This is a genomic window from Arthrobacter sp. CP30, from assembly GCF_053470025.1.
In genome coordinates, this window is record NZ_JBQEMM010000006.1 from 1 (window position 1) to 115,054 (window position 115,054).

The 115,054-nt window shown below is 68.4% G+C and carries 105 protein-coding genes, 3 tRNA genes, 1 other RNA gene, 2 pseudogenes and 1 riboswitch (1 of these 112 cut by a window edge); of the genes and pseudogenes, 71 read left to right on the top strand and 40 right to left on the bottom strand.

All coding sequences use genetic code 11. The features are described from left to right. Window positions 1-51 precede the first annotated feature (51 nt). Window positions 52-1,920 (top strand): fibronectin type III domain-containing protein, encoded by a 1,869-nt coding sequence (locus ACTIMO_RS09575; RefSeq protein ID WP_448182383.1) that lies wholly within the window; start codon window positions 52-54, stop codon window positions 1,918-1,920. 162 nt (window positions 1,921-2,082) lie between these two features. Here the strand turns inward: ACTIMO_RS09575 and ACTIMO_RS09580 are convergent, their stop codons facing one another. Next, window positions 2,083-3,462: a glycosyltransferase family 2 protein gene (locus ACTIMO_RS09580; protein WP_448182267.1), complete on the bottom strand. Its 1,380-nt coding sequence runs from the start codon at window positions 3,460-3,462 to the stop codon at window positions 2,083-2,085. A 306-nt stretch (window positions 3,463-3,768) separates the two neighbouring features. Here ACTIMO_RS09580 and ACTIMO_RS09585 point away from each other — a divergent pair, with 306 nt between their 5' ends. Next, window positions 3,769-5,334 (top strand): glycosyltransferase, encoded by a 1,566-nt coding sequence (locus ACTIMO_RS09585; RefSeq protein ID WP_448182268.1) that lies wholly within the window; start codon window positions 3,769-3,771, stop codon window positions 5,332-5,334. A 54-nt stretch (window positions 5,335-5,388) separates the two neighbouring features. On the opposite strand, the gene ACTIMO_RS09590 is transcribed toward ACTIMO_RS09585, so the two are convergent. The 6 genes and pseudogenes from ACTIMO_RS09590 to wecB form a co-directional block, all read right to left on the bottom strand. Then, on the bottom strand, window positions 5,389-8,793 hold the full coding sequence (locus tag ACTIMO_RS09590) for a CDP-glycerol glycerophosphotransferase family protein (protein WP_448182384.1): 3,405 nt from the start codon (window positions 8,791-8,793) through the stop codon (window positions 5,389-5,391). 102 nt (window positions 8,794-8,895) lie between these two features. Further along, window positions 8,896-9,207: pseudogene (locus ACTIMO_RS09595) on the bottom strand (tetratricopeptide repeat protein); the annotation flags it as partial. 79 nt (window positions 9,208-9,286) lie between these two features. Then, window positions 9,287-12,910, bottom strand: coding sequence for a bifunctional glycosyltransferase/CDP-glycerol:glycerophosphate glycerophosphotransferase (locus ACTIMO_RS09600; protein ID WP_448182269.1), 3,624 nt, complete (start codon window positions 12,908-12,910; stop codon window positions 9,287-9,289). A gap of 115 nt (window positions 12,911-13,025) precedes the next feature. Continuing rightward, window positions 13,026-13,742, bottom strand: coding sequence for a phosphocholine cytidylyltransferase family protein (locus tag ACTIMO_RS09605; RefSeq protein ID WP_055773251.1), 717 nt, complete (start codon window positions 13,740-13,742; stop codon window positions 13,026-13,028). Window positions 13,743-13,909: 167 nt separating this feature from the next. Next, a complete protein-coding gene (locus tag ACTIMO_RS09610; RefSeq protein ID WP_448182270.1) occupies window positions 13,910-15,670 on the bottom strand; it encodes a hypothetical protein in 1,761 nt (586 codons plus the stop codon). A gap of 141 nt (window positions 15,671-15,811) precedes the next feature. After that, entirely contained in the window at window positions 15,812-16,948 is a 1,137-nt protein-coding gene (wecB, locus tag ACTIMO_RS09615; protein ID WP_448182271.1) for a non-hydrolyzing UDP-N-acetylglucosamine 2-epimerase, read from the bottom strand. Between the two features lie 163 nt (window positions 16,949-17,111). Between wecB and thiL the strand changes: the two genes are divergently transcribed. From thiL to rsmD, 8 genes are all read left to right on the top strand, one after another. Next, window positions 17,112-18,191, top strand: a complete 1,080-nt coding sequence (gene thiL, locus ACTIMO_RS09620; protein ID WP_448182272.1) for a thiamine-phosphate kinase — start codon at window positions 17,112-17,114, stop codon at window positions 18,189-18,191. A gap of 22 nt (window positions 18,192-18,213) precedes the next feature. Continuing rightward, a complete protein-coding gene (locus ACTIMO_RS09625; RefSeq protein WP_448182385.1) occupies window positions 18,214-19,158 on the top strand; it encodes a DAK2 domain-containing protein in 945 nt (314 codons plus the stop codon). After that, entirely contained in the window at window positions 19,148-21,382 is a 2,235-nt protein-coding gene (locus ACTIMO_RS09630; protein WP_448182273.1) for an ATP-dependent DNA helicase RecG, read from the top strand. Before ACTIMO_RS09625 ends, ACTIMO_RS09630 begins: the two co-directional genes overlap by 11 nt. Before the next feature lie 40 nt (window positions 21,383-21,422). Continuing rightward, window positions 21,423-21,827, top strand: coding sequence for a TOBE domain-containing protein (locus tag ACTIMO_RS09635; RefSeq protein WP_422389989.1), 405 nt, complete (start codon window positions 21,423-21,425; stop codon window positions 21,825-21,827). Between the two features lie 83 nt (window positions 21,828-21,910). Further along, complete coding sequence (gene modA, locus ACTIMO_RS09640; RefSeq protein WP_448182386.1) at window positions 21,911-22,699, top strand: molybdate ABC transporter substrate-binding protein; 789 nt, start codon at window positions 21,911-21,913, stop codon at window positions 22,697-22,699. 37 nt (window positions 22,700-22,736) lie between these two features. Next, window positions 22,737-23,579 (top strand): ABC transporter permease, encoded by an 843-nt coding sequence (locus tag ACTIMO_RS09645; RefSeq protein WP_448182274.1) that lies wholly within the window; start codon window positions 22,737-22,739, stop codon window positions 23,577-23,579. Further along, window positions 23,579-24,697, top strand: a complete 1,119-nt coding sequence (locus ACTIMO_RS09650; RefSeq protein ID WP_448182275.1) for a sulfate/molybdate ABC transporter ATP-binding protein — start codon at window positions 23,579-23,581, stop codon at window positions 24,695-24,697. Before ACTIMO_RS09645 ends, ACTIMO_RS09650 begins: the two co-directional genes overlap by 1 nt. Window positions 24,698-24,706: 9 nt before the next feature. Next, the gene (rsmD, locus tag ACTIMO_RS09655) at window positions 24,707-25,279 is read left to right on the top strand and encodes a 16S rRNA (guanine(966)-N(2))-methyltransferase RsmD (protein ID WP_055773271.1); all 573 of its coding nucleotides are present in this window, start codon (window positions 24,707-24,709) and stop codon (window positions 25,277-25,279) included. Between the two features lie 113 nt (window positions 25,280-25,392). Here rsmD and ACTIMO_RS09660 read toward each other — a convergent pair whose 3' ends face one another. From ACTIMO_RS09660 to ACTIMO_RS09680, 5 genes are all read right to left on the bottom strand, one after another. Further along, window positions 25,393-26,145, bottom strand: coding sequence for a YcnI family copper-binding membrane protein (locus ACTIMO_RS09660; protein ID WP_422389986.1), 753 nt, complete (start codon window positions 26,143-26,145; stop codon window positions 25,393-25,395). A gap of 123 nt (window positions 26,146-26,268) precedes the next feature. Then, on the bottom strand, window positions 26,269-26,874 hold the full coding sequence (locus tag ACTIMO_RS09665) for a hypothetical protein (protein WP_448182276.1): 606 nt from the start codon (window positions 26,872-26,874) through the stop codon (window positions 26,269-26,271). Window positions 26,875-27,215: 341 nt separating this feature from the next. Further along, entirely contained in the window at window positions 27,216-27,563 is a 348-nt protein-coding gene (locus ACTIMO_RS09670; RefSeq protein ID WP_448182277.1) for a hypothetical protein, read from the bottom strand. 144 nt (window positions 27,564-27,707) lie between these two features. After that, window positions 27,708-28,562, bottom strand: a complete 855-nt coding sequence (locus ACTIMO_RS09675) for a spermidine synthase (protein ID WP_448182278.1) — start codon at window positions 28,560-28,562, stop codon at window positions 27,708-27,710. Beyond that, window positions 28,559-29,803 (bottom strand): aminotransferase class I/II-fold pyridoxal phosphate-dependent enzyme, encoded by a 1,245-nt coding sequence (locus tag ACTIMO_RS09680; protein ID WP_448182279.1) that lies wholly within the window; start codon window positions 29,801-29,803, stop codon window positions 28,559-28,561. The genes ACTIMO_RS09675 and ACTIMO_RS09680 overlap by 4 nt, the downstream gene beginning before the upstream one ends. A 67-nt stretch (window positions 29,804-29,870) precedes the next feature. Between ACTIMO_RS09680 and coaD the strand changes: the two genes are divergently transcribed. Further along, on the top strand, window positions 29,871-30,344 hold the full coding sequence (gene coaD / locus ACTIMO_RS09685) for a pantetheine-phosphate adenylyltransferase (protein ID WP_055773278.1): 474 nt from the start codon (window positions 29,871-29,873) through the stop codon (window positions 30,342-30,344). Between the two features lie 23 nt (window positions 30,345-30,367). On the opposite strand, the gene ACTIMO_RS09690 is transcribed toward coaD, so the two are convergent. Next, window positions 30,368-30,964 (bottom strand): YdcF family protein, encoded by a 597-nt coding sequence (locus tag ACTIMO_RS09690; protein ID WP_448182280.1) that lies wholly within the window; start codon window positions 30,962-30,964, stop codon window positions 30,368-30,370. 115 nt (window positions 30,965-31,079) lie between these two features. On the opposite strand from ACTIMO_RS09690, the gene ACTIMO_RS09695 reads away from it, so the two are divergent. The 5 genes from ACTIMO_RS09695 to ACTIMO_RS09715 all read left to right on the top strand — a co-directional run bounded on the left by ACTIMO_RS09695 (window position 31,080) and on the right by ACTIMO_RS09715 (window position 34,886). Beyond that, window positions 31,080-31,646, top strand: a complete 567-nt coding sequence (locus tag ACTIMO_RS09695; protein WP_055773283.1) for a YceD family protein — start codon at window positions 31,080-31,082, stop codon at window positions 31,644-31,646. Between the two features lie 2 nt (window positions 31,647-31,648). Beyond that, window positions 31,649-31,852: a 50S ribosomal protein L32 gene (gene rpmF / locus ACTIMO_RS09700; protein ID WP_055773285.1), complete on the top strand. Its 204-nt coding sequence runs from the start codon at window positions 31,649-31,651 to the stop codon at window positions 31,850-31,852. Between the two features lie 78 nt (window positions 31,853-31,930). Then, complete coding sequence (gene rnc, locus ACTIMO_RS09705; RefSeq protein ID WP_448182281.1) at window positions 31,931-32,752, top strand: ribonuclease III; 822 nt, start codon at window positions 31,931-31,933, stop codon at window positions 32,750-32,752. Next, window positions 32,753-33,715, top strand: coding sequence for a bifunctional DNA-formamidopyrimidine glycosylase/DNA-(apurinic or apyrimidinic site) lyase (gene mutM / locus ACTIMO_RS09710; RefSeq protein ID WP_448182282.1), 963 nt, complete (start codon window positions 32,753-32,755; stop codon window positions 33,713-33,715). A gap of 137 nt (window positions 33,716-33,852) precedes the next feature. Beyond that, a riboswitch (cyclic di-AMP (ydaO/yuaA leader) is annotated at window positions 33,853-34,029 on the top strand. Window positions 34,030-34,031: 2 nt separating this feature from the next. Next, complete coding sequence (locus ACTIMO_RS09715; RefSeq protein ID WP_448182283.1) at window positions 34,032-34,886, top strand: C40 family peptidase; 855 nt, start codon at window positions 34,032-34,034, stop codon at window positions 34,884-34,886. 318 nt (window positions 34,887-35,204) lie between these two features. Here ACTIMO_RS09715 and ACTIMO_RS09720 read toward each other — a convergent pair whose 3' ends face one another. From ACTIMO_RS09720 to ACTIMO_RS09730, 3 genes are read right to left on the bottom strand one after another with little or no spacing between them, the layout of a single operon-like run. Then, complete coding sequence (locus tag ACTIMO_RS09720; RefSeq protein ID WP_448182284.1) at window positions 35,205-36,173, bottom strand: NAD-dependent epimerase/dehydratase family protein; 969 nt, start codon at window positions 36,171-36,173, stop codon at window positions 35,205-35,207. After that, window positions 36,170-38,941 carry an alpha/beta fold hydrolase gene (locus ACTIMO_RS09725; RefSeq protein WP_448182285.1) on the bottom strand — a complete coding sequence of 924 codons (2,772 nt, stop codon included), beginning with the start codon at window positions 38,939-38,941 and terminating at the stop codon, window positions 36,170-36,172. Before ACTIMO_RS09725 ends, ACTIMO_RS09720 begins: the two co-directional genes overlap by 4 nt. Further along, window positions 38,935-39,960: a 3-oxoacyl-ACP synthase III gene (locus ACTIMO_RS09730; protein ID WP_055773295.1), complete on the bottom strand. Its 1,026-nt coding sequence runs from the start codon at window positions 39,958-39,960 to the stop codon at window positions 38,935-38,937. Before ACTIMO_RS09730 ends, ACTIMO_RS09725 begins: the two co-directional genes overlap by 7 nt. A 256-nt stretch (window positions 39,961-40,216) precedes the next feature. Between ACTIMO_RS09730 and smc the strand changes: the two genes are divergently transcribed. Next, the gene (smc, locus tag ACTIMO_RS09735; protein ID WP_448182286.1) at window positions 40,217-43,846 is read left to right on the top strand and encodes a chromosome segregation protein SMC; all 3,630 of its coding nucleotides are present in this window, start codon (window positions 40,217-40,219) and stop codon (window positions 43,844-43,846) included. A gap of 15 nt (window positions 43,847-43,861) precedes the next feature. Here smc and ACTIMO_RS09740 read toward each other — a convergent pair whose 3' ends face one another. Further along, window positions 43,862-45,178: an MFS transporter gene (locus tag ACTIMO_RS09740; RefSeq protein ID WP_448182287.1), complete on the bottom strand. Its 1,317-nt coding sequence runs from the start codon at window positions 45,176-45,178 to the stop codon at window positions 43,862-43,864. 94 nt (window positions 45,179-45,272) lie between these two features. On the opposite strand from ACTIMO_RS09740, the gene ftsY reads away from it, so the two are divergent. The 3 genes from ftsY (at window position 45,273) to ACTIMO_RS09755 (ending at window position 48,349) form a co-directional block, all read left to right on the top strand. Then, on the top strand, window positions 45,273-46,466 hold the full coding sequence (gene ftsY, locus ACTIMO_RS09745; RefSeq protein ID WP_448182288.1) for a signal recognition particle-docking protein FtsY: 1,194 nt from the start codon (window positions 45,273-45,275) through the stop codon (window positions 46,464-46,466). Between the two features lie 198 nt (window positions 46,467-46,664). After that, window positions 46,665-48,014 (top strand): ammonium transporter, encoded by a 1,350-nt coding sequence (locus ACTIMO_RS09750; RefSeq protein ID WP_448182289.1) that lies wholly within the window; start codon window positions 46,665-46,667, stop codon window positions 48,012-48,014. Beyond that, window positions 48,011-48,349, top strand: coding sequence for a P-II family nitrogen regulator (locus ACTIMO_RS09755; protein WP_055773303.1), 339 nt, complete (start codon window positions 48,011-48,013; stop codon window positions 48,347-48,349). The genes ACTIMO_RS09750 and ACTIMO_RS09755 overlap by 4 nt, the downstream gene beginning before the upstream one ends. Window positions 48,350-48,498: 149 nt before the next feature. Here ACTIMO_RS09755 and ACTIMO_RS09760 read toward each other — a convergent pair whose 3' ends face one another. After that, complete coding sequence (locus ACTIMO_RS09760) at window positions 48,499-49,938, bottom strand: glucose-6-phosphate dehydrogenase (RefSeq protein WP_448182290.1); 1,440 nt, start codon at window positions 49,936-49,938, stop codon at window positions 48,499-48,501. A gap of 169 nt (window positions 49,939-50,107) precedes the next feature. On the opposite strand from ACTIMO_RS09760, the gene ffh reads away from it, so the two are divergent. The 13 genes from ffh (at window position 50,108) to ACTIMO_RS09825 (ending at window position 60,058) form a co-directional block, all read left to right on the top strand. Next, window positions 50,108-51,694: a signal recognition particle protein gene (gene ffh, locus ACTIMO_RS09765; protein WP_448182291.1), complete on the top strand. Its 1,587-nt coding sequence runs from the start codon at window positions 50,108-50,110 to the stop codon at window positions 51,692-51,694. A 46-nt stretch (window positions 51,695-51,740) separates the two neighbouring features. Beyond that, the gene (locus ACTIMO_RS09770; protein WP_448182292.1) at window positions 51,741-52,448 is read left to right on the top strand and encodes an alpha/beta fold hydrolase; all 708 of its coding nucleotides are present in this window, start codon (window positions 51,741-51,743) and stop codon (window positions 52,446-52,448) included. Further along, on the top strand, window positions 52,445-53,554 hold the full coding sequence (locus ACTIMO_RS09775; protein ID WP_448182293.1) for an amidohydrolase family protein: 1,110 nt from the start codon (window positions 52,445-52,447) through the stop codon (window positions 53,552-53,554). Before ACTIMO_RS09770 ends, ACTIMO_RS09775 begins: the two co-directional genes overlap by 4 nt. Before the next feature lie 51 nt (window positions 53,555-53,605). After that, window positions 53,606-54,499, top strand: coding sequence for a VOC family protein (locus ACTIMO_RS09780; RefSeq protein ID WP_448182294.1), 894 nt, complete (start codon window positions 53,606-53,608; stop codon window positions 54,497-54,499). 153 nt (window positions 54,500-54,652) lie between these two features. Then, entirely contained in the window at window positions 54,653-55,057 is a 405-nt protein-coding gene (gene rpsP / locus ACTIMO_RS09785; protein WP_055773311.1) for a 30S ribosomal protein S16, read from the top strand. Window position 55,058: 1 nt separating this feature from the next. Then, window positions 55,059-55,304, top strand: coding sequence for an RNA-binding protein (locus ACTIMO_RS09790; RefSeq protein WP_055773313.1), 246 nt, complete (start codon window positions 55,059-55,061; stop codon window positions 55,302-55,304). 112 nt (window positions 55,305-55,416) lie between these two features. Further along, window positions 55,417-56,007 (top strand): ribosome maturation factor RimM, encoded by a 591-nt coding sequence (rimM, locus tag ACTIMO_RS09795; RefSeq protein ID WP_055773316.1) that lies wholly within the window; start codon window positions 55,417-55,419, stop codon window positions 56,005-56,007. Next, window positions 56,007-56,798, top strand: a complete 792-nt coding sequence (trmD, locus tag ACTIMO_RS09800; protein WP_448182295.1) for a tRNA (guanosine(37)-N1)-methyltransferase TrmD — start codon at window positions 56,007-56,009, stop codon at window positions 56,796-56,798. The genes rimM and trmD overlap by 1 nt, the downstream gene beginning before the upstream one ends. A gap of 210 nt (window positions 56,799-57,008) precedes the next feature. Next, a complete protein-coding gene (gene rplS / locus ACTIMO_RS09805; protein ID WP_055773319.1) occupies window positions 57,009-57,368 on the top strand; it encodes a 50S ribosomal protein L19 in 360 nt (119 codons plus the stop codon). Between the two features lie 73 nt (window positions 57,369-57,441). Next, the gene (gene lepB / locus ACTIMO_RS09810; protein ID WP_448182296.1) at window positions 57,442-58,062 is read left to right on the top strand and encodes a signal peptidase I; all 621 of its coding nucleotides are present in this window, start codon (window positions 57,442-57,444) and stop codon (window positions 58,060-58,062) included. A gap of 91 nt (window positions 58,063-58,153) precedes the next feature. Continuing rightward, window positions 58,154-58,987, top strand: coding sequence for a signal peptidase I (lepB, locus tag ACTIMO_RS09815; protein WP_448182297.1), 834 nt, complete (start codon window positions 58,154-58,156; stop codon window positions 58,985-58,987). Then, window positions 58,984-59,724, top strand: a complete 741-nt coding sequence (locus tag ACTIMO_RS09820; RefSeq protein WP_448182298.1) for a ribonuclease HII — start codon at window positions 58,984-58,986, stop codon at window positions 59,722-59,724. The genes lepB (ACTIMO_RS09815) and ACTIMO_RS09820 overlap by 4 nt, the downstream gene beginning before the upstream one ends. Before the next feature lie 7 nt (window positions 59,725-59,731). Then, the gene (locus tag ACTIMO_RS09825; protein ID WP_448182299.1) at window positions 59,732-60,058 is read left to right on the top strand and encodes a DUF2469 domain-containing protein; all 327 of its coding nucleotides are present in this window, start codon (window positions 59,732-59,734) and stop codon (window positions 60,056-60,058) included. A gap of 174 nt (window positions 60,059-60,232) precedes the next feature. On the opposite strand, the gene ACTIMO_RS09830 is transcribed toward ACTIMO_RS09825, so the two are convergent. Then, complete coding sequence (locus ACTIMO_RS09830) at window positions 60,233-60,526, bottom strand: hypothetical protein (protein ID WP_448182300.1); 294 nt, start codon at window positions 60,524-60,526, stop codon at window positions 60,233-60,235. Between the two features lie 228 nt (window positions 60,527-60,754). Here ACTIMO_RS09830 and ACTIMO_RS09835 point away from each other — a divergent pair, with 228 nt between their 5' ends. The 10 genes from ACTIMO_RS09835 (at window position 60,755) to ACTIMO_RS09880 (ending at window position 71,929) form a co-directional block, all read left to right on the top strand. Beyond that, window positions 60,755-61,120 carry a YraN family protein gene (locus tag ACTIMO_RS09835; protein WP_200914855.1) on the top strand — a complete coding sequence of 122 codons (366 nt, stop codon included), beginning with the start codon at window positions 60,755-60,757 and terminating at the stop codon, window positions 61,118-61,120. A gap of 2 nt (window positions 61,121-61,122) precedes the next feature. Beyond that, on the top strand, window positions 61,123-62,577 hold the full coding sequence (locus tag ACTIMO_RS09840) for a YifB family Mg chelatase-like AAA ATPase (protein ID WP_448182301.1): 1,455 nt from the start codon (window positions 61,123-61,125) through the stop codon (window positions 62,575-62,577). Between the two features lie 5 nt (window positions 62,578-62,582). Further along, window positions 62,583-63,977 carry a recombinase family protein gene (locus ACTIMO_RS09845; RefSeq protein ID WP_448182302.1) on the top strand — a complete coding sequence of 465 codons (1,395 nt, stop codon included), beginning with the start codon at window positions 62,583-62,585 and terminating at the stop codon, window positions 63,975-63,977. Between the two features lie 196 nt (window positions 63,978-64,173). Next, window positions 64,174-64,341 (top strand): helix-turn-helix transcriptional regulator, encoded by a 168-nt coding sequence (locus tag ACTIMO_RS09850; protein WP_448182303.1) that lies wholly within the window; start codon window positions 64,174-64,176, stop codon window positions 64,339-64,341. Window positions 64,342-64,703: 362 nt separating this feature from the next. Next, window positions 64,704-66,143, top strand: a complete 1,440-nt coding sequence (locus ACTIMO_RS09855) for an AAA family ATPase (protein ID WP_448182304.1) — start codon at window positions 64,704-64,706, stop codon at window positions 66,141-66,143. Next, window positions 66,140-66,394 carry a hypothetical protein gene (locus ACTIMO_RS09860; RefSeq protein WP_448182305.1) on the top strand — a complete coding sequence of 85 codons (255 nt, stop codon included), beginning with the start codon at window positions 66,140-66,142 and terminating at the stop codon, window positions 66,392-66,394. The genes ACTIMO_RS09855 and ACTIMO_RS09860 overlap by 4 nt, the downstream gene beginning before the upstream one ends. Window positions 66,395-66,708: 314 nt before the next feature. Beyond that, window positions 66,709-67,842, top strand: a complete 1,134-nt coding sequence (locus ACTIMO_RS09865; RefSeq protein ID WP_448182306.1) for a phage major capsid protein — start codon at window positions 66,709-66,711, stop codon at window positions 67,840-67,842. A gap of 338 nt (window positions 67,843-68,180) precedes the next feature. Then, window positions 68,181-69,911: a glycosyl hydrolase family 28-related protein gene (locus ACTIMO_RS09870; protein ID WP_448182307.1), complete on the top strand. Its 1,731-nt coding sequence runs from the start codon at window positions 68,181-68,183 to the stop codon at window positions 69,909-69,911. Window positions 69,912-70,016: 105 nt separating this feature from the next. Further along, on the top strand, window positions 70,017-71,273 hold the full coding sequence (locus ACTIMO_RS09875) for a hypothetical protein (protein WP_448182308.1): 1,257 nt from the start codon (window positions 70,017-70,019) through the stop codon (window positions 71,271-71,273). Next, window positions 71,270-71,929: a hypothetical protein gene (locus tag ACTIMO_RS09880; RefSeq protein WP_448182309.1), complete on the top strand. Its 660-nt coding sequence runs from the start codon at window positions 71,270-71,272 to the stop codon at window positions 71,927-71,929. The genes ACTIMO_RS09875 and ACTIMO_RS09880 overlap by 4 nt, the downstream gene beginning before the upstream one ends. On the opposite strand, the gene ACTIMO_RS09885 is transcribed toward ACTIMO_RS09880, so the two are convergent. Further along, window positions 71,926-72,174: a hypothetical protein gene (locus ACTIMO_RS09885; RefSeq protein WP_448182310.1), complete on the bottom strand. Its 249-nt coding sequence runs from the start codon at window positions 72,172-72,174 to the stop codon at window positions 71,926-71,928. The two genes, ACTIMO_RS09880 and ACTIMO_RS09885, sit on opposite strands and share 4 nt — an antisense overlap. 81 nt (window positions 72,175-72,255) lie before the next feature. Here ACTIMO_RS09885 and ACTIMO_RS09890 point away from each other — a divergent pair, with 81 nt between their 5' ends. The 5 genes from ACTIMO_RS09890 (at window position 72,256) to ACTIMO_RS09910 (ending at window position 76,312) form a co-directional block, all read left to right on the top strand. Beyond that, entirely contained in the window at window positions 72,256-72,378 is a 123-nt protein-coding gene (locus tag ACTIMO_RS09890; protein WP_448182311.1) for a hypothetical protein, read from the top strand. Then, window positions 72,375-73,577 (top strand): DNA-processing protein DprA, encoded by a 1,203-nt coding sequence (gene dprA / locus ACTIMO_RS09895; RefSeq protein ID WP_448182312.1) that lies wholly within the window; start codon window positions 72,375-72,377, stop codon window positions 73,575-73,577. Before ACTIMO_RS09890 ends, dprA begins: the two co-directional genes overlap by 4 nt. Before the next feature lie 342 nt (window positions 73,578-73,919). Then, the gene (locus ACTIMO_RS09900) at window positions 73,920-74,417 is read left to right on the top strand and encodes a methylated-DNA--[protein]-cysteine S-methyltransferase (protein ID WP_235499045.1); all 498 of its coding nucleotides are present in this window, start codon (window positions 73,920-73,922) and stop codon (window positions 74,415-74,417) included. 86 nt (window positions 74,418-74,503) lie between these two features. Beyond that, window positions 74,504-75,586: a tyrosine recombinase XerC gene (locus tag ACTIMO_RS09905; protein WP_448182313.1), complete on the top strand. Its 1,083-nt coding sequence runs from the start codon at window positions 74,504-74,506 to the stop codon at window positions 75,584-75,586. A gap of 222 nt (window positions 75,587-75,808) precedes the next feature. Beyond that, window positions 75,809-76,312 carry a DUF3145 domain-containing protein gene (locus ACTIMO_RS09910; protein ID WP_055773336.1) on the top strand — a complete coding sequence of 168 codons (504 nt, stop codon included), beginning with the start codon at window positions 75,809-75,811 and terminating at the stop codon, window positions 76,310-76,312. 160 nt (window positions 76,313-76,472) lie between these two features. Here the strand turns inward: ACTIMO_RS09910 and fabF are convergent, their stop codons facing one another. The 6 genes from fabF to aceE form a co-directional block, all read right to left on the bottom strand. Next, window positions 76,473-77,708 (bottom strand): beta-ketoacyl-ACP synthase II, encoded by a 1,236-nt coding sequence (gene fabF / locus ACTIMO_RS09915; RefSeq protein ID WP_055773338.1) that lies wholly within the window; start codon window positions 77,706-77,708, stop codon window positions 76,473-76,475. Between the two features lie 114 nt (window positions 77,709-77,822). Beyond that, complete coding sequence (locus ACTIMO_RS09920; RefSeq protein ID WP_019482900.1) at window positions 77,823-78,068, bottom strand: acyl carrier protein; 246 nt, start codon at window positions 78,066-78,068, stop codon at window positions 77,823-77,825. 76 nt (window positions 78,069-78,144) lie between these two features. Next, entirely contained in the window at window positions 78,145-79,206 is a 1,062-nt protein-coding gene (locus tag ACTIMO_RS09925; protein ID WP_448182314.1) for a beta-ketoacyl-ACP synthase III, read from the bottom strand. Continuing rightward, window positions 79,203-80,168 (bottom strand): ACP S-malonyltransferase, encoded by a 966-nt coding sequence (locus ACTIMO_RS09930; protein ID WP_448182315.1) that lies wholly within the window; start codon window positions 80,166-80,168, stop codon window positions 79,203-79,205. Before ACTIMO_RS09930 ends, ACTIMO_RS09925 begins: the two co-directional genes overlap by 4 nt. A gap of 78 nt (window positions 80,169-80,246) precedes the next feature. Next, window positions 80,247-81,593 (bottom strand): PucR family transcriptional regulator, encoded by a 1,347-nt coding sequence (locus ACTIMO_RS09935; protein ID WP_448182316.1) that lies wholly within the window; start codon window positions 81,591-81,593, stop codon window positions 80,247-80,249. Between the two features lie 119 nt (window positions 81,594-81,712). After that, window positions 81,713-84,466, bottom strand: coding sequence for a pyruvate dehydrogenase (acetyl-transferring), homodimeric type (gene aceE, locus ACTIMO_RS09940; RefSeq protein WP_448182317.1), 2,754 nt, complete (start codon window positions 84,464-84,466; stop codon window positions 81,713-81,715). Window positions 84,467-84,814: 348 nt separating this feature from the next. On the opposite strand from aceE, the gene ACTIMO_RS09945 reads away from it, so the two are divergent. From ACTIMO_RS09945 to ACTIMO_RS09965, 5 genes are all read left to right on the top strand, one after another. After that, window positions 84,815-85,234: a DUF3052 family protein gene (locus ACTIMO_RS09945; RefSeq protein WP_191931470.1), complete on the top strand. Its 420-nt coding sequence runs from the start codon at window positions 84,815-84,817 to the stop codon at window positions 85,232-85,234. Between the two features lie 2 nt (window positions 85,235-85,236). Continuing rightward, complete coding sequence (locus ACTIMO_RS09950; RefSeq protein WP_235499047.1) at window positions 85,237-85,701, top strand: redoxin domain-containing protein; 465 nt, start codon at window positions 85,237-85,239, stop codon at window positions 85,699-85,701. 102 nt (window positions 85,702-85,803) lie between these two features. Further along, window positions 85,804-86,721 (top strand): NAD-dependent protein deacetylase, encoded by a 918-nt coding sequence (locus ACTIMO_RS09955; protein ID WP_448182387.1) that lies wholly within the window; start codon window positions 85,804-85,806, stop codon window positions 86,719-86,721. A gap of 89 nt (window positions 86,722-86,810) precedes the next feature. After that, window positions 86,811-87,653 carry a hypothetical protein gene (locus ACTIMO_RS09960; protein ID WP_448182318.1) on the top strand — a complete coding sequence of 281 codons (843 nt, stop codon included), beginning with the start codon at window positions 86,811-86,813 and terminating at the stop codon, window positions 87,651-87,653. 304 nt (window positions 87,654-87,957) lie between these two features. Continuing rightward, window positions 87,958-88,623, top strand: coding sequence for an OB-fold protein (locus ACTIMO_RS09965; protein WP_448182319.1), 666 nt, complete (start codon window positions 87,958-87,960; stop codon window positions 88,621-88,623). Here ACTIMO_RS09965 and ACTIMO_RS09970 read toward each other — a convergent pair. After that, window positions 88,620-88,835 (bottom strand): hypothetical protein, encoded by a 216-nt coding sequence (locus ACTIMO_RS09970; RefSeq protein ID WP_448182320.1) that lies wholly within the window; start codon window positions 88,833-88,835, stop codon window positions 88,620-88,622. The genes ACTIMO_RS09965 and ACTIMO_RS09970 overlap by 4 nt on opposite strands. Window positions 88,836-88,985: 150 nt before the next feature. Between ACTIMO_RS09970 and ACTIMO_RS09975 the strand changes: the two genes are divergently transcribed. The 3 genes and pseudogenes from ACTIMO_RS09975 (at window position 88,986) to ACTIMO_RS09985 (ending at window position 90,570) form a co-directional block, all read left to right on the top strand. Continuing rightward, the gene (locus ACTIMO_RS09975) at window positions 88,986-89,573 is read left to right on the top strand and encodes a hypothetical protein (protein ID WP_448182321.1); all 588 of its coding nucleotides are present in this window, start codon (window positions 88,986-88,988) and stop codon (window positions 89,571-89,573) included. Window positions 89,574-89,939: 366 nt separating this feature from the next. Beyond that, window positions 89,940-90,101, top strand: a pseudogene (locus ACTIMO_RS09980) (tyrosine-type recombinase/integrase); the annotation flags it as partial. Between the two features lie 64 nt (window positions 90,102-90,165). Further along, on the top strand, window positions 90,166-90,570 hold the full coding sequence (locus ACTIMO_RS09985; RefSeq protein ID WP_448182322.1) for a tyrosine-type recombinase/integrase: 405 nt from the start codon (window positions 90,166-90,168) through the stop codon (window positions 90,568-90,570). A 145-nt stretch (window positions 90,571-90,715) separates the two neighbouring features. On the opposite strand, the gene ACTIMO_RS09990 is transcribed toward ACTIMO_RS09985, so the two are convergent. Beyond that, window positions 90,716-90,791 (bottom strand) — tRNA-Val (locus ACTIMO_RS09990). A 97-nt stretch (window positions 90,792-90,888) separates the two neighbouring features. Continuing rightward, the gene (gene rlmN, locus ACTIMO_RS09995; RefSeq protein WP_448182323.1) at window positions 90,889-92,115 is read right to left on the bottom strand and encodes a 23S rRNA (adenine(2503)-C(2))-methyltransferase RlmN; all 1,227 of its coding nucleotides are present in this window, start codon (window positions 92,113-92,115) and stop codon (window positions 90,889-90,891) included. A 242-nt stretch (window positions 92,116-92,357) separates the two neighbouring features. On the opposite strand from rlmN, the gene gndA reads away from it, so the two are divergent. Next, on the top strand, window positions 92,358-93,797 hold the full coding sequence (gndA, locus tag ACTIMO_RS10000) for an NADP-dependent phosphogluconate dehydrogenase (RefSeq protein WP_448182324.1): 1,440 nt from the start codon (window positions 92,358-92,360) through the stop codon (window positions 93,795-93,797). A gap of 60 nt (window positions 93,798-93,857) precedes the next feature. Here the strand turns inward: gndA and epsC are convergent, their stop codons facing one another. The 3 genes from epsC to msrA form a co-directional block, all read right to left on the bottom strand. Next, window positions 93,858-94,445 (bottom strand): serine O-acetyltransferase EpsC, encoded by a 588-nt coding sequence (gene epsC / locus ACTIMO_RS10005; protein ID WP_055773356.1) that lies wholly within the window; start codon window positions 94,443-94,445, stop codon window positions 93,858-93,860. Window positions 94,446-94,534: 89 nt separating this feature from the next. Continuing rightward, window positions 94,535-95,470 carry a cysteine synthase A gene (gene cysK, locus ACTIMO_RS10010; protein ID WP_055773358.1) on the bottom strand — a complete coding sequence of 312 codons (936 nt, stop codon included), beginning with the start codon at window positions 95,468-95,470 and terminating at the stop codon, window positions 94,535-94,537. 110 nt (window positions 95,471-95,580) lie between these two features. After that, window positions 95,581-96,105 (bottom strand): peptide-methionine (S)-S-oxide reductase MsrA, encoded by a 525-nt coding sequence (gene msrA / locus ACTIMO_RS10015; protein ID WP_055773360.1) that lies wholly within the window; start codon window positions 96,103-96,105, stop codon window positions 95,581-95,583. Between the two features lie 142 nt (window positions 96,106-96,247). Here msrA and ACTIMO_RS10020 point away from each other — a divergent pair, with 142 nt between their 5' ends. From ACTIMO_RS10020 to ACTIMO_RS10030, 3 genes are all read left to right on the top strand, one after another. Further along, window positions 96,248-97,243 (top strand): Nif3-like dinuclear metal center hexameric protein, encoded by a 996-nt coding sequence (locus tag ACTIMO_RS10020; RefSeq protein WP_448182325.1) that lies wholly within the window; start codon window positions 96,248-96,250, stop codon window positions 97,241-97,243. A 201-nt stretch (window positions 97,244-97,444) separates the two neighbouring features. Continuing rightward, on the top strand, window positions 97,445-98,194 hold the full coding sequence (locus ACTIMO_RS10025; RefSeq protein ID WP_055773362.1) for a zinc ribbon domain-containing protein: 750 nt from the start codon (window positions 97,445-97,447) through the stop codon (window positions 98,192-98,194). After that, window positions 98,191-99,135: a reverse transcriptase-like protein gene (locus tag ACTIMO_RS10030; protein ID WP_448182326.1), complete on the top strand. Its 945-nt coding sequence runs from the start codon at window positions 98,191-98,193 to the stop codon at window positions 99,133-99,135. The genes ACTIMO_RS10025 and ACTIMO_RS10030 overlap by 4 nt, the downstream gene beginning before the upstream one ends. Window positions 99,136-99,255: 120 nt before the next feature. On the opposite strand, the gene ACTIMO_RS10035 is transcribed toward ACTIMO_RS10030, so the two are convergent. Then, window positions 99,256-100,017 carry a YaaA family protein gene (locus ACTIMO_RS10035; protein WP_448182327.1) on the bottom strand — a complete coding sequence of 254 codons (762 nt, stop codon included), beginning with the start codon at window positions 100,015-100,017 and terminating at the stop codon, window positions 99,256-99,258. Between the two features lie 101 nt (window positions 100,018-100,118). Here ACTIMO_RS10035 and rnpB point away from each other — a divergent pair. The 3 genes from rnpB to ACTIMO_RS10050 all read left to right on the top strand — a co-directional run bounded on the left by rnpB (window position 100,119) and on the right by ACTIMO_RS10050 (window position 102,722). Then, an RNA gene (rnpB, locus tag ACTIMO_RS10040) (RNase P RNA component class A) lies at window positions 100,119-100,508 on the top strand. Window positions 100,509-100,689: 181 nt separating this feature from the next. Further along, the gene (locus tag ACTIMO_RS10045; protein WP_422389899.1) at window positions 100,690-100,899 is read left to right on the top strand and encodes a hypothetical protein; all 210 of its coding nucleotides are present in this window, start codon (window positions 100,690-100,692) and stop codon (window positions 100,897-100,899) included. 527 nt (window positions 100,900-101,426) lie between these two features. Continuing rightward, window positions 101,427-102,722: an MFS transporter gene (locus tag ACTIMO_RS10050; protein WP_422389898.1), complete on the top strand. Its 1,296-nt coding sequence runs from the start codon at window positions 101,427-101,429 to the stop codon at window positions 102,720-102,722. A 57-nt stretch (window positions 102,723-102,779) separates the two neighbouring features. Here the strand turns inward: ACTIMO_RS10050 and def are convergent, their stop codons facing one another. The 4 genes from def to orn all read right to left on the bottom strand — a co-directional run bounded on the left by def (window position 102,780) and on the right by orn (window position 105,493). After that, window positions 102,780-103,352 (bottom strand): peptide deformylase, encoded by a 573-nt coding sequence (gene def, locus ACTIMO_RS10055; protein ID WP_055773370.1) that lies wholly within the window; start codon window positions 103,350-103,352, stop codon window positions 102,780-102,782. A gap of 4 nt (window positions 103,353-103,356) precedes the next feature. Beyond that, window positions 103,357-104,529, bottom strand: coding sequence for an acyl-CoA dehydrogenase family protein (locus ACTIMO_RS10060; protein ID WP_448182328.1), 1,173 nt, complete (start codon window positions 104,527-104,529; stop codon window positions 103,357-103,359). Window positions 104,530-104,682: 153 nt separating this feature from the next. After that, window positions 104,683-104,755, bottom strand: a tRNA-His gene (locus ACTIMO_RS10065). A gap of 135 nt (window positions 104,756-104,890) precedes the next feature. Then, on the bottom strand, window positions 104,891-105,493 hold the full coding sequence (orn, locus tag ACTIMO_RS10070; protein ID WP_055773375.1) for an oligoribonuclease: 603 nt from the start codon (window positions 105,491-105,493) through the stop codon (window positions 104,891-104,893). Between the two features lie 360 nt (window positions 105,494-105,853). Between orn and mptB the strand changes: the two genes are divergently transcribed. From mptB to ACTIMO_RS10085, 3 genes are all read left to right on the top strand, one after another. Next, window positions 105,854-107,374 carry a polyprenol phosphomannose-dependent alpha 1,6 mannosyltransferase MptB gene (mptB, locus tag ACTIMO_RS10075; protein ID WP_448182329.1) on the top strand — a complete coding sequence of 507 codons (1,521 nt, stop codon included), beginning with the start codon at window positions 105,854-105,856 and terminating at the stop codon, window positions 107,372-107,374. An 82-nt stretch (window positions 107,375-107,456) separates the two neighbouring features. Then, window positions 107,457-107,888, top strand: coding sequence for a DUF3224 domain-containing protein (locus tag ACTIMO_RS10080; RefSeq protein ID WP_448182330.1), 432 nt, complete (start codon window positions 107,457-107,459; stop codon window positions 107,886-107,888). Between the two features lie 80 nt (window positions 107,889-107,968). Further along, window positions 107,969-108,041, top strand: a tRNA-Arg gene (locus ACTIMO_RS10085). Window positions 108,042-108,136: 95 nt separating this feature from the next. On the opposite strand, the gene ACTIMO_RS10090 is transcribed toward ACTIMO_RS10085, so the two are convergent. Next, the gene (locus ACTIMO_RS10090) at window positions 108,137-108,625 is read right to left on the bottom strand and encodes a DUF6098 family protein (RefSeq protein WP_448182331.1); all 489 of its coding nucleotides are present in this window, start codon (window positions 108,623-108,625) and stop codon (window positions 108,137-108,139) included. A gap of 218 nt (window positions 108,626-108,843) precedes the next feature. Here ACTIMO_RS10090 and ssb point away from each other — a divergent pair, with 218 nt between their 5' ends. The 3 genes from ssb (at window position 108,844) to ettA (ending at window position 111,831) form a co-directional block, all read left to right on the top strand. Beyond that, on the top strand, window positions 108,844-109,434 hold the full coding sequence (gene ssb / locus ACTIMO_RS10095) for a single-stranded DNA-binding protein (RefSeq protein ID WP_448182332.1): 591 nt from the start codon (window positions 108,844-108,846) through the stop codon (window positions 109,432-109,434). A gap of 57 nt (window positions 109,435-109,491) precedes the next feature. Then, on the top strand, window positions 109,492-110,049 hold the full coding sequence (locus tag ACTIMO_RS10100; RefSeq protein ID WP_448182333.1) for a DUF6993 domain-containing protein: 558 nt from the start codon (window positions 109,492-109,494) through the stop codon (window positions 110,047-110,049). A gap of 99 nt (window positions 110,050-110,148) precedes the next feature. Next, the gene (ettA, locus tag ACTIMO_RS10105; RefSeq protein WP_055773380.1) at window positions 110,149-111,831 is read left to right on the top strand and encodes an energy-dependent translational throttle protein EttA; all 1,683 of its coding nucleotides are present in this window, start codon (window positions 110,149-110,151) and stop codon (window positions 111,829-111,831) included. 156 nt (window positions 111,832-111,987) lie between these two features. On the opposite strand, the gene ACTIMO_RS10110 is transcribed toward ettA, so the two are convergent. Then, window positions 111,988-112,962, bottom strand: a complete 975-nt coding sequence (locus ACTIMO_RS10110; protein ID WP_422389890.1) for an acyl-CoA thioesterase — start codon at window positions 112,960-112,962, stop codon at window positions 111,988-111,990. A 170-nt stretch (window positions 112,963-113,132) separates the two neighbouring features. On the opposite strand from ACTIMO_RS10110, the gene ACTIMO_RS10115 reads away from it, so the two are divergent. Together ACTIMO_RS10115 and ACTIMO_RS10120 are read left to right on the top strand one after the other, a co-directional pair. After that, the gene (locus tag ACTIMO_RS10115; protein WP_448182334.1) at window positions 113,133-113,597 is read left to right on the top strand and encodes an acyl-CoA thioesterase; all 465 of its coding nucleotides are present in this window, start codon (window positions 113,133-113,135) and stop codon (window positions 113,595-113,597) included. Continuing rightward, the gene (locus ACTIMO_RS10120; RefSeq protein ID WP_422389888.1) at window positions 113,581-114,273 is read left to right on the top strand and encodes a hypothetical protein; all 693 of its coding nucleotides are present in this window, start codon (window positions 113,581-113,583) and stop codon (window positions 114,271-114,273) included. The genes ACTIMO_RS10115 and ACTIMO_RS10120 overlap by 17 nt, the downstream gene beginning before the upstream one ends. A gap of 337 nt (window positions 114,274-114,610) precedes the next feature. Here the strand turns inward: ACTIMO_RS10120 and ACTIMO_RS10125 are convergent, their stop codons facing one another. Next, window positions 114,611-115,054, bottom strand: partial view of a globin gene (locus ACTIMO_RS10125; protein ID WP_448182388.1) — the 3' portion only. It continues 21 nt past the right edge of the window; only the last 444 of its 465 coding nucleotides appear in the window; its start codon lies beyond the right edge, outside the window; the stop codon is at window positions 114,611-114,613.

Consider the following 115,054-nt stretch of genomic DNA (forward strand, 5'->3'; position numbering starts at 1 on the left):
AAGGGGACCGTGTATCAGTTCCGGGTTCGGGGGATCACCGACGATGGTTCGGTGCTGACCCCGTATTCGGCGGCGATCAGTGCGAAGACGGCTGCTGAGCCGGCGATCGCGGTTCCGTCGGGGTTGAAGTCGGCGGCGCAGACGGATACGTCGGTGTCGTTGTCGTGGGTGAAGTCGGCGAATGTCCCGCGGTATCGGGTTCAGCGGTACACCAAGGCTGATATGAGTGATTCGGTGTTCTACCGGTTCACGGAGTCCGAGGTGGAGATCAAGGGCCTGGAGAAGGGGACCGTGTATCAGTTCCGGGTTCGGGGGATCACCGACGATGGTTCGGTGCTGACCCCGTATTCGGCGGCGATCAGTGCGAAGACGGCTGCTGAGCCGGCGATCGCGGTTCCGTCGGGGTTGACGGCTGCCGTGGCGACGCCCACCTCCGTGGCAGTGTCCTGGAAGGCTGTGGCGAACGCGCCGGAATACAGGGTGCAGGTCTACAGCAAGTCCGATATGAGCGACTCCGTCTACAAGCGCTTCCCTGCGACGTCGGGGAAGATCTACAACCTGCTGCCGGAGACCACCTACTACGCGCGTGTCCGGGTGATCAGCTCGGCCGGCGAAAGCCTGACGCCCTACTCGGCGCCGGTGAAGGTGACCCTGCCCGTCGATCCCTTCCCCACTCCGACGGGACTCGCCGCTGCACCGACGCACAGGACGATGAACGTGACCTGGGCCGCCGTACCGAATGCGCCCCAGTACCGGCTCGCCGTTGCCACGAAAGCCGATATGTCCGACGCGGTCTGGTATCGCTACACCACGAATTCCGCAGAGATCCGCGGACTGAAAGCTTCCTCGACCTACTTCTTCCAGGTCAGGGTGATCAAGACGGACGGCAGCCTGCTCAGTGCCTATGGGCCGGTACTCACGGCAACCACGCAGAGCGAGCCACCACCACCACCGCCACTGTCGAACCCGTTGACCGTGGGTAGCTTCAACGTCATGTGCGCCCAGTGCACGCCGGACGATACCTACAACCCGAACGCCCTTCCCTGGAACGACCGACGACCTTTCGTCGTCGACACCATCACGAAGAAGATGCCGGACATCCTCGGTGTCCAGGAAGCGTCGCAGGGGAGGTTGGACGACGTACTCCTCAAGGGTGGACTGTCCCAGTTCGAGGATCTCAAGCAACGCCTCAATGCGAGTGGTGCGCCCTACGAACTGACCAATGACAAGCGCTACAACTGCGAGAACCCGGCCACGCCCACGGCATGTGTCTACGCCGATCAGGGAGCATCACAGGGAACGCGGATCTTCTACAACCCGACGACCGTCGAGATCCTGAAATCCGGTTCACGTGCTTTGCCGATGATGACATCCGAGGAGAACGCGCGGTATTTCTCCTGGGCCATCGCGAAGCAGAGGTCGACCGGGAAGATCTTCTTCTTCGGCAACACGCACCTTTCGGCGAACAAGGCGGACGGGTACGGTGACATCCGTCGCCGTCAGGCCGAAGTGGTCGTCGAGGCGATCCGGCAGGAGAATGCGGCGGGCTATCCCGTCGTGATGGCGGGGGACCTGAACTCGAGCAAGTGGATCGAACCGTCGAATGCCCCCTACGACGTGATGACCCGATCGGGCCTCGTGGATCCGCTCGGCAACGACTACTGGCAGCAGTACCCGAGCATGGCCGCTACGGCCGAGAAGAGGATCAACGCCCATCTCAACAGCTGGAACGGGTTCGAGTCGATCAGCCGTGCAGCCGGCGATCCGGCAGCCAATGGCACGTACATCGACTACATCTTCACCTCGAAGATGCGCGTGTCGGAGTGGGAGACCGTAGCTACACTCGACGCCAACGGGAACTACGCCGGGACGATCCCCTCGGACCACAACATGCTGGTCGCGAAGGTCGGTCTGCCGTGACGCGCATCGGGGACCTCAGGGCCTGAGCCTTCCATGGGCACAACGCCCGGCCACCGCTCGAGCGGTGACCGGGCGTTGTGGTTCCTGCACCGGGTGAGAGAGTGTCCTGTCCTTCAGGTGGTCGCGACGGTGTCGGGAGACGTCACCGGCGGAGATGTTCCGTCAGAACTTGCAGCTGATGTTGCCGTGTTTCGTCGAGTAGAAATGCACGACGTCGTCCGCGGGGTAGGTGACGACGTAGTCACCGTCGGGCGCACGGAGACGCGTGGTCAACGGCTTCCCGTCGACGACGCTCTTCAGCGACAGGTCGTAGACCCCGCGCGGATAGTGTGCCAACTCAGCATGGGAAAGATCGACGGCGAACACCACCGCGTCCGGAAGGTCGTCGTCGCCGGATCGCGAGATGAGGTCCTTCGGCCGGATGTTGAAGGCGATCTGGTCGTCCTGCCCACGACGGCGGAGCTCCAGCGTGGCGCCGGCGAATCGCCGGAACTGGTGCTGCATGCTCAGGACGCCGCTGATCCGGCAACCGGTCCCCGTGGGTTCGACGCCGCTCATCTGAGCCGAAAGGGCATCATCGGCCGTGCTGTTCGCCACGACGACCAGATCGGAGCGTCGCCCGGCCCGGATGAGGCGGGATCGCTGCCTGTTGACCGGGTCGAGGAGATCCTCGACGGCGGGCGGGACGAAGGCAGCGATGAATTTCTGGTGCCCGCTGATCCACGCGCGCTGTCGTTCCTCGGAAGCCTTGGCGAAGGACGATCCGACGTAACGGCGCAGGCACAGGCGGCGAAAGAGCTCGGCCATGATCCGGTCTCGGAGTCCGTCGGCCGGGAGTCCGTTGTGGACCACGGAGGCCACCTCGAAGGAGTCACGCGTGTACTCCTCCGGGTCCAGCCCGCGGCGGCTGATGTTCGAGCCGTCGTCGCGGTTCTGCAGGATGTAATAGTCGTAGTCGGCCAGGATGGAGACCCGATCGGCGACGACGTAGCAGGAGAAGCCGAACATCGCGTCCTCGATACGCATCTTGTGCTCGGGGAACCGGATGGCGTGGTCCATCACCATCGAGCGGCGGAAGAGTTTCTGGGGTCCGTGGGTCTGGAAGGCCTTGTAGAGGTCGGCATCGATCTGGGACTCCTCATAGAGCCAGCGCCTGATCCACCTCCCGTTCCCCCCGATGACCTTGGGGATGACGACGTCGCTCCTCTGGCGGTCCGCGAAGCTCACGAGGCGCCGAAGGGACTCGGTGGGGACGAGATCGTCAGCGTCGCAGAAGAACAGGTAACGCCCGTTGGCCACTTCGATGCCGCGATTGCGGGGTTGCCCGGGCCATCCCGAATTGGCCTGATGGATCACGACGAGCCGTGGGTCGGAGGCAGCCAACCGATCGAGGATCTCTCCGCTGCCGTCCGTGGAACCGTCGTCGACGGCGATGACCTCCAGCGTCGTGTCCTGGAGATCCTGATCCAGGATCGATCGGACGCATTCCTCGAGGTAGTCCTTCACGTTGAATACGGGGATGATGACGGAGACGTCGGGCATCGGTTCCTTCTTCGCTCCCACGATGGAGCATTCAGCTGGCGGTGTATCTCCAACATACAAGCCGTGGGACCGGATCCACCCCAAGCCCCTGGCGTGGCCCGGCGCACCACGACGTCGGGGATGCGGTGCTTCCGAACGGGTCGCCGCGGGGTGCTCGGCGACGCACCGGCCCGCCCAGATGGGGCCGTCTCCGAGCGGGTCGGACGATGATGCTCCGCTAGGCTTGGGGGTGCTGCCGCGTGAGAACGGGCGGCCCGATCAGGTCCCCACTGATCGAATCGATGCAGCTTCGGCCACCGCCTCGCGGTGCGCTGGAGCGTGGTCCGAACGCGTGCTCGGCGATCGTCGAGCGGCGAGCGAATGAATGGAAGGAAGGGTGCACCCCGGATGGCGCATACCGACACCGTTTCACCCAACGCGACGCTGCCCGAGGCCTACCACTGCGCCGTGACATGGGGGATACCCTTCGACTACGGAGGGATGACCAGTGCCATGCTGCGTCGTTCGCGAGCATTCGTCACGCACGGGGGGCAGCCGGTCGACATCCTCACATTCGACTACCAGCCCGACTATCCGGACGTCGCCTGCGAACTCGAGATCAGCGGGGAGTTGATCGCAGGGATGAAACTCCGCAACCTGTGGGAGGAGCTCCGTTCCGCGTCCGATGCATCGATGGGCACCGCCCGATCAGGCCGGGCCGTCCAGGGCGACTACCAGGGTCTCGATCCCGATGAGTTCAGCACCGAGTCCTTCGGAGGCGAACCCAGGCGCCGGGTGCGCCACGACGCAGCCGGAACGGTCGTCCTTCAGGTCGACTACCTGCGAGCCGACGGTACGGTGTTCGTGTCCGACCGTCGCGACCTGGCGGAGCCGGGGGTGGAAGGTGGCCGACTCGTCTGCCTCTGCGGGAGTGAGGGGCAGGTCATCGCGTCCTGGAACCAGATGTGGCCCCTGTATCTTCTGTGGCTGGATCTGGTCACCGCTGGTCGGGAGACCTTCATGATCATCGACAGCAAGTCGACGGCGAATTTCCTCACCCGTTATCGGCGACCGCACGTCATCACCATGCATCTGGTGCACAACTCGCACATGTCTGCAGGCCAGATGCCGCCCCACGGCGAGTTGAGCCGTGTCCGGCGCTACACGTTCGAGCGCTTGTCGTCGTTTGATGCGGTCGTGCTTCTGACGGATGCGCAGAAGCGGGACGTGGACGAGGTGTATGGGTCGGAGGCATTCTCGGGAGTAGTTCCGAACAGCACCGAACTCGTGCCTTTCGATCCCTCCCAGGATCGCGATCCCGGGGTCGGTGTGATGCTTGCCAGCCTGAACGGCAGAAAGCGCGTCCAGCACGCGATCAAGGCGGTGGGGAAGGCTCAGGAGCTCGGCGCGGAGTGCTCCCTGACGATCTTCGGCGAGGGACCGGACCGGGACCGGCTGGAGCAACTGGTCGCCGAGTCTGCGCTGGAGTCGACTGTCCGGCTGCCGGGTTTCAGCGACACGGCACGGCACGATCTCTGGGCGGCATCCTTCACCCTGCTGACCAGCACGACAGAGGGTCTGCCCCTGGTCCTGCTGGAAGCGATGAGCGGTGGCTGCCTGCCGATCGCCTACGACATCCCGTACGGTCCCGCCGATCTCATCGAGGACGGCGTCAACGGTTTCCTCCTGCCACGAGGAGACGTAGCCGGCGTCGCTGCGCGCATCGCCACGATCGTGTCGTCCTCCAGCGACGATCTGCGTGCGATGCGGACGGCTGCGCGCGCCACGGCGGAGCGTTTCTCCGATCAGGCCGTGACTGCTCGATGGGCCGGCGAGATGGAGTCGGCAACGGATCGGAAACTCGAGTCGACCATCAACGGTGTTCCCATGTAGTCGGAGCGCCGAGGAAGCCTGCGTTTTGTGGACGCTGCCCCGCCTATGCCACCTCTACGGCACCAGCTCTTCCGTCCGACCGAAGGCGACGTCGATGAAGTTGTCGAGAGCCTGGGACTCGTACGATGAGTAGTCGAAGAGTTCGTGGACGGGCCAACTCTCGAGGAATGTCGTCATCCCCTTGAAGATTCCTTCGACTGAGTTCTCGACGAGGAGACCGTAGCCGTCTTCGAGGATGCTGCGGGGTCCGACGACATCCGTGGAGATCACCGGTTTGCCCAGGATGAGTGCCTCCAGCACCGCGAGGCCCTGCCCCTCGTAGTTGGAGGAGAAGACGAAGCAGTCGCCCCTCCTGATCACCGGGAACGGGTTCAGTCGAAGACCCGCCAGTAACACCTTCGAACTGAGGTCGAGGTGCTCGATCTGGCGTTCGAGGCGATTCCTCAGGGGCCCGTCACCGAGGATCACGAGCTTGGCTTCTGGATGGTTGTGGAGGAGGAGCGCAAAGCTCTGCAGGAGTTTCTCGTGGTCCTTCTCGGGGGACAGTCGTCCGGCCGTGACGAAGAGCTTCGGACAGTCGCCGATCCACTCCTCGATGTCCTCGGGGACCGGTTCCTTCGAGAGGGTGACGGTCGCTTCGGCGTTGACAAGATTGTTGCTGTAGTGGAAAGTCCGTGGGTCGAGCCCGAAGCGACTTGAGAGTTGCTGCTTGTTCTCCTCGGCCACGCTCTCCGTGACGGAGATGAGGGAGTCGTACCGGGGATACAGCCGGAAGATCGATTCGAGGTATCGGAATCGGTGGCGCCACTCGTTGTGCATGTCATTGTGGAGGAAGATGGACTTCGTCGCCATTTCCGTCGGCGCAGCAGCGAACAAGGCCGCCCAGAACCGGGCGTAGCCTTCGAAACAGACGAGGGCATCGAAGCGGGCAGACCCGAACATGCGCCGGAACTCACGCGCGAAGGCGCCGTGGTAGATGCTCCACTGCTCCTCGGTCTGAAGGTCGCCCTGCGCGTTGAACTTGTCCACGATCCATCGTTCCTCGGCGCTGATCAACTGCCCCCCTACACGGGGGAGGACTCGCACGTGGTCCGGATTCTGCTCGAACTTCTCCACGCGCGTTTCGTCCGAGGAGATGGACGAGGGTTCGATCGTCACGAAGACTTGGGTGTCCTGAGGATCCAGGTGCGACGTCAGATTCAGGTAGGACGACGTGATCCCGTTGGGAATGAACGAGCCCTGGTACATGAGCATGGTCTTCCGGTCGTCCTTCCTCGGTGGCAGGGTCCAGGCCGACGATCCGAAGAAGAAGAAGTCGATCGCCCGTGTTGTCGAATCTCCTGATTCCAGTCCGACATACTCGTCGGCGGTCTCGTGCATCCCCACTTGCTGGGCGAGTGCCTCGTGCAGCCCATCCCGCAGTTCGGACCGGTCCAGGCACAGGTATCCGGGAAGGGTGGAGATGTCCAGGCACAAGCCCCGACTCCGCTCGTACTCCTCGAGGTCGTAGGCGTAGTAGATGATGGGACGACCCGTTGCCATGAAGTCGAAGGCGATACTCGAATAGTCCGTGATGAGCACATCGACGATGGACAGCAGATCATTGGTGTCGATGTCGGTGGGGACGAGATGCTCCGCGATCCCGGCCTGATCGAGGAGCGCTTCCGTCACCGGGTGCCCGCGGAACAGCAGGCGGGTCCCAACCGACGACATCGTCCTGATGTCGCTCAGAAGCCGCTCGTTATCGAGCTTCCGGTCCGCCAGGGAACCCCGCCACGTCGGGGCGTACAGGACGACCTTCTCGGATGGACCGAAGCCCAGCCGCCGACGAAGATTCTCCCTGACGGCGTCGGGCAGAGCCACTGTCGCATCGACCCGCGGATATCCCGTCACGGCGACCTGCCCGTCGAAGATCGTCGAGATCTCGTACTTGTCGAGCAGGATGTCTGCAGTGAAGGCGTTGGGAGCCACGATGTGCGTGCTGTGCAGCAGATTCCTGGTGGCGTTCCGATAATCCATGAAACCGTCCTTGATGTCACGCCCGAGCGACTTCATCGGCGTTCCATGCCAAGTATTGAGGTACTGCTGCTCCGGACGGCGGCTGAAGTACGGCGGGAAGGTGTTGTTGTTGATCAGGTGAGCGGATGTCGCGAGATAGCGCAGATACAGGTCGCTGTCCCTGGCGGTGAAGATGACGTTCGGCAGGCCACGCAACTCGTCAGGGATCCGGGTCCGATCGTTGATCACCCACACGTGCGTGGTTGCTGCGAACCGCTCATCGCGAAGCAGGGAGCGGAACATATTCAGGGGGTTGCACCCGATCGAAGACCCTTGGCTGCTCTCATAGAGGATGACGTCCTCCCGAATGGGCAAGGTTTCCATGTACTCGACATAGATCATGGACTGTTTGAGCGCGGGGTTCTTGAAATAGGCCGCCGTGTTCACCCCGTGCGGTCTTTTCAGAAGGCGGGTCTCCTTGAATGCTGCGGTCGCTTCCCGGAAACGGCCGAGGCGGTACAGAACGGAGCCCAGCGAGGTGAACAGGCGGGCCGGGTGCTTGTCCGACCGCGAAGCGGCCGCCTCGAACGCTGCTGCGGCGACCTCGAGGGCCCCCTTCGCCTCAGCGAAGGCAGCCAGCTGCGCACACTGCTCCGATGTCTGCGCGGACAGCGCCGCGGCCAGCCCGTCCGAGAGGACACCGAGAAGGTACGGTGTCACCCTGTCCACGGGCGGCCCCGACGCAGGTAGCGCTGCCGTGGTCCTCGGTCCGCCGAGGAAGGCGACACACGCGTCCTCGTGCCGTCCCGCCGCTGCAAGCACGCTGCCCAGGCGATACGACCAGTACTCGGTGCGCGGGTTCGACAGCTCGAGAGCGTAGGCATAGGCGTCCGCTGCATCCGCCCATCTGCCACTGCGCTCGAACGAGAAGCCCAGGCGATAGTGCCATGACGCCTGGGTCGGATCGAGGCCGATGGCTGTCCTGATGACATCTGCGCCGCCCTGCCAGTCATAGCAGCGCTGAAGCGCGAAGCCCCAGCGGTAGGCGAGTTCCGCATCATGCGGATCATGACGGAACGTGGCCTCGTAGTGACTGGCTGCGAGTCGCCATTCGCCCTTCTTCTGGAAGAAAGCGCCGATGCCGAACCGTGACGATTCCAGTTCGGTGTCCGCTGCGATCGCCCGCGCGAAGTGGTCGTGGACGAGGTGCTCGGAACCCGCCAGATGATGAGCCCACCCTGCCTGGAAGTGGAGGCGGGCATCGTCCGGCGTGAGGAGGGCGGCTTCGGCGAAGGTCTCGGCCGCCGCCGTGTGCCGATTCATGAAGAACAGGGCATCCGCGAGAGCCCCCAGCCATTCCGGATCCTCCCGGTGGAACGGCCTCCCGGCCGACAGGACGTCGATCTCCTGCCATTTCGGTGCCTTCCGCTCGCGCAGGATGCGCCGCCGGTCGGCGTACACGGCGCGTAGTTCCTCTGTCTCGGCTCTCTCGGCGGTGCGGTGGCGTTCTGCCGCTGCCTCGACAGAGCGCAGCCGATGTTCCCAGCGCTCGTGCCCGGGTTGAAGACGCAAGGCTTCGAGGTAGTGCTCTCGAGCCGCGGTGACGAGGCCCTGCCGCTCCCTGATGAATCCGAGGCGGTAATGCCACCGTGCAGCGTGAGGTGCAACATCGAGTGCAGCTGCCACATGGCGAGCAGCAGCCTCCAAGTCTCCCGCGTGCAGCTCCGCGTGGCCCAGAAGGAACTGCTCCTCACCGGCGCGATTCACCCCGGAGATCGGCGTATTCACCGACTCGACGGCGGCTGGAGCCTGGACTGGTTCCCGAGTCTTCCCGGACTGATCGGTGACGTGAGGTGGGGTCTTCCCGGTCGACATGGAACTCCTGAGGGGGGAGGGCTTGGCCTGTGGACGCGATCAGGTATGTTCGCCAGGCGGTGGATGGGATGTCCAGTGGTCAGGATGCGGTCGCCGGAGCGCCGAGCGGGAGCGCATCGACCACCCGCTGGGTCGCAGATCCGTCACACATCGGCGCGTAGGTCTCCACGAAGGTCCGGTACCGATCCGCGTACCGCACCTGGATCGACGGCAGGGACTTGATGGCATGGACGACCTCGGGCGTTGTCATCAGCAGTGGACCGGGAGCCTGCGCTTCGAGATCGAAGTAGAAGCCGCGGGTCGAATCGCGGTACTGGGCGATGTCGGGGGTCAGGAAGATGATCGGCTTTCCCGTCACGCAGAAGTCGAACATCACCGACGAGTAGTCGTTGATCAGGACGTCCGCAGCAAGATACAGATCATTCACCTCGGGATACTCCGTCACGTCGATGACGAACCGGTTCCCCGCGGTCTGTCGCTGGCCGGCGATGTTGTGGTGTCCACGCAGCAGGATGACATAGTCCTCGCCGAGTTGCTCCTGGGCTGCCTCGAAGTCCAGGTAAGTGACCAGCTCGTACTGCTTCGACGTGTTCTTGGCGTCGTCGCGCCACGTCGGTGCGTAGAGGATGGCTCGACGACCTTCGGGAATACCGAGGAGGTCACGCACCGCTGCGCGGCGGAGATCGGCGTCGGGGGCCTTGAGGGAATCGTTCCGCGGGTACCCCTCGGTGATCACCTGCCCGGTAAAACCGAAGCAGGTGGCGAGGACGTGCGCCGCATAGTCGTTCTGTGCGAGGAGCGCGTCCCAGTAGGTCGCTTCACGCTGCATGAGGTTCCAGTAGGACAGCGAGAAATTGGTGCGGGCGACGTCGTTCCCGAGCTTCTTCAGCGGTGTACCGTGCCATGTCTGGATGTACACCTGCCCCTCCCGCTTCCGGAAGTAGAAAGGGAAGTTGTTGTTGTTGACGAGCAGCCTTGCCTCGGCCAACAGGCGGTACCAGAGCCGTGAGCCGATCAGGACCGGCCGGGCGCCATCAGGTACGGGCACGGAGTGATCAGCGATCGCCCAGTACATGTCCCCGACGGACGCGCGCCGCTGAAACTCCTCGAGGATGCGCCGCGTGCTGTCGGTTGCGCGACGTCCCCCGAAGCACATGAAGAGGACGGAGTCCTGCAGCGGCAGCTCCGCGCGGTCGATCTCGCTGCGCAGCATCTGCTGGTTGTAGCGTCCGAGTTCGTCCGCAGCCAGTGGCGGGCGGACGTGGACGGTGACGGCTCCGGCGACAGCCGTCCTGCTGATGCCGACCTCGAGGGTGTCACGCAGCTCGCGGGAAGGCAGCATCTCCTGGAGGGCAGGTGCCGCGGGGAGCCAGTACCCTACGTTGTCCTCTGTCTTCTGGGGGATGTACCGGAGGCTGTAGGCTCCCGGCTCCGGCATCTGATCCCGGCCCTCCCAGGGAGAACTCACGAGGGGGAAGCGGACGGTGAAGCGGTTGCTCCCCTGGTTGCGCGTGACGTTCAGCGCCACCTGGTCCGCCTCGATCACTGCCTTCCCACTGGACAGCACCAGCCGCGGGGCATGGATGCTCGTGAAGTCCGCCGTACCGAGGACGGTGAGGTAGCAGCCGTCCTCGGAGACGCGGAGATCGTCCGCCTCGACCCGGTAACGCCGCTCTTCGAGGGCCAGGAAGCCGTAGCCCGTCAACTTCAGGCGCAGGCGGCGCGATCGGTCCAGCTGCTCCGTGAAGTCCGTGCTCCCGGGGCGCCACGCGATGGGCTGGGGAGTCTTGAAGCCGCTGTCCAGGCGCAGGTCCCACTGGTGCTCGGCGCGCGGTGAGGCCTCTGCGGTGAGGCGGGGGATCACGAGGCGGTAGTCGGCCACGTTACCGCGTACGTCCACGCACACGGCGGTCTTCCGGAGGGCCAGTTTCGCGCACTCCACCGTGATCTTCGAGGCGAGCGGCGCGGAGTGTGCTTCGACCGTGATCGTCAGTGTGCGCCCGTCGAGCCGCACGTCCGTCGCCGAGTACATGGGGGCCACCCGCACCAGGGTCAGACCACGTCCGGGCTTGAACTCGACGGCGATGCGGTGATCCCCGTTCATGGGGGCGATGGGTACGGTGCCGGCAGCACCCGAGGTGTCCCGGCGGGTGACTGGCGATTCCAGCACCTGACCCTGCGCTGTGAGGCGCAGCCCGAGCGACCAAGACGACGGCGCGGTGTCCTCGGCGGGCAGGGCGGCCGGGTCGATGCTGACACTGAAGCCACTGTCCGCATAGCTGGTCCAGTTGTCGTTCGCGTCCCAGTCGATGGCCGGATCGCGGTACCTCCCTACAACGAGCGGCAGGACCTCGTTGCCGTCGTCGTCGATCAGCATGGCCTCGATGACGAGAGCGCCCGCAGCAGGGTCGATCGAGGAGATGTAGGCGTGGCCGGTGATCCTGAGGCAGCCGTCGTCGCCCCACTCCATTCCGGTGATCTTGCTGATGACGCGGAGGTCGATGTCCTGACAGGCGAGCAGGTCCTCGGACGGCTGTCTCGTGAGGTCCGACAGATAAGGAGGCTGCGCACGGAGCGGACCCGGCTGCGACGACGTGGCGAACGAGGACCCGAGATCGCTGCGGGAGCTGCAGATGGTGACCACATCAGGCCGGTTGTCGTCCAGGACCGCCGCGAGGATGAGGCGATTGTGGAGCCGGATGCCCTCCCAGGCGAAGGGGGCCAGGGCATGGAGTTCCTGGACCCCCGCCACGAGCCGGGACCAGTAGACGTCGTCGGTGCGAGGGACGACCTCGAAGAAGGGAAAGAGATCGGTGCCGAGGAGCCGGGTCAGCAGTCGTTCCGCCGCCTCCGGGGCCAGACGTCCGAGACCCTCGGTGATCACTGCCGACATCCGCCGGAGGTACTCGTCGAGCACCCCGATGCTGCACAGCTGCTCGCGGGTGAGGGAGTCCCCACCGCTGTCGCCGACGACGTCGCTGAGCCTTCCCGGCAGGAGGTCGATGGTTCCTGCACGAAGATAGGCGGCCCGGACCGCTTCGGCCTGCCAGAGATCGCCTTCGACGTCGACGTCCATCAGGTGCTCGAGCCAGAACGACCTCGAGAAGACCTTGTTGCTGAGGTAGGTGTCCGACGCAAGGTCCGGGGCATGCTGCAGCGTGGTCGTGAGCTCGGCCGTTCCGTGCATGGCGGTCTGCGCGGCCGGGGTGACGAACTTGGCGCCCTTCCGCACCCCGACGGTGCCGACCGCGACGTCGGACCGTGACCCCTTGAGCGACCGGACCGCGGCGGCGGCAGCGCCCGGGGCAACGAGGTCCCCGGCGGTGACGAACATGATCCACCGCGTCCTGGCGGCTTCGACCACCGCGTGACGTGCAGCCGGCGCCGGGATGCCGGTGGCAGGCCGAAGCGCGATGCGCGCGTCCCGCTTGGCGTAGGAGGAAGCGTCCCTGACGATGCCGTCGTCGCCGGTCGTGTCGACCACGACCACCGCGAGGGCCACCGACTTCTGTCGCAGGATGCTCTGCAGCGTGGCGACGAGATCCTGCGTGCCGTCCTCGACCACCACGCCGATGGTGAGGACCGGCTTCTGGACGGGTGCCGCGGTGAGGGTCCGTGGAGAGGTGAGGGTCGACGCCGCCCGTTCGACCTTCGCAGCGTCCGCCGGATGGAGGGATTGCCGGATCTTCTTCCGCTGCTCCACCGGGAGACTCTGCCACGCTGTCCGCAGCTTCCGCTTCGCTATCCGACGGATCCCGGATACTGCGTCCTCTGCGGTGGTCCAACGTGCCATAAGTGCTTGTCCTTCGGAAGGTGGATCAGACGTCCGCTGTGACGCGCGCGTCGAGTTCCTGGTTGGCGCGCTCCAGGTCGTCCGCGAAGTCCACTTCGACGGCGTAGAAGTTGCTGATGTCGACAGGCGTGTACTGGACACCGTCCTTGGCGATGGTGAGCTCGATGCCGCGCTCGAAGTAGTCCTGGTCACCGACCTGGGCAAGGCGCTTGATGAGCTTCTTCTTGTCCTTGGACGAGATGTAGTTGATGCCCACCGCTTCTCCGAGCGCGTGCTCGACGGACTTCGACAACTGGTCGATGTGCCCGTTGTCGTCGACGGTGTACTTGACCTCCTCGTCACTGACGGAGGACATGTCCACGGAGACGAAGGAGAGATCCTGCTCGATGAAGGGCCGCAGGTACTTGACGATCTCGGGGGCGAAGACGACGTCTCCGTTCATCCACAGGACGCCGCCCTTGGCGGAGTTCCGGAGAGCCTTGAGGAGGCTCTTGGACGTGTTCGTCTGGTCGAAGGCCTCGTTGTAGACGAAGGATGCGTTCGGGACATGCTCGAGGATCATCTCGAGCTTGAAGCCGACGACGATCGACAGGCGGAGCTTCTTCCTGAATTCGGACGTGAGATTCTCCACCTGCTGCTGCATGATGGTCCGACCGTCGCTCAGCTCCGTGAGTGGCTTGGGGTGGGGACGAGCGAGCCGCGTGCCCATGCCCGCCGCGAGGATGACTACCTGCACCGTCATGATGTGTCCTGTCGATTAGTACGCCGTGTGGGTAGGGAACATGATCGACGAACTGCCACCACGAGACCGTTGCGGTCGCACCACCACACTGAGGTACCCCCGCGAGCGATAGTACAGGAGCGGGCGCTCGAGGGGGCTGCCGGGGATGGTGCCCCACGTCTTAAAGGTCAGAAGGGTGCTGCCACCAGCAGCTCCACGTTCTGGTCCCCGGCGGCTCCCTGGACGGACCCGGGGTCCAGCCCGGGTCTGTTCGCGGCGAGTTCGAGGCTCAGGGCAGCAAGGGACGCCGGGCTCTGCTCGCCGTCGCGGCGGACGTCGTCCGCCGCCGAGTGATCGAGGAGCGTTGCCAGGATGGAGAGTGTGCCGTCCCGGTTGTCGACCAGTTCGACAGCGCGTGACTGCTGCGGGAAGTCGATCAGGGAGGCCGTGGTGATCTCCCAGAGTCCGCCCGAGCCGATCCGCCCCCGGTGTGCCTCCACCCGGTGCCTGTGCTCGTGGCCGTTCAGCCACAGGACGAGGTTCGGGAACCGCGAGAGGATCGAGAGGACTTCGTCCCGTGCCAGGGACTCCCCGCCGTCGTCCGCAGTCGTCGCATCATCCTCGAATGACCGGAGCGGGTGGTGACTGAAGAGCACCGTGATCCTGTCCTCGGCCTCCGACATCTGGGTATTCCCCTCCTCGTCGAGGTAGGAACCGGACACGGCCTCGAGCTGACCGACGAGCCAGGAAGCCTGCTCACGGTCCAGGCATCCTCGCCCGCTGCCGTCGGGGCTCGCCGTGTTCAGCATGATGCCGCGGACCTCCGGGGAGAGATCGAAGGAGTAGTAGAGCGCGTCCTCCTCGATCGGCTGCTCCACGGCGGATTCAGAGCGCGCGAGTGCCTTTCGGAAGGCCGCCTTGTCGAACACGTCGCGCTCTTCGGACGCCGTGGTGGTCCGCGACGGCAGCTCGGCCAGGAGTCGCTCCCGATCCGCCTCTCCACCCTTGGCCTGCTCCCAGAAATCGGGTTCCTTCATCCCGGCCGGGAGCTCCAGCGGGAGACGCGAGCCCGTGCGCACCAGGTCGACGAACTGTTCGCCGGGAGAGATCCGCGACCCCCCGTACCGCCCGGTCTCGTCATGGTTGCCGAACCCCACGAACCGGGGGACGTCGGCACCCGGGGCGTCGATGGGACTGCTGGCGGCATCGAGGAGCCCTTCGACGGTCGGAAAGCCGTACCGCGCCTTCCAGTTGTCCGGGTCGGCACCGTCGGGCTCGGGGTCGGGATGCCAGACGTCGGCGAACAGGTCCCGGGGGGAACGGCCGTGGTCCTGGATGCCTTCGTAGCGCCCCACCGGGTTGGCGGTGGCTCTCCCACCGTCCAAGGCTGCGACCACCGCATCCAGCTCGCTGGTGCAGAACGAGTTGCTGAGGTCCCCGGTGACCACCAGGGCATCGAGCGGGCGCCCGCTCTCGGGCCCCTGCCCGAGGGCGTTGAACGCCCGGACGGTCGCGTCGAGGACGTGCACGGTCAGGACGTCCTGGGGCCGGAACCTTCCGGAGGTCGGGTAGCCTTCCCCGAAATCGAGGTACTGCCAGAGGAAGGAGAGCCGCCCGGGATTCGTCGCGTCCAGGACATGCGGGTCGGTGATGTGCCCGAAGGCGGCCAGGGCAACCGGTTCCGGCCGGGTCCCGCCAGGCCGGTCCGCGAGATCCTCGCGGACCACCCGCTCCAGCCCGTCGCCGTCCTCCAGCACCCGGTACGGCAGATCCTCGGAGAGGCGGTCTCCCAGCCGGATCGAGCGGTCCCGGGTGGTGGGCCGTCCGCCGGCACTCGCGGAGGGGGAGGGCGGACCGGGTCGGGTCTCGGCGGTGCAGCCGCTGAGAGGGGTCACCGCGACGGCGGTGGCAGCGGCGAGGGAGAGCTGCAGGAGTCGGCGGCGCGACACGGGGCGGGCAGGGGTGCCGGGGGAGATCAGGGGGAAACATCCTTCTGGAGTGCTGATGCCGAGCGGTTCGCGCTGCGGGCGCCGCCGGTCTGTCGCTCCACCAAGCCTAGAGGAGAACGGGCGATCGCACGCCCGGCAGCTTCACGGGAGTGGTGTGAAGTCAGGGAGGCGCGTGCCCACGCCGAGCAGTTGTTCGACCGCCGCCACCACGCGCTCAGCCGCCCTTCCGTCGCCGTAGGGGTTGACTGCTGTGGCCATGGACGCGTAGTGCTCGTCGTCGTGGAGGAGTGCGGTCACACTGTCGACGATGGCATGCTCGTCCGCACCCACGAGCGCGACCGTCCCCGCCGTGACGGCTTCCGGCCGCTCCGTGTTCTCGCGCATGACGAGCACAGGCTTCCCGAGGCTCGGGGCTTCTTCCTGCACCCCGCCGGAATCGGTCAGCACGACGGCGGCCAGCGACAGCAGCCGGGCGAATTCCCCGTAGGCGACCGGTTCGGTGAGGATCACGTTCTCCCGGTCCCTGAGGGCGGGGACGATGGCCTCCCGCACCACCGGATTCATGTGCAGGGGGAGCACCACGGTGAGTTCCGGCTCGTTCTCCGCAATTCGGGCGATCGCACGCGCCATGCCGCGCATCGCTGCTCCCTGGTTCTCCCTGCGATGGGTGGTGACCAGGAGGATCCTGCGACCGCTTCCCACCAGCGCCTCCAGCCGCGGATCCGAGAACGGGTGGTGGTCCCGGACCACCTGCAGCAGGGCATCGATGACGGTGTTCCCGGTGATCGCGATGTCTGCGGCAGCGATCTTCTCGTCGAGAAGATTCTGCCGGCTGGTGCTGGTCGGGGCGAGGTGCAGTGCCGCGATCTGCGACGTGATCCTGCGGTTCGCCTCCTCCGGGAAAGGGGACTGGAGGTTTCCCGAGCGGAGACCCGCCTCGAGGTGCACGACGGGGATCTGCCGGTAGAACGCAGCGATCGCCGCTGCCGTCGAGGTGGTGGTGTCGCCCTGGACCAGCACCGCTGCGGGCGGGTCGTCGCGGAGGAGTGGGCTCAGTCCGTTGATCGTCCTCGTCATGATGGAGTGCAGTTCCTGGCCCTGCTCGAGGATGTCGAGATCGTGGTCGGGCCGGATGCCGAAGAGGGTGTTCACCTGGTCGAGCATCGCCCGGTGCTGGCCGGTCACGGTCACGCGGACGTCCAGCGTCGTCGTCCTCCTGAGCGCGGTGATGACCGGTGCGATCTTGATGGCCTCCGGACGGGTCCCGAAGACGAGCATGACAGTTTTCAATTCATCCCCCGAGGCGGCGACTAGGCAAAGGCCGAGTATAGGCGGTGGGGTGGCTGACCGGCTCGACGGGGCGGGGGAGGCGGGCCGGACGGGAACGGGACTTCTCGGAATCATCACTGTGATGGTCAGGACCTCGACGTACCGTGGGGATATGGCCACGTCCGATCCCTCGCTCGATCCCGCCCGGGTGCCCGGTCGCATCGCTGCGCCGCCCCCCTCGTCGCCCGACGGCGCGGTCGCCGGGCCGCTGGTCGGTGCCACGACGGAGAATGCCGTGCTCTCGAGGATCCTGCCCCTGTTCCAGCAGGGCGCGGCCGCCCTGCTCGGGCCCGGCGACGACGCCGCCATCGTGGCGTCCCCCGACGGCAGGACGGTGATCAGCATGGACACGCTCGTCGAGGACCATGACTTCCGCCTGGTCCGGCCGAACGGCTTCCGCACCACCGGCTACGACGTCGGCTGGAAGTCAGCGGCACAGAACCTGAGTGACATCAACGCCATGGGCGGTTCGGCGACCTCCCTGGTGGTGAGCCTCACCCTTCCGCCGCAGACACCCGTGGACTGGGTGGAGGACTGCGCCCGGGGCCTCGCCGCAGCCATCCGCGGTCTCGGTGCCGCCGGCTGTTCCGTCGTCGGCGGGGACCTCGGCGCCGGAGCGCAGCTCGTCATCACGGCGGCCGTCACGGGGACACTGGGAGGCAGGGCGCCGGTGCTCCGATCGGGGGCGCGACCAGGCCACCTCGTCGCCGTGACCGGGATGCTCGGCCGCGCCGCCGCAGGCCTCGCGATCCTCGAGGACGGCCGTCCCGTCCAGGACTTCGGCCCGCTGGGGGAGGGCCTCGTCGCGGCACAGCTGCGCCCGCTCCCGCCGCTCACCGCAGGCCCCGCCGCTGCCGACGCCGGGGCGAGCGCGATGCTCGACATCTCCGACGGCCTCGTCCGTGACGCCGGGCGGATCGCCACCGCCAGCGGGGTGCACCTGGACCTCGACCCCGAGGCCCTCCTGGACCATGCGGATCCGCTCCGGCCGGTCGCCCGGCTGCTCGGTGTCGATCCGATGGAGTGGGTCCTCGGCGGCGGCGAGGACCACGGCCTGCTCGCCACCTTCCCGCAGGATGTTCTGCTGCCACCCGGTTTCACTGCGGTAGGCTCGGTGAGGCCGGGCAGTCCGCTGGTGACACTGGCGTCGCAGGCGACAGCTCTCAGGGGATGGGACCACTTTGCACACTAAGATCACCGCCAACGCCGTGGCGATGAAGCGTTGGTTGAGCAAGGCCGAGGAATCGCTCGGGAACCACAGTGACCGCCTGAACGCCATCAACATCTTCCCGGTGGCGGACGGGGATACCGGCACCAATCTGTACCTGACGGTCCGCTCCGCCGCCCGCGCCGCTCATGATGCCGACACCGCGGACCTGGGTGAACTGCTGGCTGTCGCCGGTCGGGCGGCGATGGAAGAGGCCCTGGGAAATTCGGGCACCCTGTTCGCCGTCTTCCTCTCCGCGTTCGCCGAGCCGCTCCACGGCACCAGCCGGCTGACCTGCACCCTCCTCGCCTCCTCCCTGCACCGCGCCCAGATCCGTAGCTGGTCCGCTCTCAGCGACCCCGTGCCGGGCACCATGCTCTCCGTCCTCGAGGCGAGTGCGAGGGGTGCTGCCGAGACGGCCGCGGGACACGCATCGGATGACAGCAACTCGACGCTGGCGCTCACGCTCCGGGCCTCGGTCCAGCACGCGCTGCAGGCCGTGGTGCACACCGAGAGCCAGCTCGGGCCCCTGACGGACGCGGAAGTGGTCGACGCCGGCGGTGTCGGCTTCCTGCTCATCCTCGACGCCCTGCGAGCTGCAGCCCTCGGCGAGGAGCTGCAGGACGAGCTGCTCGACGGCCTGCACGGCTACGACATCCAGTCACCCCACATCCACAACGGGGGAGACGCGGACGGCGTAGAGGTCATGTGCACCATCAACCTCAGCCCCCTGGATGCCGCAACGCTCAGGCTCCACCTGGACGAACTCGGCGACTCGGTCATCATGAGCGCGGTCACGGCGGTCGAGGAGGGCTATCGCTGGAGGATCCACGTGCACGTGCCGGACGCCGCGCCGGCCCTGGCCCTCATCCACGAGGCTGGACATCCCGTCAACATCTCCGTGACGCAGCTCGCGGTGCCGGTTCCGGGAGCCGAGGCCGGTGAGTCCTGACGCGGCGCGGTCCACGGCCGCCTCGGAGCTCGATGCACCTCTCGACCGCCATCTGGGCCCCGTCGCGAAGCTGCTCGCCAAGCACTTCTCCATCACCACGGTGGGCGAGCTGCTGAACCACTTCCCCCGCACCTACCTCAAGCGCGGGGAGTTGACCCCCATCGCGGAGGTGCCGGTGGACGAGGAGGTGACGCTGATCGCCCGCGTGCAGTCCGCGAACTCACGGCGGATGCGCACGCGCAAGGGCATGCTGCTGGAAGTCGTGATCACCGACGACGCCGAGGGCGGCATCGGTGCGATGAGCCTCACCTTCTTCAACGGCTACGGCGCCGAGCGCGATCTCCGGCCCGGTGTCCGGGCCATGTTCTCCGGCAAGGTGACGGTCTACCGCGGGAAGCTGTCCCTGACGAATCCCGCCTACGTGCTGCTGGACGAGGGCGACGGCGACCCCGAGTACGTGAACCGCCCGATCCCGGTCTATCCCGCGGTGGAGAAGCTCGGCAGCGAACGCATCGCGATAGCAGTCGGGACGATCCTGGACACGTTGCGACTCACGGACCTCGACGATCCCGTCCCCGCGTCCATCGCCCGCCGCGACAAGCTGATGAGCCTCGCGACCGCCTACGAGCTGGTGCACCGGCCGCAGCAGGTCGAGGATGCCTACAGGGCGCAGCACCGCTTCCGCTACCAGGAGGCGTTCGTACTGCAGGCGGCTCTCGCGCGGCGCAGGGCGCTGGCGGCGAGGGAGGACGCGACTGCCAGGCCGGCGCGAGCGGGCGGACTGCTCGACCAGTTCGACGCGCGCCTCCCGTTCACCCTGACGCAGGGTCAGCTCGACGTCGGACGGACGCTCGCCGACGACCTCGCCCGCGACCACCCGATGAACCGGCTGCTGCAGGGTGAGGTGGGCTCGGGCAAGACGCTGGTGGCGCTCCGGGCCATGCTGCAGGTGATCGACGCCGGTGGACAGGCCGCGCTGCTCGCGCCGACCGAGGTGCTCGCCGCCCAGCACCTCCAGTCGATCACGCGTACCCTCGGACCGCTGGCCGAGGGCGGGATGCTCGGAGGCTCCGCGGAAGGCACGCGCGTGGTCCTCCTGACCGGTTCGATGAGCACGGCCCAGCGTCGGACGTCCCTCCTGGAGGCTGCCTCCGGCGACGCGGGGATCATCATCGGCACGCATGCGCTGCTCTCCGACAACGTGCAGTTCTTCGACCTCGGCCTGATCGTGGTGGACGAGCAGCACCGGTTCGGCGTGGAGCAGCGGGACTCCCTGCGCACCAAGGCCCGCACCTCTCCCCACGTGCTCGTGATGACGGCCACCCCGATCCCGCGCACCGTGGCGATGACGGTGTTCGGGGACCTGGAGACGTCGACGCTCTCCGAGCTTCCCGCGGGCAGGAGCCCGATCGCGACGCACGAGGTCGGGCTGACCGAGCACCCCGCATGGATCGACAGGATCTGGGCCAGGGCCCGCGAGGAGATCGACGCCGGCCGCCAGGTGTACGTGGTGTGCCCGAAGATCGGCGACGAGGGCAGGTCCGAGGAGGATGTCGCTGCTCCGCTCTACGGGGACCCGGCGCCGGAGAAGGCCCCCGGCGGCCAGAAGGAGCTCACGAGCGTCGTCGGCCTGTCCGACGACCTGGACGCGGTCCCGCAGCTGCAGGGCGTGACGCGGGGGATGCTGCACGGGCGGATGGATCCCCAGGACAAGGCCGATGTCATGGCGCGTTTCGCCGACGGCAGCGTGCAGCTCCTCGTCGCCACGACGGTCATCGAGGTGGGCGTCGACGTGCCCAACGCGACCCTCATGGTGATCATGGACGCCGACCGCTTCGGGATCTCGCAGCTGCATCAGCTGCGCGGGAGGATCGGCCGGGGCGGCCACGCCGGCACGTGCCTCCTCGTGACGAAGCTCGAGCCCGAGCACCCCAGCCGCGAGCGGCTCTCCGCCGTGGCGTCCACGACCGACGGCTTCGAGCTCTCGCAGAAGGACCTCGAACTGCGCCGGGAGGGCAACATCCTCGGCGCGTCCCAGTCGGGTGGCCGGTCCGCCCTGCGGTTCCTGAAGATCACCCAGCACGGGAAGGTGATCGAGAAGGCGCGGACGGACGCCCAGGAGGTCGTCGGGGAGGATCCGGACCTCGAGGGATACCCCGGCCTGGCACTGGCCATCGAGCTGTACCTGAACCCCGAGAAGGAAGCCTTCCTCGAGAAGGGCTGAATCAGTATCGCTCCGCATCCGAGGATGTAGGGTTTCGATCATGACGCAGATACGGATCGGGGACGCGGCCCGCTATCTCGGTGTCAGCGATGACACCGTCCGACGCTGGATCGACGGCGGCATCCTCGCGAGCACGAAGGACCCTGCGGGGCGGCTCGTGGTGGATGCGTACGAGCTGGCGACGCTCGCTCACCGCAACGCCGTGCTGCCGGGTGATCCCTCTGACATCGGGCGGTCCGCGCGCAACAGGTTCGTCGGGATCGTCACGGATGTCCTGCAGGACACGGTCATGGCGCAGGTCGAGCTGCAGTGCGGCCCGCATCGCGTGGTGTCGCTGATGAGCAGCGAGGCCGTCCGGGATCTCGGGCTGGAGAAGGGATCGATCGCCATCGCCGTCATCAAGGCCACCACCGTCATCATCGAGACCCCGGGAGGGAAGGCGTGATCATCGCCCGCCTCGCGCCGGGGGTCCGGAGCCACGGACGGGACGCTCGCCGCGGCCGCCCCGGGCGGACCCCGGGGCCGCAACTGTGTGCGGTACCGGCCGCCGTCGCCTGCATCGTGCTCCTCCTGACGGGCTGCGGCGGAGCCCGGGATGCCACGGGCGCCGGAGGCTCCGCCGCGGCGGACGGCGCGGAGATCGACGGGAGCATCACGGTGTTCGCCGCCGCCTCCCTCACCAGCACCTTCACCGACCTCGCCGGGCGGTTCGAGGACGGGCACCCCGGCACTGAGGTCCGGCTCACCTTCGCAGGATCCTCCGACCTCGTGACGCAGATCATCGAGGGGGCGCCGGCCGACGTGTTCGCCTCCGCCGACACCCGCACGATGCAGCGGGTGTCCGACGAGGGACTGCTCGCCGGGACCGCGGTCGATTTCGCCACGAACACGCTCCAGCTCGCGGTCCCGCCCGACAACCCCGCGGGAATCTCGTCCCTCGCCGATGCCGCGCGCCCCGGCGTGAAGACCGTGGTCTGTGCCGAGCAGGTGCCCTGCGGAGCCGCCGCCGTGGCCGTGGCCGATGCCGAGGGCGTGGACCTGGACCCGGTCAGTGAGGAGTCCTCCGTCACCGACGTGCTGGGCAAGGTGACGTCGGGGGAGGCGGATGCCGGCCTGGTGTACGGGACCGACGTCCCCGCTGCAGGGGGATCGGTGCTCGGCATCGACCTGGCCGAGGCGGGGGCGGGAGCCACCACCTACCCCATCACCGCCCTCGCGGAGAGCCCGGAGGCGGTCACGGCGCAGGCGTTCGTCGACTTCGTCACGGGTCCCGAGGGCCGAACCGTCCTGACGGCGGCTGGTTTCGGTGCGCCCTGACGCCGCACGAGCGGCCCGGCCAGGGACGGCCAGGCCCGTGAACACGGCTGCCCTCCCGCGCTGGGTGGTCGCTGCCGCCGTCGTCGGCGCCGTGTTCGTGGTCCTCCCCCTGGCGGCCATGACGCTGCGCATCGACTGGCCCCGGTTCATCCCGCTCGTGACGTCCGAGGGGGCCCGGGCCGCTCTCCTGCTCAGCCTCCGCACGTCGGTGTCCGCCACGATCCTCTGTGTGCTGTTCGGTGTGCCGCTCGCGCTCGTCCTCGCGAGGACCTCATTTCCCGGCCGACGGTTCGTGCGGTCCCTCGTCCTGCTGCCCCTCGTGCTGCCGCCGGTGGTCGGGGGTATCGCCCTGCTCTACACCTTCGGTCGGCGCGGACTGATCGGGAACGGCCTCGCGTCCCTGGGGATCGACGTCGCCTTCTCCACGACGGCCGTCGTGCTGGCCCAGGCGTTCGTCGCCCTGCCGTTCCTGGTGCTCAGCCTCGAAGGAGCCCTGCGGACCGTCGGGACCCGCTACGAGGCCGTCGGCGCTACGCTCGGCGCCGGTCGCTGGACGGTCCTCCGGCGGATCACCCTGCCGCTGGTGCTCCCCGCACTCGTCTCCGGCGCGGTCCTCTCGTTCGCCCGGGCGCTCGGCGAATTCGGAGCCACCCTGACGTTCGCGGGGAGCCTCCAGGGCAGCACGCGGACGCTCCCGCTCGAGATCTACCTGCAGCGGGAGACAGATCCCGATGCGGCCGTGGCCCTGTCCCTCGTCCTCGTGGTCGTCGCCGTCGTCGTGGTCGGCGTCGCCCACCGCGTCCGCCCGCTCGGCAGCCTCGATCCGCGGGGCACGGCGTCGCCGAAGGCGCCGGCCGCCGCGCCGGGGCGGGTGGACTGATGCGGCTGACCTTCGCGGGGGCACTGCCAGAACGCGGCTTCGACGTCGCGTTCGATCTCGCCGACGGTGAGACCGTCGCGGTGCTCGGTCCGAACGGGGCCGGGAAGTCGACCCTCCTCGGCCTGCTCGCCGGTCTCCTGGCACCGTCGGCGGGCCGGGCGACGCTGGGCGGGGATGTCCTGTTCGACGTCGGGGCCGAGCGGCGCGTGCTCGTCGAGCCGCGGCGCCGGGGCGTCTCCCTCCTCGCACAGGAGGCGCTGCTGTTCCCGCACCTCTCCGTCCTCGAGAACGTGGCCTTCGGTCCGCGCAGCCGCGGCCTGTCGCGGGCCGAGGCGCGCGCCACCGCGTCCGCCTGGCTCGAGCGGGTCGACACACCCGAACTGGCCGGGCGCAGCCCCGGACGGCTGTCCGGCGGTCAGGCCCAGCGGGTCGCGATCGCCCGGGCCCTGGCCACGGACCCGGCGCTGCTGCTGCTCGACGAACCACTCGCCGCCCTCGACGTCACCGTCGCGCCCGCGATCCGCACGCTGCTCCGTGAGGTGCTGCAGGGGCGCTCCGCCGTGATCGTGACGCACGATGCGCTCGATGCCTTCCTGCTCGCCGATCGCGTGCTGATCCTGGACGGCGGCCGTGTCGTCGAGGCCGGGCGGACCATGGAGGTCCTGACGCGGCCCGTGACAGCGTTCGGTGCGCGGCTGGCCGGACTGAATCTCCTCCTCGGCCGGCGGACGGAGACGGGCTTCACGGGCGCCAACGGTCTGGTGGTGCCGTGGGAGGGTCCGGGACGCGCGGGGGAGGAGTTCGCACTCGCGATCCGTCCCGCCGCGGTCTCGGTCGCGCGACCCGGTGGTCCTTCCACCGGGACGGATCACGGGGCCGCCTCGGGAACGAGCCGCGTCACGGCCATTGTCGACGACATCGAGCATCGCGGTGAGGCGATCCGGGTCCATGCCGCCGGGATGGCCGCTGACCTGGCTCCTGCGGACGCCGTCGCGATGGGTATCCTCCCCGGCTGCGCCGTGGAGGTGTCGCTCCGCCATCAGGACGCCGTCGTCTACGCCCTTCCCGCTGCGCCGGACGCCGGGAGGGGGACCGGACGGACGGGCGACGGGCGATAGAGTCGGAGGATGACGCGCATCATCGCCGGAGCCGCGGGCGGTTCGACCCTTGCCAGCGTGGAGGGGAACGGCACCCGGCCCACCACGGACCGCGTGAAGGAGGCGCTCTTCTCCCGGCTGGAGTCCTACGGCGTCCTGCACGGCGCGCACGTCCTCGATCTGTACGCCGGATCGGGCTCGCTCGGGGTCGAGAGCGCCAGCCGTGGGGCCGCGACCGTGGACCTGGTCGAATCGGCCGATCGTGCGGCGCTGGTGGCGCAGAAGAACGCCGATCTCGTGAACCGCGTCCTCGGCTGGACCGCCGTCCGGGTGCACAGGTCGAAGGTGGAGACGTACCTCGATCGGGTGGCGCCGGAACTGACCTGGGACCTCGTCCTGATGGATCCGCCCTACACGGTGGACGCCGACGGGGTGATTGCCGTGCTCGCGGCCCTCGCGTCACGCCTCGCGGAGGGAGCCGTGGTCGTCGTCGAGCGTTCGGCCCGATCACCGGAGCCGTCCTGGCCGGGCGGGCTGGAGCGCTTCTCGGAGAAGAAGTACGGCGAGACCCGCCTCTGGTTCCTGGAGCCGGCGGCGTCCTGACCCGTCACCCACGGGTCGGGCAGGGGCACGGCCTCCGGTCGTGGCGGGGGCGTTCGGGCTCCCGAGGGCGCGGTACCGGTTCGCACGCCGGTACCGCGCCGGTATCGGGGGTGTCAGGCGCGGCGGCGCGTACGGACGAGAGCGGTGGCGCCGGCGGCGAGGCCGAGCAGTCCGGCGACGAGGCCGATCCAGCCGACGGCGGAGACCGAGCCGGTGTCCGTGCTGGCTGCGGCGGGCTCGGCGTCGATCGCCTCGGGGGTCTCGGCCGCAGCACCGTGTGCGCCGTGCCCGTCCTCGCCCTCGACCGCCGCGGTGGTCAGGAACGAGGGCGCCGGCTTCTCGGGCTCCTCCGCGCCCTCGACGACCTCGTCGTCCCACTCCACCACATCGCCGTCCGTGTAGGACTGCGTGGCAGGCAGCATGACCGTGGTGCCGGCCTCGGGGAGCCGGCCCACGGAGATCGAGAAGGTCTGGTACTCCTGCTGCGAGATCTCGGCGCCCGGTTCCGCCGTCCACACGACCGAGAGGGGGGCCTCTGTCAGCGTCGCGCCGTCGGCGGTGGTGACGGGCTCGGGCAGCGCCCCGGTGACGACTTCCGCCGTCCATCCCTCCACGGGCTTGACCCGTACGGACGTGAACGGCTGCTCGGTGGGCAGCTGGACCTCGAGCTTGTTCGTCGCAGCTGTCTCTGACTCGTTGGGGACGCTGAAGGTGAGCTGCGAGTAGCCGTCCTCGGTGGTCGATGCGGGCGCGACGCTGACGTGCGCGCTCGCCGCGCCGAGGCCCAGCGCCATGAGGCCGGCCGTGGTGAGCGCGACGGCGGAGGTCGAGAGGGTGCGGCGATTCCGCAGGGATGTGTTCGACATGGTGGAGCCTTCCAGAGGTGCGCCCGATCCACCGCGAAGGGCGGTCTGATCTCGGGCAGCGGGTGATGGGGGATGACGGGTCGGTGACCGCCCGCAAGCCCCTGTCCCTGTGGAGGACGCGGCTCAGGCGGTCGTGGCGGCCGGCGACGGCGGGCCGCGCAGCGGGGGGACTGCGCCGAACACGGTGGACGGAGCGACGGGCGTCGGTACGAGGACGACGGCGGAGCGGTGCGGGGTCGCGGGCAGGGGGATGACACCGGCGCCGGTGAGAAGAGGTCGGAGCCAGGCTCGGAGCAGGGTGGCGGCGTGATCGCTCGTCGCCACGGCCGCCGCGAGGACGATCGTCGCGACAGCGTGCAGGAGCAGCATCAGGGCCCCTCCGGTAGCTCCCGCCATCCCGTCCTGCGTGACCGGCGAACAGGCCAGCTCGAAGGCGGCGTGGTGGCCCGGCATCGCCGAGGAGCTCTGGCAGACAGCGGGCACTGCGGTCAGGGAGAACAGGCTGTGCAGCAGGCCCTGCCCCGCACCCATTGCGAGGAGGGCGGACCGGAAGGAGACGGTGCGCCGCGCGAGCGCCATCATCGGCAGGAGCAGGAGCACGCCGAGCAGCAGGATGACTCCGGGCGCCGGCAAATGACCGGCAGCGAGCACATGCGATGCGGAGGAGACCGAGAGGATCAGGGAGACCAGCACCAGCGACCGGACATACGGAAGGGCAGGTGCAGTCATGACTGTTCCTTCCCCTCTCGTTCCCGTGCGTCGGCCGCGGCTTCGACCGTCGGGTGACGATCTCCTTCAGCGTACAGCCGTCGACCACCCCGATGATCTGCACATGATTCGGTCAGCTGTGCGCCACGGATGGGCGTTCGCTGCTCGCACCGCTCCCGGAGCGGGCGTCAGCGGTGGCTCCTCACCTCGTGCCAGCGCATGGACGACAGGACGCGCCACCCCGGGGCTGACGCCGTGACGATCAGGCACGCGATGCCGTTCACCGAGGCCGTCCGTGGAAGGTCACGAGCATCCCCGGGCCGGCCGTGAGGGAGGCGCGGCGTGCCGGCCCCGGTGGCCGTTCACACCGTGGACCGGTGGACGCCGCCCGGGCGGGCCCGGAGCGAGGGGCACTCCGGGAGGTCGTCGGGCACGACGAGCGAGCAGGTGCCGGTCCGCTCCGTGAGCAGGGGATGCGCGGTGGGGCCGACGATGCCGAGGTTCCGCAGGGTGTCCACCCCCTCACGATCGATGTGCGTGGCGCCCGTCAGGTCGATGACGACGTTCGGCTCCTGCAGGATGCGGAAGCTGCGGTCGACGATCGGTACGAGCGCGCGGCAGCTGCCCCGCGTGAGGCAGCCGCGGACGTCGATACGCGCCCTTCGGAAGTCGATGTCCAGCTTGATGGTGATGCTCAGCGTGTGCCGCATGGCTCCGGTCTCCCCAGGGTGGGACGGTCCCTCGCGCCCGGCTGATCAAGCTCTTTCAGGCTAGTGACGGAAAGGGTGTCGGTGCCGGACCGGATCTTCCTTGACAGGAGGGCGTGCGCCGGGACCGCAGGCGCTGATCGAGGGCTACCGCGCGGGACGCGGCTCCCCGGCGTCGAACGCCTCCCTCGCCGGTCCGACCAGGACCGCGGCGGGGTGCGGGCCGGCCGCGAGCAGCGCGGCGGTCCATGACGCGGGCCAGGGAGCGGGACGGGCTGCCACGACGACGTTGCCCGCCGAGCTGCCGTCCACCATCCCGGCCTCGGTGAGGACCGCCGTCGATTCCGCGAGGGAGGACAGCTGCCGGCTCTGCGCCCGGGCGAAGGCGAGCGGCGGATCGTCGCCCACGTTGACGAGCACCACGCCGTCCGGTGCACAGACGCGCAGGAGGTGGGCCGCGAAGTCCGGCGAGGTGAGGTGGGCCGGGGCGTCCGATCCGGCGAAGATGTCCAGGACGACGGCGTCGAAGGATCCGTCGGCCTCCTCCAGCACGACATCGGCGGCGTCGCCGATCACGATGTCGCAGCCGGTACCGTCCGCGAGCGGCATCTCCGCGAGGACGAAGTCGATCAGCTCGGCATCGAGGTCGACGGCGACCTGCGCGGACCCGGGTCGCGTCGCGTGGACGTAGCGGACCAGGGTGAGTGCCCCCGCGCCGAGGTGGAGCACCCTCAAGGGTGCGCCGGGTGCTCCGAGCAGGTCGATCACGTGGGCGATGCGCTGGAGGTACTCGTAGAAGACGCGGCCCGGGTGCGCGACGTCGACGTGGGACTGCTGGGCGCCACCGATGCTGAGGATCAGTGCGCCGTCGATGTAGGCGTCCTCGTCGATCTCCGCGTACGCACCCGAGACGGGGAGCCAGCGGGTCGGCACGTCGAATCCGTCGTCGCCGTCGGCGGCCTTCGGGCCGTCGTGGCCGGCCGTGGCGTCCGGGACGTTCATACGCGGTCCCGGAGGGTGGCCAGGCGCCGGGCGCCCTCCTCGATCACGTCGAAGCGCTTGCAGAAGGCGAAGCGGAGGAGCGACCTCGTCCGGGCGGCGCCGTCCTCGTGGCAGAACATCGCCACCGGTATGGCGGCCACGCCGATGAGCGAGGGCAACCTGCGGGCGAGGGCCGTCGCGTCGTCGATACCGAGGGGGGACGCGTCGACCGTCGTGAAGAACGTCCCCTCGGGCTCGAACACCTCGAATCCCGCGGCGCGGAGTCCCTCGCCCAGGAGGTCGCGCTTCCGCCGGAGGGTGGCCGCCACGGAGTCGAAGAACTCGTCGGGCAGGCCGAGGCCCAAAGCCACCGCACTCTGGAAGGGAGTGCCGGAGGTATAGGTGAGGAACGTCTTGACGGTGCGCACCTGAGCCACGAGTTCCGCCGGCCCGCTGAGCCACCCGACCTTCCATCCCGTCACGGAGAAGGTCTTGCCTGCCGAAGAGATGGTCAGGGTCCGCGACGCCGCTCCGGGGAGCGTGGCGATCGGGATGTGCTCGGGGCCGAAGCGGAGGTGCTCGTACACCTCGTCGGTGACGATGATGGCACCGTGCCGCTCCGCCAGCCGGACGATCGTCTCCAGTGCCTCCCGCCGGAAGACGCTTCCGGTGGGATTGTGCGGGTTGTTGACGACGACGATCCTCGTGCGGTCCGTGAAGGCCGCCTCGACCGAGGCGGCATCCGGCTGGAAGTCCGGCGCCAGCAGGGGAGCTGTCGTATGGGTGGCTCCGGAGAGGCCGATCACGGCGCCGTAGGAATCGTAGAAGGGCTCGAAGGTCAGCACCTCGTCGCCCGGCCCGGCGAAGGCGAGAATGGCCGCGGCGATGGATTCCGTGGCGCCGGTGCTCACGATCACCTCGGTCCGGGGATCGACGGTGAGCCCGTAGAAGCGCTCCTGATGGGCGGCGATGGCGTCACGCAGCACGGCGAGGCCCTGTCCGGGAGCGTACTGGTTGGCCCCGTCGGCGATGGCCGACCTCGCGGCGTCGAGGATCTCCCGCGGTCCGTCCTCGTCGGGGAAGCCCTGCCCGAGGTTGATCGCCGCGTGCTTCTGCGCGAGGGCGGTGACCTCCTCGAAGATGGTGATCCCGAGCCCGCCGTCCCCGCCGAGCAGGTTCGCGCCGGCAGCGGTTCTCGCCCACGGGGCGGCCGGGCGGGTGGTGGGGAGGTGCGGAGAGGTTCGCTCGGCATCGGTGCTCATGCCACCAGTATCCCGGTGACGGCGGCCGAGGGGTGGACTCGGGAGCGGGACTCGGTACCGTGGAGGCATGAGCCGCGCCGTCTGCCCCGGATCCTTCGACCCCCTCCACAACGGACACATCGAGGTCATCGGGCGTGCAGCGCGCCTGTTCGACGAGGTGCTCGTCGCGGTGTCGACCAATTACGCCAAGAACTACCGCTTCTCCGGCGAGGAGCGCATCGCGTTCTGCGTCGACAGCCTCGCGCACCTGCCGAACATCCGCGTGGTCCCCATGGGCGCCGGCCTCCTGGCGGACTTCTGCCGCGAGAACGGAGCGACGGCGCTCGTGAAGGGCCTTCGCTCGAGCCTCGACTTCGACTACGAGCTGCCCATGGCGACGATGAACCGGCACCTGGCCGATGTCGAGACCGTCTTCCTGCCGACGGGCACCGACTTCGCCCACGTCTCCTCCACCCTGCTGAAGGAGGTGGCCGCACTGGGGGGCGACATCCGTCCGTTCGTGCCCGACGCCGTCCTCCGACGCCTCGTCGACCGGGTCTGAGGGCCGTTCGACGGCGCGGTCTGTCAGACCCGGTTGGCGCAGACCGGACGGAGGACGGACGTAGCGAGTGCGATGCTCTCCTCGGTAAATCTCGCGATCCACTGCCCTGGACCGAGATCAGGGTGCGATGCAGCCATGGTGACCGTAGCTTTCGAACACTGGGAGATGTTGAGGTGTGAGCGCGTCACATGGTACGTCGAGGTGACGACGATGATGTCGTCCCAGCCGCGATCCCGGGACATGTCGCTGATGGATCGTGCTTCGCCGCGGGTGGTCAGCGGATCCGGGCGGAAACACGTGGTCCTCCGGGTCTCCGCTCCACACAGGGCGTCCGCCTGCGTGTTGCCCGGCAGGCCCGTCGACGACAGCACGAGGAGGGGTGCGGCGCCCGTGTCGACGAGATCCTGTCCCACCGCGAGGCGCTCGTCCGAAGCGCCCGCCAGCACGAACACCGCATCTGCGCGACCCGTCTCGGCGAGCGGCGGGTTGTAGAAGAACTCGTAGGCTGTGAGGAGCCACAGGACGAGCAGCACCGTGCAGAAGCGCAGAGTCCGGCGGAGCACCCGCGGGAGGCCATCCGGTGTCCCAGCAGGATGCGGAGGGATGGAAGGGCTGGTCACCCTCCGAGGGTAGACGTACAGCCGCGTTTTGGGCCTGCCGGTCCCATCGGGCTAGGATGGTACGTCGGTCATATGTTCTACAGGAGTCACCATTAGCAGCGATCTCAGTTCGCCCCTGACATTCAGTGTCAAGGATCTCGGACGCAGTCCGGGGAGCATGCGGACCATCGAAGAACATGTTCCGGCACCCAAGGATTTCGGCGTGGCGCTGATCGGCGTGCAGGAGGGCTCCGACATGGAGCTGGACCTGCGGTTCGAATCGGTCCACGAGGGAATCCTGGTGTCGGGAACGGCAAACGTCGAGGTGACCGGCGAGTGCGGCCGTTGCCTGGAGCCATTGCGGTTCGACCGCGACGTGGACCTCCAGGAACTCTTCTTCTACAGCGACTCTGCGTCGCTGTCGGTGGAAGAGGACGAAGAACAGCACCGGGTGGAGAGCGATTCCGTCGATCTGGAGCCCGTGCTGAGGGATGCGGTGGTCACTTCGCTGCCATTCCAGCCGGTGTGCCGGGAGGATTGTCAGGGCCTGTGTTCCGAGTGCGGAGCACGGCTGAACGACGATCCGGACCACCACCACGAAGTACTGGATCCCCGCTGGTCAGCCCTCGCAGGGCTGGCGGGCACTGCCGCCGAGAACGATGCGGCACCCAAGTCAGAGTCAGACGAGAAGGAAGAGAGTTAGCCGTGGCTGTCCCGAAACGGAAGATGTCCCGCGCGAATACCCGTGCACGCCGGTCCCAGTGGAAGGCAACCGCCCCCAGGCTGGTCAAGACCCTCGAGAACGGTCGCGTCACCTACAGCCTCGCCCACCAGGCCAAGGTTGTCACCGACTCGGCCGGCACCCCGCTGTTCCTCGAGTACAAGGGCCGCAAGGTAGCCGACGTCTGACATCGGTGCACCTTCCGCTGCCGTGCTCCGCGCAGCGGCGGAAAACGCCGGTCCGACGCGTGATCAGCTGATGCGGTCGTGAAGAATACAGAAGAACTCTCGAAGCGTCTCGGTGTCACTATCGACACCGAGACGCTTCGTCTTGCCCTGACGCACAGGTCCTACGCGTACGAGAAGGGCGGCATCCCCACCAACGAGCGCCTTGAGTTCCTCGGTGACTCGGTGCTCGGCCTCTCGGTGACGGACGCGCTGTACAGGGACAACCCGGATCTGTCCGAGGGTGAACTGGCGAAGCGACGGTCCGCCGTGGTCAGCACCAGGGCGCTCGCCGGCGTCGCCAGGGCACTGGACCTCGGCAGCTACGTGCTGCTCGGCCAGGGGGAGAAGCTGACCAACGGGCGGGACAAGGCCTCCATCCTCGCCGACACCATGGAGGCCGTGATCGGCGCCGCGTACCTGAGCCACGGCATCGAGACCGCCCGCGCCATGGTCATGCGCCTCATCGGTCCCCTCCTGCGGGACTCCGCCGTGCTCGGTGAGGGGACGGACTGGAAGACCCGAATCCAGGAGACGGCAGCGGGCAGGCGGCTCGGCGCCATCGACTACCAGGTCGACGGGACGGGTCCCGACCATGCGCGCACCTTCACCGCGCGTCTCGTCATCGGCGGGGTGGAGTACGGCGCGGGTGGTGGGCACTCGAAGAAGGAGGCCGAGCAGGCGGCTGCGGCTGCTTCGTGGAAGCTCCTCGCCGACGTTCAGGACGTGCCTGCGACCGTCACGGGAGCCGGCGACGTCGGCGTGCGTCCTGCAGGTGTCGTGACCGGTCGCTCCGGCGGCGCGCGGAGGCACACCGACCACGCGGGGCTCCCCGAGCGCTCAGACTCCGACGACGGAGCATGAGTGCCTGAACTCCCCGAGGTGGAGGTGGTCCGGCGGGGACTGTCCCGCTGGGTCACCGGGCGGGCGGTCGAGAAGGTCGACGTCCTCGATCCACGATCCCTGCGTCGTCATGTCAACGGGGTCGAGGATTTCGTCGGTGACGTCACCGGCGCGCGCATCACCGATGTGGTGCGGCGCGGGAAGTTCCTCTGGATGGTCCTCGAGGATCCGGCGGCGGATGACGCCGCCCCGCCGCTGGCGCTGATGGCCCACCTCGGCATGAGCGGGCAGCTGCTCATCGAGGACGCAGCGGCGCCCCCGGAGAAGCACCTGAAGGTTCGCCTGGCCCTGTCGCGGGCGACGGGGGAGGACGGCTCCGCCCTGCCCACGGATCTGCGTTTCGTCGACCAGCGGATCTTCGGTGGGATGTTCGTCACGGGCTTCGAGCCGACACCGGACGGTCACCCCGGTGGGCTGGGGGGAAGCGACACCGCGCTCGTGCCCCACCAGGCCGCGCACATCGCCCGCGACCCCCTCGATCCGGCATTCTCCTTCGAGGAGTTCCACCAGCGCCTGCGCCGCCGTCGCACGGGGTTGAAGCGTGCCCTGCTCGACCAGGGACTCGTCTCGGGGATCGGGAACATCTACGCCGACGAGGCGCTGTGGGCTGCGCGCCTCCACTATGCGCGGCCCACGGAGACGATGCGCCGACCCGACACCCGGCGCATCGTGGACGCCGCCACCGAGGTGATGACCCGTGCCCTTGCCGCTGGGGGGACGAGCTTCGACTCCCTCTACGTCAACGTCAACGGTGCATCGGGCTACTTCGCCCGCGATCTCGAGGCCTACGGGCGTTCAGGCCGGCCGTGCCGCAGGTGTGCTGCAGAGGGACGGACCACGTCGATCCGGCGGGAGCATTTCATGAACAGGTCCTCCTTCTTCTGCCCCGTCTGCCAGCCCCGGCCGCGGAACGCGAGACCCTGAGCAGCGCCGGGACAGCGGCACCCGGCCGTTCGTGATCCAAACGTGACAAGTCGGGGATCACCGCGTACCGTTGAACCCGCGCCCGCTCCACCACGGAGGGGCGCCCCTCCTCTCTCTGCCTAACCCTGTCGATGAGGACGGACCGTTCGCTACACACATCGACAGGGGCGGGGGAACCGATAGCGGACCCACTCACGGGTCCTAGGGGTCAAGACGCGCGTGCACCAGCTCTGGGGCGGTGGTGCACGAACACCACGTCCGGATGTCCCATCCGAACCCGACAGCTAACTTCGTAGGCATTGGGAAAGGCATCAGCATGTCCAAGAAGAGCCATATCGCACGCCACCGGGCAGTCCCCACGCGTGTCAACCCCCTCGTTACCGCCTCACGGGCCGTCTCCGCGAGCGCCTCGATCGCCGGCAAGCCCGCCGCCGTCGTCGTCGCGGCCTCCGGCCTCATGCTCGGCGCGGCACTGCCCGCCAGCGCTTCCGGCGAGATCAGCGTCCAGTCGGTTCCCGTCCAGCAGGTCGCGGCCACCCCCGCCGCAGCCGGTACCTACACCGTCCAGTCCGGTGACACCCTCGGCAGCATCGCCGCGGCCCATGGCGTCAGCCTGGACACCCTGTTCTCGGCGAACGGCCTGGGCTACGCCTCGGTCATCTACCCGGGCCAGTCCATCGCACTCGGCGGATCCGCCGCTCCCCAGCAGCAGTACTCGGTGCAGTCCGCCTCGATCGTCGCCGCTCCCGCGGCAGCGCCCGTCGCCGCTCCCGTAGCAGCGCCCGTCGCCGCTCCTGTCGATGACGCGCCGACCTACAGCCTCCAGTCCTCGTCGATCGGCGCCACCGGCATCGTCGGAACGGCCATGCAGGGAGAGGGATCGGGCTACGTCTACGGCGGCACGGCCTTCGGCGGCTGGGACTGCTCGGGCTTCGTCCAGTGGGTCTACGCGCAGAACGGCATCAACCTGCCGCGCACCACGTGGTCCCAGTTCGCCGCCCTGCGCCCCACCGGTAACCCCCAGCCGGGTGATCTGGTGAGCCAGAACGGTGGGAGCCACGTCGGCATCTACCTCGGCAACGGCCAGATGATCAGCGCACTGAACCCGTCGCAGGGTACGCAGGTGCACCCCGTCTCCGTCATGTCGGTGGACGGCTACTACACCCGCTGATCGATCGGTCGGCCCACCCGGTCCGCGGTCACGCTGCGAGCCGAAGGAGTGAGGTCGAGCTCCAGCAGTGACGCCTGACGAAGGGCGGGATGCACAGCATCCCGCCCTTCGTCGTACCCCCGTTCCGACGCCGGCCGGCACCATGTCCGAGCGGTCGGGAGCGCCGTGCACGTCGAGCACGGGGCAGGCTCCGCAGGCTCCGGCCGCGGACGACGGCGCGTGCTCGGCGTGATGGAGGTCGGTCCGGCTGCCGGACGACCGGGCGGGTGGGACAGGAGTGCGCGAAGCCAGCGGGGGCAGGCGGTCTGCAGGCCGGTGTCAGGTCGAGTAGTGGCGGGCGAGCCGCTCGAACCCCTCGTCGATGCCGACCGCCGGACGCCAGTCGAGGACCGCCCTGGTGTGCCGCTGGTCGAACCAATGCGCGGTCGAGAGCTGCTCCGCCAGGAAGCGCGTCATGGGTGGCTCCCCGGACCGCTCGAGGGCGGTCCAGAAGCGCTCGATCACGGCTCCCGCTCCCCGGGCGAGCGATCCGGGCACACTCCGGGTCGGTGGGGTCACGCCTCCCGCGCGGCAGATACCGGCCAGGAGCTCGGCGATGGGCCGGGGTTCGCCGTTCGTGACCACGAGTGACAGTCCCGCGGCGCGGTCCATCCGGACCAGGCACGCCACGATCGCAGCCGCCGCGTTGTCCACGTAGGTCGTGTCGATGAGGGCGGTGCCGGCGTCGAGCAGCGGGAGGCGGCCGGCACGTGCCCGCTCCATCACGCGCTCCACGAGCTGCGTGTCCCCGGGACCCCAGACGATGTGGGGACGGACCGCCGCAACCCGGAAGCCACGGGTGCTGCGGCCGAGCGCCAGCAGCTCGGCGGCGGCCTTGCTCCGCGCATAGTGACCCCGCGCATGCGCAGGATCGGCGGGGCCTGCCGGTGCGCCGACCAGCGATGTGCCGTCATGCGCCACCGAGGGTGAGGAGACCTGGACGACGTCGGTGACGCCGGCCTGCTCCGCCGCGTCCAGGAGGAGGCGCGTCCCCTCGACGTTGATCCGGTGGAACTCGGCAGCGGGACCTGCGAAGGAGACCTTTGCGGCGAGGTGGATGACCGACGAGCAGCCGGCCACCGCGCGGGCTACGGCTGCGGGATCATCGACGGAGCCGAGGACCTCCTGGGTCCCGGCGATCCCCGCCGGGCGCCGCTGGAAGCAGCGCACCTCCCGCCCGGTGGACAGCACCTGCTGCGCCACCGCGTGGCCGAGCATGCCGCTGGCCCCCGTGACGAGGACCGTCACAGGGACCCTGCCCGGCCGCCCGAGAGGAACCGGCCGCTCCAGGCGGCCACGCGTGCGCGGTCGATCTTGGCATTGTGGCGGATGTCCACCGGCAGGGCGGGAACCTCGACGACGGCGGCCAGATCCACTCCGCGCTCCCGGGCCACCCGGCGCGCCGCGGCCGCCAGATCCGGGGCGGCCAGGCGGGCCCGCTGCTCCGGCCTCCGGAGCAGGGACGAAGCGGACGCTCCGGCCCGCCGTCGGACCGGCCGCCCGGACGCTGCTGCCGCGCTTCGGGACGCTGCTGTCTCGAGGACGGCGACGACGGCCTGCGTGCCGGCCGGCCCGACGCCGACGACGGCGGCGAGGCGGACGTCGCCGAGCATCTCTAAGGCCTGCTCCAGGCCGACGGGCGTGAGGATCCCCGCGGCGGAGGTGATGACGTGGCCCAGGCGGCCCTCGACCCAGAGCCTGCCCTCGGCGTCGAGGTGGCCCACGTCCCCCGTGCGGTGCCACGGGTGCGTCCGCACGGATTCCTGCTGTGTCCTCCACAGCCGGAAGTAGCGGTCCTTCACGTGCGGCGCGTCGACGAGGATCTCGCCGGTGACACCGGGGGCCGTGGTGGGCTCACCGGTCGCCGCGCCCGGAGCGGGCCGGTGTGGCCGGGCGCCGTGCCCGTGGTCCTGGACGTCCGGACCGGACGGGGCCAGCGGACTGATGGCGATGACCGCTCCGTGCACGGGACGGCCCACGCAGACACCGTTCCCTGCGCCGTCGAGCCCGGCGGCCGCCGCAGCGGCAGCCCGCCGGATGCCGCCGAGATCGGTGTCGGCGACGAGCAGGGATTCCGTCATGCCGTACGGCGTGTGGAGGGCGGCGGCCGGGACCAGGGCCTGGACCTCCTCCAGCAGCGGCACGGGGATGGGGGCTCCGGCCGAGAGCAGCAGCGAGATGCGCCCGAGCGCGGTCCGGCCGTCCTCCGACAGGGCACCCGAGGTGGCGAGGACGTTCCTGAGCGCCGCGGGGGAGGCGAACACGACGGTCGCGTCGATCGCCGCTGCTGCGTCGGCGAGGGCCTGCGCCGTCAGCGTGCGGGGAGCGGTGACGTCCATGTCCGGTGTCACGGAGGTGGCGCCGAGCGCCGGGCCGAGGAGGGCGAACGGCGCGAATCCCGCGACGAGGGATGCTCCGGGGCCGAGTCCGAGCGTGGCGCCGACGGTGTCCCGCATCGCCGAGAGCTGACGGTGCGTGTAGACCACCCCCTTCGCCGGTCCCGTGGAACCCGAGGTGAAGAGGATGGCGGCATCGGCGTCCGGCTCGGGCTGCACCCCGGCATCCGCCGTCGCACGCGCGGCCCTGAGGTCGCCCAGCGACGCATCGACCCGCAGGGCCCGCCGTCGTGCCGCGGTCAGGGGCGTGGCGCTGATCCTGCGGCCCGGCCAGCGGAAGGCCCGCGCGGCGAGCAGGGCGCGTTCGATCCCGATGACGACGTCGGGTGCTGAACTGCGCACGGCGCGGCTCAGGCCGCGCGCGCCGAGGCCGGCGTCGGCGACGACGATGATCGCCCCGATCCGCAGGCACGCGTAGATGAGGACCGTGAGGTCGATCCCCGGCGGGACCAGGAGGCTGACGCGGCTGCCCGGTGCGTAGCCCAGGGCCGTGAGCCCGGCCGCCACGGCGGCGACGTCGTCGTCGAGGTCCTTCCACGACAGCGTCCTGGTTCCGCTCGGGGTGAGCTCGGCCACGGCTGTCGTCCCGCTGTCCGGGCCCGACGCCAGATCCCGGAGTCGCCGGCCGAGCGGCGAGAAGGCCGGGCGTTCGTCCTGCCCGGCGGAGCGCGCGGATGCGGTGGTCTCTGCGTCGCCGGTCGGCACCGCGACGGAACGCGCGGCGAGCCACTGCATGGCGGTGGCTGCCGTGTCCGCGTCCTCCTGCACGAGGTGGCTCGCGTGCTCGAAGCGGTGGATGTCCGCCTGGGGCAGCCGCTGGGCGAGGTCCTCGAGGTACGTGTCGGAGAAGACGGGATCGTGCGGGCCCCACATCATCAGCACCGGGACGTCGAGCGTCCGAATGCCCTCGGCGGTGGTGGTCAGTGCGGCGTGGCTCGGATGCGAGGGATCCGCGGGTATGTCGGAGACGAAATTCGCAATGCCCCGACGATCGTCCGGCGTGCGGTAGGGCGCGCGGAACGCGCGGCGCACCGACGGGTCCAGCGCGGGCCGGGCCAGGGCCAGGGTCACGTCGAGGAAGGCCGTGGTGGTCCGCGTGCCCAGGCCGTGGACGCCCGGCGCCAGTGCCAGCCGCAGGGGAGCGGGGATGGAGCGGGCCGGATCCTGGTGGATGGCGGTGTTGGTCAGGATCACGCCGACGAGGTCCGCGCGGTTGCGTTCGGCGTAGCCGAGGCTGACGACGCCACCCCAGTCGTGCCCCACCGTCACGACGGGGCCGTGCAGGCCGAGCGCCGCGACGAAGTCCTCGAGATCGGTGATGCGGTGCTCGAGGCGGCGGAAGACGCCGGTGCGGGCGGAGTACCCCATGTCGAGCTGGTCGACGGCGACGACGCGCCAGCCCTCCGCGAGCCCGGCCGCCAGGTAGGTGCGCCAGAGGTAGGACCAGGTGGGATTGCCGTGGACGCAGAGCAGGGTCCCGCGGACGGGAGCGCCGTCGGCACCCGCGCCGTTGTCGAGGTAGTGCCAGCGGTGGTGTGTCCCGGGGGCGTCCGCCCCGCTGGTCGAGGGCACGTCGAGATACGCCGACCACGAGGGATCGACGCCGGGGAGTGCTACCACGCAATCTCCATCATCGACGTGTTGAGGCCGGAGCCCACGCCGAGGCACAGCACGCGATCGCCGGGACTGAGCGACTGCGCCTCCTGGGCGAGGGTCATCGGCAGCGACGCCGGGCCCACGTTGCCCCAGTGCGGGAAGGTGATGGGCACCCGTTCGCGCTCCAGGTCGACGGCCTTGATGATGGCGTTGGTGTAGGAGTTGGAGACCTGGTGCGTGACGTAGCGGTCCATGCCGTCCCAGTTCCAGCCGTCCGTCTGGGCTTCGTGCCACGCCGTGACGACGAGCTCAAGCCCGCCGTCGAGCAGTCCCTTGGTGTCGGTGTACATGCCGTCGATGCCACCGATGCACAGCTCGTGGTGCTGGGTCCCCGCGCGGGACACCCCGCCGAGGATCCGGTGGGAGCCCGGGTGGAGGTCCGCCGGGCCGATCACCGCGGCGGCGGCGCCGGAGCCGAGGGTGAGCGTGGCGAACTCGGCGAGGAAGTCCTCGCGGGTCGAGTCCTCGCGGTTGAGGCGGTTGAAGGTCGCCTCCTGGGTCCGCTGGGCGTCCTCGCCGGCGACGATCAGGGCGTACTTGATCTGGCCGGAGTCGATCATGTTGGCCGCCAGCGTCATGCCGTTGACGAAACCGAGGCAGGCGTTGGCGAGGTCGAAGTTCATCGCGGAGGACGGCAGGCCCAGGGAATGGTGGATCTTCACGGCCACCGAGGGCTCGAGGTTCCGGCGGGTCACCGAGGTGTTGATGAGGAGCCCGACGTCGCCCGGCTCGATCCCCGCCTCGGCCATCGCTTTGGCGCCGGCCTCGATGGCGGCATCGTCGAAGTCGGACCCCGGGGACCACCAGCGCCGCTCGGTGACACCTGCCACCCGCTCGAGGAGCCGCTTGGAGAGCCGGAGCCTCTTGAGGCTGGGTGCCAGCCGTTCGTCGAACTCTGCGGAACTGACGACTACCGGCGCCTCCACACTCGTGACGGCGAGCAAGGCCGTGTTTTCATGTCGAAACGTCGCGTTACCGGTCAAATTTCCTGCCTCGTCAACTGGTCAGCGCCGGTGAATGGCCGTGAAGGACCCACGGGTGGATCGGCCTGGACGCCTCTGGATACTGCTGAAACTTTTGTAAGCCTACTTCTTAATACCTGGGCGGGTCACTCGGGATTCCGGGAGCGCGCCCTCTTGTCCACCCGATGCCGTGCCCTCTGGTCCGCCCAATACCGCGCACGGTCGGTGTGGTCCAGTAGATTGGGGAAGTCCTACCCCACCTGGAGATCCTGACACCGTGCATCTGAAGAGTCTAACCGTGCGAGGGTTCAAGTCTTTCGCTTCGGCGACCACCTTCGACTTCGAGCCGGGCGTCACCGCCGTCGTCGGGCCGAACGGTTCCGGCAAGTCGAACGTCGTCGACGCGCTGGCCTGGGTGATGGGGGAGCAGGGGGCCAAGACCCTGCGCGGCGGCAAGATGGAGGACGTGATCTTCGCCGGCACCTCGGGCCGCGCGCCCCTCGGCCGGGCCCAGGTCTCGCTCACGATCGACAACGCGGACGGCGCCCTGCCCATCGAGTACGCCGAGGTCACCATCTCCCGCACGCTCTTCCGTGCCGGCGGATCCGAGTACGCGATCAACGGCAAGAACTGCCGCCTCCTCGACATCCAGGAGCTCCTCTCCGACTCCGGGTTGGGCCGTGAGATGCACGTGATCGTGGGGCAGGGGCAGCTGGACCGCGTCCTGCACGCCACCCCGGAGGACCGGCGCGGCTTCATCGAGGAGGCTGCCGGGATCCTCAAGCACCGGAGGCGTCGCGAGAAGACCGTGCGCAAGCTGGACGCCATGCAGGCCAATCTAGCCCGGCTGACGGATCTCACGGGGGAGCTCCGGCGTCAACTGACCCCCCTCGGCAAGCAGGCGGAGGTGGCCAGGCGGGCCCAGCAGGTGCAGTTCGCCGTCCGCGACGCACGGTCCCGCCTGCTCGCCGACGAGCTCGTGACCCTGCGGTCCGGCTTCGAGCGCGACGTTGCCGCGGAGGCGGCCCTGCAGGCACGCCGCGAGGAGGTCGAGGTGCAGCTCGCGGCCGGTCGGCAGCGCCAGGCCACCCTCGAGCAGGCGGCCGCCGCCGCCGTGCCCGCCCTCAACCGGGCGCGCGAGACCTGGTACGCACTCTCGAGTGCGCGCGAGAAGCTCGCCGCCCTCGCCGCACGCGCCGAGGACCGCGGTCATCTGCTGGGCCAGGGCGGCGCGGACTCCGACACCGGGCGCGATCCGGACCAGCTCGACCGCCAGGCCGAACGCCTCCGCGCGGAGGTGTCCGCCCTGGAGTCCGAGGTGGTCGACCTGGGGCGCGCGCTCGAGGAGACGCTCGCTGCCCGGCGCGCCGCCGAAGACGCCTCCGCCGCCGAGGATGCACGGCTCGCGCGGCTCCTGAGGGCTGCCGCGGATCGCCGGGAAGGCGACGCCCGGCTCGCGGGGACGGTCGGAGCCGCGCGGTCCCGGGTCGAGTCGGCCGTCGCGGAACTCGGACGCCTGCGTGCGTCCATTGCCGGGGCGGAAGAACGCCGCCGCACCGCCGAACGCGACTTCACCGCCCTGGAGGGCCAGGTCGCCGGTGAGGAGGAGGGGGAGGAGGGGCTCGACGCCGAGTACGAGGAGGCCTCCGCCGTCCTCGATACCGCCGCCCGCGAGCTCGAGGTGCTGGTCGATCAGGAGCGCACCGCGGAGCGCGGACGTGGGGCTCTCGCTGCGCGTCTCGAGGCGCAGCGCGAGGGTCTGCGGCAGCGCGACGGGTCGGGCGCGCTCCTCGCGGCCGGCCTCGATGACGTGCACCGGCCGCTCGGCGAATTCCTCCAGGTGGCGCCCGGCTTCGAGAAGGCGGTGGTCGCGGCGCTCTCCGGCGCGGCGGACGCGGTCACTGTCGGGAGCCTCGACACGGCCCTGCGTGCACTCACCCTGATGAAGGACGACGACGCCGGCCAGGTGTCGCTCGTCGTCGCGCCCGGATCCGGGGGTGCCACCCGGTCGGGAGCGCGCCCGCCGCGACCGGACGCGACGACGGGCCCGGAGGTGCCTCCCGCCGGCGTCGCGGCACTCGACGTCGTCGAGGTGCCGCCGGCCCTCCACTCCGCACTGGGGCACCTGCTGCGCGGCGTGCTCGTGGTGCAGGACCTCGAGGCCGCCGGAGTGGCTGTCAGGGAGGGGCTCGCCGACGTCGCCGTGACCCTCGAGGGCGACGTCCTCTCCGAGCACACGGCCCGGGGAGGGACACCCGGAGCCGCAGGCTATGTGGAACTGCGCGCTGCCGCCGAGGAGACCGAGCAGGGGCTCGCACGGGTCATCGCCGAGGCCGAGAGGCTGCGCTTCCGCCTGTCCGCGGCGCGGAGCACGCAGCAGGAGGCCCAGCAGCGCGTCGACGCCGCTCTCGAGCGGCTGCACGAGTCGGACGCGCGGATGGCCGCCGTCGCGGAGAAGCTGGGTCAGCTGAACGCCGCCGTCCGCTCCGCCTCCGGTGAGGGGGACCGCCTGACCGCGCTCGTCCGTGCGGCCGAGGCCGACCTCGAGCGTGAGGAGGCACGGCTCCGGGAGGCGGCCCAGCGGCTGGAGGACCTGCAGCGGCAGCCGGTGGAGGCCGAGCCCCCGACCGGACAGCGCGACGCCCTGCAGCGCGCCGCCGTCACCGCCCGCCAGGGCGAGCTGGAGGCACGGCTGGCCCTCCGGAGCCGGGAGGAGCAGCTCTCCGCCCTGGCCGGCCGGGCCGCGTCGCTCGAGCGTGCGGCGCAGTCGGAGCGGCGGGCCCGCGAGCAGGCGGCGGAGAAGGCGAGGATCCGGAGGGCGCAGGCGCTCAGGGCCGCCGCCGTCGCCCGGGCGGCCCGGCGGGCCGAGCACCACGCCGTGGCCTCCATCGCCGTTGCCGCGAACCAGCGCGACACCGCCGAGCGGCTGCGCGAGCAGCAGGACACCGAGCTGCAGGAGGTGCGGGAGAGGAACGCCGGGCTCGCCGTCGAGCTCGGCCGTCTCACCGATTCCGTGCACCGCGACGAACTCGCGCGCACGCAGCAGCGGCTCCGGATCGAGGCCCTCGAGAACCGCTCCATCGAGGAGCTCGGGCTGACGCCGGACCACCTGGTGGACGAGTTCGGGCCCCACCTGCCCGTACCCGAGGACACCATCCCGGCCACCGACAAGTGGGCGGCCCTCCGGGCGCCGGTCGACGACGACGGCAAGACCGTCCCCGCGGGCGTCCCGTACGTGCGCGAGCAGCAGGAGAAGAGGCTCAGGCGCGCCGAACGCGACCTCGCGGCGCTCGGCAAGGTCAATCCGCTGGCCCTCGAGGAGTTCGCGGCGCTGGAGGAGCGCCACCAGTTCCTCAGTACGCAGCTGGCTGACCTGAAGGCGACGCGCAAGGACCTGCTGGACATCATCCGCGAGGTCGACGAGCGCGTGGAGCAGGTGTTCACCGCCGCGTACCGGGACACCGCCGAACAGTTCGAGCGCGTCTTCGCGACCCTGTTCCCCGGCGGCGAGGGTCGCCTCGTCCTCACGGATGCGGCGGACATGCTCACGACCGGGATCGAGGTCGAGGCGAGGCCCGCCGGCAAGAAGATCAAGCGCCTGTCCCTGCTCTCGGGTGGTGAGCGGTCACTGACCGCCGTCGCGCTCCTCGTCGCGATCTTCAAGGCCAGGCCCTCGCCGTTCTACGTGATGGACGAGGTGGAGGCCGCCCTGGACGACACGAATCTCGGCCGGCTGATCATGATCTTCCGTGAGCTCCGGGAATCGAGCCAGCTGATCATCATCACGCACCAGAAGCGCACCATGGAGGTGGCGGACGCGCTCTACGGGGTGACGATGCGCGGCGACGGCGTGTCCACCGTCATCAGCCAGCGGCTCGCGGCGGAGGTGGAGCGGGTCCTCGACTGACCGCGGGGTCCTCCACTACCGGACACCGCCGCCCGCCGTCGCGGGTGCGTCCGGACCGGCGGCGGCCGGCCGCGGAAGCGTCTCGCGGGCACCGACCCACACCGCCGCCGCCACGAGGGCCAGCACGCCGGTCACGAGGAAAGCCGCCTCGTAGGAGCCGACGAGGAGCCGGTCGATGACCACCCCGGCGACGATCGGGCCGACGATGGCGCCGAGGTCCGAACTCATCTGGAACGCGGCCAGGACCTTGCCGCCGCTGCGCCCGTTGCCGATCACGTCCGCGACCGCCGCCTGCTGCGCCGGGTTGAGCAGGCCCGTCCCGATCCCGCCCACCACGCAGATGCCCAGGAAGACGACGACGTTCCCGGACAGGCCGAGGGCGGCCATCGCGGCGCCGTTGACGATCAGCCCGGTGATCACCAGCGGCCTGCGGCCGATGCTGTCGGCGAGGCGTCCCGAGACGGTGAGCGAGAGCGCCGTGCCGGCGGCGAAGAAGGCGAGGGAGGTCCCGGCGATCTCCGGCCCGGCGTTCAGCACCGCGGACGCGAAGAGCGGCACGAGCGCCATCCTGATGCCGAAGGACGACCACCCGTTGGCGAAGCTCGAGACGAGGGCGGCCCGGTACCCCGAGTGCGCGAGGGCCTCGCGGACCGTGAGGGGCGCCTGGTCCCGGGCCGCCCTGCGCTCGGCCAGCGACGTCCCCTTCAGCTGGGAGAAGACCACCGCCGAGGCGACCAGCAGCGCACCCGCGTAGACGAGGAAGGGCACGCGGAGCCCGAACCTCGCGAGGACCCCGCCGAGGATCGGGCCCCCGATGCTGCCGAGCAGGAAGGCGGTTGCGTAGGCGCCGGACACACGGCCGCGGATGGAGGGCGGGGCGAGCCTGACGATCAGGCCCATCGCCGACACCGTGAACAGGGTGGAACCGATGCCGCCGAGGCCACGGAAGACCAGGAGCTGCCAGTAGTCGCCGGCGAAGGCGCAGGCGGCGGTGGAGAGGGCGACGATCAGCAGTCCGACGATGTACACGGGCCGCTCGCCGAGGCGTTCCACGAGCCACCCGCCGGCCGGTGCGAAGACCAGACGCGTGAAGGCGAAGGCGCTGACGATCACGGCTGCGGCCGTCACCCCGACGTCGAAGCTGCGGGCGAACTGCGGCAGGATCGGCGCCACCAGACCGAAGCCGATGGCGATCACGAAGGCCGCGGCGATGAGCACCCGGATCTCCCGCGGGATGCGCTCGCGAGGGGGACCGTCGTCGTTCCCCCTCTTCCTGCCCCGGGGGACGATGCTGAACGAGGGGCGATTGCGCGCGCGAGGGGATCCGGCCATGGTCCTCGCATTCTGTCACCGCCCGTGGCCTGATGCTCAATCGGCCGCAGGAGCATCCCCTGCGGCCCCAGGGACCGTGTGAGAAGGTGGATCAGTGAACGAGATCCTCCTGCCTGTCATCTTCGTCGTCCTCGCGCTCGCCGTGATCGGGTCGGTCGCCGCCGTCCTGGTCCGCGGCCGCCGCACGCCGCCCGGCCTGTACTCCTCGCCGCGCGATCCCGATGACCAGCCCCTCGCCGGTGCGCACGGTTCGACGTCGACCGACGTGCTCGACCGCCCCGACGGCGTCACCACGGACGTCCTCGTCCCCGACGACCTCAGCGGCCTCGAGGACACCCCCGCCGGCCCGAGCCTCGACACCGTCGACCCGGTGCAGGGTCGCCTGGCCCGCCTCCGCGCCCGGCTGGTGCGCTCCAACAACGCGCTCGGCAAGGGACTGCTGGCCCTGCTGTCGAGGGACAGGATCGACGAGGACGTGTGGGACGAGGTCGAGGAGACCCTCCTCATGGCCGATCTCGGCACCGAGCCCACCATGGAACTCGTCGACGCCCTCCGCGAGCGGGTGAAGGTCGCCGGCAGCAGGAACCCCGCCGAGGTCAAGGACATGCTCCGGGAGGAGCTGGTGAAGCTGGTCGACCCGTCGATGGACCGGTCCCTCGCGACGCAGCGCCACGCCGACCGTCCGGCCATCGTGATGGTCGTAGGAGTGAACGGCGTCGGGAAGACGACGACCGTCGGCAAGCTCGCCCGCGTCCTCGTGGCCGACGACAAGGACGTGCTCCTCGGAGCGGCGGACACCTTCCGTGCCGCCGCCGCGGAGCAGCTGGCCACCTGGGGTTCACGCGTCGGCGTGCCGACCGTCAAGTCCGACGTCGACGGAGCCGACCCCGCGTCGGTCGCCTTCGAGGCGGTCAAGGCCGGGATCGACCAGGAGGTCGACGTCGTCCTGATCGACACCGCAGGGCGCCTCCAGAACAAGGTGGGCCTGATGGACGAGCTCGGCAAGGTCAAGCGGGTGATCGAGAAGCAGGGCACGGTGGACGAGGTCCTGCTGGTGCTCGACGCGACGACCGGCCAGAACGGCCTGAGCCAGGCCCGGGTCTTCGCGGAGGTCGTGAACATCACCGGGATCGTCCTCACCAAGCTCGACGGCACCGCGAAGGGCGGTATCGTCGTCGCCATCCAGCGGAGCCTGGGTGTCCCGGTCAAGCTGATCGGCCTCGGCGAAGGTGCGGACGACCTCGCCCCCTTCGACGCCGAGGCCTTCGTCGACGCGCTCCTGAACTGAGGCAGCGGGCCCGCGACGACCGCCCCGCCGGGAGCGGTCGGCAGTGCTGAAATGTTCCTGAAACATGCGCGTCACGCGTCTTTTACGTGCGTGAGACTGATGTAACCTGCCCGCAATGCCCGGCCCCAGGGACGGAAACACGGCCACCCCATTCTTGAGGGGCGGGAAGTACCCGCCCCTTTGGAAGGATCGTGTTTGATGGATCTGACAGCAGGCCACGTCTGGGTGATGGTCTCCGCCGCCCTCGTTCTCCTCATGACCCCCGGCCTCGCCTTCTTCTACGGCGGGATGACGCGAGCCAAGGCCGCCCTGAACATGATGATGATGAGTTTCATCGCCGTCGGACTCGTGGGTGTCGTCTGGGTCCTCTGGGGCTACTCGATGACCGGCGGTGACGGCGTCGCCCAGCTCTTCGGCAACCCGTTCGCGTCCTTCGGCCTCACCAGCCTCCTCGGCACCGAGGACCTCATCGGCGCCGGCTACGGCGCCACCTTCGCCATCATCACCGTCGCGCTGATCAGCGGTGCCATCGCCGACCGTGCGAAGTTCGGTGCCTGGACGATCTTCGTCCCCATCTGGGTCACGGCCGTCTACTGCCCGCTCGCCTTCATGGTGTGGGGCGGAGGCCTCCTCAGTGCGGACGGAGCCGTCGGTGGAGCCGTGGGCGAGGCCGTCGACTTCGCCGGTGGGACCGTGGTGCACATCAGCGCCGGCGTCGCCGCGCTCGTCCTCGCCCTGATCCTCGGCAAGCGCCAGGGCTTCGGCAAGGACCCCGCACAGCGCCCCCACAACATCCCCTTCGTCATGCTCGGCGCAGCGCTCCTCTGGTTCGGCTGGTTCGGGTTCAACGGCGGAGCGGCGGGCTCGGCCGAGGAGGCCGGCCTCATCTGGATCAACACGATGGCGGCTCCCGCAGCGGCGATGGTCGGCTGGCTGATGACGGAGCGCATCCGTGACGGACGCCCCACCTCCCTCGGGGCAGCGTCGGGCATCGTCGCCGGCCTGGTGGCCATCACGCCGGCCTGCGCCAACGTCAGCCCGGTCGGTGCCGTCGGCCTCGGCCTCGTCGCCGGTGCCGTCTGCGCCCTCGCCGTCGGCCTCAAGTACCGCCTCGGCTTCGACGACTCGCTCGACGTCGTGGCCGTCCACCTCGTCGCGGGGATCCTCGGCACGCTGGCCATCGGCTTCATCATGCTTCCCGTCGACGGCGAGGGTGGTGGCCTGTTCTACGGTGGTGGCGCAGCCCAGCTCCTCGCGCAGGTCGTCGCCGCTGCCATCGCGATCGCCCTCTCGGCGGTCATGACCGCGATCATCGGTCTCGCGATCCACAAGACGATCGGCTTCCGTATCAGCGGGGAGAACGAGGTGTCCGGCGTGGATCTGTCGGAGCACGCGGAGACCGCCTACGAGTTCGGCGGCCTGGGGGTCGGCGGGTCCTTCCACCCGTTCGCGGAGCAGATGTTCGCCCGGCCCGCACAGCAGGCGGCTGATGCCCAGCCCGACCGGCAGTCCACGCAGCATAACGTCACGGAAGGCGTCCATTCATGAAACTGGTGACAGCGATCGTCCGTCCGGACAAGCTCGACGGCGTCCGGGGAGCTCTCGAGAACTACGGTGTGCAGGGTCTCACCGTCAGCCAGGCCAGCGGCTACGGCCGCCAGCGCGGCCACACCGAGGTCTACCGCGGTGCGGAGTACACCGTCGACCTCCTGCAGAAGGCACGCGTCGAGGTCCTGGTGGCGGACGCCTGGGTCACCGACATCGTCGACGTGCTGGTCTCCACGGCGAACACCGGCCGCGCCGGTGACGGCAAGGTGTGGGTGATCCCGGTCGAGGAAGCGGTCCGGGTCCGCACGGGCGAGCGGGGGGACGCGGCCCTGTAGGCCGTCCCGGAGGCTCCGGCCCCCATCGACCGACCTACAGACAGACAGGAGGAGGGCCACCCGATGGGGTGGCCCTCCTCCTGTCTGTGCTCCCTGCGGGTCCTGTGGGCTCCGTGGGCCTTCCGTGTGCTGCGAGTGGCGGGCGCCGGTCAGGCCCGACCGTGCGACGACGGCCAGTCCTCGGGCCCAGCCGATCCGGCCGTGTACTCCTCGAGCGGCACGCGGTTCTCGGCCCAGGCCTTCAGGACTGGCTCGACGATCCGCCAGCAGTCCTCGGCGGTGTCGCCGCGGACCGAGAGTGTCGGGTCGCCCGCCAGCACGCCGTCGAGCACCTCACCGTAGGGGAGCAGATCGGTCTCGTTGAGGTCCGCGCTGAGCGTGGCGCGGTCCAGCGAGAAGATGTCACCCGGGCCGTTGACGTCCAGTTCCAGCTGCAGCGTGTCGGGACCGAAGCCGATCCTCAGCTTGGTGGGTGCGTCCTGCCCGGTGAACCCCAGCGGCAGGTGGCTGACCGGCCGGAACGTGATCACGGCTTCCTTGCGCTTGGCGCCGAGCGCCTTCCCCGAGCGCAGGATGAAGGGCACGCCCGACCACCGCTCGTTGTTGATCGACACCGTCACCTCGGCAAGCGTCTCCGTGTTCTTCGAAGGGTCCACACCCGGCTCCGCCGCGTAGTCGGGGATGGAGCGGTCCCCGATCGTGCCGGCGGTGTAGCGGGCGCGTCGGCTGCTCGCCGGGCTGTCGAGGTCCACGGTGCTCGCCCGCAGGATGGATCCGATGTGGTCGCGCAGGTCGCGCTCGTGCAGGGTGGACGGAGCATTGAGCGCGAGGAGGGCCATCACGTGGACGAGATGGCTCTGGATCATGTCACGGAGTGCGCCGGCGCCGTCGTAGTAGCGCGCCCGGTTCTCCAGGGCGAGGTCCTCGTCGAAGATCACCTCGACCTTCTCGATGTGCAGGTTGTTCCACACCGGCTCGAGGATCCGGTTCGCGAAACGCAGGCCCAGGATGTTGAAGACCGTCGCCTTGCCGAGGAAGTGGTCCACGCGGTGGATGTTCTGCTCCGGGACCAGCCGGGCGAGCTTCTCGTTGAGTCGGTGCGCGCTGGCCTGGTCGGTGCCGAAGGGCTTCTCCATGACGAGGCGGGTGCTCTTGGGCAGCGAGTCGGGGCCGAGCGCGCTGCACGCCAGCTGGCTGACCGCCGGAGGAAGGGCGAAATAGACGGCGACCGGGCCCTCGAGCGTGTGGACGAGGTCGGCCAGGCCGTCCTTCGTGACGTCGAGGAAATGATAAGAGCTGCGGTCCCGCACGTCCTGGAGCGCCGCACGGCCGGCGTCGTCGGCCTTCTCCATGGCGGTCGCGAAGGCCCCGTCGATCCGCTCGCGCCAGTGCGCGTCCGTCCAGTCGTCGGAACCCGCCCCCACCAGGGTGAGCCCGTCGCCGCGTCGCATGCGGATGAGCCGCGCGAGGCCGGGGAGGAGGAGCCGCCCGGTCAGATCCCCGGACGCTCCGAGGATCAGCAGGGTCCGTACGCGAGTGTCGGCTTCTGCGGGGATGGAATCGTGTTCTGCGAGCGAGTGAGTGTCCACGCCTTCACTGTGCCACTTATCCCTGCGTGTGTCCCGCTCCCGGAGGGGGCGCCGGGACTTGCGCGCCGCGCCGGGCCACGGCCCCTGTGCGGGCGGTACTGCCCGGTCGCCAGTTGATACCCTAGGGAGTTGAGTCTCCCTGACCCCCGATGAAAGTAGTTCACGGCACGTGTTCAATTCACTCTCCGACCGGCTGACTGCGACCTTCAAGAACCTGCGCGGCAAGGGCCGCCTCACCGAGGCGGACATCGACGCGACGGTGCGTGAGATCAGGCGGGCCCTGCTGGACGCCGACGTCGCCGTCCCGGTGGTCCGGGCGTTCACGTCCGCCATCAAGGAACGCGCCCTCGGGCTCGAGGTCTCGCAGGCACTCAATCCCGGCCAGCAGATCGTCAAGATCGTCAACGAGGAGCTCGTGGGGATCCTCGGCGGCGAGACGCGCCGCATCCGTCTCGCGAAGAACCCGCCGACGGTCATCATGCTCGCGGGGCTGCAGGGTGCGGGTAAGACGACCCTCGCCGGCAAGCTCTCGAAGTGGCTCAAGGGCCAGGGGCACAGCCCCCTCCTCGTGGCGTGCGACCTCCAGCGGCCCAATGCGGTCCGGCAGCTCCAGGTCAACGGTGAGCGCGCCGGTGTCCCGGTGTACGCACCGCATCCCGGCGTCAGCTCCGAGTTCGAGTCCGCCACGGGCGATCCCGTCGCCGTCGCACGCCAGGGCATCGCCGAGGCGCGCGCCCGCCTGCACGACGTCGTGATCGTGGACACCGCGGGCCGCCTCGGCGTCGATGCCGAGCTGATGCAGCAGGCTGCGGACATCCGTGAGGCCATCACGCCGGACGAGGTCCTCTTCGTCATCGACGCGATGATCGGCCAGGACGCGGTCAACACGGCGCTCGCCTTCAACGAGGGCGTGGACTTCACCGGTGTGGTCCTGACCAAGCTCGACGGCGACGCCCGCGGTGGTGCCGCGCTCTCCGTCGCCTCGGTCACCGGCAAGCCGGTCATGTTCGCCTCGACGGGCGAGGGCCTCGACGACTTCGAGCTGTTCCACCCGGACCGCATGGCTTCGCGCATCCTCGACATGGGCGACATCCTCACGCTCATCGAGCAGGCGGAGCGGTCCTGGGACAAGGACGAAGCCGCCCGGATGGCGAAGAAGTTCTCCGACCAGGAGGACTTCACGCTCGACGACTTCCTCGCCCAGATGCAGCAGATCCGCAACATGGGCTCCATGAAGAAGATGCTCATGATGATGCCCGGTGCGGCGAACATGCGCGAGCAGCTGGAGAACTTCGACGAGCGCGAGATCGACCGCGTCGAGGCGATCGTCCGTTCGATGACCCCGCACGAGCGTGTGGCCCCGAAGATCATCAACGGCTCGCGCCGCGCGAGGATCGCCCGCGGCTCCGGCGTGCACGTGTCCGAGGTCAACGGCCTGCTCGAACGGTTCACGCAGGCCCAGAAGATGATGAAGAAGATGGCCTCCGGCGGCGGTATCCCGGGGATGCCGGGCATGGCGGGCCCGGGCGGATTCGGTGGCCCGCGGAAGACCAAGGCCGCGGCTGCCAAGGGGAAGAAGAAGCCCCGCTCGGGCAACCCGGCCAAGGCTGCGCTCGAGGCGCAGGAGGCGGAGCAGCGACGGGCCGCCGCGCGCGCCGCTGCGCCGACCGGGGCGGCCTTCGGAGGCGGCCAGCCGGACTTCGACCCGTCGGCGATGAATCTCCCGAAGGGCTTCGAGAAGTTCCTCGGGAAGTAGCCGCTGCAGTGCTGGCCGGCCGGTGCCCGAGCGGTGGGGTCGCGGCGTGACGGGCGGTGAGCGCGTGGTGTTCGTGCACGGCGCCGGGCCCTTCGGCGCCGCGGCGTGGCCCCGGCAGCACGGTCTGTCGCTGGACTTCGACTGCCTGTACGTCCGGCGGCACGGCTTCTCCGCGACGGAGGAGCCGCTGCCGACCGACCATGCCCGTGACCAGGCGATCATCGCGGAAGCCCTCGGCGCGGGCGGACACGTCGTCGCGCACGCGCAGGGCGCCGTGGCCGCGATGATGCTGGCGGTCGAGCGGCCCGACCTCGTCCGGACGCTGACGCTCGTGGAACCCGCCTGCTTCTCGCTGACCGCTGATCTCCCGGCCACGTCCGCCCACATCGCCCTGATGGCGCCCCTGTTCGCCGCCCGGCACGCCGTGTCGGACGAGGAATTCAGCAGGAGCCTCGTCCGCCGAACCTTCTCGGCCGAGGCGGGAACGGCCGACACCGCCGAGGGAAGGCGGGGCGCGGCGCGCCTGCGGCTGCAGAGCCCGCCGTGGGAGGCGCCGCTGTCGATCGTGCCGGGTGTTCCGACGTCCGTCCTCACCGGCGGCTGGGAACCGCTCTACGAGGAGGTCGCGGACTATCTCGCCGGGACCGGAGCGATCCACCGCCAGGCACCGGGCGGTCACCGCCCCCACGATTCCGAGGAGGGAGCCGCGCTCGTCCGGTCCTTCCTGCGGACGGGGCGGGACACGGCGGCATGAGCCCGGACGACGGCGGCTACCTCCACCTCACCGGGACCGTGCTGCTCTCACCCACCCGGATGGTCCGCGACGTCTACGTCCGGGACGGCCGATTCACCTTCGCACGTCCTTCCGGCCGGCCGGCGCGCGTGCTCGAGGGGTGGGTGCTGCCCGGTCTCGTCGACGCGCACTGCCACGTGGGCCTCGACGGTCGCGGCCTGGTGCCCGACGACGTCGCCGAACGCCAGGCCCTGGCGGACCGCGATGCGGGGACGCTGCTGATCCGTGACGCGGGCGTGGTGAACGACACCCGGTGGATCCAGCAGCGCGAGGACCTGCCGCGCCTGGTCCGCGCAGGCCGGCACGTGGCGCGGACGCGGCGCTACTTCCGCGACTACGCCGTCGAGGTGGAGCCGGAGCATCTGGCTGCCGCGGTGGCGGAGCAGGCCCGGCGCGGGGACGGCTGGGTCAAGATCGTGGGGGACTGGATCGACCGCGGCCTGGGTGATCTCGCCCCCGCCTTCCCGCCGCGGGCGATCCGCGAGGCCGTCGACGCCGCCCACGCCGAGGGTGCGCGGGTCACGGCCCACTGCTTCGCGGCGGAGACCCTCGACGCCATGCTGGATGCGGGGATCGACTGCATCGAGCACGCGACCGGCATGCTGCCCCGGCACGTGCCCCGCTTCGTCGAGCAGCGGGTCGCGATCGTGCCCACCCTGATCAACATCGACACCTTCCCGGCGATCGCCGACGGGGCCGCCGCCAAGTACCCCGACTACGCCGCGCACATGCGCACCCTGTGGGGTGGTCGTCACGCGATGGTGCGGCGGGCCTTCGACGCCGGGGTCCCGGTCTTCGCGGGGACGGACGCGGGAAGCGTCATCGCCCACGGACGCCTGCCGGACGAGGTCGCGGCCCTTGCCGCCGCGGGCCTCGGACCCGTGGCCGCGCTCGATGCCGCCTGCTGGTCGGCCCGGACGTGGCTGGGCTTCCCCGGGATCGAGGAGGGTGCCGCCGCCGACGCCGTGATCTGTGCCGCTGATCCGCGGGTCGATGTCGGGACGCTGGCAGCGCTCCGCGCGGTGGTGTTGCGCGGCCGCGTGGTCGACCGGGGTCCCCGGGAATAAGTTAAAGCTTCAAGTAGCTGTAGGGGGTACAGCCAGATGAAGGAGTAACCGATGCCGGACCTGCTACCCACCGACACCACCATGGGCACGCTGACCCTCAGGGTCGGCGACCTCGCCGCGATGTCCGCCTACTACAGGGTGGCCCTCGGGCTCGCCGTGATCGAGGACGGTATCGACGCCGTCGTCCTCGGTCGGGCGGGACGGGCCGTCCTGCGGCTCGAACACGCGGGACACCTGCGCCTCCCGCCGCCCGGGCAGGCGGGGCTCTTCCACACCGCGCTCCTCTTCGACGACCGCGCGGACCTCGCCGCCGCGGTCGGGTCGGCGGCACGGCATCCGCAGAGCTCCTACGTGGGCAGCGCGGACCACCTCGTCAGCGAGGCCTTCTACTTCACCGATCCGGAGGGCAACGGGATCGAACTCTACGTCGACCGCCCGCGGGAGGCCTGGGCCTGGACGCAGGACGGGACCGGGCACCGGACGGTGGTCATGGACAGCCTTCCGCTCGCACCCCGCGCCTATCTCGAGCAGCACCTGACCGAGGACGCCGTGTCGGAGGCCGCATCGAGGAATACCGCCGTCGGGCATGTTCACCTGCAGGTGGGGGACGTCGCGACGGCCGAGCACTTCTACGTCGACGTGCTCGGCTTCGAGCGGACCGCAGGGTGGCACGACCAGGCGCTGTTCGTCTCCGCGGGCGGCTACCACCACCACATGGCCATGAACGTCTGGAACAGCAGGGGCGCAGGTCCCCGCCGGGACACGCTCGGACTGGGCGAGGTGCTCATCCGCGTCCCCGGCGCCGACGAGGTCTCGGCGCTGGCCGACCGCCTCGTGCACGCGGGCATCACGAGCCGGCACACGGGGGAGGAGTTGCGCTTCGAGGATCCCTGGCGGAACCAGCTGCGCGTGGCCGTCGGCGCCGACCCTGCCGGAATCGCCTAAAGCACGGCGCATCTGGCACAATGGAGCCGTACTCGATCCGTGCAGCCCCTCTCTCTGTGCGCATTGTGTCCTCTGAACCCCCATGAATGGCCCGCCCCACGGGAGCAGGATGACGGGTTCGCCCCTTTTCGTTAACAAGGAGTGACCACACAAGTGGCCGTAAAGATTCGCCTCAAGCGCATGGGCAAGATCCGCGCACCGTTCTACCGTGTCGTCGTCATGGATGCACGCTCCAAGCGTGATGGCCGTGCCCTCGAAGAGATCGGCAAGTACAACCCCACCGAGGAGCCCTCGTTCATCGAGATCAACTCCGAGCGTGCGCAGTACTGGCTCGGCGTCGGCGCGCAGCCGACCGAGCAGGTCTCCGTGCTCCTCAAGATCACGGGTGACTGGCAGAAGTTCAAGGGACTCAAGGGCCAGGAAGGCACCCTGCGGACCAAGGCACCGAAGGAGACCTTCGTCGCTCCCGAGAAGGGCTCCGTGATCGTCCCCGAGGCCATCACGCCGAAGGCGAAGAAGAACGACGACGCCGCCGCGGAAGCGACCGAGGCAGAGTAAGTTGCTGGCCGACGCTCTGGAGCACCTCGTCCGCGGCATCGTCGACAACCCTGACGACGTCAGGGTCTCCGCGAAGAACAACCGTCGCGGCGAGACCCTGGAGGTCCGCGTGCACCAGGAGGACCTGGGCCGCGTGATCGGCCGTCAGGGCCGCACCGCCCGCGCCCTGCGCACGGTGGTCGCAGCGCTTGCCGACGGCGAGCCGGTCCGCGTCGACGTCGTCGACACGGACCGCCGCCGGGGCTGACCCGGAGCTTCACAGCGTCACGACCGGCCCCACCACCAGGACATGGTGGTGGGGCCGGTCGCATGTCACACCCTTTTCACGCCGCTACCGGCACGAGAGCAGGAGCACCACCATGGACGTACTCGTCGCGAGGATCGGGAAGCCGCACGGCATCAGGGGCGAGGTCACGGTCCAGCTCTTCACCGATGCCCCCGAGGACCGGTTCGATGCCGGTGAGACCTTCCGGGTCGAGGGTGCCGCCGTCGCCGAACTGACCGTGGCGAAGGCGCGCTGGAACAAGGACATCCTGATCGTCGCCTTCGAGCAGGTGGCCGACCGGAACCAGGCCGAGACCCTGCGCGGCGCCCAGCTGTTCATCGACACCACCGGCGCCGGGGACGAGGACGACGACGCCTGGTACGAGCACGAACTCGTCGGGCTCGACGCCCGGGTGGACGGTGTCTCGGTGGGGAAGGTGACCGCCCTGCGCACCCTGGCGGTCCAGGACCTCCTCGTCGTCGAGCTCGCCGACGGTCACGAGGCGTTCGTGCCGTTCGTCGGCGACATCGTCCCCGAGGTGAACACCGAGCACGGCTTCATCGTCATCGTGCCGCCGGCCGGTCTCTTCGACCTGAACACGCCGGGGTCGAACCAGGCGCCCGACGACGGCGACGACGTCGCGGACGGTGTGACGGCCAGCGACACCGGCGAGGCACGCGACTAGTGCGCATCGACGTCGTCTCCATCTTCCCGGAGTACCTGGCCGCACTCGATCTCTCGCTGATCGGCAAGGCCCGGCAGGACGGCGTCCTCGACGTTCGCGTCCATGACCTGCGCACCTTCACGACCGACCGGCACCGGACGGTCGATGACACGCCCTACGGCGGGGGCGCCGGCATGGTGATGAAGGCAGAGCCCTGGGCGCAGGCGCTGGAGTCCGTGCTGGCGGCGGCACCGGCGTCGCAGCACAGGCCCACCCTGATCGTCCCGTCGCCCGCCGGGGCCGTCTTCGACCAGGCCATGGCGCACGAACTCGCGGGCCTCGAACACCTCGTCTTCGCCTGCGGCCGGTACGAGGGCATCGACGAGCGAGCGATCGACTGGGCCCGCGACGGCTTCGACGTCCGTCCGGTCTCCCTCGGCGACTACGTGCTCAACGGCGGCGAGGTCGCCGTCCTCGCGATGGTCGAGGCCGTCGGTCGGCTCATCCCGGGTGTGGTCGGCAACCCCGAGTCCCTCGTCGAGGAGTCCCATGCCGACGGACTGCTCGAGTACCCCGTCTACACGAAGCCGTCGTCGTGGCGGGGCCGGGACATCCCCGAGGTGCTGCTCAGCGGGAACCACGCGAGGATCGCGCGGTGGCGCCGGATGGAGCAGTTCCGGCGGACCGCCGACAGGCGACCGGACCTCCTCGGGGACATCGACGCGACGTCGCTGCCGGCAGCGGACCTGAAGGCACTGCGGGAGGCGGGGTTCGACGTCGTCGGAGGCCGTCTCATGCGCCCTCCGCATTAGTGGTTGGCGGGCGGCCTGTGGAAGAATGGTGATTCGTGTCCACTGGGCCGGACCCTGCCACAGGGGGCGTCCGGCCAACAGTCGCACACCGGCCACCGAAGCATCGGATCGGCCGGGACAACCTCTTCGGCGGCATTGCCCGGACCCCGTCCCGTCCTTGACCGCCGTGACCCACGTGAGTGACCTGTGGCGTTCACCAGGAGTACGACAATGCACATTCTCGATTCCGTCGACGCCGGATCCTTCCGCGACAACGTCCCCGACTTCCGCGCCGGTGACACCGTCAACGTCCACGTCAACATCATCGAAGGCAAGAACACCCGTGTTCAGATCTTCAAGGGCTTCGTCCTCGGCCGCCAGGGTGACGGCATCCGCGAGACCTTCACGGTCCGCAAGGTGAGCTTCGGCGTCGGCGTGGAGCGTACGTTCCCCGTCCACAGCCCCGTCCTCGACAAGATCGAGGTCGTGTCCAAGGGCGACGTCCGCCGCGCCAAGCTCTACTACATGCGCGAGCTGCGCGGCAAGGCAGCCAAGATCAAGGAGAAGCGCGACCCGAAGACGGTCAAGTAACTCCCTGACAGTGCATGAAGACCCTGCTTCCCGACCCCCGGTCGGAGAGCACCCGGAACGCCGGCCCCATCGTGTGGGCTGGCGTTTCGTGTTCTCCGCCGTCGTCGCCGCCGCCCTGATCACCGGACTGGTCCGCGCCTTCCTGATCGACGTCTACTTCATCCCGTCGGCCTCGATGGAACCGCTGCTCACCGAGGGGGACCGCGTCCTCGTCGGCAAGCTCCACGACACGCGCGGGGAACTCCGCCGGGGCGACGTCGTCGTCTTCGACGGCCGGGGATCCTTCGACCCGATCACGGACCCGCGATCCCTCCCGGAACGGATCGTGGCGGGTGCCGGCCAGTGGCTGGGACTCTCGGGCAGCGACACCGTGTACGTGAAGCGGATCGTCGGGGTCGCGGGGGACCACGTGGTCTGCTGCGCGGCCGACGGCCGGATCAGCGTGGACGGGAACGGGATCGACGAGCCGTACGTCTATCCGGGGGATGCGGCGAGTGAGCAGCCGTTCGACGTCGTCGTCCCCGAGGGGCGCGTCTGGCTCCTCGGCGACCACCGCTCCGCGTCCATGGACTCGAGGTCCCTGCTCGGCGCGCCCGGTGGTGGCCTCGTCTCCGAGGATCGGATCATCGGCAGGGCCTTTCAGCTAGTCTGGCCACTCGACCGGTTCGCGCCGATCGAGCGCCACGTCGGCTGAGGTGGGCAGCACCGCGGCGCTGACGCCGCCCAGGCAGTAACGCATCCGGGCGCGCAGCCGCCGAAATCACGACCACGAAGGACATCAGCACATGGCACGGAGCTTCCGCAGGAAGTCGGCTTCGGGGGCCGAGGCACCCGCAGCACACCCCTTCGACCCGGACGCACCGCAGACGTCCGAGGACGGCGCCGGGCGCCCACGGGCGAAGAAGGAGGCCGATCGCGGTGTCGGTGCCTGGCTGAAGGAGATCGCGACGATCGTCGTCATCGCCCTGGTGCTGTCCTTCCTCATCAAGACCTTCCTCTTCCGTGCGTTCTTCATCCCGTCGGGCTCCATGGAGGAGACCCTGGAGATCGACGACCGCATCTTCGTCAACCAGCTCGTCCCGCAGCCGTTCGACCTCCAGCGCGGGGACATCGTCGTCTTCCGTGATGCCGAGGGATGGCTGCCCCCGCAGACCCAGACGCAGGTGAGCTGGTTCAAGGAGGCCCTGATCTTCATCGGGCTCGCCCCGGACGAGTCCCAGCAGCACCTCGTCAAGCGCGTCATCGGCCTCGCCGGCGATCACGTCATCTGCTGCGATGCCCAGGGCCGTATCACCGTCAACGGCGAGCCGCTCGACGAGCCCTACCTCTTCCCGGGAGCCAACCCGTCGGACGTGCCGTTCGACGTCGTCGTGCCCGAGGGCAAGGTCTGGGTCATGGGGGACCACCGCAACGCCTCGGCCGATTCGCGGGCGAACCGTGACAAGCCGGGCGAGGGCTTCGTGAGCGTGGACGAGATCGAGGGCAAGGCCGCGGTCATCGCGTGGCCACTCAACAGGATCGGCTTCCTCGGCAGCCATCCCGAGGTCTTCGACGGCATCCCCGAGCCGGAAGTCGCGGCCCGGCCCACTCCCGCAGCACCCACGCCCTCGGGACCATGACCGCAGCGCGCAGGAAGCGCACCGCGGCCCCGAACCTGACCTTCGAACGGACCTTCGGTGAGCAGGGGCACCGCTTCGTCGCCGGCTGCGACGAGGTGGGCAGGGGAGCGTTGGCCGGGCCGGTGTCCGTCGGCATCGTCGTCGTGGACCTGCACTCCGTCGCCGGCCTGAGGGGCGTCCGGGACAGCAAGCTGCTCGCTGCCGCCGAGCGCGAGGCGCTCGTGCCACGAATCCGGCGCTGGGCGGTCGCTTCCGCCGTCGGTCACGCCTCCGCTGCCGAGATCGACGCCCTCGGGTTGATGAGCGCGTTGCGCACCGCGGGTAGCCGTGCGTGGGACGGGGTGCTCCGGACCGTGTCTCCCGACGTCGTCGTACTCGACGGCAACCACGACTGGCTGTCCGCGCGGCAGCAGGAACCCCTGTTCCTGACGGACGAGGGCGCCCCTCCCGTGGAGGCCCCGGGATGCACTGCCCCCGTGCACACGAGGATCAAGGCCGACCTGACCTGCCTCAGCGTTGCGGCGGCCAGTGTCCTGGCGAAGGTCGAGCGGGACGCGTACATGGTGACGCTGTCCGGCGATCATGCTGCCTTCGGCTGGGACGTCAACAAGGGCTACGCCACAGAGGCCCACCGGGCAGCGATCGACGCCGTCGGGCCCACCGGGTTCCACCGCAGGACCTGGCGGCTGGGCAACCTGGAGCGCGTTGGCGCGTCGACCACGGAGAGTGGGGGATGATGGTCCGATGAGTGCCGAGGATCTTGAGAACTACGAAACCGACATGGAGCTCCAGCTCTACCGCGAGTACCGGGACGTCGTGGGGCTCTTCAGCTACGTGGTGGAGACGGAGCGCCGGTTCTACCTGGCGAACAACGTGGACCTCCAGGCGCGGTCGGCAGACGGCGAGGTCTACTTCGACCTCGCGCTGCAGGACGCGTGGGTGTGGGACGTGTACCGTTCCGCCCGCTTCGTGAAGAACGTCCGCGTCATCACCTTCAAGGACGTCAACGTCGAGGAGCTGACGAAGTCGGACGACATCGCGCTCCCCAAGGACGGGACGCTCGGCAACTGACCCGTTCCCCGGCGTTCCTTCCTGCCCTCCCCTCCTGCCGTCTGGGGGTCCGGTGTCGAGTGGTTGATGTCGGGACCGCGATCTCCGTCGCCTGGCGCCTTCGCCCTGATTCCCCCGCGGCTCGTCCACCGGGTCGGCGACCCGGTACGGCGTCCGGCTCAGGGGATGAGTTACTCAGGGGGTGAGTCCATCCTCCTCGGCGCTGCGGGAGAAGGTGTCCTCGCCGTCGTCCGGGACGGATGCGGCCCACTCCAGACGGTCCGCCTCCGATCCACCCGTCCCGCCGCCGTCGATGCCACCTCCGGCCGTGGCGTCGTCCGGATGCGCCGGTGTTCCCTGGTCCTGCCGGTCTGCCTCCGATCCGCCGGTTCCGGCGTCCGCGATGGTGCCGGACGCGGTCGGGGCGTCCGGGAGCGCCGGTGTCACCTGGTCCTGCCGGTCTGCCTCACTGCCGCTGAACTCCGACATCGACGCCTCCTCGGCTCTCGTGTGTCGGCATCCATGGATGCCGCTGGCCTTCCACCGTACGAGAGGCAGCGATGCGGGGGCCAGTACTTCCCGCTGCCGGGATGGCGTCCCCGTGGACACCGGTTTCCTCGACGTCCGCAGATCGGGCACGTCGTGATTCCTCCGTTGTCCACATAGGGCATCCCGCCCGGCTGTCGTCCTCCCGCTGCCCCGAAGCTGGGGAAGGAGGTGATCGCCATGGTGGCGAAGGATCAGTTGGGCCGCCGCGGAGAAGCGACGGCGGCGCAATATCTGGAACGCGCAGGACTGCGGATCGTGGACCGGAACTGGCGTTGTCCGGTCGGCGAGATCGATCTCGTGGCCGTGGACGGGTCCACGCTCGTGATCGTCGAGGTCAAGACGCGCAGCTCGGACGATTTCGGGCAACCGCTCGAGTCGATCACGGCGAGCAAGCTCGAGCGGCTGTATGTCCTCGCGTCCCAGTGGGCCCGGGCGCACAACCAGCGCTTCAGTGGCTTCCGCATCGATGCGGTGGGCGTTCTCGACGACGGCAGCGGTGACCCGCGCATCGAGCATGTCCGGGCGGTGATCTGACCGTGCTCGGTCGGACCTACGCAGTGTCCCTGGTCGGGATGAACGGGCACATCGTCGAGGTCGAGGCGGACATCGGGCAGACTCTTCCGGCGTTCGTGCTCCTCGGACTTCCCGATGCGTCCCTGAACGAGGCGAAGGATCGCATCCGTGCGGCAGCCCGCAACGCCGGTGTCCCCCTCAGCAGGCGCAAGATCACCGTCAACCTCATCCCGGCGTCCCTGCCGAAGCGGGGATCGTCCTTCGACCTGGCGATCGTCATGGCTGCACTCGCTGCGGCAGGAGATGTGCGAGGTTGCGGCACGACGGTCTTCATCGCGGAACTGGGACTCGATGGACAGCTTCGTCCCGTGCGCGGGATGCTGCCTGCGGTGATGGCCGCCGTGGACGCCGGCTACCGCAGCATCGTGGTGGCGGCGGAGAACGAGGCAGAGGCGGCTCTCGTCCCGTCGGCGGAGGTCAGGTCCTTCCACACCCTCAGATCAGTGGCCGCGGGCTTCGGCGCGGACGTCGAGGGCGAGGACCCCGCCGAAGCAGCGCCACGGGACCCGGTCGCTGTCCCCACCGCGCAGCCCGGCCTCCTGAAAGACCTGTCCGACATCGCCGGACAGGTGGAGGCCCGGTTCGCTCTGGAGATCGCCGCGGCGGGAGCCCATCACCTCCTGATGGTGGGTCCTCCGGGCGCGGGCAAGACGATGCTCGCCGAGAGGTTGCCGGGCATCCTGCCCGATCTGGAGGACGACCACGCGATGGAGGTGACAGCCATCCACAGCCTGAGCGGTGAGCGGCACTGTGCGGAGCTGGTCCGGAAGCCGCCCTTCGAGAGCCCGCACCACACGGCGACACCGGCGTCGATCATCGGTGGCGGGAGCGGCATCCCCAGGCCGGGCGCGGCGTCCAGAGCCCACCGCGGCATCCTCTTCCTCGATGAGGCGCCGGAGTACGAGCGCCGCGTGCTCGAAGCGCTCAGGGAGCCGCTCGAGAGCGGTCGCCTCGTCCTTCATCGCGCCTCCGGCACTGCCTCCTACCCCGCCCGATTCCAATTGGTGCTCGCCCTGAACCCCTGTCCGTGCGGACTCGCGAACGGGAAGGGAATCGACTGCCTGTGTACGGCGCAGCAGCGACGCCGGTACTTCAACCGGTTGTCCGGACCGCTCCTGGATCGGGTCGACCTCCAGGTGGTCGTGCAACGCGTGAGTCTCGCGGACTACGCGGACGGGGCGCCGTCCGAGGCCTCGTCCGTGGTGGCGGCTCGGGTGGCCGAGGCACGAGCTGCCCAGCGCGCCCGGTTGGGCCGATGGAGCTATGCGACGAACTCGGAGGTGCAGGGCCGCATCCTGCGCGGCGAGCTCGCGCTTCCGCGCAGGGTGACGGCGCCCCTGGACCGGGCGCTCGATCGTGCCCTCGTCAGTGCGCGTGGCTGGGATCGTGTGCTGCGGGTGGCGTGGATGTTAAGTTAGCAGATGTGAAAGCCATTGTGTATCTACGGATCTCTCAGGACCGAACCGGCCAGGAAGCCGGCGTGGACCGCCAACGCGAGGACTGCCTCAAGCGAGCCGAGGACCGCGGGTGGCACGTCGTAGGCATACACACAGACAACGACATCTCAGCCGCCGGCAAGCGGAAGCGTCCCGGCTTCGAGGCGATGCTGGCCAGCTTGGCGTCCGGAGAAGCTCAGGTTGTAATCGCTTGGTCCCTCGATCGGCTGCAGCGGAACAGGCGGGACGAAGTCCGCTTGTACGAGCTCTGCCAGAAGCAGGGCGCCAGGCTCTCACTCGTCAACGGCGCCGAACTCGACTTCGAAACGGCGGCCGGGCGGTTCGTCGCCGACTCACTGGGCAGTGTCGCCCGCCTCGAGATCGAAATGAAGTCGGACCGCCAGAAGCGAGCATCGAGGCAGGCTGCGGAAGCAGGCAAGCGGGTTGGTGGCCGTCGACCCTTCGGCTACGAGCCTGACGGGGTCACCGTTCGCCCAGATGAAGCCGAGGCCATCCGGTCCGGCTACGCCTCAGTACTCGCCGGCGTGCCTTTGGCTGAGATCGCGAGGACGTGGAATCGGGCGGGGTTCGTCACGGGCCAAGCGAAGTACTCTGCCGCCCACTATGGCGAACCATCGCCGTGGCAGGCCTACTCCGTGCGCGTCGTACTCCGTAACGCCCGCTACATGGGCATGCGTTCGTACAACGGCGAGATCGTTGCAGAGGCCGTGTGGCCGTCGATCGTGGACGAAGCTACCTGGCGAGCCGTCGACGGTATCCTCGGCCACCCAGAGCGGCGCAGGACACCCAAGTCGGGCACCTACCTGCTATCCAGCATCGCCGTGTGTGGGGTGTGCGGGTCTCGCGTTCATGCCGGAGGTACGAAACGCCCGGGAATCAGGGCCTACCGATGCAGCGGGTCAATGGGCCATTTCTCACGCATGGCTGACCCTGTAGACGCCTACGTGGGCCTACTGACTGTCGAACTGCTCTCGAGGGAAGACGCACGCTTCCTACTGCATCAGCAGGACCGCCCAGATATGGACGCGCTCAGGGCCCAGGCAGTCACCTTCCGCGACCGCCTCAACTCCGTCGCTATCGAGTTCGCTGAGGGAGACCTCACGGCGTCTCAGCTGCGCACTGTCACTGAACGGCTGCGCCAAAAGCTCAGCGATGTTGAGGCAGCCATGGCTGACGCAGGGCGGGTCGACACCCTAGGCCCGCTGGTCAACGCCGAGGATGTCGAAGCAGCATGGGAATCGCTCACGATGTCGCGGAAGCGGGCCGTCATCGACCTGCTTTTCCACGTTGTCATTCATGCGCCCGGGCGTGGCACGAGGACGTTTCGACCTGAGACAGTAGGAGTCTACCGCCGATCGTAACGGTAACGGTTCGATAACAAATATCGCACCATTCCCGTACGAAAGTTTCACTACTGGAACTAATTTCATCACTTATCGGCGAATCAGTTCCACATAGGAAACAGGTAACAAAGCGCCCCTCTCCGAGCCCGAAAACTTGGGCTTAGGCTTGTCCTGTCGGTCTATTAGAGCGACTTTAGAAGACAGAGGAGGAACAGTGTCCGAGACCACAAAGCACGAATTTGTCTCGCCGAAGCAGTATGCAAGCCTTTTCGGCTGCTCAACCAAGACGGTGCTTCGCCACATCGAAAGCGGGAAGCTCAAAGCACATCGCCTTGGCCCGAGGATCATTCGAATCGACCTCGCGGAGGTACTGAATGGGTAACCGACGGATCAGCACAAACAAAGACGGTATGGGCCCTCAACTCGCCAAAGCTCAGGCCCACACCGTCCGACGCACCAGCTACATCAATGCAGGAGGTACGGGTGAAGTCTACGCGCACACCATCTTCCGCAGCTGATCTACGGGCGCACGCCCGATCCGTTGCCCAACAATGGCAGCCCCTGACCCGCGAACAATTCGACCGCGTGACTCTCATCTTCCGAGGTGCACATGAGTAGCCGGCGGGATCGAGAGCCGAAAGCGGCCACGCTCTACTTCATCTCTCCAGAGTGTGACATCTTCACGGCCGGCGTTCTGTTCAACGTCCTTGAGGACGCCTACCAGCGTCAGCGGGTGATGCGCTGATGGGCTTCGCAGACACTATCCGCGCCGCATACAACCAGGACGGCACTCCCCGCTCCGAGCAGAGCACGCCGTCCCTGTCCTTCGGTCCGACAGACTCAGCCAGCGAGTACGGTGCGCGGGCACTCGCGCTCGAATGTCAGGCGATGCGCGAAGCGGTGGAGGGCACCAGAAACCACCAACTCAACGTATCCGCGTACAGCCTCGGCCAGCTCGTCGCCGGCGGTGAACTACCCATCGAACTCGTGCAGGGAGAGCTCGGCTTGGCCGCGCACGACACCGGGCTTTCAGACCAAGAGATCCGGGCCACCATGGCATCTGGGCTCACCTCAGGACAAAAGGAACCACGGCAGGCACCACCGCGGCCACGTGCACCCGAGGCCTCGACCCTCAAGCCTGGGTCGAGCAAGCTATCGGCGGCGTTCGATGCCGAGTGGCTCATGGCGCAGGAGTTCCCAGAGATCAACTACGTAGTCGACGGGATCATCCCCGAAGGCCTCACGATGCTCGTAGCGGCCCCGAAGATCGGAAAGTCCTGGCTGGTCCTCGGACTCGCCGTAGCGAACAGCAACGGCGGCCTAGCCCTTGGCTGTATCCCCACCAAGCGGGCACCGGTGATGTACATGGCGCTCGAGGACGGCCCACGCAGGCTGCAGGGAAGACTACGCACCCTCGGTATCACCAGCGTCTCCCGGGACCTCACCTTCATCACCTCCGTACCCAAGGGCGACATGGTCGAAACCATCCGCGAGTACATGGAGCAGCACGACGGCCGGAACCCGATCGTCATCCTCGACACCCTCGGGAAGGCCATGCCGCCGGCGTTCGGAGGGGAGACGCAATACGACCGGGACTATCGCGTCCTCGGAGCCCTGAAGGGCCTCGCTGACGGCAACCCTGGCTCGTCGGTCATCGTCGTGCACCACACCCGAAAGATGGACGGCGCGGACTTCCTCGACGCTGTCAGTGGCACGCAGGGCATCGCGGGCGCCGCGGACACCGTCCTGCTCCTCAAGCGGTCCAGGCACGAGCAGCAGGCCAACCTGCAGGTCACCAGCCGAGACGCAGCGGAAGGGGAGTACCTACTCGATACCGCAGGCACGGGTAACTGGATCTTGTCCGGTGGTTCGAGGACGGAAGCAGCTGCGGCGGCCCAGACATCGAAGAACACGGAGGGCGTCGGAGACAGGATGGCCGAGGTTATCGCGCTCGTTTCCAAGTACCCCGAGGGGACCCGTGCGAAAGATGTAGCGACTCTGCTGCACCTCGACCCGCCCACGGCTACCACCTACCTGCGGCGAGCTTACGAGAACGGAAGGATCGCGAACCCGAAGAGGGGCCTCTACACCCCTGTTAGAAGCGTTATGAGTGTTACGACGCTGCCCTCCGACAAAGACACTAATAACAGACATAACAACCCCCTACAGGAGCAAGCATCATGACGGTCTACGCGAATGTGCGAACTCTGGATCGCCACCGAGCTATCCGCGCCGCCCTCGGATTCATCCGCCGCGACAGCCTCGCAATCGACGACGTCCTCAACGAAACCGCGGACGACGAAACACCTGGCGCGACAGCAGCCTTGGTCCTCGCCCTCACCGAAATGGTCGTCCTGCAAATAGGCGACACCCCAGAGGTCGACGCATTCCTCACCAAAGTGCTTGTCGACCACGCGAGAGAAAGTGCCGACTAAGTGAGAATGGCGGGCGGGAACTGCTACTATGTGAATAGAAGAACTTACGAGGACTGCAGCTAGACAAGTTACGAGGAGCCCCGTAAAGGCCAAGTGACGAGGATCGACGCTAAAGCAAGTAAGGGACCTAGGTACATAGACGGCCAACGGTAATCACCCCGCCCGCCAGTCTCACCGACCGGGTGCAGCTCCGCCATTCGCTTTGCAAGCGAACCGCGTAGAGCAACAGCCCCGGATGTAACCCACTCCCTCTGCGGACAACACCCACAACGGGTCTATCTTCCGCACTTGCACCCCTCGAAAGGGGAATTCCAATGGCACACACCAAAACAGCCGAACGAGCCGAACTCCTCCGCAAGGCACAGACCATCATCGACGGCGCCAAGGCATCCAACCGCGATTTCACCGCAACCGAAGAAAAGCAGGTCGAAGGCTACTTCACGGAAATCGAGAAGATCGATGAGTGGGCGGCGGCCGCCAAGAAGTCCGACGCCACCATGGCCCGCCTCACCGCGTTCGGCGGAGAAGGACCCGGTGACCGTGAACGGCACAACGGCCTCGGCTTCGACGCCACCGAGGTGAAGAACGGCCTGTCCCTCGCACTTCGGCAGAAGAGTTCCTATGGCTTCAACATGCCCTTCCGCAAGGAAGCTATCACCTCCGCGAGTGTCAGCCAGGAAGCCATCGGCAACACGGTCGTCAACGTCCCACCGGGATCCTCGGCAACAGCTCTCCGCGAGCTATTCGACCAGCAGACGACAGCCAATGCGAACATCAAGTACTACGTCATGGGCCAGGGTTCCGGCGCAGCCATCGTCCCCGAAGGTGGCCTGAAGCCCGAGCTCAGCTTCGACCTCGAGCCCAAGGAACTGTCCCTCGACAAGATCGCCGTACGGTTCACCTACACGGACGAGCTCAGCCAGGACGCGACCTTCCTGATCAGCTACATCCTGAAGGAAGCCACCCGCTCAGTCCTCCTCGAGGAGAACCGCCTCGTCCTCGCCAAGCTCAGCGCTGCAGCCGGCGCCCTCACGAGCACCGGTGCGAAGGCACAGGCCATCGACACCATCGCCGGCGCGATCGGTGCAGCAGAAGCATCGAACGGGCTGAGCCCCACCAGGATCATCGCGAACCCCCTCGACATCGCGGCCATCCGCACCCTAAAGTCCACGGGCTCAGGGGAGTACACCATGGACCCCCTCAGCGGTACGCCCAGCAGCGTCCACGGTGTGCCCCTCACCTCCACCCCAGCCATCCCCGCCGGCACCATGTACCTCACCACCCCCGGCCTCGGTGTGTTCTACTCCCACACCTCCGGGCTGCGCGTGGAGTCAGGGTTCGCCACCGGTGACTGGGAGCACAACCGGGTCAGCACCCGAGTCGAGGAGCGCGTGCACCCGGCCATCATCCAGCCCACGTACCTCACCAAGATCACCCTGACCGCCTAGGTCAGGCAACGACTCCATCCGGTGGCGTCAACTGCACCCGTCAGCGCGGGACAGATGGTGAATCACGAGCGGACAACCGCTAGAGCCCTCCTACAGGCAACTCACCAGCGCCACCGGATGGCCCACCACCCTTTTCTTCGACCGCAAGTAGAGCAACTCCCAGGCAGAGTCAGCCGGCCGCCACAGCCGCCCGCGGCTCGAACCCCCTACGGGAAGGGGCGTCCCGGCCACCAGCAATCTGACGCGAGCATGACTCTGCCTGGAAGTCACGCTACACACGGTTTTTTTCCACACGGGAGAGCGGCATACCGCCCCGTTTGAAGGCCTAGGAGGCCAGCATGACCCTTACCATCGAAGCCCCATCGGGTATGGGGCGGGCTCGCGGTGAGTCACCGGACAACCGACTGCTCAGCGAGACCAACGGCCGGAGCATGTTCGTCCCTCGCGGCGATCAGTACGCGAACGTGAAGGACTACCTCGCCCCAAATCGTGTGCCGGGATCGACGGATGATTGGCAGGCGTTCGAGGCTGCCCGCCAGACCGGCCGACCCGTGTACGCACCCGCCGGCCACTACTACCTGTCAAAGGCTCCTGCGTGGGGTGACGGCAGCGTGTTCCGCGGGGACGGTAAGCGGAAGACCGTCCTTCATGTCCACGACGCGGCACCCGCCGACGTATCACTCTTCACCAACGCGAACATGACCGGCAACGTGCAGGGATACTTCGCCGACTTCACCATCGACGGGAACTGCATGCGGCAGGGGGGCACGCTTCTCGCCCCCGGCGGTTCTCGCGGCTCAACGATGGTCTGGCGGAACGTGCGCCACTTCTACGTGGACCGGGTCGAGACCGTCAATCCAATCCTTCACGGCTTCGATGTCACTCGTGGGGCCCTTGATTACCCGTACCTCGGAGATGGTGCGGCAGCCACTCTCCGCTCGAGCGACGTCGAGTTCTTCCAATGCGAGGCAACGAACTTCGGGGACGACGGTTTCACCTGCCACTCCTCGGACAACATCAAGTTCACGAACTGCCTCAGCTACAACCCGCGCCTCCGGGACAACTGCAACGGCTTCGAGATCGACGGGGACTCTGCGCACATCACCCTCACCGGTAACCGCTCCTTCGGCTGCTATGCCGGCGTCGAGGTCAAGGGGCACGGGAACGAGTCCGCTGCTCAGGACGTCACGATCAACGGGCACCACGACACCGGTTCGGTCCGGTCGTACAACTTCCGGCATATCGGCTACCACTCGGGCAGCAACCCTGTGTCGAAGACCGCTCGCAACATCACGGCCAGCAACCTCGTGTCGATCAACCCGAACAATGACAAGGGCTTCCAGGACGACGCGACACCGAGGGCCCTGTCCATCAGCGCCTACATCGGCGTCAGCATCAACGGCTTCGAGGCTGTAGGACGTGGCGGTTACGGCACCGGAGACATCGCGATCGCGGTGCAGTTCCGGTCCGCTGACATCAACCTCGCGGGCGTGAACGTACGCGGGTGGACTGGGGCGGAGTACGACCTGTCAGTGACCACAGGGGACCTGGTGACGGTCACCGGGTTCACAACCCGTGAATCAGCCAACAGCGCCATCTACACGGGCTCGGGAGTGACATCGTTCAAGCTGTTTGGGCTGCAGGCCGCCGGACCGGCTACGGGCGCCTACAGGGGCGTGAACATCTACACCCCGGACGGCGTGGAGATCTCCGGGGCTGCCGTGACCGGTTATCCGACGCCGGTCCATGCGGACGGCACGAACTACGCCAGCGTCGAAGCATACGGTCGGCGCACCCGTAGTATCCCGGCCAGCGTGACCAGGCTCATCGACCTCGACCCCGCGCTGCCCTACTACGCGAACACTGACCGGTTCGCCGCCCTGACAGACATCCCCCCGGGCCAAGGCGGTGGGAACTGGATCAGCCACTCCAACCTCACCGGTGACTCAGTAGTTCAGACCGTCATCCGGAACACGTCTGGCGCAGGGCAGGTCCAGTCCTGGCGAATCGTCAACTTCGTACTGAAGACCGCCGGCCCTTGGAACAGGCCGACGATCACCCAGGTCTAGCGAGCGTAGGGTGCCCCATTCCTTCCAAGCTGGGGCACCTCTGCCGTTAAGCGAATGAGCACGGTCGCTCCTGTAAGGTCGCCTTCAAACCCTAGGAGGCCTGTAGTGAAGCGCTCTGAGTTCGACTCTCACCCACTTTGGAAGATGGTCGAGGATGCCCTCGACCAGGTGGAGAGCATAGAGCCTGTTGACGGCGATGAGGCTGTTGAGCTCGAGCGCATTCAATTTTTGCTCGACTATGTGTTGTCCCATCGAGAAATGGGGACCGCTTACGCCGCCTTTTTCACGGGACCAATGCTCGATTCCTTGGTGTCGCACGTCCAGCAGGTGTCGTCGTACATGGCCAACCGCGTATCGACTACTCAGTACAGAGCACACACCACGTCTGCTATTCCGTATGCGGAGTCGCTCTTGGTCGACATGGCTCCCTGGCCGCGACGGTATGCGAAGGGCGCAGCTGTCACTCAGATGAACACACTTTTCGAGGACCTCCTTGAGATGCAGGCAAAACATCTCAAACAGCAGGAAGTCCGGCAAGCAAACGTGCTACAGCGTTTCGACTCCATCGAAGACAGCATGCTTGAGAAGCAGAACGCTACTCAGGTGTCCCTTGGGCGGGTGGAAGCCTCTGCGATGAAGGTCTCAGATCAAATTGTCGCTGCGTCAACGCGGATAGACCAAGTGGTGCAAACGGGGCTAGAAACCATTGATGGAATGAAGGCTCAAAACTCGGACGCCTTCAAAGAGTGGCGTGTCCAGACCGACAACCAGTGGAAAGCCGACTACAACAGGATCGAGAAGGATCTGGTTCTACGGAACGCGCAGGCTGATGATGCTCTGCTCAAGCTTCAGGGGACGATCTCGGACTACGAGAAGCTGTCTTCCCTCGGTGCTGCGGACGTCCTCGCTAAGCACTTTGCTACTGCGTCTCGGAACGCTCGCCTGAGCAGCTCCGGTTTGTTCGTGCTTGGGTTTATCTTCCTCATCGCAGCAGCGATACCTTTCATCCCTCTGATCCTAACCGCGGTCGATAGTCCCCCAAGTTGGGAGAGCATCGGTGTGCGAGCATCCTTCGGCGTCCTAGCGGGTTCCGCGGCTGCTGTAGCCATCAGACTGGGTAGCCGATTCTCGAATGAAGCTACGGCTGGCAAGCGGATGGAAATGGAGTTGCGAACTTTCGGCCCCTTCCTCGCGACAAATGCGGATCAGGAAAACGTTGACTCTGCACGGCTCGAATTGGTCGACCGGGCATTCGGCAAGAGCTACATTGCTCACCTCGGAGCCAAGCCCGATGAGGACACAGTCCCTGTGTCTGGTCTGACCGATATCATCAACGCGATCAGTCGCGTGACAGGTAAGTGAGCGCCAAGCATCGTTTCCACGAGGGCGATGGATATGGGTACAGGCAGGGCGTCCAAGGGGAATTCCAACGCGTCCAATTTCTGAGACCGGGTAAGGGCCGACAGCGTAAGGTCCTTGTCCGTTTCTTAGATGAGGACGACGCTGAAGAGTGGGTTCCACCACAGCGGCTCCAGGTCCGGTGGGCGGATGTTGACCAGCGACGGCAGGATGAGGCGAACTGGGCACGACTCACGGCAGCGTCTCCGGATATCAGTGAAGGACTTCGTTACGCCGTCGGGCTGGTATTCGACACGTTTCTCGAGCCCGACGTTGTGCATCACAGCATTGACCGCGGCGGGGGAGTGGCATGCATCCTCAACGTCCAGCAGCTCGAAGAAGCCCTAGGCAAGCTGGTTCCACATCACGAAGACTCCTACCAGTCCGAGCGCGGCTATATCGTTCCTGCTGCTGTGAGCCTCGAGGTAGCCCGCACGCTCGCCGGCCGAGACCGAGGCAAGACCAACCGCTTAGTCGAGCAGCACCAGTCCGAGTGGTATGAAGAGCAGCTACGGAACACGTTCCTCCGGCACGGGAAGCCGAAGCTCCCGCAGGACCACCAATATGAGGAGGACACCCTCCTGTCTTGGCAGTACCTGCGGGAGTGGGGAGCAGGCTAGAACGTCAGGTTCCGCACCACTCCGGCCATCACGGCGAGATCTACGGCGAGGTTCAGCATGGCGTCTACCGGGAGGGAATCACTGATCTCGGTGTAAAGCTCAGCCTCACCGGTGGAGGCGTTCCAGGTGAGGTGCAGGTAGTAGTGCTCAGCCTCGACCTTTGGGCCCCAGAAAAGCTGCGGGTTTCCTGCGTCGATCTTGAAGCCTGAGGGCACGACAGCAGCGACGTTTGTTGTAGCATTCATGATGAATCTCCTAGCGGGGTTCGGAAAAGGCCGTGGCGGCTGTTTGACGACGTGACGCCACGGTCTTCTTATTTGAGCAACATGCGCCAGAACACGATCCATGTTGTGGCGTGGACCATCTGCGACCTCAGCGGCCGCGGGAGCCCTGATGCGGACGACGTCGTCACCGCCCTGGGGTTCCGACTTCAGGAGCGTGCCGCGTGAGCGCGCCCGTCTCGGCCGCGGTTCAGGCGCGGGCTGCCCTGTCGAGATTGTTCGAGCCGTCCGATACGGTCGGGCTCGGGCTGGCGGCTGTGGTGGGTGCCGTCGATGCCCTGCGGATCGCCCGGAGGGAGCTCAGGGCCGGGCGCGAGATCCGAGCACAGCTCTACGACCTCCTGGACCTGACGGAGCACGGGAGCCGCGACCACCTGCAGGAGGGGTTGGACCGGTGGGCGCCTCGCCTCGCCGACCTCGCGCCCGACCGCGATCTGGCGACTCTCGCGCGCCTCGGGGGTCGTCTGGTGACACCGGAGTCGGGAGAGTGGCCCGGCGCGCTGGACGATCTGCAATCAGCTGCTCCTCTGTGTCTGTGGGTGCGCGGCCGGCCTGAGATCCCCGACCGCCGTCGGCTGGCGGCCGTCGTCGGATCGAGGGACAGCACCTCCTACGGAGCGTCCGTGACGGCGGACCTGGCCGCCGGTCTCATCACCCGCGGGTACTCGGTGGTGTCCGGTGGTGCCTACGGGATCGATGCCCAGGCTCACCGCGCCGCGCTCGCCTCGGGGGAGGATGACGGGTTTCCGCCGACCGTCGCCGTTCTCGCCTGCGGCATCGACCGCTACTACCCAGCAGGGAATGAGGAGCTTCTGCGCGTCATCGCAGAACGGGGACTACTCATCTCGGAGGTGCCTCCCGGCAGTTCGCCGACGAGGTGGCGGTTCCTGCAACGCAACCGGCTGATCGCTGCACTGAGCGGGGTGACGGTTGTCGTCGAAGCCCGCTGGAGGTCCGGCGCCCTGAACACGGCCCATCATGCGGCCGGCCTGGGGCGCCCTGTCGGGGCTGTGCCAGGGTCGGTGCACTCGGCCAATTCGGCGGGGTGTCACCGGCTGCTGAGGGACGGTACGGCAGTCTGCGTGACCGATGCGGCCGACGTCGCCGAGCTCGCAGGGCCCCTCGGCAGCCTCCCGACGGGGGATCGCACGCGTGAGGCCGCGACGCCCGCGAAGGAGCAGGACGGGCTCGCCATCCCCGATCTGCTGGTTCTGGACGGTCTTCCGGTTCGTGCGTCGACGACGGTCGACAAGCTGGCCGTCGTGGCGGGGCTGTCCGCCCGGCAGGTGATGGGCGGACTCGGTCGACTCGAACTCGCAGGGCTCGCCGTGAGGACGCCGGAGGGGTGGCGCCGGCAGAAGGCCTGAACTGTTGCGGACCGCTGTCCCTGCTGCCCTCCTGAGTCGGTACCACAGGTGTCCATCGCACGAGCCCCGATGAACCCCCATGCACCCGCACGAACGCACCTGAAGGAGATCCTGATGTCCGAAACCCGGTCCACCGGTCCGCGGAAATCTGCCGGGCGACGCGACGTTCGCTGGTACCTCGACGTCGACAGTCCCGTCGGCACACTTCGCATCGTGGTCGACAGTGAAGCTGTCATCGGTCTGTATCACGGAGAGCACGTGCCGCGTCCCACCGCGGAGGTCCTAGGACACCTGGCGTCGGTGCCGCCCGACCCACCAGTAGATGTGCCATGCGGCCACGTGATGCCCCCGTCCGCTCTGACGGCGGGCGACGATGCAGTCGGCGAGCGGGGCCGTCCCATCGCAGCAGCGGGGGAGAGCGTCGTCGTCGTTTCGGACGCGGCACGGCGACTTCTGGTGCGGACGGCCGGTGAGCTCCGGGAGTACTTTGCAGGAAGTCGGCAACAGTTCGACGTCCCCGTCGTACTGCGGGGCACCGCGTTCCAGTGTTCGGTGTGGGCCGCCCTGACAGACATCCCCTTCGGCGAGCGTCGCAGCTATCGCGACATCGCCGAGCAGTTGGGCAATGCGAGCATGGGCAGGGCCATCGGAGCCGCGGTGCGAGCCAATCCGGTGTCCATCATCGTGCCCGGACACCGTATCGTCGCCAGTACGGGCGCAGTCGTGGGCTACGCAGCAGGCATCGGCGTGAAGACGGCCCTTCTGGAGCACGAAACGGCCGATCATCCCAGGACCCCTCTTCGTGCGGCTGCACCGGTTGAATCGGGTGAGGTGCAGTAGTGCGGAGGTGCAGGGGGATCGGCAGGGCGCTCCTTCCGGGCGGAACCTTGATCCGGGGAGATACTGGTGACGTGCACGGAGGCGACATGAACAGGGGACACGTGGTCGATGCCGTCGCGGACGGCCCGACCCCGAACTACGCGGTCGAGGATGACGCCGTCGCGGCCGGTACAGTCACGGACAGCGGGGTCGAGGCCGGCACCGTCGCGAACGACGCCGCAGGGCACCAGGCGGTCGTCGAGTCGCCGGGCGACGCCGCGCACCAGTTCGCCTTCTCCGCCGCGCTGCGGGCGTTCGAGGACTATCTGGCGTTCGAGCGCAACCGGTCCGTTCATACGATCCGGGCATATCTGAAGGATGCCCGCCTCTTCCTCAGCCACGCGCAGCAGGCCGGCGTCACGAGCCTCGGCCAGCTCGAGCTCCGCCACTTCCGGAGCTGGCTGGGCGTGCTCGACGACACAGGGTTGGCTCGCTCGACCCTGGCCCGGCGGGCGGCATCCGTCCGGACCCTCATGGACTGGGCGGTGCGTGAAGAACTGGTCCCGGCCAATCCGGCCCTCCGGCTCCGTGCGCCCAAGCGCAGCAGCGCGCTGCCCGCGGTCCTCAGCCATGCCCAGGCACAGAGCTTGTTCGAGGGGCCGGTATCGGACGCCGGTACTGACGCCGGCCTCCTGCAGCGCCGTGCCATCCTCGAGGTGTTGTACGCCACCGGGGTCCGCGTCGGCGAACTGGTGGGGATCGACATCGACGACGTGGACACGGGGCGCCGTACCCTCGTCGTCACCGGCAAGGGCGACAAGCAGCGGACCGTTCCGTACGGCGAGCCCGCCGGTAACGCGATCGAGGCGTGGCTGCGCCACGGCCGTCCGCAATGGATCAGCCCGGCGAGCGGACCTGCCCTGTTCCTCGGCAGGCGGGGAGGGCGGATCGACCAGCGGTCGGTCCGAAGCCAGGTGAAGGAGGCGCTCGATGCGCTCGATGACACGGCAGCCCGAGGCCCCCATGCCCTGAGGCATACTGCGGCGACCCACCTGCTCGACGGCGGGGCCGACCTCCGCGCCGTGCAGGAACTGCTCGGGCACTCCAGCCTCGCCACCACGCAGCTCTACACCCACGTCTCGGTCGATCGACTCCGACGCAGCCACGAGCAGGCTCATCCGCGCGCCTGATGCAGGGAGTGTGGCCCAGCTCCGGCGCGGCGCTGCCGCTCAAATGGCACCGCGGTAGTTACAGTGGCGAAATTCAGGTTCGTCGGGCACAATGATCAGTGGCAACACAGAGCTCGCACTCCGGTGCGGGTGGGTCTCGTAAGGTAGCAGCACGCTCGTTCGCAGTTTCATCAGCCAGTGCAGGTCGTTGGGGAAGACGTACCTACAGCTATGGAGGATGGAATGTCTGTTGTGATGGCGCGCGGTGTCCTGTACGTGCACTCGGCCCCTACTGCGCTGTGCCCTCATGTCGAATGGGCCATCGGCTCGGTGCTGGACAAGCGCATCGACATGGAGTGGACGGCTCAGCCTGCCGCGCCCGGAATGCTCCGGGCAGAACTGTCCTGGGTCGGCCCCCAGGGAGCCGGCGCGCAGCTCGCATCCGCTCTCCGCGGCTGGGCGCATCTCCGCTACGAGGTGACCGAGGAGCAGAGCGCAGGCGCCGACGGCGGCCGGTGGTCCCACACTCCAGAGCTCGGGATCTTCCACGCCACGACGGACGTCCACGGAAACATCATGGTGACCGAGGATCGCATCCGGTACGCCTACGAGGCCGGCGCCGGCGATCCCGCAGCGGTGTACCACGAGTTGTCCCTCGCCCTCGGTGAGTCCTGGGACGAGGAGCTCGAGCCCTTCCGCCACGCAGCCGAGGGAGCGCCGGTGCGCTGGTTGCACCAGGTCGGCTGAGCCACCGCATCCCGTCCGTCTGCGCCCTGCCGCGCAGCGTGATCCAGGGGATCCGCACTACGGGATCACCGCCCGTGCCCCTCGTCCATAGCGTCGGGTCCGCGGCTCAACGACGAAGGCGCCGCCCCGTCCGGGGCGGCGCCTTCTCGCGTAGCAGGTGTCAGACGCTGCGGAGGACGATCACGGCGTTGTGCCCGCCGAACCCGAACGAGTTGCTGAGTGCGACGATGTCCCCGGACGGCAGGTCGCGCGGCGCTGTGACGACGTCGAGGGGGATCTCCGGATCCTGGTCGTCCAGGTTGATCGTGATCGGCATCGTGCGTTCGTACAGGGCGAGGACCGTCATGACGGCTTCGACGGCACCGGACGCCCCGAGCAGGTGGCCCGTCTGCGACTTGGTCGCGGAAACCGCGACCTGATCGAGGTGCGAGCCGAGAGCAGCCTTCAACGCCGTGTACTCCGGCTTGTCGCCGACCGGCGTGGAGGTCGCATGCGCGTTGACGTGCACCACGTCCTCTGCCTGCGCTCGCGCGTCGAACAGCGCCGCCTTGAGCGCCCGCGTGGCTCCGAGGCCCTCGGGATCAGGGGCAGTGATGTGGTAGGCGTCGGCGGTGACGGACGTCCCGGCCAGCTCGGCGTAGACACGGGCACCGCGGGCACGTGCGTGCTCCTCGGCCTCGAGGACGATCGCCCCGGCGCCCTCGCCCATGACGAAGCCGTCACGGTTCGTGTCGTAGGGCCTCGACGCCGACTCGGGGTCGTCGTTCCGCCGGGACAGCGCGTGCATGGAGGCGAAGGCAGCGATCGGCATCGGGTGGATCGCGGCTTCCGCACCGCCGCAGACGACGACGTCGGCCTTGCCGGACCTGATGAGTTCGAGTCCCTGATGCAGGGCCTCGGTTCCCGAGGCGCAGGCGGAGACGGGAGTGTGCGCGCCGGCGCGGGCGCCCAGATCAAGGCTCACCGCTGCTGCGGGCCCGTTCGGCATGAGCATCGGTACCGTCATGGGCAGGACGCGCCGCGGCCCCTTCTCGCGGAGGGTGTCCCAGGCGTCGAGGAGGGTCCAGACGCCGCCGATGCCCGTTGCGAAGGCGACCGCAAGACGGTCCTTGTCGATGTCCTCGATCCCGGAGTCCCGCCAGGCTTCGCGGGAAGCGACGACGGCGAACTGCGTCGACGGGTCCATGCGCTTGGCTTCCACGCGGGACAGCACCTCCGACGCCGGCACCGTGATCTGCGCGGCGAAGGTGACGGGCAGTTCGTACTGCTGCACCCAGTCGGCTTCGATGGTCCGGGCGCCCGATACTCCCTTGAGGGAGTTGGCCCACATGGTGGGGACGTCCCCGCCGATCGGGGTGGTTGCACCGAGTCCGGTGATGACGACTTTGCGTGGCATGGTCACTCTTTCGAAGCTAGGGCGTGCGCCGGCGGAACGGGGCGCAGGGATGACGGAGACGGCCGCCCCCGGCAGGTGACACCGGGAGCGGCCGTAGCGCCGGGAGCTGCAGGACTAGGCCTGAGCGCCGGAGATGAAGTTCACGGCGTCGCCGACGGTCTTCAGGTTCTTGACCTCTTCGTCGGGGATCCGCACACCGAACTTCTCCTCGGCGTTGACGACGATCGTCATCATCGAGATGGAGTCGATGTCGAGGTCGTCGGTGAAGGACTTGTCCATCTCGACGGACTCGGGCGCGAGGCCGGTCTCCTCGTTGACGATCTCGGCCAGACCGGCCAGGATTTCTTCGTTGCTAGCCATGGTGGCTCCTTTTCTGTTGCTGCCGGTACACCGGCGGGGATGGTCAAACCGCGCTGTCACGGTCTGGGCTTGAAAACTAGGGAAGGACCACGACCTGTGCCCCGAAGACGAGGCCGGCCCCGAACCCGATCTGCAGCGCGAGCGTGCCGCTGAGTTCAGGCTGTTCCTTGAGCGTGCGGTGCATGGCGAGGGGGATGGACGCGGCCGAGGTGTTGCCTGCATCCACGATGTCCCGCGCCACGTACACGTGGTCGGGGAGCTTCAGCTGCTTCACCATCTCATCGATGATACGGATGTTGGCCTGATGCGGCAGGAAGACCGCGAGGTCATCGGCAGTCACCCCGGCGGCGTCGAGCGCGCGCTGCGCCACCTTCGCCATCTCCCAGACCGCCCAGCGGAAGACGGTCGGCCCGTCCTGGCGCATGGTGGGCCAGAGACTCTCGCGTGCGGCGTCGGCGTCCTGTTCGGCCTCGCCCTCGGTGGAGACGGTCCCGAGCGAGAAGTCCCGCGTGTCGAGCAACGACCTCGTCATGCGGATCGCCCCGTGCTTGCTGCCATCGGAACCCCAGACCGAGGGGCCGATGCCGGCCGAATCGCCAGGGCCGACGACCACGGCCCCGGCTCCGTCACCGAGGAGGAAGGAGATGGTGCGGTCGGAGTTGTCGATGAAGTCCGAGAGCTTCTCGACGCCGACCACGAGGACGTACTCGGCGGTCCCGGCGTGCACCAGCGCGTCAGCCTGGGCGATGCCGTAGCAGTAGCCGGCGCATGCCGCAGAGATGTCGAAAGCCGGTGCGGGGGTGGCTCCCAGGCGATCGGTGAGTTGCGCGGCCGCGGAGGGTGTCGCGTGCGGGTGGGTGACGGTGGACACGAGGACGGCGCCGAGCTGCGACGCCTCGATCCCGGCGGCGACGAGTGCTTCCCGTGCTGCTGCCTCGGCCATGTCGATGACGCTGACGTCCCGCGGTGCCCGGTGGCGGGTGACGATGCCGGTGCGCTGTCGTATCCACTCGTCGGAGGAGTCGATCCACTGGCACACGTCCTCGTTGGTGACGACGATCTCGGGCCGGTAGGCGCCGACGCCGAGGATGCGCGTGTGCTCACGCAGGGGTGATTGCTTGATGGCGCTGATGCTCACTGAGGTCCTTCGGAGATGGGTGCGGTGACCGGGTCCGTGGTCCGCGAGTGTTCCTCGATGAAGCTGCGCGCGGCGTCCAGGTCCTCAGGAGATTTTACGGCGAGGGTGGCCGTACCGCGCATTCCGCGCTTGGCCAGGCCCGTCAGCGTGCCGGCGGGGGACAGTTCGACCATCCCCGTGACCCCCATGGCCTGCATCGATTCCATGCACAGATCCCAGCGCACGGGGCGGGAGACCTGCGCGATCAGGCTGTCGAGGTTGCCCTGGCCGGTGGCGATGGGCTTCCCGTCGTCGTTGGACATGAGGGTCGCCGTGGGATCGGCCGGCGTGAGCGTGGGCCGGAGCTCCTCGAGCGCCGTCACGGCGGGCGCCATGTGCGCGGTGTGGAAGGCGCCGGCGACCTTGAGGGCGATCACGCGGGCTTTCGCCGGGGGGTTCTCGGCGAGGCCGGCCAGCTGTTCCAGGGTTCCCGCTGCCACCACCTGTCCTCCGCCGTTGGCGTTCGCCGCCGTGAGCCCGAGGTCGGCGAGCCGTGCGGCGACCTCCTCGGGATCACCGCCGAGCACCGCGCTCATGCCGGTGGGCGTGGCTGCTGCCGCTTGGGCCATCGCGTTCGCCCGTACGCGGACGAAGGCGACGGCGTCGTCCTCCGTCAGGGCCCCTGCAATGGCGGAGGCGGTGAGTTCACCGACGGAGTGCCCGGCGACGACGGTCGCTGCGGTCATCGTGTGGCCGGTCAGGAGCAGGCGGGCCGTGACGAGTCCGGCGGCGACGATGAGCGGCTGCGCGACGGCGGTGTCCTTGATGGTCTCCTCGTCGGAGGTGGTCCCATGGCGGACGAGGTCGGTGCCTGCGCGGGCGCTCAGCTGCTCGAGGTGCTCGCGGACTCCGGGGAGCTCGAGCCAGGGGGCGAGGAAGCCGGGAGTCTGGGAGCCCTGTCCGGGGCAGGCGATTGCAAGCACTCTTCCAGCTTTCCAAAGGGGAGGGGCAATATCGGGTGTTCAGCAGAACCAAGCTGACGGTGTCGCGTTGTAGGAAGTCTACAAGGCTGCGGCTCTCCCCGCGGCTGTCATGCCCTTGTCGACACTGGCCGGCCGGGAGGTCCGGGTGCTTCCCCCGGCCGCGGCGGAGCCGGTGCCGGCCGGTGCCGTGGCAGCGGCCAGCCGCCCCACCACGAGCGCGGTCTGCAGGACGTAGGCCTCGCGCGGGATGAGCGGATCCCACCCCGTGACGTCACAGACGCGCCGCAGGCGGTACCGCACGGTATTGGCGTGGACGAAGAGTGACCTCGATGTGGCTTCGAGGGAGTGTCCGAGGGTGAGGTACGCGTACAGCGTCTGTTCGAGACCGTTGGAGGCTGCGAGGAGGGGACGGTAGATGCTGCGGACGAGGGCGCGGCGCGCAGTGTCGTCGCCGGAGATGACCCGTTCGGGCCACAGGTCCTCCGAGGACACCGGCCGGGGGGCGGAGGGCCACGCTCGGGCAGCGGTGAGGCCCGCGAAAGCGGCCTGCGCGGACGTGCTCGCCGCGACGAGCGACTCGGCTTCCGGGCCGAAGACGACGGCGCCGTCGCCGAAGAGTTCGCTGATCCTGGGATAGGCCTTGTCCGCATCCCGGACACCGCCGAGGACGAGGATCAGCCGTTCGCCCTGGATCCCCACGAGGACGTCCTCGGCGAGACGCCCGGTGATCCTCCGCAGCTCGTTGAGGAAGCCCGCATTGGGTTCGGATGGGGCGCTGCCGACCATGACGGTGATCGGGGCCTGGGAGCTCCAGCCCACCGCGGCGATCCGAGAGCGCAGTGCGTCCGAGCTCTCCCCCCTCAGGATCGCGTCGACCACGAGGGCCTCCAGGCGTGTGTCCCAGGAGCCGCGGGTCTCGGCGGCACGCGCGTAGACGTCCGCCGCGGCGAAGGCGACCTCCCTGGAGTACCTGAGCACGGCTTCGCGGAGCGGCGCCTGGTCGGCGGCAGGCGCGAGGAACGGCACGTGGTCCTCGACGACCTGCACCACCACGCGGATGAGCTGGAGGGCTTTCTGCAGGCTGATGGAGCGGGTGAGTTCGGTGGGGGCCGTCCCGAAGACATCGCTGAGCACCCAGGCGGGGGACACGGGCTTCTGGTACCAGTTGACGAAGGACGCGATACCCTTCTGGGCGACCATGCCGAGGGCGGAACGCTCATCCGGGCGGAGTCCCCGGTACCACGGCAGGTCCGTGTCGAGTTGCTTGAGCGTCGCCGTCGAGAGCGAACCGATCGTGGCGCGCAGCTTCTCGACGGTGGCGGGATCGGGGGGCGCGGCACCCGCGTTCGTGGCACCGGAAGCGCCGGGCCTGGTGCCGGAGGACGTGCCGGAGGAGGTGGCGGGGACATGGTCGGGCTGCCGCATGCTTCGAGCATACGGTCTCGGCGACGCTGCTCCCCCTTTGTGAGAAGGCTACAAAAAGGGCGACGGCGGGACGCAGCGTGCGCTGCGTCCCGCCGTCGCCCGTCGGGCCGGTGGCCGGACTAGGCGTCCCCGCCCGCGTTACCGGTGGTCCCGGCATTCACGTCGAGGAGGCTGTACTTCTCGATGGCCTCCCTCGGCGCGTTCGCGTCGACCTCACCCCGGCGGGCGAGCATCTCGAGGGCGCGGACGACGACGGAGTGGCTGTCGATCTTGAAGAACCGGCGTGCCGCAGCCCGTGTGTCCGAGAAGCCGAAGCCGTCGGCACCGAGGGTCGCGAACTCGTTCGGTAGGAACTGCCGGATCTGGTCGGGAACCGCCTTCATGAAGTCCGAGACCGCGACGATCGGACCCGTGGCCCCCTCGAGCTGCTGCGTCACGAACGGCTTGCGGGCTTCGGCGCCGGGGTTGAGGAAGGCGTCCTCCTCGGCATCGAGGCCGTCGCGGCGGAGCTCGTTCCAGGACGTGACCGACCAGACGTCGGCGGACACACCCCAGTCCTTCGCGAGGATCTTCTGTGCCTCGAGCGCCCACGGCACGGCCACGCCGGAGGCCAGCAGCTGCGTGCGGGGACCGTCGACCTTGGCGGGCTTCAGCAGGTAGATGCCCTTGAGCAGTCCCTCGACATCCAGTTCCTCCGGTTCGGCCGGCTGCACGAAGGGCTCGTTGTACACCGTGATGTAGTACATGACGTTGCGGAAGGACTCAGGCTTGTCGCCGATGTCGCCGTACATCCGGTTCAGGCCGTCACGGACGATGTGCCCGATCTCGTAACCGAAGGCCGGGTCGTACGTGATGACGGCCGGATTCGTCGACGCGAGGATCGGCGAGTGACCGTCCGCGTGCTGGAGGCCCTCGCCGGTCAGCGTGGTGCGGCCGGCCGTGGCTCCGATGATGAAACCGCGGGCCATCTGGTCGGCTGCCGCCCAGATGGAGTCGCCCGTGCGCTGGAAGCCGAACATCGAGTAGAAGACGTAGATGGGGATGAGCGGCTGACCCTGCGTGGCGTACGCCGTGCCCGCCGCGGTGAAGGCGGCCATCGATCCTGCCTCGTTGATGCCCGCATGCAAAATCTGCCCCTCGATGGACTCCTTGTACGCGAGGACCAGGTCGCGGTCCACGGACAGGTAGTTCTGACCCTTGGGGTTGTAGATCTTCGCCGTCGGGAAGAACGAGTCCATCCCGAAGGTGCGCGCCTCGTCGGGGATGATCGGCGCGATCCGCTTGCCGAACTCCTTGTCCCGCATCAGGTCCTTGAGGATGCGCACGAACGCCATGGTGGTCGCGGCCATCTGCTTGCCGGAACCGCGCTTGGCCATCTCGTACGCCTTGTCGCCCGGCAGCACGATGTCCGCGTGCTTGGTGCGGCGCTCGGGGATGAATCCGCCGAGCTCACGGCGACGCTCGAGGAGGTACTTGATCTCTGGAGCGTCGGCGCCCGGGTGGTAGTACGGAGCGTTGTAGAGGTCGTCGTCGATCTGCTCGTCGGTGACCGGGATCCGGAGGTGGTCGCGGAACGCCTTGAGATCGGCGTTGGTCAGCTTCTTCATCTGGTGGGTCGCGTTGCGTCCCTCGAAGTGCGACCCCAGGCCGTAGCCCTTGACGGTCTTCGCGAGGATGACGGTCGGCTTGCCCTTGAACTCCGTCGCGGCCTTGTACGCCGCGTAGACCTTGCGGTAGTCGTGCCCGCCGCGCTTGAGGTTCCAGATCTCGGCGTCGGTCAGGTCCTCCACCATGGCCTTGGTCTCGGGGGACTTGCCGAAGAAGTGGTCGCGGACGAACCCTCCGGACTCGGCCTTGTACGTCTGGTAGTCGCCGTCGGGCGTCTGGTTCATGATGTCGACCAGGGCGCCGTCGTCGTCCTTGGCGAGCAGCGAGTCCCACTCCCTACCCCAGACCACCTTGATGACGTTCCAGCCCGCACCGCGGAAGAACGCCTCGAGCTCCTGCATGATCTTGCCGTTACCGCGCACGGGTCCGTCGAGACGCTGCAGGTTGCAGTTGATGACGAAGTTCAGGTTGTCCAGGTTCTCGTTGGCGGCGAGCTGCAGCAGACCACGCGATTCCGGCTCGTCCATCTCACCGTCGCCGAGGAAGGCCCAGACCTGCTGGTCGGAGGTGTCCTTCAGTCCGCGGTTGTGCAGATAGCGGTTCGACTGCGCCTGGTAGATGGCGTTCATGGGGCCGATGCCCATGGAGACCGTGGGGAACTCCCAGAACTCCGGCATGAGGCGCGGGTGCGGGTAGGAGGACAGCGCGTGGCCCTCCTTGGACTTCTCCTGGCGGAAGCCGTCGAGGTCCTCCTCGGTGAGCCGTCCCTCGAGGTAGGCGCGGGCGTACATGCCGGGGGAGGCGTGGCCCTGGAAGAAGATCTGGTCCCCGCCGCTCGGGTGGTCCTTGCCCTTGAAGAAGTGGTTGAAGCCCACCTCGTACAGGGTTGCGGCGCCGGCGTAGGTGGAGATGTGGCCGCCCACCCCGATCTCGGGGCGCTGGGCGCGGTGCACCATGACAGCTGCGTTCCAGCGCAGCCATGCGCGGAACTTCCGCTCGATCTCCTCGTCACCCGGGAACTCGGGTTCCTGGTCGGCGGGGATCGTGTTGACGTAGTCCGTCGTCGTGACCATGGGCACGCCCACGGACTGCGCACCGGCACGCTGGAGGAGCGAACGCATGATGTACTGCGCGCGCTCGGTGCCCTGGGTGCGGATCAGCTGGTCGAGGGATTCGATCCACTCAGCGGTCTCCTCGGGATCCCCGTCGGGCTTGCCGACTGTCAGACCGCTCAGAATATCCGCCGTACCTTGTTCAACAGCCACGCGATATCTCTCCACTTCCACAGATTCTGTCTGTGTCGTTTTATGCCTGCGCACGGCTCGTTGGCCCGCGCAGAGATGCATGCTCGGCCGGACGGTGTGAGCACCGTGGCCATATATCGGTTCACTCTATCGCCGCCGTACGGTCCGTGCGTAGCGGGATGGGGGTCGCCGGGCAGATTACGCCGAGGGCTTGCGCACGCCACGTCCGGGGGCCGGTCCGAGCGTGCCTGCGGACGACGGCGGCCAAAAGCGCCCTCCGGCTTGATGCTTGGCGTATAAAGGTGTTGGCTGGTAGCAATGTACAACCATACGAGGGCACGTCAGGCCCGTCTTTCCAGGAGGAGCTAAGTGAGCGAGGCTGAAGCCGCCACTGCGGTCAACGTGGCAGGCAAGTTGGGTTTCAAGAACGGAGACCTCGTTCAGGAGCTCGGATACGACGACGACGTCGACTTCGAGTTCCGGGAGGAACTGGAGGACGGCCTCGGGTCCGAAGTGCTCACGGAGGACGACCAGGACGTCGTCGACGGCGTGATCCTGTGGTGGCGGAGCGGCGACGGCGACCTCGTGGACGCCCTGGTGGACGCACTGACCTCACTCGGGGCGGGGGGAGTCGTCTGGCTCCTCACGCCGAAGTCCGGCCGCCCAGGATATGTGCCGCCCGCTGACGTCCAGGAGGCGGCTCCTACCGCCGGCCTCCACTCGACCTCCTCGGCCGGCGTGTCCAGGGAATGGTCCGCCACCCGGCTGGTCAGCCGACGGAAGCAGTAGCGATGCCCCTCGAGATCGGTTCCCCCGCACCCGCCTTCACGCTCGCCAACCAGTTCGGCGAGGTCGTCGAGAGCTCTTCCCTGGTGGGCGGCGCCGTGGTCGTCTTCTTCCCCTTCGCCTTCTCCCGCGTCTGCACGGACGAACTCGGCCAGCTGCGCGACAACCTGGAGCTGTTCGACGCGGCAGGCGTCACGCTCGTCGCCGTCTCGGTCGACCACAAGTACACGCTTCGTGCCTTTGCAGACGCCAACGACATCTCCTTCGATCTCCTCGCCGACTTCTGGCCGCACGGCACCGTCACAAGGAGCTACGAGGCGTTCGACGACACGAAGGGCTACGCCGATCGTGTGAGCTATGTCCTCGACGGTTCCGGCACGGTCCGCGCCGTCGTGTCCTCCGACCACGGACAGGGACGCCCGATCGCCGACTACGCCCACGCGTTGTCCTCGGTCGAAGCAGCCCTGTGACGCCGTGACCCCCACGGTCCGGGCGTGACGACGAGTTCGGCGGGGGACCGTCCCGTCCGGCAGCACGATCTCCCGGGACCGGAGTCCAACCCGAGGCTCGGTCTGACCGGGTTCGTGAGCGAAACCCCCTCCGCGGCCCTTGCACCGCTGGGCCCGGAGGAGCGCGCAGCACTGGAGCGTGCGGTGTCCCTCCTCGCCGGCCGACGCCTCGCCGTCCTCACGGGAGCGGGCCTGAGCACGGACTCCGGGATCCCCGACTACCGCGGGCCCACATCCGTACCCCGCAATCCCATGACCTATCAGCAGTTCGTCGGCGACGAGGTGCTGCGGCGGCGTTACTGGGCCCGGAACCACGTGGGCTGGCGACACCTGCGCCGGGCCGATCCCAACGCCGGCCACGCGGCCGTGGCACGGCTGGAGCAGCGCGGCCTGCTGTCCGGGCTCATCACGCAGAACGTCGACAAGCTGCACTCCGCGGCAGGCAGCACGAGGGTCATCGACCTGCACGGGACCTTCGACCGCGTGGTGTGCCTGCAGTGCTCGTCGACGTTCCCGAGATCGCGGATCGCCGAGATCCTCGAGGACCTGAATCCCGGCTACCTGGAGCGGGAGTCCGACGCGGGCGATGTGGCTCCCGACGCGGACGCCGATGTCGACGACACGGGCGACTTCGTCATGGCACCGTGTCCGGTGTGCGGTGGCATGCTCAAGCCGGACTTCGTCTACTTCGGCGAGAACGTCCCGAAGGACCGCGTCGCGGAGGCGTATGCGCTGGTGGACGGCGCCGAGGGCCTGCTGGTCGCGGGCTCCTCCCTCACGGTGATGAGCGGACTGAGGTTCGTGCGGCACGCCTGCAAGGCGGGAAAGCCCGTGGTGATCGTCAACCGCGGGTGGACCAGGGGGGACGAGTTCGCCTCGCTGAAGATCGAGGCGGGCGTCTCCGAGGCCCTCACCTATCTCGCCGACGAATTGCCCGACCTCCCGGACCGACACGTGCTGCCTGCTGCCGGAAGCAAGTAGTCACTGAACGATTCGAGTATCGGCTACTGTTCCGGCGCCGCCCTGGGCGTCCTACGGTCTACCCATAGGTCTCTCACCCGGGGTGGAAAATGCGTTCGTCGATCAGGTCTCTCGCCATCGTTCTCAGCACTGTCGCGGCCGTCGTCGTCGTGCCTGTCGCCGTCGATCTCCGCAGTGGAGCGGGGGTCGATGATCCGACAGGGATCGTCGGCGTGACTGCTGCAGGCGTCGCCGAGCGCTCCCCGGGGCACGGTGCCGGTGTGTCCGGTCCTCCGGACGAGCCGTTCGTCCAATCGGTATCTACCCCGGTCGGTCCTTCCGACGCCGACGGATCCGGCAGCGTCGGGACGGGAGTCACCGACCCCGGCGCGTCGGTTCCGGCCGGGCCTCGTCCGCTCGACGCCGTCGCCGGGCCCGCGTCATCCGTTGTTCCTCCTGCCACCCCGGTGGTGCCGGTGATGGTCGAGCGGGCCGAGGTCCAGATCGACGTTCCGCCGTCCGCGGAGGTGACAGTCGTCGTCGTGGACGCCGGCGGGACGGGTCGACCCGACCCGGGGATCGGCAGCGGAACGGGCGGTGACCTGCCGCCCGGGAACCTGCCCGCACCGCCCTACCCGCACTGCCCCATCACCGCCGCCGGCGCCTGGTGGACCGACCCGGCCGACCCCTACACATGCATCCCGCCGGAATCGGTCCCCTGGCACGAGCCGACTCCGCCGGGTATCGATCCTGAGCTCCTGGAACCGATCGTCGAGGTCGAGCCTCCGGAGGGATCCGTGGGGTGGCACGAGCCGACTCCACCGGGTATCGATCCTGAGCTCCTGGAACCGATCGTCGAGGTCGAGCCCCAGACCGGTTCTCTCGACGACGGGACACACTCCACCGACGCTGCTCCGGCCGATGCCGCGCTCGTCGTCGCGATCCGGCGATAGCCGCATCCGCGACGCTCATCCCGACGCCGTGCCCTGCCGTCCGCCTCGACGACAGAAGGAGCCCCGCCGTGGCGGGACTCCTTCTGTCGTGTACTGCCGGTGGTGGGTCCTACCGGGATCGAACCGATGACATCCACGGTGTAAACGTGGCAGGACCTGAAAGTTTGCCCATGTCAGGGGCGGGTAGGAGGTGCCTCGTGGCGTATCCGTGGCGTATCGCCTCGCACAGACATCGAACCGAGACCACTGGAACGCGGCTGTGCGTGCCACAATCACAATCACATCTACAGTCCTAGGGGGACCATTGGCTCAGCAATACCAACCCGCGTATTACCAGCCGCCCGTCAAGCAGGGCAACGGTTTCGGCGTCACCGCGCTCGTGCTCGGCATTGTTGCCATCGTCGCGTCGATCATCCCGATCCTCGGCATCGCTGCCTTCATTCTCGGGCCCTTGGCCGTGATCTTCGGAATCGTCGGGCTAACTCGGGCACACAAGCCGAAGGGCACATCGATCACCGGCCTTGTCCTGGGGATCCTGTCCATCATCATTGCCGCGACCGTGACTTCAGTCTTCTTCGGAGCTATGTCGACAGCGATGGAGGAAGGCACAAGCGGGGTCTCGCAGGACGGTGCCGCTCCTCCGGCTGATGCAAAAGCCATGACCGTCGAGGCGGCCACGCTGCTTGCTGACTTCGAAGGCAACGAGGCCGCCGCTGATGCAAAGTACTCCGGCCAAGTGCTCGAGGTAGCCGGCAGCGTCAGCAAGGTCGACACCGAGTTCCTCGACGATACTAAGTACGTTGTCCGCATCGACGACGGCGCTGAGTTCAGCTTCACGACCGTCAACTGCAACGACGTGCCAACTGACCAGGCCGCCGCGGCTGTCCCCGATACCGACATCACCATCCGAGGAACGTTCGAAGACGGTGGCGATCTTGGCATTGAGCTCATGGATTGCGTGGTCCTTTAGCCGGCCCGGTGTCGCTTGCGTTCCTCGAGTTGCCGGCGACTGACGACGTTCGCGTTGACCCACACCTCACGCGCCGCCGAGTACTCGACCCACTGCAGTAAGACCATGCTGTCCGTCCACGCCGTCGCGAAGCCCGTCACGGTCTGCGAGTGGCCGTCGGGGTAGACAAGGTCGCACCAGATCGGCAGTGCCTTCCGCTCCGTGGCTGTCACTCGGACGGTTGGTGCGGGTAGGCCGATGGGCTGGACGTACCTGTCCCTCGAGGACGGGATGCAGTGCCAGCCTGGGCGAGGAGCTCTCTCCATGGCCGCCACCGTAGTACCCTCCAATGACAGTATGTCTCGAATGAAAATCTGGGGAAGATGAATAAGAACTTCAAGCTGGCCGGAGCGGGCGTTCTGGCGCTGGCACTACTCGGCGGCGGCATTGGAATTGGTACAGCTGTTGCTGATCCCACCACGAGCGAGGAGTACGCGGCGGTCAGTGCGGACCGCGACGAGCAGAAGGCGAAGGTAGCGCAACTTGATTCGGGCTTAGACGCCTCTCAAGACCGAACCGCGGAGCTTCTGAAGGACCTTCAGGACGCACGGGCAAGAGAGAGTGAATTGAAGACTCTCGATGCTTCTCTTACTGACCGTGAGAAGAAGGCTGCTGATGCTGAATCGGCTGTGAAGAAACGGGAGGACGCGGTGAAGGTCGCTGAGACGGCTAAAGCGGCGAGCAGCATCACCGACGGATCATGGACTGTCGGTCGAACGGTGGAACCGGGAACCTACACCACCGAAAGAGCTATCACGGGTTCCTGCTACTGGGAGATAACGACGTCCGGCACGAACGGTGACGACATCGTCGCAAATGACAACGTCTCCGGCGGCCAGCCAACAGTGACGCTCGCAGTGAACCAAGATTTCAAAAGTAGTCGCTGTGGAACCTGGGTCAAGCTCGGATGAGCCATGAGTAGCCAATGACGAAAGCGCCCCACCTCCGAAGAGGTGGGGCGCTTCTGTCATGCGCGATGGTGGGCGCTTAGGAGTTCATTCCAAGACTGTCTACTGCGCGCTTTGACTCTCACTTGTAACTCAACGATCAGTGCTGGCGCACACAGTTCTAAACGGTTCAGTAGTGTCCCTTGACCACGTGTGGTACGTGCGTCTCGAGAACTTTGATCTGAGCGTCCGTGGTCCCCGAGTTACCCCCGAGGGGGAGCTGCGCGTGGGTAAGGCGGCCCGGATGGTAGACACCATCCACGGACGGTTCAACAACTTCCTGGCCTGGTGCGTGAACCAACAGCGCATCACCGTGAACCCGGCCCGGGTGTGAACCTGCCCCGCGGAGCGAAGCGTGAGCACCAGTTCCTCACTGTCGCGCAGGTCCGCGCTCTCACGGAAGCGATCGACGGCCGGTACGCGGACCTCGTGCGGCTGCTTGCGACGACCGGCATGCGCATGGGGGAGGCGTGTGAGCTCCGGTGGAAGGACGGGGATCTGAGGCGCCGGCGCCTCACTGTGACGCCGCGCGGTGGTGTTCGTTCAGGGGAGGCCTGTGGTGGGCCCTCCGAAGAGCGGGAAGCCGCGCACCATTCCGCTGACGACGATGGGCACGTCCGTGCTCGCGAAGCGCCAGGGTGCGGCCGGCGGGGACGAGCTGGTGTCCACGACGTCGAGGGGAATGCGAGTGCGGGCGAACAACTTCAAGCGCCGGCACTTTGACGCCACGGTCGCGCGTCAACGGCGTGCCACATGGTGTATGAGTTCCTGCAGGCCTGTGGTCCACAACCTGCGGCATACGGCTGCTTCGCGGGCGGTGCAGTCGGGCGCGTTCGTGAAAAGCGTGCAGCGGATGCTTGGGCATGCGACGGCGGCAATGACGCTGGACGTGCATGCGGGCCTGTTCGACCAGGACTTAGACGACATCGCGGTCCGGCTCGACGCTTTGCTTGCCGCGTGAGGCGTGAGGCGTGTGGCGTCTGTGTGGCGTGTCAGGTATTGCAAATTGTTACGCGTTGCAAATACGGGGGAGTGTCCGGGGTATCCCGGGAAGCAGAAAACCCGCCGCTCCGTGGTTCTAGCCCTTGGAACGGCGGGGTTTTCGGTGGTGGGTCCTACCGGGATCGAACCGATGACATCCACGGTGTAAACGTGGCGCTCTACCAGCTGAGCTAAAGACCCATCGAACCTGATGCCGCCATCGGACCCTGACGGACGGGCTGCATCACGAGGATCGACTATACCGGCACGCCGAGTGGTCGCGCCACTCAGACGATCGCTATTCGCCCGCCGCGAGCTGGCCGCAGGCGCCGTCGATCTCCTTGCCGCGGGTGTCCCGCAGCGTGGTGGGGATACCCGCGGCGCGCAGCCGGTTGATGAACTCCGTCGAGACACTCTTCTCCGACGCGGTCCAGATGGAACCTGGCGTGGGGTTGAGGGGGATCGGATTGACGTGCACCCATCCGCGTCCGCGCTGGTTCAACTTCTTGGCGAGGAGATCGGCCCGCCAGGCATGATCGTTCATGTCCTTGATGAGCGCGTACTCGATGCTCACCCGGCGCCCCGTGGTCCGGTAGTAGTTGTACGCGGCGTCCAAGGCCTCGTCGACCTTCCAGCGGGTGTTGACGGGGATCAGTTCGTCGCGCAATTCGTCGTCGGGTGCGTGCAGGGACAGGGCGAAGGTCACGGGGAGGTTCTCCGCGGCCAGCTTGTCGATCGCAGGCACGAGGCCCACCGTCGACACGGTGATGTTCCGCGCGGACATGCCGAGGCCCTCGGGGGAGTCGTCGACGAAGCGGTGCAGCGCCGCCATGACCCGCTTGTAGTTGGCGAGCGGCTCACCCATCCCCATGAACACGATGTTGGTGACGCGGTCGGCGTCGTGTCCACCGTCGGTCCGCAGATCACCCAGCGCACCCTCGGCGAGGGCCCGGTTCGCCGCGACGACCTGATCCACGATCTCCGCCGTCGACATGTTGCGGGTGAGGCCGGCCTGGCCCGTGGCGCAGAACGGGCAGTTCATGCCACAGCCCGCCTGCGAGGACACGCAGAGCGTGACGCGGCCCGGGTACCGCATGAGCACCGACTCGACGAGGGCTCCGTCGAACAGGCGCCAGAGGAACTTGATGGTGTCGCCGTTGTCCGTCGTCAGGCGCTTCACCTCGGTGAGCAGCGGCGGGAACATCGCCGCCACCAGCTCCTCGCGACCGGCCTTCGGAAGATCGCTCATCGCGGCGGGATCCGTGGTGTAGTGCGAGAAGTAGTGGGTGGAGAGCTGCTTCGCCCGGAAGCCCTGGTGCCCCAGCTCCTTCAGGCGGTCCTGCCGCTCAGCGAGCGTGAGATCGGCCAGGTGCACCGGCGGCTGACTGACGCGCGGCGACTTGAACTGCAGCAGAGGCCGGCCGTCGCTCGCCACGATGGGCTGCGCACCTTCGACTTCCGGGCGCACCTGAGGGCGCGCCGTGGCGGGGGCGGGGGCAACGGGGGTAACGGTAACGTCGGACATCCCTACCATTCTTTCACGGATGGCGCCAGCGACCCAGCCGGAGCAGCTATCGATCGGGACACATGTCCGGTGGTCCCGGAATCGTCGCCCGACGAAACAAACCGTCCCCGCAGGCCGGCGGTGTAGCGGCAGGTGTCGCGACGGTAATAGTGTGAAAGCGACCGGACGGCCCGCGCGGAGACGCGCCGAGCACCGGCACCTGCAGCGCACATGCATGCAGCTGACAAACGACGGAGAACACATTGAGCGCACAGATCGGCGTCACAGGCCTGGCAGTCATGGGAGCGAACCTGGCCCGGAACCTGGCCCGCAACGGGTACACCGTGGCCCTGCACAACAGGTCCATCGAGAAGACCGACACCCTGCTGGAGAAGCACGGCGGCGACGGCGAGTTCATCCGGACCGAGACACTGCAGGAACTCGTCGATTCCCTCGAGAAGCCCCGCCGGGTGCTCATCATGGTCAAGGCGGGCAAGCCCGTGGACTCCGTCATCGACCAGCTCACGCCGCTCCTGGAGCCCGGCGACATCGTGATCGACGGCGGCAACTCCCACTACGAGGACACGCGCCGCCGCGAGGCGGCCCTGTCGCAGCAGGACCTGCACTTCGTGGGCGTCGGCGTCTCGGGCGGCGAGGAAGGCGCCCTCCTCGGCCCGTCGATCATGCCCGGCGGATCCCGCGAGTCCTACGACTCCCTGGGCCCGATGCTCGAGAAGATCTCGGCCAAGTACAACGGGGAGCCCTGCTGCCGCTGGATCGGCACAGACGGCGCCGGCCACTTCGTGAAGATGGTGCACAACGGGATCGAGTACGCCGACATGCAGGTCATCGGCGAGGCCTTCGACCTCCTGCGCTCCGGCGCGGGCATCGAGCCCGCCGAGCAGGCGAAGATCTTCACGGACTGGAACTCCGGCACCCTGTCCTCCTTCCTGATCGAGATCACCGCAGAGGTCCTCGGCCACATCGACGGGCGCACGGGCAAGCCCTTCGTGGACGTCGTCGTCGACTCGGCGGGTCAGAAGGGCACCGGCCGCTGGACGGTCGTGTCAGCCCTCGAGCTCGGTAGCCCCACGTCGGGTATCGCCGAGTCGGTGTTCGCCCGGGCGCTGTCCTCGCAGAAGGATCAGCGGGTGCCCGCCCAGGAGATGCTGCAGGGCCACGAAGCGACGGTGGCGCTCCCCGAGAGTTTCGTCGAGGACGTGCGGCTCGCCCTCTACGCCTCGAAGCTCGTCAGCTACGCGCAGGGCATCGACATGCTCACGGCGGCCGCGAAGGAGTACGGCTGGGACCTGAAGCTCGACGAGATCGCCTCGCTGTGGCGCGCGGGCTGCATCATCCGGGCGGAACTGCTGGACGACATCATGAAGGCGTACGCCGTGGCCGACGAGCGTCCGGCGAACCTGCTGCTCGCACCGGCCTTCACCGAGGCCATCGCCGGTGCGGTCCCCGCCTGGCGGCGGGTCGTCTCGACCGCCGTCCAGCTCGGCATCCCCGTGCCGGTCTTCTCGGCATCGCTCGCGTACTACGACGGACTGCGCCGCCCCCGCCTGCCGGCCGCGCTCACCCAGGGACTGCGGGACCTCTTCGGAGCGCACACCTACAACCGCGTGGACACCGAGGGCACCTTCCATACCCTGTGGGGCGAGGACAAGTCCGAGATCGAGGCCGTCGACACCCACTGACGCCACGCTGAACGCAGGGAGACCCCGGACCGTGGTCCGGGGTCTCCCTGCGTCCGAGGCTCAGATGTAGATCGCGGGGTCCACGTACTCGGCCGGATCCACCGCGGGCTGGGTCTCGCGCCGCGAGTCGCGGTGGCGGAACGTCGCAGGGATCCCCGTCACGATCGAATCCGGCGGGGTGTCCTTGACGACGACGGCGTTCGCGCCCACCGCGCTGCCCGCGCCGATCGTGATGGGACCGAGCACCTTGGCGCCAGCTCCGATCGTCACGCGGTCACCGATCGTGGGGTGGCGCTTGACCTTCTCGAGCGATCGTCCGCCCAGGGTCACGCCCTGGTACAGCATGACGTCGTCGCCGATCTCGGCCGTGCCGCCGATGACGATACCCATGCCGTGGTCGATGAAGAACCTCCGGCCGATCGTCGCCGCCGGATGGATCTCGACGCCGGTCAGCACCCGAGTGAGTTGCGAGAGTACCCGCGCGGGAAAGCGCAGGGCCTCGGTACGCCACATGCGATGCGTGAGGCGGTGGACCCAGATCGCGTGGAGGCCCGAGTACACGACGGTGTTCTCCACGTCTCCACGGGCGGCCGGATCATGAGTGCGCGCCGTCTCGAGATCCTCGCGCAATCGTTCTAGAAAACTCACCGGCTACCTTCGCATGGGTGGTGGTGCTGCATCGACGGGTCGTGATGTCAGCGGATCGGAGCGGCTGTCCGGGATGGTCCGCGGCCCGTTCAGCCGCGGATGTCGTCGAAGAGCACCGTGGAGATGTAGCGCTCGCCAAAGTCGCAGACGATCGCCACGATGAGCTTACCGGCGTTCTCGGGCCGCTTCGCGAGCTCGAGAGCTGCCCACACGATCGCGCCGGACGAGATCCCCCCGAGGATGCCCTCCTGCGTGCCGAGCGCGCGTGCCACGCGGACGGAATCCTCGACGGTGGCGTCCAGCACCTCGTCGTAGGCGTCGCGGTCCAGGTTCTCCGGGATGAAGTTGGCGCCGAGGCCCTGGATCTTGTGCGGTCCGGGAGCTCCACCGTTGAGGATGGGCGAGTCGGCGGGCTCGACGGCGACGATCTGCACGCCGGGCTTGCGTTGCTTCAGCACCTGGCCGACGCCGGTGATGGTCCCGCCGGTGCCCACGCCCGCAACGAAGATGTCGACTGCGCCGTCCGTGTCCTCCCAGACCTCCTCGGCGGTGGTGGCACGGTGGATGGCGGGGTTGGCCGCATTGGCGAACTGCTGGGCCCATATGGCGTTCTCGGTCGAGGCGACGATGTCCTTGGCCCGCTCGACGGCGCCGCGCATCCCTTCGGAGCCCGGCGTCAGGACGATCTCCGCGCCGTACGCGCGCAGCATGACCCGGCGCTCGGTGGACATGGTCTCGGGCATCGTCAGGATCACCTTGTACCCCCGGGCGGCGCCGACCATCGCGAGGGCGATCCCGGTGTTCCCCGACGTGCCTTCCACGATGGTGCCACCCGGGCGCAGTGCGCCGGCCTGCTCGGCGGCATCGATGATGGCGACGCCGATGCGGTCCTTCACGCTGTTCGCAGGGTTGTAGAACTCCAGCTTGACGGCGACCTGCGCATCGAGTCCCTCGGTGAGGCGGTTCAGGCGCACGAGGGGAGTGCGTCCGACCAACTGGGTGACGTCGTCGTAGATCTTTGCCATGCGGGGCCTGCCTGTTCTGGAGTCGGGAGGAGGGGTGTCGTCACGGCGGAGGCCTTCGGACCATCCGCCGTGACGACGGCGGTCAGCCTAACGGCTGGAGGCCCTGCCGCCTACGCGGCGAGCCACTGGGAGTAATACTTCCGAGCCTTGGACAGCTTCGGATTGATGATCACCTGGCAGTATCCCTGCTCGGGGTGCTTGGCGTAGTAGTTCTGGTGCCAGTCCTCCGCCACGTGGAACTCGGGCAGCCTGCTGACCTCGGTGACGATCGGGTTCTTCCAGTTCTCCTGGTTCCGCGCGATCGCCTCCTCGTAGAGCGCCTTCTGCTCGGCGTCCTGGTAGTACATGACGCTGCGGTACTGCGTGCCGACGTCGTAGCCCTGGCGGTTGAGCGTCGTGGGGTCATGGGAGACGAAGAACATGTCGAGGATGACGTCCTCGGGGATGACGGTCTCGTCGAAGCTCACCGCGACGACCTCCGCATGGCCGGTCATACCGGAGCAGACGGAGTCGTAGTCGGGATGCTTCGTGTGGCCGCCGGTGTAGCCCGAGACGACGTCGGTCACGCCGCGGGTCTTCTGGTAAAGGGCATCGAGGCACCAGAAACAGCCCCCTCCAAGCACAAATGTCTTCATGACTGTGTCAATGCGCGGCGCGCACCGAAGATTCCCGCGGCGGATCAGCCCGCAGTGGAAGCGGACTGCGTCCGGCAGGAGCTCCGAGGCGGGTCCGGCGGTGAGTTGGAGGGCCGTGCGGCGGACGGGTATTACTGGTGGCATGGACAACAACGAGCACGACGCCGGCGTCGCCCCCTCGACGGAGGAGGAGACCGGGCAGATTCTCCAGGGCGACCCCACGGCACCCGAGGGACCCGGCTCCGACGCCGCGCCGACGGCCGACAGCTCCCGCGCCGGGCTGGTGACCGACAGGACGGCGACGCCGACCGTCGGCGATGTCCTCGTCGCCATCGAGGAGTTGTGGCCGGAGAGCCTGGCGGAGGGGTGGGACGCCGTCGGCCTCGTGGCCGGGCGGTCCGGGAACCGCGTGGGGAAGATCCTCTTCACCGTCGACCCGACCGCGGCCGTGCTCGACGAGGCGCTCGGCTGGGGTGCGACGATGATCATCTCCCACCATCCCCTCCTCCTGAAGCCGGTCTCCTCGGTCGCCGCCGCGGGCTTCAAGGGCGAAGCCGTCCACCGCCTCATCGAAGCCGGCTGCGCTCTCGTCACGGTGCACACCAACGGCGACAGCGCCGTCGGGGGCGTCTCCGACGTCCTCGCCGACGCACTCGGCCTTCAGGACGTGGAGCCGCTCACCCGCGCCGCCGAGGGCCTGCCCGAGGAGGGCATCGGGAGGGTGGGCGATCTCGCCGCCCCGGCGACCCTCGGAGACTTCGCCGCCTCGGTGTTCTCGATCCTCCCCGCGGTCGCCGGTGGCGTCCGGGTGGCAGGGGACAAGGACGCGCTGGTCCGGCGCATCGCCGTCTGCGGCGGCGCAGGGGACTCACTGTTCGACAGCGTCCGCGCGAGCCGCGCCGACGTCTACGTCACGGCGGACCTGCGCCACCACCCCGCGTCCGAGGTGCGGGAGGCGGCCGCCGGCGCCGCACCGTACCTGATCGACGTCTCCCACTTCGGCAGCGAATGGTTGTGGCTCACCCCCGCGGCCGACGCCCTCGGCAACGTGCTGTCGGACCAGGGCTTCAGCACCGACATCCGAGTCAGCGGCGTCAACACCGATCCGTGGGACTTCGTCCTGACCCCGGGCCGCTGAGCCGCCACCGAGCTGCTGCTGCCCCCCAGGCTACTGAGCCGCCGCAGGCCGTCGTCGTCCGTCGCGCGGTCCGCGCTCGCGGCCTGCCGCCCGTCGGGCCGCCCACGCCGTGCACGCGTGCACGCCCGCACCGTGGCCTAGGCTTGGACGACGCCCCCGCCCGCCCGTCGTGCACCACCCGTCCCACCCTGGAGGTTTTCCGTGGCCAAGGCTGCTCCCGAGGAACAACTACGCCTGCTCGATCTGCAGGCCCTCGACTCGACCCTCAACAAGCTGTCACGCCAGGCGGCCGCCGCGCGCAGCAACCCCGAGCTGGGGATCGTCGGCGCCCGCGTCGCCGAGGTGGACGGGGAACTGGTCCGGGCCACCACGGAGCTCGGCGACCTCGAACGCGAACTCACGCGTGCGGAGGACGAGGTGCAGTCGGTGGTGACCCGGCTGGAGCGTGACGACAAGCGGCTGAACAGCGGAACCGGGTCGTCGAAGGACCTGACGGCGCTGCAGCACGAGGTGGCCTCCCTGACGAAGCGGCGTTCCGATCTCGAGGACGTCGAACTCGACGTCATGGAGCGCGTGGAGGCCGCGCGGTCCGCCCAGCTCGAGGTGCAGGGCAGGACCAACGGCGTGCGCGCCGAGCTGCGCGGCCTGGAGGAGGTCCGCGATGCCGAGCTGGCGGCCATCGACGAACAGCGTGGCTCCGTCCAGGCCCAGCGGGACGAGCTCGCCGCGACCTTCGACGCGCCGCTCCTGACGATGTACGAGCGGATCCTCGCGCGGCGCGGTGTCGGCGCCGCGCGCCTGTTCCACGGCAAGTCCGAGGGGTCGGGCATGCAGCTCAGCCCCGGCGACCTGGCCGACATCTCTGGAGCCGCCCCGGACGAGATCGTGCTGTGTCCGGATTCCGGCTGCATCCTCGTGCGGTCGAGCGACTGGGGGAACCAGCAGCCGTGACGGATCAGCAGTTGTTCGACCCCTACGAGCGGGACCAGCAGAGCGGGGAGACGGTGACGGGTGCCCCGGCGCGGCTCGTCGTCGAGGCCGATGGCGGCTCCCGCGGCAACCCGGGCCACGCCGGTTACGGCGCCCTCGTCAGGGATCCGGAGACGGGCCGGATCCTCGTCGAGAAGGCCGCCTACATCGGCAAGGCATCCAACAACGTGGCAGAGTATTCCGGCCTGGTGTCCGGTCTGGAACTCGCCCGTGAGATCAACCCGACCGCCTCCGTCCACGTGAAGATGGACTCGAAGCTCGTCGTCGAGCAGATGTCGGGTCGGTGGCAGATCAAGCACGCCGACATGCGGGTGCTGGCGGCGAAGGCACGGAAAGTGCTCGATCCGCGGCGTGTGAGCTACGAGTGGATCCCGCGTGAGCGCAACAAGGATGCCGATCGCCTGTCGAACGAGGCCATGGATGCGGGCATGGCCGGTGTCGAGTGGACGCCACGTGCCCAGAAAACTCCCGTGGCCGCCGTCGAGCCCGATCCCGCGCCCGCCGTGCCACGATCCGCCGGCAGGTTGCACCACGTCGAGGTCTGGACCGGTGATCTCGCCGGGTCGCGGGAGAGCCTCGGCTGGCTGCTCGAGCGGTTGGGTTTCCCGCAGCGTGAGTCCTGGCGGGACGGCACCAGCTACGGATCCGACGACTTCTATGTCGTGCTCGAGAGCGGTCCCGACCTCGCGGCGGGACACCACGAACGCCGCCGCCCGGGCGTCAACCACCTCGCGTTCCACGCCGGCTCCACGGCGGACGTCGACCTCCTGGTGCGCCGCGCGGCGAGTCACGGCTGGTCGCTGCTCTTCCCCGATGAACATCCTCACGCAGGGGGCGCTGACCATTACGCCGCCTACCTCGAGAACGCCGAGGGGTTCGAGGTGGAGCTCGTCGCCGGTTGAGTGGTCCGCGAGGGGGGACCATGTACGCGGTGCACGCGGTGTACGCGGTGCACGCGGTGTACGCGGTGTACGCGGGGCGTCAGGACCATCGTTCCGCGCGGGACACCGGGCCGTTGATGGTCAGTCGATAAGGATGGCGAGCTGGGCAGGCTTGCGTGCCGTCGCCGGAGTGAGCTCCGCCGACCACCGCTCCTGAGTGGCGCGCAGGAGCGCCTCCGGGGAGGCTGGAGCAGCGCCTCGCCGGGTCAGGAGGTGTCGCGCGAGTTCACCGCGCGTGTGCTTCGCAAAATGCGAGACGACGGTGCGCTTCCCCTTGCGGAGCTGGAAGACACCGACGGCGGCGGTCTGCTGCGGGGGTGGGACCCAGGCCGGCGTGTAGGTGCTGGATCTGCAGTCGACGATCAAATCCGCGCCGGCGCGCCCGGTCAGGGGGTCAGCAAGGTGCTGCTTCCAGTAGCTCGCCAGCCGCCCGATCCCGGGTAGGTCCACGGACATGGACAGGCGGTAGGCCGGGATACGGTCGCCGAGACCGATGGCTCCCCACAGGCCGGAGACGACGACGCACTGCTCGCGTGCCCGGCGCTTCTGCACCGCGGTCATCGTGGCGTACCCGAGCGCGTCGTAGAGCACCCCGGAGTACACGTCGTGCGCCGGGGCGGCAGGGGCGGTCTCGAGGACCAGGTTCCGGCGCAGGTCCTCCGCCAGCGATGCTCCGACCCCGAGGAGCGTGTGGGCGTCGTCGTGGGCGCTTGCCGCTTCCAGCCCTGTGAGGACAGTCCTGCGGGCGGCCGTGAGTCCGGGGAACGCGAGATCCTCGAGGACGAGGGGGTCCCCCCTCCGGGCTGCGGCTTTGCCTTCGGAGGGCGGGAGGAGGATCAGCACCGGTCCACCGTATCGGATGCCGGGGGGCCGGCCGCACGCGTGGACGCCCGCCTGCCTGCCGATCGGAGGAGCGGGGCCGAACCCCTAGAATGGATGACGGATGGGTCGACCAGGCGGCCGCGTTGAGCCCGCTTGCGGGCCACCGAGGAACGTCCGGGCTCCGCAGGGCAGGGTGGTGGGTAACGCCCACTCGGGGTGACCCGCAGGCCAGTGCCACAGAAAAGAGACCGCTCCCCACCACGCTCCGGCGTGGACGGGAGTAAGGGTGAAAAGGCGGTGTAAGAGACCACCAGCGTGCCGGGTGACCGGTGCGGCTCGGTAAACCCCACCCGGAGCAAGGCCAGACAGTGCGCGTCCGAGGGCTGCCCGCCCGAGTGCACGGGTAGGCCGCTGGAGGGCGTCGGTAACGGCGTCCGTAGATGGATGGTCGCCACTCGCACAGCGGCAACGTCGTGCGATGACAGAACCCGGCGTATCGGTCGACCCATCCCCCGACCACCCGGAGAGCTGCAGGAACCCGACGACGAGCGTGGGCCCCACGTGCTGACCTGGGTGATCACTGCTCAGGTGACTGGAGGGACCGGATCCGTGCGGGCGCACCTCACCGACGAGCCCGGGCATCCAGGATCGGCCGCCGCGTGCCGGCGGCACCGGCTCGACTACGCTGGACAGATGGCGAAAACGCACCCGTGGCCCCGCGTGACCTTCATCCTGGGAGCCTCGCTGATAGCGCTCGTCATCGCTGCCCGCCGGCTCGGCTGGGGGACCGGCGACGGCGACGAGGGTCCGGCTCTCTGGCTCGCGCTGCTCTTCATCGTCGGAGCCGTACTTCTTCTCGCCGTCCTGGTCCGAACAGCGGTCCTCGTCCGCCGACGGAAGTGACACATCGGCGCAATGGGCGCGCCGCCCGTTGTCCATGCCCGCCGAGCGGCCTACTGTGTGAGGACCGCCGCGGGTCTCGTACGCAAGCGCGACGGTATGAACGGGCCGGCCTACAGCTGGGGCTTCGGGGCCGGTCCGTTCGCCTCGGTCCCGCACGCGACGCAGGCAGCAGAGCGGTGGACCCGAGCAGCGCATGAAACGGTCCCCCGTACCCGGTCTCAAGAGGTAGGGGGACCGCCCGGCGTCTATAGCCGCCTCGAAGGGGCATCGACCGCGATGCTGCTGGGGGAACGATCGCGGGATGACCCTCCACCTCCATGGTCCGCCCCTGCTGCGGCCACGGCAATCGGGAGACGCCGCTCTTCGCCAGGGGAGAAACCGGGAATTTCCAGCCGACGGCACAGTTTGATTGCCGAGGCGAATGATTATCGATGGAACGTGCTCGCCCGTCAAGGGTGGCTGAAGTCCTGGCTCCGAATGGCGGTGCTTCGGCGGGAGCCCTACAGCGGCTCGGTTATGGTGTTCGAATGAGCGCTGGGGGTATGCAGGAGCGACGACTCGTCGCGCGCAACCGCAACTTCCGTGCCCTCCTCGTCTCGAGCACCTCCGGCGTCCTGGGGAACGCGGTGGCCGCCGTGGCCCTCCCGATCATCGCGGCCGTCGAACTGCAGGCCAGCAACTTCGAGGTCGCGGCGCTTGCCGGTATGACCTTCCTCCCGTGGCTGGTGCTCGGACTCCTGATCGGTGTCTGGGTGGACCGGCTGCCGCGGAAGCCCGTGATGATGGCCGCCCTCGCGGTGCGCGTGCTCGTACTCGGCCTGCTGCCGATCGGGTACTGGCTCGATTTCCTGTCCACGCCCCTCCTCTTCGTCGTCGCCTTCGTCGCGGGCATCGCCTCCGTCTTCTTCCAGCTGGCTGATGCCGCCCTGGTCCAGCAGGCGGTGACGCCGGACGAACTCATGGAGGGCAACGGCCTCATCACCGGAACGGGGGCCGCAGCGGACGCCGCCGGTCGCGCGATGGCAGGGTGGCTGACCACGTTCGCCGGTGCTTCCAACACCCTCCTGGTGCAGTTGACCGCGTCGATCGTCTCGCTCCTCGCGGTACAACGGCTCGACGTGAGGGAGGTGGTGCAGCCACCGGCGAAGCGTCCCATCCTCAGGGAGATGGCGGACGGGTTGCGCTACACGTTCAGCACCGCGCCCCTGCGTGCGCTCCTCCTCAATGCCGCCCTGTGGAACCTCGGCGGGAACATCGCCGCGTCCCTCCTCGTGCTCCTGGTGCTCCGCACGCTGGGTGAGTCCGAGATCTGGCTCGGTCTGCTCCTCGCCGCAGCGTCGGTCGGTGGGGCCGTCGGAGGGGTCACCGCGAACGCCCTGGGGGAGCGTATCGGCTCCGGTCCTCTCTGGCGGTGGTCCATGGTGCCGGGGGTCCTCGGGTACGCATCGCTGCTGGTGCTCTCGCCCGGCTGGGGCATGCTCTGGGGCCTGCTCGGCATGTTCGTCATGGGAGCGAGCGTCTCGTGGAACATCGTGGTGGGATCCAGCTTCCGCCAACGCGTGTGCCCGCCCGGCATGATGGGCCGGCTCGGCGCCGCGTCCCGGACGGTCAGCTGGGGCATGCTCGCCCTCGCCAGTCTCCTGGCGGGTGTGCTCGCAGAGTCGATCGGGATCAGGGAGGCGATCCTCGTCGGCGTCGTGATCGCCTGCTCGGCGCCACTCGTCGCCCTGCTGGGTCCACTCAGGGGTGTCACGCGCCTCGAGGACCTCGTAGAAGCGCCCGCACCGATGGGTCAGGAGCACACCCCGAAGTCCTCGTCATGACGCCCGCTCACCGAGCGATCGATCGAACCGGGCGGAGCGGCGCGGTCGGCAGCGCGATCAGTGACCGAAGGGGTCCGGATCCACCCCGGGCATCCAGGTGAGCCCCGCGATACCCCACCCGTTGGCCTTCACGGCCTTCCTGGCCCGGCGCGTGTGCTTCGCGTTGAGCCGGTCCACGTACAGTTTCCCGTCCAGGTGGTCGTTCTCGTGCTGCATGCACCGGGCGAACCACCCCGTCGCCTCGAACTCCACGGGAGCCCCCTCGCCGTCGAAGCCGGAGACCCGCACCCAGTCGGCGCGCTTGAGCGGAAACGCTTCACCCGGAACGGAGAGGCATCCTTCCGACTCCTCGTCGGGGTCGGGCTCCGAGCCCGGGATCTTCGATGTGACGAGCGTGGGATTCACGACGACGCCCCGTGCCGGCACGTCGTCGTCGTTCTCCATGCCGTAGACGAAGATCCGCAGGCCGACGCCGATCTGCGGCGCCGCGAGACCGACCCCGTTGGCGGTGTCCATCGTCTCGAACAGATCGGCGATCAGGGTACGCAGTGCGTCGTCGAACGCCTCGACGGGCCGGGCGCGCTGATGCAGGACCGGCTCACCGGTGATCGTGATGGGGTGGACGGTCATGGGACTACCTCTTCCGTGCGGCGCGGTCCGCGATCGTGCGACCGATGGACTCGCGCATGATCTCGCTGGTACCGCCGAAGATCGTCAGCAGCCGCGCGGCCAGGAAGGCCTGCGCCACGGGGTACTCCAGGATGTAGCCGTACCCGCCGTGCAGCTGCAGGCAGCGGTCCGTGATCGATTTCGCCCGTTCGCCGGCCCACAGCTTCGACTGCGCTGCAGCGGTGGGGGTCAGGCTCCCGGCGTTGAAGGCGAGGACCGCCCGGTCCACGAAGGTCTCCGTCACCTCGACCTCGGTGAGGATGTCGGCGAGGACGTGGCGGGTGTTCTGGAAATCGAGCACCCGTTCACCGAAGGCGCTCCGATCCGTCACGTAGCGGACGGTCTGCTCGTAGGCCGCCCGGGCGAGGGCGGCTGCCGCGACGGCGATACCCAACCGGCCCTGGGGGATCTGCTCGAGGCTGTAGCGGAGGCCCTGCCCCACCTCGCCCACGAGGTCCGTCCCGGGGACCCGCACGTTGTCGAAGAACAGCTCGGCCGTGTCGGAGGCGTGGAAGCCCATCTTGTCGAGTTGCCGGCCCGGCGTGTATCCCTCGCCCTTGCGCACCATGAACAGGGAGAACGAGTCGCTGGCCCCGCGACCGGAGCCGCCGTCGGTCCTCGCGAGGACGAGTGACGCGTCCCCGCTGATCCCGTTGCCGATGAAGACCTTCTGGCCGCTGATGAGCCAGTCGTCGCCGTCGCGCACCGCCTTGGTGCGGATCCCGCGCAGGTCGCTGCCGGCTCCGGGTTCGGTCCATGCACAGGAGGTCACGATCTCCCCCGAGACCATCCCGGGGAGCCAGCGTTCCTTGAGGTCGTCGGAGCCGTGCGCGAGCAGGTGGGGGAGGACCAGATCGTCGTGGAGGTGGAACGCCAGGCCCACGGAGAGATGGTTGCTGCGGGCGAATTCCTCGTCGAGGACGGATCGGAAGCGGTAGTCGGGCATGCCGGCTCCGCCGAATTCCTCGGGGACCGCCAGGCCGAGCAGGCCCTGCTCCCCGGCGGCCGTCCACACCGCGCGGTCCATCATGTGCTGCCTGTCCCAGTCCGCGTAGTGCGGTGCGACGGCGCGCTCGTTGAACTCGCGGGCGACGTCGCGGAAGAGCTCGTGATCCTCGTCGAACACTGTGCGTTCCATGGTGGGTCCTTCGGTGCTCTCGGCCGCCGGGGCCGCGGGCCTGTGCAGGCTGCGTCCGGGAGGCGTGGGCGTACGGGGTCCGGAAAATGCGGATGCCGCCCCGGACGATCTCCGGGACGGCATTCGTGGTCAGGAACCAACCTGACGACTGAGGGTGAGTAACGGGGGTTGAACCCGCGACCTCCTGGACCACAACCAGGCGCTCTGCCAACTGAGCTATACCCACCATGTGCTTCGCTGTCCGGTCCGGTGAGAACCTTCGTCCGGACTGGCTGCGAAAGGCAGCGGATACAAGTCTACACACTTTTCGGAGTGCTCCGGACAGCGCCCGCCGACACCGCGTCGGCGCCGCCGGGCGGGGTCAGGAGACGATGCCGCGGGCGATCGCCTTGCTGGTGGCCGAGTCGGGTCCGGGCGCGGGAACGAAGACGGCGGCCCGGTAGTAGCGCAGCTCCCGGATGGAGTCCTCGATGTCCCCCAGGGCACGGTGGCCGCCCGTCTTGGCCGGCGACTGGAAGTAGGCGCGGGTGTACCAGCGGCGGGCCAGCTCCTTGATCGTGGATACGTCGATGATCCGGTAGTGCAGGTGATCGGTCACGAGGGGCATGTCGCGCAGGAGGAAGTTCCTGTCCGTGCCGACCGAATTGCCCGCGAGCTGGGCCTTGCGGGGTTCGGGGACGTGGGTCCGGATGTAGTCGAGGACCTGCTGCTGCGCGTCCTCCATGCTGATACCGCCGTCGAGCTCCTCGAGGAGGCCGGAGGTGGTGTGCATGGTGCGCACGAAGTCGCCCATCTGTTCGAGGGCCTCCGGCGCCGGCTTGATCACGACGTCCACACCGTCGCCGAGGATGTTGAGCTCGGCGTCCGTGACGAGCACGGCGACCTCGATCAGCGCGTCGTTCGTGAGGTCCAGGCCCGTCATCTCGCAGTCGATCCAGACGATGTGTTCATTCGATATCGGCATTCGACCAATGTACCGTCCGCCGACGACGCGCTTCGCGGAGGCGCGGGTCGGTCCGCGGGGGAGGCGAGGCGCGCCCCGTGGCGGGCAGCCGGAGCGGCAGCGGACCGGACCGCTTAAGGCCGTCGGGCACGGGATGCGGGCCCCTGTCGACGCGCCGCCGAGGACGGCGGCTGCCGGTCCCGGAGTTCCACCCGGTGCTAATATTCGAACAGTTCGCTCAGGGCTGCGGGGAGATCTGGGTAACCCTGCTGCTTCCGGTACAGGCACCGATGTGCCCCGCGCCAGGCCGTCGCCGGCCGGCCGCCTGAGGACATGGGCGTTCGACGCCGACTTATGCCTGCCGACGATTGGATTCCCCAGATGCCCGCCCAGCTCCCCGCCCTGCAGGTCGAGACGCAGCCGGGCCCCAACCGGCCGAACGTCGCGATCGTGCAGGGGTTCGTCGGGTCGGTGATGATGTGGATGGGCTCCCTCGGGGTCGGCTGGCTGTCCCTCGCGTCGGTGGAGCTACGACGCAACCCGGTCATCATCTGGCTGCGCTTCGAACCGGTGGGCGCGGTGCTCTCGGTCCTGCTCCTCGCCCTCGGCGGGATGCTGCTGATCCGCGCGTGGCTGCGCCTGGGCCAGCGGTTGAACGGTTGGTCCGACGAGACGCGTCCATACGTAGTCAAGGCCATCCTCGCCTGGACCGTCCCGCTCGCTGCGTCCCTGCCCCTCTTCAGCCGCGACGTCTTCGCCTACATCGCGCAGGGCCAGGTCATGATCGCCAAGCTGAATCCCTACCGGGACGGCTACTCGCAGATCTCCAACTACCTGCAGATCGGCGCCGACGACCTGTGGGCACAGAGTCCGACGCCCTACGGTCCGGTGTTCCTGTGGATCGAGGAGGGCATCGTCCGCGTCACGGGCGGCTACCCGGACACGTCGATCATCCTGTTCAGGGTCGTGGCGCTGTTCGGCGTCGCACTGTGCATCTATTTCGTCCCGAAGCTCGCGGCGCTCCACTCCATCAACGCGACCCGAGCCCTGTGGCTGACCGTCGCCAATCCGCTCTTCCTCATCAATTTCGTCGCCGCCATCCACAACGACTCCCTGATGATCGGGCTGGCGCTGGCCGGGCTGTACCTGTGCGCGACGAAGCGACCCCTGCTCGGGATCCTCCTCATCACGCTGTCCGTCGGCATCAAGCCGATCACCCTCATCTTCCTGCCGTTCGTCGGCCTCATGTGGGCAGGCAAGGGTGCCTCCTGGCCCCGGAAGTTCCTCTACTGGTTCATGACGGCCGGCCTGTGTCTTGGCATCCTCTGGATCATGGGGCTCATCAATACGTTCGGGTTCGGCTGGGTCGGTGCACTCAGCACCCCGGGGAGCGTCTGGATCTGGTACGCGCCGGTCGGCTTCATCGGGCTGGTGATCGCGACCCTCGGCAATGCCGTCGGCCTCAGCGGGTGGGACTTCGCCAACGCCTTCCACACCGTTGCGCGCATCGCCTCGCTCGTGATCATCGCGATCCAGGTGTTCCGCGGGGACCACAGCCGGCTCGTCCGGCGACTCGCGTTCGCCTTCGCCGCCATCGTGCTGCTGGCCCCCATGATCCAGTCCTGGTACGTCGTCTGGCTGATCCCACTGTTCGCCGTGACCGGGATCCGGGACGACTGGCAGGTCAAGTTCCTCTACTTCACGGTGGCGTTCTTCATGGTCTACGCCATCTCGGACCAGCTCGACATCTTCCCCTACTTCGATCTCAGCCTGACGGTGGCGCGGCAGGTGGCGGCCGTCGTCGCGCTCGGGTTCGCGCTGTACCTCGTGTTCCTGGACCGCAGCACCAAAGTGCTCTTCCGACGGCGGTACAGTCCGCTTGCCCCGGGTCAGCTGCACTGATCCGACGTCGGCCGGGGTGTCGAGGCGGGACGGATCGGGGGTCGCGCGAGCGGGGGAGGCGCGGAACGGCGATACTGGACCGATGACCGATACAGGAACGACGGGGTACACCGGCGAGTACGAGATCAGCGAGTGGGTCGCGGAGCCGTACTCCGAACCCGGAAGCACCGGCGAGCTCTCCCGTGTGCGGGCCGCGAAAGTCTTCGAGGGCGAGATCAGCGGAACGAGCACCGCAGAGCTGCTGATGGCAGGGAACGACGTCGGAGCCGGCTATGTGGCGTCCGAACAGTTCGTCGGCTCGATCGGCGAGCGCACGGGCGCGATGACCGTGCAGCACTGGGGGGTCGCAGAGGGCGCCGACGCTGCGAGCTCCGGGCACATCATCCCGGGATCCGGGACGGACGGACTGCGAGGCATCTCCGGGAAGGCCGTCTACTCGCAGGACCCTGACGGCCAGCACCGCCTCGAACTGCGGGTGACCTTCACGGCCGAGGCCGCCGTCGACGACGAATGATGTCGTGGCAGCCCGTCGCCGCCGGCGTATGGCCATCGACCCTGAGCGGTCCCGGGCGGCCATAGTAAACTCGGGGTACTGCCTCCGTAGCTCAGGGGATAGAGCAGGGGCCTTCTAATCCTCTGGTCGCAGGTTCGAATCCTGCCGGGGGCACTCAAGGGCCGGGCGCGCGCGTCCGGCCCTTGCCATGTCCTGGTGGAACTGTCTTCGCTGTTGGCCGGGTCCCTACGACCCGGATGAATTCTCGGCTAGGGCTGGTTCCCGGCGTCGAAGCGCTCGTCGTACACCTGTCCCGCCTCGCACAGCAACCGATCGCTGATGCGCCCGAGGGGCACCACGTCCGTGAGCAGCGGCTCGCAGTCCGGTCCGCGGCCGACCGGCAATCCGCTGAGGATCCAGGCGTGCCGCTCCTCCTGCTCGGCGAGATGCCGGTACTGGCAGATCTGCCGTGCGAGCCAGTCCTCCAGGGGGCGCGTCCACCAGTCCTCCGGGGTGAGCGGATTGACCGAGAGCCCGGGCAGCGTCAGGCCGCTCTCCCCATCCCTGCTCGTGGACGTCCTGTCTGCCGCGAAACCGCACGAGTAGCGGAGGTAGACGGGACCCGAATCCTCGACCAGCCCGGCGAGCTGCTCGAGGCTGTCGGCGACCCTTTCCTCCGTCCTGATGTAGGAGCCGGTGGGGGCGGCGTCGCGTGCCTCGGGGTGGTGGGCGCTGTCGACGGATGCTGCGGTGTCCATGCCTCCACGGTAGGAAACCGGTCGCCGGCCGTTCAAGACATCGCTCCGACCCGGGAATGACTTCCACGGCCTGGATCGGTGGGCTAGGAAGGGTCGGCGACCGTTCGCCGCCTTCGGTTGTCAACATAGCGCCCGTTGCTCGGCGACCGCATGGCAGACCGTCCCACACTGGACCCGGACCGGGCGCCCGGCACTCCATCTCAACCGAAGGGAACATCATGACCGACATCATCACCGTGCGGGGCTACGTCGCCACCGAGGTCCGGCTGACACTGGCGCAGAGCGGGCTGCCCATCACGGGCTTCCGGATGTGCTCCACGGAACGACGCCTCGACAGGGAGACGGGCACCTGGGTCGACGGCCACACGAACTGGTACTCCGTCTCGATGTTCCGTCAGCTCGCCACCAACGCCGGCGCGAGCATCAAGAAGGGTGACCGCATCATCGTCAGCGGACGACTCAAGGTCCGTCCGTGGATCAACGCCGACGGCCGCACGGGAACGTCGGTCGAGATCGATGCCGACACGGCTGGCCACGACCTGATGTGGGGCACGGCGAACTTCAGGCGGACCAGCGCCGACCGGAGCGATCCCTCCGCCGGGCCCGAGGACCGGCGGAGGGAGGACACCGCGGACCAGGACGACGCCGGCGCGCTGCCGGACGGCGTCGATCCTGTGACGGGGGAGCTGTTCGACCCGGCGACGGAACCCGAGGCGACGGACGCTGCGGAGGACGGTGCGGCGCCCACGGACGGCCGCGTGGGCACAGCACGCGACGACCTCGTCGACGCGACGTCCGTCCCGTTCTAGGGACCATGCCCGCTGCGGGAGAGCGGCCGGCGGTCAGGCGCGTGGCAGGATGAGGGCGTGAGTCGCCGCCTCCCGATCAGACCGCCGTTCGCGCTGTGGCGCATCCTCACGGTGTCGGCGGCACTCGCCGTGGGTGTCACCGCCTGCACCGCCCCGCCCGATCCGGGCGCCGGGCCGATCAGCAACCCGGCATCGGACGCAGCGGAGGGGACGCCGAGGCCCGGCGCTGCGGTGGGGGCACCGTCCGACGGTTCCTCCTCCGGTGTGCTTTCGCCGGAGGGGACGAGCCCCACGGCGACGGCGGCCGGGGACGCCATGGGTGTCGCGGAAGCCGTCAGGTCCTCCCTGCAGGCACTCGCCGACGGCCAGGACCCGGTGACCCGGGATCAGGTACGCGCGGCGATCGAGCAGGGTTTCGCCGACGGAGGGACCGTCCCGGAACGGGTCGAGGTGTCGGTCGACCGGACCCCCACAGGGCTCGACGTCGACGCCATCCAGGGCGCCGGGCTGATCGGGGACCGATGCGTCGTGGGGGAGGTGCGCGAGGGCGCCGTCTCGGCGGTGGTGCTTCCGGTCCTCGCCACGGGCCTCTGCTTCGTCGGGGATCAGCGCTGACGCAGCAGAGGCGCGCTGCAGGTCATGGCCGACCGGCCGTGGCGCGGGGAGGTTCCGTCGAGTGGGAGAACTCGCCCGGCACGCACTAGCCTTAGGACCATGGCGGAATTTATCTACACAATGACCAAGGCCCGCAAGGCCGTTGGCGACAAAGTAATCCTCGACGATGTCAGCATGTCCTTCTTCCCTGGTGCGAAGATCGGCGTCGTCGGCCCGAACGGTGCCGGTAAGTCCACCATCCTGAAAATCATGGCCGGCATGGACACCCCCTCGAACGGTGAAGCCCGCCTGTCACCCGGCTACAGCGTCGGGATCCTCCTACAGGAGCCTCCCCTCAACGAGGAGAAGACCGTTCTCGGCAACGTCCAGGAGGGCGTGGGCGAGATCTACGGCAAGATCCAGCGCTTCAACGAGATCTCCGACGAGATGGCGAACCCGGACGCGGACTACGACACCCTGCTGGACGAGATGGGCAAGCTGCAGGAGGCCATCGACGCTGCGGACGCGTGGGACCTCGACTCCCAGCTCGAGCAGGCCATGGACGCTCTTCGCTGCCCGCCGCCGGACGCGGACGTCACCGTCCTCTCCGGTGGTGAACGTCGACGCGTAGCGCTGTGCAAGCTGCTGCTCCAGAAGCCCGATCTTCTCCTGCTCGACGAGCCGACCAACCACCTGGACGCCGAGAGCGTGCTCTGGCTCGAGCAGCACCTGAAGTCCTATGCCGGTGCAGTCCTCGCCGTGACCCACGATCGCTACTTCCTCGACCACGTGGCCGAGTGGATCGCCGAGGTGGACCGCGGCCACCTCTACCCCTACGAGGGCAACTACTCGACGTATCTCGAGAAGAAGCGCGCGCGTCTCGAGGTGCAGGGCAAGAAGGACCAGAAGCTGTCGAAGCGCCTCTCCGAGGAACTCGAATGGGTCCGCTCGAACGCCAAGGGACGCCAGACGAAGTCGAAGGCGCGTCTCAACCGCTACGAGGAGATGGCGGCGGAGGCCGACCGCACCAGGAAGCTCGATTTCGAGGAGATCCAGATCCCGATGGGTCCACGCCTCGGGAGCCAGGTCATCGAGGCGCACAACCTGAAGAAGGGGTACGACGGCCGCGTCCTCATCGACGGACTGTCCTTCTCCCTCCCGCGGAACGGCATCGTGGGGGTCATCGGCCCCAACGGCGTCGGCAAGACCACGCTGTTCAAGACCATCGTGGGGCTCGAGGAGCTCGACGGCGGAGAGCTGCGCATCGGTGATTCCGTGAAGATCTCCTACGTCGACCAGTCACGTGGCGGCCTCGATCCGAACAAGTCGCTCTGGGAGGTCGTGTCCGACGGACTCGACTTCATCCAGGTCGGGCAGGTCGAGATGCCGTCGCGGGCCTATGTCTCGGCCTTCGGTTTCAAGGGTCCTGACCAGCAGAAGAAGGCCGGCGTCCTTTCCGGTGGTGAGCGCAACCGGCTGAACCTCGCCATGACCCTGAAGCAGGGCGGAAACCTCCTGCTCCTCGACGAACCGACCAACGACCTCGACGTCGAGACGCTCTCGAGCCTCGAGAACGCCCTGCTGGAATTCCCCGGGTGTGCCGTCGTGGTCTCGCACGATCGCTGGTTCCTCGACCGCGTGGCGACGCACATCCTGTCCTACGAGGGCACGGAGGAGGACCCCGACAACTGGTACTGGTTCGAGGGCAACTTCGACGCGTACGAGCAGAACAAGGTGGAGCGTCTGGGCGCCGACGCGGCGAAGCCGCACCGGGTCACGCACCGCCGCCTGACGCGTGACTGACGGACGGCTTGCCCCGACCGTGGTCGGGCGTACGCACAGGTCGGACGGCGTCGCGCGTTGACGATCGCTGACGGACGAGGGGCCCGGCCGTTGGCCGGGCCCCTCGTCCGTCCCCGGGCGGGACGCCGGTCCGGCCGGCATGACTCCGCCTGGTGGTCAGTCCCGCGGGATGCGGATCATGCCCTCCTGCGCCACGCTGGCGACGAGTTCGCCGCCCCGGTTGTAGATGCGGCCGGCGGCCAGCCCCCGCGCGCCGGACGCACTCGGCGAACTCTGCACGTAGAGGAGCCACTCGTCGACCCTGACCGGTCGGTGCCACCACATGGCATGGTCGAGGCTCGCCACACTCATGCCGGGCTGGATCCAGCTGAGCCCGTGCGGTCGCAGGATCGATTCGAGCAGGGTGTAGTCGCTCGCGTAGGCGAGGGCGGCGCGGTGCAGGTCGGGATCGTCCGGCATCGGGCCGAGGCTGCGCATCCAGACGGCGTTCCGCGGTTCCTTCGACCCCTCGTTGGTGAGATAGAGGGGCGCGTCGATGTGCCGGATGTCGAAGGGGCGCTCGTAGGCCCAGGCCCGCGCGACCGGATGGTCGAACCCGCCGAGGAGGTCCGCCGTCGTGGGCAGGTCCTCCGGATCGGGTACGCCGGCCGGCATCGGATCCTGGTGCTCCACGCCGTCGTCGGGCTCCTGGAAGGACGCGATCATGGACAGGATGGGGACGCCGTTCTGGTACGCGTGGGTGCGCCGGGCGGAGAAGGAGCGTCCATCCCTCAGGCGCTGGACCCCGAAGGTGATGGGCTTGTCGGCGTCCCCGGCACGCAGGAAGTACCCGTGCATCGAGTGGACGTCCCGCGTCGGTTCGACGGTGCGCATGGCGGCGATCAGGGACTGCGCGAGCACCTGACCGCCGAACACCCTGCGGCTGGGCTGCCGTGCGGAGGTGCCGACGAAGATCTCCTCGTCCGTCTGGGCACCCTCGGCCGGGCTCAGGTCGAGCAGGTCGAGGAGGGCCGCCGTAGGATCCGTCACGGAGTCCGACGACCCGGCGGCGGTCTCCTCTCCCGGCGACTCCGACGTGCCGGACGGTCCTGCCGCTCGCGGTGCGGTCGCGCGGGGCCGGTGTTCTGCCATGGTTCGGGGTCTCCTCGGGACGGGTGCTGTGGGAGCGACGGCTCCCTGACGTCTTCTGACAGTAGACGCCGACCCTGCGGCGCTCAACACCGCTGCTTGCCCTCCGGTCGTCAACGAGGCCGGCGCCCGCGGATTGGATTCGGTGTGGCTGCCTTTGGGAGGATGAGGTCATGTCCACGGTCCACACCCTTCCCCTCCACCTGCGCTTCGGCGACGAGGACTCCTACGGCCACGTCAACAACGTTCGCTACTTCCAGTTCCTCGAGGACGCCCGCGTGCAGCTCATGAGCCGTCCGGCCGGCGGGCTCTCCTTCATGGACACCGTCGACCCGGACCACTACACACTGGTGGGCCGGCAGGAGATCGAATACCTCGCGCCCCTGAACTTCAGCACGGTCCCGGCGGCGGTGGATCTCTGGACCACCTCGGTCGGGGTGTCCAGCTTCGACCTCGGCTACGCGGTGCGGGACCGCATCGTGTCGGCGGGGAGTGTGACCAGTGCCATCGCAGCAACCACCATGGTTCTCGTGAGTCGCAGCACGGGCCGGCCGGTCCGCCTGTCCGGGACCCAGAAGGACATCCTCGGATCGTGGCAGGGCGAGCCCGTCCCCTTCCGCCGTGCGCGTGCCAGGTAGCGACGTCGTGCCCGATCCCGTGCTCCGATTCGCCGACACTCCGACCGTTGCCGATTTCCGCACGTTCAGCGCACGGGCCAGGGCGAACGACGACGGCGGCATGCGCCTGGTCGCCTCGGGTCCGGTCCTCGCCGCGTACGTCCGCACCCTCGGCCCGACCGTCCTCGGCGAAGCGTTACCCACGGTCCTCGGCCTGAGGACCATGGCGCTCGATGCCGCCCACCCTTTGATCGGTCCGGTGGACACGACCGTCGCGCTCGGGTCGGTGCTCGACCGCCTCGCCCGGATGCAGGACGGCGACCTGGCGTTCACGCTTCCCACGGTGACGGTCACGGAGGCCTGGGCGGGCGTCCTGCCGCCGCGATCGGGCTGGACGCCCGTCGGCTCGATCCCCAACAGCCTCCTGGAGCAGGCTGCACGGAACGGTATCGGCGAGGTGGCCAGAAGCCTTCCCGACCGTGCAGGGGCACCCGTTGTGAGCAGCGCCCGCGCCGCGGTGTGGGGCCGGGAGCTCGACGGTGTGCCGGGATCGGTCGCCGCGGGAGCGGCGTTCGGTGCGTTCAGCCTCGGCTTCCTCGATCCTGAGGGCGATGCGACGGTGCACACGAACGGTCGTTGGTCCCGCGTGAGCACGGGCCGCGGCCACATCCTGGTCCGGGCCGCAGCGCTTTTCTGACCGGTCGTCGGGAGCCGGCGTCAGGCCGCAGCGGCGCGTGTCTGCGCAGGCGCCGGTCACAAGGGGGCACCCCTGGGGCACAACCCGCGCCCGTGGTGATGACCGGCCCATCGCGTCACAACCGTCCCCACGCGCTGTCACAACCGTCTTCACATCGCTGTCACAACCGTCTCCATGCGCTGTCACGACCGTCCCCACGCGCTGTCACCCAGTGTCACGCGATGCGATGCGATGCCACGCGGTGCCCACCGGGTGCGGCGGGGGCTGCCGCCGAGCTCGACGAAGGAAGGCGCTTCTCGGCCGGGGGGGGGGGCGCTGTCAGTCGGCTGCGTTGACGTCAGTCGGCCGCGTTGACCATCGAGTGGGCGGCCCGGTCGAGGTAGCCCCACAGGGTGGCCTCGTGCAGCGGAGCGAGGTCGAGCGCGTCGACGGCCGACCGCATGTGCCGGAGCCAGTGGTCCCGTGCCTCGGGCCCGACGCGGAACGGCATGTGCCGCATGCGCAGCCGCGGATGGCCGCGTTGCTCGCCGTAGGTCTTCGGACCGCCCCAGTACTGCTCGAGGAACAACAGGAGCCGTTCCTTAGCGGGGCCGAGGTCCTGCTCCGGGTACATCGGACGGAGGACCTCGTCCTCGGCCACGCCGTCGTAGAACGCGTCGACGAGGCGCACGAAGGTCGGATGGCCACCGATCGCGTCGTAGAAGTTCTCCGTGTACTCGGGCTGGGTGAAGGTCTGCCCGGCGGCGACCAGCCGCTCGACCGGGAGGGCTGCCCGACCGCC

Bases quoted from the DNA above. Each gene is read 5' to 3' on its own strand.
- ACTIMO_RS09960 (WP_448182318.1), top strand. From the start codon at position 86,811: ATGCGTTCGTCGATCAGGTCTCTCGCCATCGTTCTCAGCACTGTCGCG.
- mptB (WP_448182329.1), top strand. From the start codon at position 105,854: ATGCCCGCCCAGCTCCCCGCCCTGCAGGTCGAGACGCAGCCGGGCCCC.
- ACTIMO_RS10060 (WP_448182328.1), bottom strand. From the start codon at position 104,529: ATGGAACGCACAGTGTTCGACGAGGATCACGAGCTCTTCCGCGACGTC.
- ACTIMO_RS09865 (WP_448182306.1), top strand. From the start codon at position 66,709: ATGGCACACACCAAAACAGCCGAACGAGCCGAACTCCTCCGCAAGGCA.
- wecB (WP_448182271.1), bottom strand. From the start codon at position 16,948: ATGCTCGTCTTCGGGACCCGTCCGGAGGCCATCAAGATCGCACCGGTC.
- ACTIMO_RS09870 (WP_448182307.1), top strand. From the start codon at position 68,181: ATGACCCTTACCATCGAAGCCCCATCGGGTATGGGGCGGGCTCGCGGT.
- ACTIMO_RS09780 (WP_448182294.1), top strand. From the start codon at position 53,606: ATGCCGGACCTGCTACCCACCGACACCACCATGGGCACGCTGACCCTC.
- ACTIMO_RS09950 (WP_235499047.1), top strand. From the start codon at position 85,237: ATGCCCCTCGAGATCGGTTCCCCCGCACCCGCCTTCACGCTCGCCAAC.
- cysK (WP_055773358.1), bottom strand. From the start codon at position 95,470: ATGGCAAAGATCTACGACGACGTCACCCAGTTGGTCGGACGCACTCCC.
- ACTIMO_RS09755 (WP_055773303.1), top strand. From the start codon at position 48,011: ATGAAACTGGTGACAGCGATCGTCCGTCCGGACAAGCTCGACGGCGTC.
- ACTIMO_RS09890 (WP_448182311.1), top strand. From the start codon at position 72,256: ATGCGCCAGAACACGATCCATGTTGTGGCGTGGACCATCTGCGACCTC.
- thiL (WP_448182272.1), top strand. From the start codon at position 17,112: ATGGCCACGTCCGATCCCTCGCTCGATCCCGCCCGGGTGCCCGGTCGC.
- ACTIMO_RS09715 (WP_448182283.1), top strand. From the start codon at position 34,032: ATGTCCAAGAAGAGCCATATCGCACGCCACCGGGCAGTCCCCACGCGT.
- def (WP_055773370.1), bottom strand. From the start codon at position 103,352: ATGACCGTCCACCCCATCACGATCACCGGTGAGCCGGTCCTGCATCAG.
- ACTIMO_RS09635 (WP_422389989.1), top strand. From the start codon at position 21,423: ATGACGCAGATACGGATCGGGGACGCGGCCCGCTATCTCGGTGTCAGC.
- ACTIMO_RS09975 (WP_448182321.1), top strand. From the start codon at position 88,986: ATGAATAAGAACTTCAAGCTGGCCGGAGCGGGCGTTCTGGCGCTGGCA.
- ettA (WP_055773380.1), top strand. From the start codon at position 110,149: ATGGCGGAATTTATCTACACAATGACCAAGGCCCGCAAGGCCGTTGGC.
- ACTIMO_RS09680 (WP_448182279.1), bottom strand. From the start codon at position 29,803: ATGAGCACCGATGCCGAGCGAACCTCTCCGCACCTCCCCACCACCCGC.
- rsmD (WP_055773271.1), top strand. From the start codon at position 24,707: ATGACGCGCATCATCGCCGGAGCCGCGGGCGGTTCGACCCTTGCCAGC.
- ACTIMO_RS10090 (WP_448182331.1), bottom strand. From the start codon at position 108,625: ATGGACACCGCAGCATCCGTCGACAGCGCCCACCACCCCGAGGCACGC.
- ACTIMO_RS09935 (WP_448182316.1), bottom strand. From the start codon at position 81,593: ATGCGGCAGCCCGACCATGTCCCCGCCACCTCCTCCGGCACGTCCTCC.
- coaD (WP_055773278.1), top strand. From the start codon at position 29,871: ATGAGCCGCGCCGTCTGCCCCGGATCCTTCGACCCCCTCCACAACGGA.
- ACTIMO_RS09775 (WP_448182293.1), top strand. From the start codon at position 52,445: ATGAGCCCGGACGACGGCGGCTACCTCCACCTCACCGGGACCGTGCTG.
- ACTIMO_RS09855 (WP_448182304.1), top strand. From the start codon at position 64,704: ATGGGCTTCGCAGACACTATCCGCGCCGCATACAACCAGGACGGCACT.
- lepB (WP_448182297.1), top strand. From the start codon at position 58,154: ATGGCACGGAGCTTCCGCAGGAAGTCGGCTTCGGGGGCCGAGGCACCC.
- ACTIMO_RS09830 (WP_448182300.1), bottom strand. From the start codon at position 60,526: ATGTCGGAGTTCAGCGGCAGTGAGGCAGACCGGCAGGACCAGGTGACA.
- ACTIMO_RS09860 (WP_448182305.1), top strand. From the start codon at position 66,140: ATGACGGTCTACGCGAATGTGCGAACTCTGGATCGCCACCGAGCTATC.
- ACTIMO_RS09625 (WP_448182385.1), top strand. From the start codon at position 18,214: ATGAAGCGTTGGTTGAGCAAGGCCGAGGAATCGCTCGGGAACCACAGT.
- ACTIMO_RS10050 (WP_422389898.1), top strand. From the start codon at position 101,427: ATGAGCGCTGGGGGTATGCAGGAGCGACGACTCGTCGCGCGCAACCGC.
- orn (WP_055773375.1), bottom strand. From the start codon at position 105,493: ATGCCGATATCGAATGAACACATCGTCTGGATCGACTGCGAGATGACG.
- ACTIMO_RS09900 (WP_235499045.1), top strand. From the start codon at position 73,920: ATGCCCCCGTCCGCTCTGACGGCGGGCGACGATGCAGTCGGCGAGCGG.
- ACTIMO_RS10115 (WP_448182334.1), top strand. From the start codon at position 113,133: ATGTCCACGGTCCACACCCTTCCCCTCCACCTGCGCTTCGGCGACGAG.
- ACTIMO_RS09740 (WP_448182287.1), bottom strand. From the start codon at position 45,178: ATGGCCGGATCCCCTCGCGCGCGCAATCGCCCCTCGTTCAGCATCGTC.
- fabF (WP_055773338.1), bottom strand. From the start codon at position 77,708: ATGCCACGCAAAGTCGTCATCACCGGACTCGGTGCAACCACCCCGATC.
- ACTIMO_RS09660 (WP_422389986.1), bottom strand. From the start codon at position 26,145: ATGTCGAACACATCCCTGCGGAATCGCCGCACCCTCTCGACCTCCGCC.
- ACTIMO_RS09825 (WP_448182299.1), top strand. From the start codon at position 59,732: ATGAGTGCCGAGGATCTTGAGAACTACGAAACCGACATGGAGCTCCAG.
- ACTIMO_RS09820 (WP_448182298.1), top strand. From the start codon at position 58,984: ATGACCGCAGCGCGCAGGAAGCGCACCGCGGCCCCGAACCTGACCTTC.
- msrA (WP_055773360.1), bottom strand. From the start codon at position 96,105: ATGAAGACATTTGTGCTTGGAGGGGGCTGTTTCTGGTGCCTCGATGCC.
- rlmN (WP_448182323.1), bottom strand. From the start codon at position 92,115: ATGTCCGACGTTACCGTTACCCCCGTTGCCCCCGCCCCCGCCACGGCG.
- ACTIMO_RS09670 (WP_448182277.1), bottom strand. From the start codon at position 27,563: ATGCGGCACACGCTGAGCATCACCATCAAGCTGGACATCGACTTCCGA.
- ACTIMO_RS09605 (WP_055773251.1), bottom strand. From the start codon at position 13,742: ATGACGGTGCAGGTAGTCATCCTCGCGGCGGGCATGGGCACGCGGCTC.
- ACTIMO_RS09910 (WP_055773336.1), top strand. From the start codon at position 75,809: ATGTCTGTTGTGATGGCGCGCGGTGTCCTGTACGTGCACTCGGCCCCT.
- ACTIMO_RS10110 (WP_422389890.1), bottom strand. From the start codon at position 112,962: ATGGCAGAACACCGGCCCCGCGCGACCGCACCGCGAGCGGCAGGACCG.
- rplS (WP_055773319.1), top strand. From the start codon at position 57,009: ATGCACATTCTCGATTCCGTCGACGCCGGATCCTTCCGCGACAACGTC.
- ACTIMO_RS10080 (WP_448182330.1), top strand. From the start codon at position 107,457: ATGACCGATACAGGAACGACGGGGTACACCGGCGAGTACGAGATCAGC.
- ACTIMO_RS10045 (WP_422389899.1), top strand. From the start codon at position 100,690: ATGGCGAAAACGCACCCGTGGCCCCGCGTGACCTTCATCCTGGGAGCC.
- ACTIMO_RS09650 (WP_448182275.1), top strand. From the start codon at position 23,579: ATGCGGCTGACCTTCGCGGGGGCACTGCCAGAACGCGGCTTCGACGTC.
- ACTIMO_RS09580 (WP_448182267.1), bottom strand. From the start codon at position 3,462: ATGCCCGACGTCTCCGTCATCATCCCCGTATTCAACGTGAAGGACTAC.
- ACTIMO_RS09750 (WP_448182289.1), top strand. From the start codon at position 46,665: ATGGATCTGACAGCAGGCCACGTCTGGGTGATGGTCTCCGCCGCCCTC.
- ACTIMO_RS09885 (WP_448182310.1), bottom strand. From the start codon at position 72,174: ATGAATGCTACAACAAACGTCGCTGCTGTCGTGCCCTCAGGCTTCAAG.
- rimM (WP_055773316.1), top strand. From the start codon at position 55,417: ATGGACGTACTCGTCGCGAGGATCGGGAAGCCGCACGGCATCAGGGGC.
- ACTIMO_RS09665 (WP_448182276.1), bottom strand. From the start codon at position 26,874: ATGACTGCACCTGCCCTTCCGTATGTCCGGTCGCTGGTGCTGGTCTCC.
- ACTIMO_RS09920 (WP_019482900.1), bottom strand. From the start codon at position 78,068: ATGGCTAGCAACGAAGAAATCCTGGCCGGTCTGGCCGAGATCGTCAAC.
- ssb (WP_448182332.1), top strand. From the start codon at position 108,844: ATGACCGACATCATCACCGTGCGGGGCTACGTCGCCACCGAGGTCCGG.
- ACTIMO_RS09675 (WP_448182278.1), bottom strand. From the start codon at position 28,562: ATGAACGTCCCGGACGCCACGGCCGGCCACGACGGCCCGAAGGCCGCC.
- ACTIMO_RS09905 (WP_448182313.1), top strand. From the start codon at position 74,504: ATGAACAGGGGACACGTGGTCGATGCCGTCGCGGACGGCCCGACCCCG.
- ACTIMO_RS10020 (WP_448182325.1), top strand. From the start codon at position 96,248: ATGGACAACAACGAGCACGACGCCGGCGTCGCCCCCTCGACGGAGGAG.